General features: G+C 63.2%; 78 protein-coding genes (1 of these 78 running past the window's edge). 46 read left to right on the top strand and 32 right to left on the bottom strand.

Annotation, left to right across the window (positions count from 1 at the left end; translation table 11 throughout):
* Both T5B8_RS01330 and T5B8_RS01335 read left to right on the top strand, forming a co-directional pair.
* Positions 1-394, top strand: partial view of a chorismate transformation FkbO/Hyg5 family protein gene (locus tag T5B8_RS01330; protein WP_353175536.1) — the 3' end only. The gene continues 581 nt to the left of window position 1, outside the view; 394 of the gene's 975 nt are visible here — the last part of the coding sequence; its start codon lies beyond the left edge, outside the window; the stop codon is at positions 392-394.
* Positions 395-490: 96 nt separating this feature from the next.
* Positions 491-1,600: a glycosyltransferase family protein gene (locus T5B8_RS01335; RefSeq protein ID WP_353175538.1), complete on the top strand. Its 1,110-nt coding sequence runs from the start codon at positions 491-493 to the stop codon at positions 1,598-1,600.
* 252 nt (positions 1,601-1,852) lie between these two features.
* Here the strand turns inward: T5B8_RS01335 and T5B8_RS01340 are convergent, their stop codons facing one another.
* From T5B8_RS01340 to T5B8_RS01350, 3 genes are all read right to left on the bottom strand, one after another.
* Positions 1,853-2,365 carry a gamma-glutamylcyclotransferase family protein gene (locus T5B8_RS01340; RefSeq protein ID WP_353175540.1) on the bottom strand — a complete coding sequence of 171 codons (513 nt, stop codon included), beginning with the start codon at positions 2,363-2,365 and terminating at the stop codon, positions 1,853-1,855.
* A gap of 226 nt (positions 2,366-2,591) precedes the next feature.
* Positions 2,592-3,308 carry an RNA polymerase sigma factor FliA gene (fliA, locus tag T5B8_RS01345; RefSeq protein ID WP_353175542.1) on the bottom strand — a complete coding sequence of 239 codons (717 nt, stop codon included), beginning with the start codon at positions 3,306-3,308 and terminating at the stop codon, positions 2,592-2,594.
* Between the two features lie 289 nt (positions 3,309-3,597).
* Entirely contained in the window at positions 3,598-4,935 is a 1,338-nt protein-coding gene (locus T5B8_RS01350) for a sigma 54-interacting transcriptional regulator (protein ID WP_353175543.1), read from the bottom strand.
* Between the two features lie 103 nt (positions 4,936-5,038).
* Between T5B8_RS01350 and T5B8_RS01355 the strand changes: the two genes are divergently transcribed.
* Positions 5,039-6,178, top strand: a complete 1,140-nt coding sequence (locus tag T5B8_RS01355; protein WP_353175545.1) for a glycerate kinase — start codon at positions 5,039-5,041, stop codon at positions 6,176-6,178.
* Positions 6,179-6,209: 31 nt separating this feature from the next.
* Here the strand turns inward: T5B8_RS01355 and T5B8_RS01360 are convergent, their stop codons facing one another.
* Both T5B8_RS01360 and T5B8_RS01365 read right to left on the bottom strand, forming a co-directional pair.
* Positions 6,210-6,977 carry an MlaA family lipoprotein gene (locus T5B8_RS01360; protein ID WP_353175547.1) on the bottom strand — a complete coding sequence of 256 codons (768 nt, stop codon included), beginning with the start codon at positions 6,975-6,977 and terminating at the stop codon, positions 6,210-6,212.
* Entirely contained in the window at positions 6,974-8,263 is a 1,290-nt protein-coding gene (locus tag T5B8_RS01365) for an alpha/beta hydrolase (RefSeq protein ID WP_353175549.1), read from the bottom strand. Before T5B8_RS01365 ends, T5B8_RS01360 begins: the two co-directional genes overlap by 4 nt.
* A gap of 99 nt (positions 8,264-8,362) precedes the next feature.
* On the opposite strand from T5B8_RS01365, the gene T5B8_RS01370 reads away from it, so the two are divergent.
* The 3 genes from T5B8_RS01370 (at position 8,363) to T5B8_RS01380 (ending at position 12,094) form a co-directional block, all read left to right on the top strand.
* Positions 8,363-9,376 carry an NAD(P)/FAD-dependent oxidoreductase gene (locus T5B8_RS01370; RefSeq protein WP_353175551.1) on the top strand — a complete coding sequence of 338 codons (1,014 nt, stop codon included), beginning with the start codon at positions 8,363-8,365 and terminating at the stop codon, positions 9,374-9,376.
* Positions 9,377-9,631: 255 nt separating this feature from the next.
* A complete protein-coding gene (locus tag T5B8_RS01375) occupies positions 9,632-10,825 on the top strand; it encodes an HD-GYP domain-containing protein (protein WP_353175553.1) in 1,194 nt (397 codons plus the stop codon).
* An 84-nt stretch (positions 10,826-10,909) separates the two neighbouring features.
* The gene (locus T5B8_RS01380; protein ID WP_353175554.1) at positions 10,910-12,094 is read left to right on the top strand and encodes an MFS transporter; all 1,185 of its coding nucleotides are present in this window, start codon (positions 10,910-10,912) and stop codon (positions 12,092-12,094) included.
* A gap of 40 nt (positions 12,095-12,134) precedes the next feature.
* Here the strand turns inward: T5B8_RS01380 and T5B8_RS01385 are convergent, their stop codons facing one another.
* The 4 genes from T5B8_RS01385 to T5B8_RS01400 form a co-directional block, all read right to left on the bottom strand.
* Complete coding sequence (locus T5B8_RS01385; protein WP_353175556.1) at positions 12,135-12,530, bottom strand: PaaI family thioesterase; 396 nt, start codon at positions 12,528-12,530, stop codon at positions 12,135-12,137.
* 44 nt (positions 12,531-12,574) lie between these two features.
* Positions 12,575-13,972 carry an FAD-binding oxidoreductase gene (locus T5B8_RS01390; RefSeq protein WP_353175558.1) on the bottom strand — a complete coding sequence of 466 codons (1,398 nt, stop codon included), beginning with the start codon at positions 13,970-13,972 and terminating at the stop codon, positions 12,575-12,577.
* 140 nt (positions 13,973-14,112) lie between these two features.
* Entirely contained in the window at positions 14,113-15,564 is a 1,452-nt protein-coding gene (locus T5B8_RS01395; RefSeq protein WP_353175560.1) for a YncE family protein, read from the bottom strand.
* A gap of 194 nt (positions 15,565-15,758) precedes the next feature.
* Complete coding sequence (locus T5B8_RS01400; RefSeq protein WP_353175562.1) at positions 15,759-17,180, bottom strand: amidase; 1,422 nt, start codon at positions 17,178-17,180, stop codon at positions 15,759-15,761.
* A 132-nt stretch (positions 17,181-17,312) separates the two neighbouring features.
* Here T5B8_RS01400 and T5B8_RS01405 point away from each other — a divergent pair, with 132 nt between their 5' ends.
* Positions 17,313-18,440: a M23 family metallopeptidase gene (locus T5B8_RS01405; protein ID WP_353175564.1), complete on the top strand. Its 1,128-nt coding sequence runs from the start codon at positions 17,313-17,315 to the stop codon at positions 18,438-18,440.
* A 426-nt stretch (positions 18,441-18,866) separates the two neighbouring features.
* Here the strand turns inward: T5B8_RS01405 and T5B8_RS01410 are convergent, their stop codons facing one another.
* The 5 genes from T5B8_RS01410 to T5B8_RS01430 form a co-directional block, all read right to left on the bottom strand.
* Positions 18,867-19,808: an oxygenase MpaB family protein gene (locus T5B8_RS01410; RefSeq protein WP_353175565.1), complete on the bottom strand. Its 942-nt coding sequence runs from the start codon at positions 19,806-19,808 to the stop codon at positions 18,867-18,869.
* Between the two features lie 67 nt (positions 19,809-19,875).
* A complete protein-coding gene (locus T5B8_RS01415; RefSeq protein WP_353175566.1) occupies positions 19,876-20,469 on the bottom strand; it encodes a 3'-5' exonuclease in 594 nt (197 codons plus the stop codon).
* 6 nt (positions 20,470-20,475) lie between these two features.
* Positions 20,476-21,972 carry an SLC13 family permease gene (locus T5B8_RS01420; protein ID WP_353175568.1) on the bottom strand — a complete coding sequence of 499 codons (1,497 nt, stop codon included), beginning with the start codon at positions 21,970-21,972 and terminating at the stop codon, positions 20,476-20,478.
* Between the two features lie 104 nt (positions 21,973-22,076).
* Entirely contained in the window at positions 22,077-22,658 is a 582-nt protein-coding gene (locus T5B8_RS01425) for an LOG family protein (protein ID WP_353175570.1), read from the bottom strand.
* Positions 22,659-22,776: 118 nt separating this feature from the next.
* Positions 22,777-24,177: a hypothetical protein gene (locus tag T5B8_RS01430; RefSeq protein ID WP_502950768.1), complete on the bottom strand. Its 1,401-nt coding sequence runs from the start codon at positions 24,175-24,177 to the stop codon at positions 22,777-22,779.
* A 316-nt stretch (positions 24,178-24,493) separates the two neighbouring features.
* On the opposite strand from T5B8_RS01430, the gene T5B8_RS01435 reads away from it, so the two are divergent.
* Positions 24,494-25,462: a TerC family protein gene (locus tag T5B8_RS01435; protein WP_353175574.1), complete on the top strand. Its 969-nt coding sequence runs from the start codon at positions 24,494-24,496 to the stop codon at positions 25,460-25,462.
* 71 nt (positions 25,463-25,533) lie between these two features.
* On the opposite strand, the gene T5B8_RS01440 is transcribed toward T5B8_RS01435, so the two are convergent.
* The 4 genes from T5B8_RS01440 to T5B8_RS01455 all read right to left on the bottom strand — a co-directional run bounded on the left by T5B8_RS01440 (position 25,534) and on the right by T5B8_RS01455 (position 31,785).
* Positions 25,534-26,976, bottom strand: a complete 1,443-nt coding sequence (locus T5B8_RS01440; RefSeq protein ID WP_353175576.1) for an alpha/beta hydrolase family protein — start codon at positions 26,974-26,976, stop codon at positions 25,534-25,536.
* A 374-nt stretch (positions 26,977-27,350) separates the two neighbouring features.
* The gene (locus tag T5B8_RS01445; protein ID WP_353175578.1) at positions 27,351-28,607 is read right to left on the bottom strand and encodes a Glu/Leu/Phe/Val family dehydrogenase; all 1,257 of its coding nucleotides are present in this window, start codon (positions 28,605-28,607) and stop codon (positions 27,351-27,353) included.
* Between the two features lie 104 nt (positions 28,608-28,711).
* Complete coding sequence (locus T5B8_RS01450) at positions 28,712-29,650, bottom strand: alpha/beta hydrolase (protein WP_353175580.1); 939 nt, start codon at positions 29,648-29,650, stop codon at positions 28,712-28,714.
* Entirely contained in the window at positions 29,650-31,785 is a 2,136-nt protein-coding gene (locus tag T5B8_RS01455) for a TonB-dependent siderophore receptor (RefSeq protein WP_353175582.1), read from the bottom strand. Before T5B8_RS01455 ends, T5B8_RS01450 begins: the two co-directional genes overlap by 1 nt.
* A gap of 135 nt (positions 31,786-31,920) precedes the next feature.
* Here T5B8_RS01455 and T5B8_RS01460 point away from each other — a divergent pair, with 135 nt between their 5' ends.
* The 4 genes from T5B8_RS01460 (at position 31,921) to T5B8_RS01475 (ending at position 35,419) form a co-directional block, all read left to right on the top strand.
* A complete protein-coding gene (locus tag T5B8_RS01460) occupies positions 31,921-32,916 on the top strand; it encodes a helix-turn-helix transcriptional regulator (RefSeq protein ID WP_353175584.1) in 996 nt (331 codons plus the stop codon).
* 207 nt (positions 32,917-33,123) lie between these two features.
* Entirely contained in the window at positions 33,124-33,678 is a 555-nt protein-coding gene (locus T5B8_RS01465; RefSeq protein ID WP_353175586.1) for a cytochrome b, read from the top strand.
* A 186-nt stretch (positions 33,679-33,864) separates the two neighbouring features.
* Positions 33,865-34,590 carry a sulfite exporter TauE/SafE family protein gene (locus tag T5B8_RS01470; protein ID WP_353175588.1) on the top strand — a complete coding sequence of 242 codons (726 nt, stop codon included), beginning with the start codon at positions 33,865-33,867 and terminating at the stop codon, positions 34,588-34,590.
* A 79-nt stretch (positions 34,591-34,669) separates the two neighbouring features.
* On the top strand, positions 34,670-35,419 hold the full coding sequence (locus tag T5B8_RS01475; protein ID WP_353175590.1) for an SDR family oxidoreductase: 750 nt from the start codon (positions 34,670-34,672) through the stop codon (positions 35,417-35,419).
* Positions 35,420-35,495: 76 nt separating this feature from the next.
* Here T5B8_RS01475 and T5B8_RS01480 read toward each other — a convergent pair whose 3' ends face one another.
* A complete protein-coding gene (locus T5B8_RS01480) occupies positions 35,496-35,894 on the bottom strand; it encodes a DUF4282 domain-containing protein (RefSeq protein WP_353175591.1) in 399 nt (132 codons plus the stop codon).
* A gap of 232 nt (positions 35,895-36,126) precedes the next feature.
* On the opposite strand from T5B8_RS01480, the gene dsbG reads away from it, so the two are divergent.
* The 8 genes from dsbG to T5B8_RS01520 all read left to right on the top strand — a co-directional run bounded on the left by dsbG (position 36,127) and on the right by T5B8_RS01520 (position 44,116).
* Entirely contained in the window at positions 36,127-36,903 is a 777-nt protein-coding gene (gene dsbG / locus T5B8_RS01485; RefSeq protein WP_353175592.1) for a thiol:disulfide interchange protein DsbG, read from the top strand.
* 110 nt (positions 36,904-37,013) lie between these two features.
* On the top strand, positions 37,014-39,686 hold the full coding sequence (locus tag T5B8_RS01490) for a M16 family metallopeptidase (RefSeq protein ID WP_353175594.1): 2,673 nt from the start codon (positions 37,014-37,016) through the stop codon (positions 39,684-39,686).
* 197 nt (positions 39,687-39,883) lie between these two features.
* The gene (locus T5B8_RS01495; RefSeq protein ID WP_353175596.1) at positions 39,884-40,627 is read left to right on the top strand and encodes a (Fe-S)-binding protein; all 744 of its coding nucleotides are present in this window, start codon (positions 39,884-39,886) and stop codon (positions 40,625-40,627) included.
* Positions 40,624-42,117: a lactate utilization protein B gene (locus T5B8_RS01500; protein ID WP_353175598.1), complete on the top strand. Its 1,494-nt coding sequence runs from the start codon at positions 40,624-40,626 to the stop codon at positions 42,115-42,117. The genes T5B8_RS01495 and T5B8_RS01500 overlap by 4 nt, the downstream gene beginning before the upstream one ends.
* Before the next feature lie 4 nt (positions 42,118-42,121).
* A complete protein-coding gene (locus tag T5B8_RS01505) occupies positions 42,122-42,838 on the top strand; it encodes a class I SAM-dependent methyltransferase (protein WP_353175599.1) in 717 nt (238 codons plus the stop codon).
* Positions 42,839-42,841: 3 nt separating this feature from the next.
* A complete protein-coding gene (locus tag T5B8_RS01510) occupies positions 42,842-43,471 on the top strand; it encodes a LutC/YkgG family protein (RefSeq protein WP_353175601.1) in 630 nt (209 codons plus the stop codon).
* Positions 43,472-43,544: 73 nt separating this feature from the next.
* On the top strand, positions 43,545-43,742 hold the full coding sequence (locus tag T5B8_RS01515; protein ID WP_353175603.1) for a type II toxin-antitoxin system VapB family antitoxin: 198 nt from the start codon (positions 43,545-43,547) through the stop codon (positions 43,740-43,742).
* Positions 43,739-44,116 (top strand): type II toxin-antitoxin system VapC family toxin, encoded by a 378-nt coding sequence (locus T5B8_RS01520; RefSeq protein ID WP_353175605.1) that lies wholly within the window; start codon positions 43,739-43,741, stop codon positions 44,114-44,116. The genes T5B8_RS01515 and T5B8_RS01520 overlap by 4 nt, the downstream gene beginning before the upstream one ends.
* A 70-nt stretch (positions 44,117-44,186) precedes the next feature.
* Here T5B8_RS01520 and T5B8_RS01525 read toward each other — a convergent pair whose 3' ends face one another.
* Positions 44,187-45,071, bottom strand: coding sequence for a GIY-YIG nuclease family protein (locus tag T5B8_RS01525; protein ID WP_353175606.1), 885 nt, complete (start codon positions 45,069-45,071; stop codon positions 44,187-44,189).
* Between the two features lie 52 nt (positions 45,072-45,123).
* Positions 45,124-45,396 (bottom strand): hypothetical protein, encoded by a 273-nt coding sequence (locus T5B8_RS01530; protein ID WP_353175607.1) that lies wholly within the window; start codon positions 45,394-45,396, stop codon positions 45,124-45,126.
* Positions 45,397-45,581: 185 nt separating this feature from the next.
* Between T5B8_RS01530 and T5B8_RS01535 the strand changes: the two genes are divergently transcribed.
* The 6 genes from T5B8_RS01535 (at position 45,582) to T5B8_RS01560 (ending at position 54,485) form a co-directional block, all read left to right on the top strand.
* Positions 45,582-47,753, top strand: coding sequence for a type I restriction-modification system subunit M (locus tag T5B8_RS01535; RefSeq protein WP_353175609.1), 2,172 nt, complete (start codon positions 45,582-45,584; stop codon positions 47,751-47,753).
* A complete protein-coding gene (locus T5B8_RS01540; protein ID WP_353175610.1) occupies positions 47,750-49,045 on the top strand; it encodes a restriction endonuclease subunit S in 1,296 nt (431 codons plus the stop codon). The genes T5B8_RS01535 and T5B8_RS01540 overlap by 4 nt, the downstream gene beginning before the upstream one ends.
* Positions 49,026-49,739 (top strand): DUF3800 domain-containing protein, encoded by a 714-nt coding sequence (locus T5B8_RS01545; RefSeq protein ID WP_353175612.1) that lies wholly within the window; start codon positions 49,026-49,028, stop codon positions 49,737-49,739. Before T5B8_RS01540 ends, T5B8_RS01545 begins: the two co-directional genes overlap by 20 nt.
* 116 nt (positions 49,740-49,855) lie before the next feature.
* Positions 49,856-52,918 (top strand): type I restriction endonuclease subunit R, encoded by a 3,063-nt coding sequence (locus T5B8_RS01550; protein WP_353175614.1) that lies wholly within the window; start codon positions 49,856-49,858, stop codon positions 52,916-52,918.
* Between the two features lie 238 nt (positions 52,919-53,156).
* Positions 53,157-53,396, top strand: a complete 240-nt coding sequence (locus T5B8_RS01555) for a FitA-like ribbon-helix-helix domain-containing protein (RefSeq protein ID WP_353175616.1) — start codon at positions 53,157-53,159, stop codon at positions 53,394-53,396.
* 213 nt (positions 53,397-53,609) lie between these two features.
* Positions 53,610-54,485 (top strand): MBL fold metallo-hydrolase, encoded by an 876-nt coding sequence (locus T5B8_RS01560; protein WP_353175618.1) that lies wholly within the window; start codon positions 53,610-53,612, stop codon positions 54,483-54,485.
* Between the two features lie 25 nt (positions 54,486-54,510).
* Here T5B8_RS01560 and T5B8_RS01565 read toward each other — a convergent pair whose 3' ends face one another.
* A complete protein-coding gene (locus tag T5B8_RS01565; RefSeq protein WP_353175619.1) occupies positions 54,511-56,376 on the bottom strand; it encodes a DUF3413 domain-containing protein in 1,866 nt (621 codons plus the stop codon).
* A gap of 155 nt (positions 56,377-56,531) precedes the next feature.
* On the opposite strand from T5B8_RS01565, the gene T5B8_RS01570 reads away from it, so the two are divergent.
* Both T5B8_RS01570 and T5B8_RS01575 read left to right on the top strand, forming a co-directional pair.
* On the top strand, positions 56,532-57,218 hold the full coding sequence (locus tag T5B8_RS01570) for a TIGR00153 family protein (RefSeq protein WP_353175621.1): 687 nt from the start codon (positions 56,532-56,534) through the stop codon (positions 57,216-57,218).
* Between the two features lie 46 nt (positions 57,219-57,264).
* Positions 57,265-58,530: an inorganic phosphate transporter gene (locus T5B8_RS01575; protein WP_353160970.1), complete on the top strand. Its 1,266-nt coding sequence runs from the start codon at positions 57,265-57,267 to the stop codon at positions 58,528-58,530.
* Between the two features lie 31 nt (positions 58,531-58,561).
* Here T5B8_RS01575 and T5B8_RS01580 read toward each other — a convergent pair whose 3' ends face one another.
* Complete coding sequence (locus T5B8_RS01580; RefSeq protein WP_353175623.1) at positions 58,562-59,521, bottom strand: alpha/beta hydrolase; 960 nt, start codon at positions 59,519-59,521, stop codon at positions 58,562-58,564.
* Positions 59,521-60,555: a YihY/virulence factor BrkB family protein gene (locus T5B8_RS01585; RefSeq protein WP_353175625.1), complete on the bottom strand. Its 1,035-nt coding sequence runs from the start codon at positions 60,553-60,555 to the stop codon at positions 59,521-59,523. The genes T5B8_RS01580 and T5B8_RS01585 overlap by 1 nt, the downstream gene beginning before the upstream one ends.
* 145 nt (positions 60,556-60,700) lie before the next feature.
* Here T5B8_RS01585 and T5B8_RS01590 point away from each other — a divergent pair, with 145 nt between their 5' ends.
* On the top strand, positions 60,701-61,111 hold the full coding sequence (locus tag T5B8_RS01590) for a YbaN family protein (protein ID WP_353175686.1): 411 nt from the start codon (positions 60,701-60,703) through the stop codon (positions 61,109-61,111).
* On the opposite strand, the gene T5B8_RS01595 is transcribed toward T5B8_RS01590, so the two are convergent.
* On the bottom strand, positions 61,089-62,087 hold the full coding sequence (locus T5B8_RS01595; protein ID WP_353175627.1) for a hypothetical protein: 999 nt from the start codon (positions 62,085-62,087) through the stop codon (positions 61,089-61,091). The genes T5B8_RS01590 and T5B8_RS01595 overlap by 23 nt on opposite strands.
* A gap of 174 nt (positions 62,088-62,261) precedes the next feature.
* Here T5B8_RS01595 and T5B8_RS01600 point away from each other — a divergent pair, with 174 nt between their 5' ends.
* Positions 62,262-62,567 carry a carboxymuconolactone decarboxylase family protein gene (locus T5B8_RS01600; RefSeq protein WP_006914174.1) on the top strand — a complete coding sequence of 102 codons (306 nt, stop codon included), beginning with the start codon at positions 62,262-62,264 and terminating at the stop codon, positions 62,565-62,567.
* Positions 62,568-62,589: 22 nt separating this feature from the next.
* Here the strand turns inward: T5B8_RS01600 and T5B8_RS01605 are convergent, their stop codons facing one another.
* On the bottom strand, positions 62,590-63,393 hold the full coding sequence (locus tag T5B8_RS01605) for a YiiX/YebB-like N1pC/P60 family cysteine hydrolase (protein WP_353175629.1): 804 nt from the start codon (positions 63,391-63,393) through the stop codon (positions 62,590-62,592).
* Between the two features lie 206 nt (positions 63,394-63,599).
* On the opposite strand from T5B8_RS01605, the gene T5B8_RS01610 reads away from it, so the two are divergent.
* Together T5B8_RS01610 and T5B8_RS01615 are read left to right on the top strand one after the other, a co-directional pair.
* Positions 63,600-65,417, top strand: a complete 1,818-nt coding sequence (locus T5B8_RS01610) for a chloride channel protein (RefSeq protein WP_353175631.1) — start codon at positions 63,600-63,602, stop codon at positions 65,415-65,417.
* 98 nt (positions 65,418-65,515) lie between these two features.
* Complete coding sequence (locus T5B8_RS01615) at positions 65,516-66,838, top strand: NCS2 family permease (RefSeq protein WP_353175688.1); 1,323 nt, start codon at positions 65,516-65,518, stop codon at positions 66,836-66,838.
* Positions 66,839-66,890: 52 nt separating this feature from the next.
* Here T5B8_RS01615 and T5B8_RS01620 read toward each other — a convergent pair whose 3' ends face one another.
* Positions 66,891-67,352 (bottom strand): Lrp/AsnC family transcriptional regulator, encoded by a 462-nt coding sequence (locus tag T5B8_RS01620; protein ID WP_502950716.1) that lies wholly within the window; start codon positions 67,350-67,352, stop codon positions 66,891-66,893.
* Positions 67,353-67,563: 211 nt separating this feature from the next.
* Here T5B8_RS01620 and T5B8_RS01625 point away from each other — a divergent pair, with 211 nt between their 5' ends.
* The 6 genes from T5B8_RS01625 (at position 67,564) to T5B8_RS01650 (ending at position 73,868) form a co-directional block, all read left to right on the top strand.
* Entirely contained in the window at positions 67,564-68,652 is a 1,089-nt protein-coding gene (locus T5B8_RS01625) for a thiamine pyrophosphate-dependent enzyme (RefSeq protein ID WP_502950769.1), read from the top strand.
* A 106-nt stretch (positions 68,653-68,758) separates the two neighbouring features.
* Positions 68,759-69,718 (top strand): alpha-ketoacid dehydrogenase subunit beta, encoded by a 960-nt coding sequence (locus T5B8_RS01630; protein WP_353175633.1) that lies wholly within the window; start codon positions 68,759-68,761, stop codon positions 69,716-69,718.
* A 56-nt stretch (positions 69,719-69,774) separates the two neighbouring features.
* Positions 69,775-70,101 carry a biotin/lipoyl-containing protein gene (locus T5B8_RS01635; RefSeq protein ID WP_353175635.1) on the top strand — a complete coding sequence of 109 codons (327 nt, stop codon included), beginning with the start codon at positions 69,775-69,777 and terminating at the stop codon, positions 70,099-70,101.
* A gap of 43 nt (positions 70,102-70,144) precedes the next feature.
* On the top strand, positions 70,145-70,909 hold the full coding sequence (locus T5B8_RS01640; RefSeq protein WP_353175636.1) for an alpha/beta fold hydrolase: 765 nt from the start codon (positions 70,145-70,147) through the stop codon (positions 70,907-70,909).
* A gap of 156 nt (positions 70,910-71,065) precedes the next feature.
* Entirely contained in the window at positions 71,066-72,400 is a 1,335-nt protein-coding gene (locus T5B8_RS01645; protein WP_353175638.1) for an NRAMP family divalent metal transporter, read from the top strand.
* Positions 72,401-72,488: 88 nt separating this feature from the next.
* On the top strand, positions 72,489-73,868 hold the full coding sequence (locus T5B8_RS01650) for an FAD-binding oxidoreductase (RefSeq protein WP_353175640.1): 1,380 nt from the start codon (positions 72,489-72,491) through the stop codon (positions 73,866-73,868).
* A 34-nt stretch (positions 73,869-73,902) separates the two neighbouring features.
* Here T5B8_RS01650 and T5B8_RS01655 read toward each other — a convergent pair whose 3' ends face one another.
* A complete protein-coding gene (locus tag T5B8_RS01655) occupies positions 73,903-74,601 on the bottom strand; it encodes an RBBP9/YdeN family alpha/beta hydrolase (protein ID WP_353175642.1) in 699 nt (232 codons plus the stop codon).
* Between T5B8_RS01655 and T5B8_RS01660 the strand changes: the two genes are divergently transcribed.
* Positions 74,600-75,034, top strand: coding sequence for a MerR family transcriptional regulator (locus T5B8_RS01660; RefSeq protein ID WP_353175644.1), 435 nt, complete (start codon positions 74,600-74,602; stop codon positions 75,032-75,034). The two genes, T5B8_RS01655 and T5B8_RS01660, sit on opposite strands and share 2 nt — an antisense overlap.
* Here T5B8_RS01660 and T5B8_RS01665 read toward each other — a convergent pair.
* Positions 75,031-76,146: an AI-2E family transporter gene (locus tag T5B8_RS01665; protein WP_353175646.1), complete on the bottom strand. Its 1,116-nt coding sequence runs from the start codon at positions 76,144-76,146 to the stop codon at positions 75,031-75,033. The genes T5B8_RS01660 and T5B8_RS01665 overlap by 4 nt on opposite strands.
* A 173-nt stretch (positions 76,147-76,319) precedes the next feature.
* Between T5B8_RS01665 and T5B8_RS01670 the strand changes: the two genes are divergently transcribed.
* Complete coding sequence (locus T5B8_RS01670) at positions 76,320-77,738, top strand: aminotransferase-like domain-containing protein (RefSeq protein ID WP_353175648.1); 1,419 nt, start codon at positions 76,320-76,322, stop codon at positions 77,736-77,738.
* Here the strand turns inward: T5B8_RS01670 and T5B8_RS01675 are convergent.
* A complete protein-coding gene (locus T5B8_RS01675) occupies positions 77,735-77,980 on the bottom strand; it encodes a DUF2970 domain-containing protein (protein WP_353175653.1) in 246 nt (81 codons plus the stop codon). The two genes, T5B8_RS01670 and T5B8_RS01675, sit on opposite strands and share 4 nt — an antisense overlap.
* Before the next feature lie 165 nt (positions 77,981-78,145).
* Between T5B8_RS01675 and T5B8_RS01680 the strand changes: the two genes are divergently transcribed.
* From T5B8_RS01680 to T5B8_RS01690, 3 genes are all read left to right on the top strand, one after another.
* Positions 78,146-78,919, top strand: coding sequence for a c-type cytochrome (locus T5B8_RS01680; protein ID WP_353175660.1), 774 nt, complete (start codon positions 78,146-78,148; stop codon positions 78,917-78,919).
* A gap of 3 nt (positions 78,920-78,922) precedes the next feature.
* Positions 78,923-80,131, top strand: coding sequence for a c-type cytochrome (locus T5B8_RS01685; protein WP_353175662.1), 1,209 nt, complete (start codon positions 78,923-78,925; stop codon positions 80,129-80,131).
* A gap of 82 nt (positions 80,132-80,213) precedes the next feature.
* On the top strand, positions 80,214-81,404 hold the full coding sequence (locus tag T5B8_RS01690; RefSeq protein ID WP_353175664.1) for an acetyltransferase domain-containing protein: 1,191 nt from the start codon (positions 80,214-80,216) through the stop codon (positions 81,402-81,404).
* A 78-nt stretch (positions 81,405-81,482) separates the two neighbouring features.
* Here T5B8_RS01690 and T5B8_RS01695 read toward each other — a convergent pair whose 3' ends face one another.
* Positions 81,483-83,177, bottom strand: a complete 1,695-nt coding sequence (locus T5B8_RS01695; RefSeq protein WP_353175666.1) for a 2-isopropylmalate synthase — start codon at positions 83,175-83,177, stop codon at positions 81,483-81,485.
* A gap of 189 nt (positions 83,178-83,366) precedes the next feature.
* On the opposite strand from T5B8_RS01695, the gene T5B8_RS01700 reads away from it, so the two are divergent.
* From T5B8_RS01700 to T5B8_RS01710, 3 genes are all read left to right on the top strand, one after another.
* Positions 83,367-83,831, top strand: coding sequence for an Lrp/AsnC family transcriptional regulator (locus T5B8_RS01700; RefSeq protein WP_502950770.1), 465 nt, complete (start codon positions 83,367-83,369; stop codon positions 83,829-83,831).
* A 101-nt stretch (positions 83,832-83,932) separates the two neighbouring features.
* Complete coding sequence (locus T5B8_RS01705) at positions 83,933-84,076, top strand: entericidin A/B family lipoprotein (RefSeq protein ID WP_353175670.1); 144 nt, start codon at positions 83,933-83,935, stop codon at positions 84,074-84,076.
* A 137-nt stretch (positions 84,077-84,213) separates the two neighbouring features.
* Positions 84,214-84,507, top strand: a complete 294-nt coding sequence (locus T5B8_RS01710; RefSeq protein ID WP_353175672.1) for a hypothetical protein — start codon at positions 84,214-84,216, stop codon at positions 84,505-84,507.
* 9 nt (positions 84,508-84,516) lie between these two features.
* On the opposite strand, the gene T5B8_RS01715 is transcribed toward T5B8_RS01710, so the two are convergent.
* Positions 84,517-85,755, bottom strand: coding sequence for a GGDEF domain-containing protein (locus T5B8_RS01715; protein ID WP_353175674.1), 1,239 nt, complete (start codon positions 85,753-85,755; stop codon positions 84,517-84,519).
* Positions 85,756-86,042 lie beyond the last annotated feature (287 nt).

The raw sequence follows: 86,042 nt of genomic DNA on the forward strand, positions 1-86,042 counted from the left end.
CGCCTATGCCTACCCGCGCGACTACGGTGAACGCCCGCCAGCCTTTGCCCGCGGCGGCCGGGTACAGCTCGGCGCCACCTCGTATCTGCTTATTTCCGGTACCGCCAGCATCGTCGGCCACGAAAGCCGGCACGTCGGCGATGTCTCAGCCCAGGCCCGGGAAGCGCTCGATAACGTGCGCGCGGTGATGCGCAACGCCGATTGCTGGCAAGCCGATCGCGACCTGGGCGCGCTGGAATGCCTGAAAGCCTATATTCGCGATCCCGATCACGCCGGCGTGGTCGCCGAAATCGCCGCAGCCGAAGCGCCGGGCGTACCGCTGGCGCTGTTGCACGCGCCCTTGTGCCGACCCGAACTGCTGGTGGAATTCGAAGCGCAGATGCCGTTGCCATAACGTCTGTGCGACGAAGCGCCTGCGCACAGGCGCCTCGTCATACGTTCGTCATGCCCAGGGCCGATACTCGCGACGTCATGTGAATCGGATGATGTCATGCGAATCGCTTACGCGGTGATGGGTTACGGGCGTGGCCATGCCATGCGCACCGCAGCCGTACTGCCGGCACTCGAACGCCGCCATCAAGTGCGCGTATTTGCCGGCCGCGATGCCCATGAAATGCTGCGGGCCGAACACGATAGCGTCGAAATTCCGGTGATCGGTTATCAGTACGGCCCGCATGGGCGCATCTGTACGCGGCGTACGCTTCAGCACAACGCGCCCCGGGTGGCCGACCTGCTGGTGGCCGGCCCGCATACCCGCGCGGTCTGGCAGCAGATGGCCGACTTCGAGCCGGATATCGTGATCTCGGACTCGGAAACCTATGGCCACCGTTTTGCCCGCCATCACGGTATTCCCCGGATCGGCTTCGACCATGTCGGCATCATGGCCTATTGCCATTGCGATTTCGCGCCCGGCGATGCCCTGGCCGGGCGCCGCGACGGGCTGGGTTATCGCACCTTCATGGGCGATCCGGACCGGGTGATCGTGTCCAGCTTCTACCCGGCCACGCCGCGCAACGAGCGCGTTCGCACCGTGGGCGCGATTCTGCGCGAACCGGTACGCCAGGCCCGCCCGGTGCGCGGCGACACCGTCCTGGTCTATCTCAACAAGGGCGCGCATCAGTACAACGCCGCCATGGACGCCGCACTACGCGCCTGCGGGGCGCCGGTGATCGTCTACGGCACGCGCGAACGCGGTCGGCGTGACAATCTGCTGTTCAAGGCGCCCTCGCAGGCCGGCTTCATTGCCGATCTGGCCGCCGCACGCGCCGTGGTGTCTACCGCGGGCAACCAGCTGCTTTCAGAAGCCATCCATCTGGGCAAGCCGGTACTCGCCCTGCCCGAGGATGCGGTCGAACAACGCCTCAATGCCGAAGCGGTACGCCGTATGGGCGTGGGCACGCGCGGCGCATTGCATCGACTCACGCCGGGCGTACTACGGGCCTTTCTGGCACACGACCAGACATACGCCGCCGCCACGCAGGCCCATCGGCGGGATGGCGTGCGCGAGGCGATCGATCTGCTCCAGGACGATATCGCGGCGCTGGCCACCGGCGCGCGCAGCACGCCCGGGCCACTCGCCTGGCTGACTGGCGCCTATTGAGCCGCGGGCTGCGCGTCTAATCAGGCGGCCCGAACAGCTGACGACCGGCACGATCACTTAGGGCCTTATTCGCATGTGTTCGCGTGCATTGGCGGACGTCTTGCCGAGGAACGGGACCCGGCCCCGATAAGAACGCCACGGTTCGATGCGACACCGCTGGCTGCATGCTGTGTCGGATTACGTTGCACTCATCCATCGACGCGCTCGACGCTTGTAATAGCGGCGCGGCTCGCCTGTGGACTCGGCGCGGATTTACACGATGACGTTCGTGGCCTGGTGTCGCAGAATACGGCGATTGTGTGCGGCGCGATCGGTATCCGGGTCGTGCCAGGTGGGCACGGCTTCCAGGCGTGCGACATAGTCAGCGGGCAGACCATGCTCGCGCGCGCCGAAGGTGACGAAATCGCGGTACCAGTCGAACGGCACGAGCGCGTCGTCGAGATATTCCGGCCGCCCGCGATAGGTGGCCGCGCGCACCGCGCCAGTCGGCGTGCCGACATCGAGCTCGACAAAGGCATAGGGCGCGCCTTCAGCCGCGTGCAGCCGATCGAGGCGTGCCGCATCCAGTTCGTACAACGCGCCGTGCACCACGTCGTCCGCGTCGCCGGTATGCAGCACATTGCATTTACCCGACTCGTCGCTGCCGTTGAGATGAAAATGCAGCTGATGACCGGTCAGCCAGGCCCGACCGACCGGTCGCACGCTGGGTACGCGCTCGGCCAGACGGGCAATCAGCATGTTCGAGCCGTAGGCGAAATAGAACATCGAAAACGCGTGGGTTGCGGCAAAGACGCAAAGCTTACACGCCCTGCATGATCAATCCAGCACCCATGAGCCGATGTGCTCATGCATGAAACCCAGCTGGCTGTTCTCAAGCGAGCAGTGGTCCGCCACGCGAAAACATGCGAATACGGCAACAGCGGGGGCGCGCGATGGCCGGCGCCATAAAAAAGACCGCCCGAAGGCGGTCAGTTACGAGGTTGTCCGTGGTTCAGGCCGCTTCGCCAAGCAGCGTACGAATCTGACGGATCGCACGCCCGTGCAGCTGGCATACCCGCGATTCGGACACGCCCAGGTGTTCGGCGATCTGGCGCAGGTTGTGGCCGCGTTCGTAATACAAGCGCATGAGCAGCTGCTCGCGCTCGGGCAGCTGGGTAGCCGCGCGCTGGATGGCTTCGCACATATCCTGGTATTCGACGGTCGCCTCCGGGGCGAATTCGATACCCGCCGAGACTTCCAGCGACGGCTGATCCGAGAGCGTGGCATCGAGGCTGGCTACATGCGCCAGTGCGACGTCGTCGCACAGACGACGATACTCATTGAGCAGCATGCCCATTTCCGCGGCCACATCGGTACTGGGCACGGCCCGGCCGCAGCGGCGCTCCACCTCTGAGCGAGCCTGCTTGACCGCCCGCGCGGCCCGGTGCAGCGACCGGGGCGCCCAATCGCCGCGACGAATCTCGTCGAGCATCGCGCCGCGGATACGAATGCCGGCAAAGGTCGAGAAGCTGGCGTCTTCGCCCGGCTGGTAGCGCTCCCAGGCTTCGAGCAGCCCGATCGTGCCGGCCTGGATGAGGTCTTCGATCTGAACGCAATCGGGCAGGCGCTGGTGCAACCGCCAGGCGATACGCTTGACCAGTTCCAGGTTTTCGTCGACGACGAGTCCGATTTCCTGGACCGGGTTATGGGTGTGTAGTGCCGCGTGCATGCTGTCATCCCCTCATGTCAGCGCACCGCCTAAGGCGATACGACGTGCCATTAGCGCGTCTGGCGGCAAAAGCCGAGCGCAGACGCGATTGAATCAGTTCACGGCTGCTTTCTTGCAATCGCCATGCCCAATTCAGGAGACTTTTATTTTCAGATACTTAGAACCAAAGGTGACATAAATTGGCCACTTCCGCCCAAACAGTTGCGCCCGAGCGACAATATTATGACGCTAGGCGTCACTTTTTGACCTAGAAAAACCGGGCAGCGTCAGCGTCACGTCACGATGGCGTTCAGTCGGTACGAATCGCGTAGCGGCGCAGCTTTTCGGTGAGCGTAGTCCGGCGCAGACCCAGGGTACGCGCCGCATGGGCAACCACGCGATCGTGGCGCGCAAGCGCCTGTTCGATAAAATGTTTTTCCAAAAGCTCCGACAACGCGCGCAAATCGACCCCGGCCTCGGGCAGGGCCATGGCCGCGATCTGATCCGTTGGCCGGCCAGCGCCGGCAACGCTGGCCGGCGACGATGCTGCGTGCTGCGGTGGCGCCGTGTCGATGTCGAGATGGGCTTCCAGCGTGGCGCGGTCGATGGATGTGCGCGGGAAGAGAATCGCCAGCCGCTCGATCAGATTGGATAGTTCCTGGACATTGCCCGGCCAGGCATGGCGCCGGAGTTCGATCATCGCCTGGGCATCGAAACGCGGCGTACCGCCCGGCAGACCGGCCCCCAGCGTATCCACCAGCGCTTCGATATCGTCGCGACGCTCGCGTAGCGGCGGCAGCCGGATCGGAAACACGGCCAGTTCGTAATACAGATCCGGGCGCAGCGCGCTGTCCACCATTGTGTGCAATGGCTGGCGGGTCGTGGCGATGATGCGTGCATTGACTGGTTGCGACTGCGCTTGCCCGGCTGGCGTGTAGTGCCCGGTCTTGAGCAATTCCAGCAACCGTGCCTGAAATGTCGGCGTCATATCGGTGACTTCATCCAAAACCAGCGTACCCCCGGCAACGGCCGACAGGTAGCCGCCCTGGGTCTCGGGGCTGCCGAACAGCGCCGTATCCACATCGGCTTCGGCAATCGCGGCACACTGAACAGTCACCAGTGGGCCGCGCCGGCCCGAACCACGGTGAATCTCGCGCGCCGCGACGGCCTTGCCCACGCCGACCTCGCCGGACAGCAATACCGGTGTGGCCTTGGGCGCGACCCGTTCGATCAGCCAGCGCGCCTGGCGTATCGCCGGCGTATCGCCGGTCAGCGCCTTGCCGGCACCGCGCTCACCCAACAGGCTTTGCATGGTGGCGAACAATTCATTCGGCGAGGTATCGGTATGCAGCACCGCGCGAAAATCGTCGCGCCGCGTCAACGGCCCGTCGCTGACCAGCACGCAGGGCAACTGGCGCGCAAGCAACTGGGCCGAATCGCGTATCCGTGTATCGATCTCCAGATCGAGCACCACGGCCATGCGATAACAGGCCTTGAGCGCGACCGCGGCCAGACTCAGATCCGCGGGCCGACTGAACACGAAAGCCACGCCCTGATCGAACAGGTGGTCGAGCACCGGCGCCGCGACTTCGCGATTGGCGGCAACCACCAGCACCGACGCGTTATGATCGACGAATGCGAGTGCCATCGCCCTTTATCCCGTTACCCGGTATCGACATCATTGAAAACCCGTTCCTGCGCATGATTCAAAAAAACGTTTTCCGTTCGCGCTATTCGGCCGACGCACGCTCATGAACACGCGCACGCCGCATATCGTGATCGCGCCCGACAGCTACAAGGGCAGCGCCACGGCGCTCGAAATCGCCCATGCCCTGGCCGAAGGCCTGCAAACCGTGCTGCCCCACGCCCGTCTGACCCTGGCGCCCATGGCCGACGGCGGCGAAGGCACGCTCGACTGTCTGGCCGCGGGCCGCGCGGTGCACTGGCAGCACACCTCGCTGGTGGCCATCCACGGCGAGCGCATCGACGCACGCTGGTTCTGCGACGGCGCCACCGCGGTACTCGAGTCTGCGCAGGTGCTGGGCCTGCCCCTGATCGAAGCCCAGCCCGACGCACCGGCTTTGCAGGCGCGCGGCAGCTACGCCCTGGGCGAACTCATTACAGCAGCGCTGGATCGCGATATTCACGATCTCGTTATCGGCCTGGGTGGCAGCGCCTGTAACGATGCCGGCCTGGGTCTGCTAAGCGCGCTCGGCGCGCGCGCCCGCGCGGTCGATGGCAGCGCCGTGGAGCCGACGATGGCGGGGCTGCTCGCGCTCGATCGGATCGATCTCACCGATCTCGACCCGCGCTTGCAACACACCCGTATTCGCGTGCTCTGCGATGTCGACAACCCACTGCTGGGCGAGCGCGGCGCCAGTCGTGTCTACGGCCCGCAGAAAGGCTTGAGCGCGGCCGACATCGAAGCCGTGGAAGCGGCCTTCACTCGCCTGGCCGAAAGCGCGGCCCCGTCCGGTCTGGCGCATACAGTCGGCAGTGGGGCCGCGGGCGGGCTCGGCTTCGCGCTGGCGCTGATCGGCGGCGAACTCACACCGGGGGCGAATAGCCTCATGGACATGACCGGCCTGCGCGAAACGCTGGCAGGCGCGGATCTGGTGATCACCGGCGAAGGCCGCTCGGATACCCAGACCCTGGCAGGCAAACTGCCACTGGCCATTGCCGATACTGCCAAACCCGCCCCCACGGCCCTGATTTCCGGCGCCATCGCGCAAGAGGCCCGGGCCGAACTGGCCCGCCATTTCGCCGGCTGCTACACCCTGGTCGAGCGGGCCGGCTCGCTGGAAGCGGCGCTGGCCCAGCCCTTGCACTGGGTGCGTCAGGTCGCCGCCGATATCGGCGCCGATCTGCCCGGGCTGATCGGGCGCGCCTAGCTGCCGAGTCGTTCGATCGGCGTCTGGCGCGCTATTCTTCGACCAGCAATGCGCGGTAGTTCATGTAAACCAGCCGCACGAGTGTGTATTCGAACGGCGAACCGGTCTGGTAATAGCGAAAGTTCACGCTATCGCGGCTGTTGATTGCATACAGCGACCAGTACGGCACGCGCGCCCAGGGATTCTCGTCGAACTGGAGCGGATCGAGCACGAAGATCAGGCCCTGATCGCCGGCCAGTCCGATGCTGTCGCGCAGCGACGACGGTCCGAAAAACGGCAGGACCAGATAGGGCCCGGCGCCGACGCCGTAATAGCCGAGTGTCTGGCCGAAATCCTCGTTGCGTTTTTCCAGCCCGATGGCGCTGGCCGGATCGAACAGCCCGGCCAGCCCGACCGTGGTATTGAGTGCGAAGCGCGACAGCGTGACCGCCGAGCTGGTCGGCTTGGCCTGCAGGACACTGTTGGCGAAGGTGTTGATCTCGCCCAGATTGGAAAAGAAATTGCGAACACCGGTACGCGCAAAGCCCGGGGTGACGGTGCGGTAGACGTTGACCACGGGCAGCAGCACATAGCGATCGGCCAACGCGTTGAACCGATAGACCCGCCGATTGAAGCCTTCCCAGGGGTCGTGAATCGCCAGCGCATTGGCCGTGGTTTCAACCACCGGCACGTCCGCCGGGGTGTCGTTGCTTATGGTTTGCGGCACCGGCGTACTGGCACAGCCGGCCAGCCACAGGCAGACGAGCAGAATGAAGGCACACTGCGAACGTGCGTACATGCGTGCGACCCCGTTGTTCATGGCGCGCCCCGTGAAAAGAATTGCTGCAGCGCGGCCACGGTATTGGCCGATGCCAGATTGCCCATATGCCCACCATGCGGGCGAATCCGCGCGCGCTTGCCGAAGGTTTCACGCAGGAAGGCGATTTCGTCGGCGTTGAGGATCGGATCGTCTTCGCTGGTGAACACGCCGATATCGGTATTACCGGCCAGATAATCGGCGATACCGCGCAAATCCGCCTCGGCGATGATCTGCTCGCGCGACACGTCGCGTCCGTCGCGATTCCAGTAGGGCACCAGCAGGCGCTCGAAATAGTCGTCGAACGACATCTCGAAAGAGCGCTTGATATAGGGATCGAGCGAATCATAGGGCCCGAGGTCGACGTTTTCGGGCACGATCACATCGGCATGGGTGATTACGTCCGCCGCAAAGGCCATATTGGCCAGCGACAGCCGAAACGCCAGCCCGACGATGGCCGCGATATCGCCCCGGTGCGGCGACTGGGTGCGATAGGCACGGTAGAGAAAATCTTCGTTGAAGCGGATCGGATCGCCCGAGGAATACAACTGCTTGAGCCCGCCGAGCCCGCGGGCCACGAAGGCCGGTATGCCGTCGATACCGCCTTCGAGATTGTCGGCGAGCAGCCGATCCATGCGCTGCACCGAGGCCCACACATCCACTGCCGGGTTGAGCAGCAGTACGCGCGAAAAATCGAACACGCCGGCTTCGGCATCGTGGCGGGCGATAAAGGCCGCCTCGGTCGCGCCCAGACTCCAGCCCGTCAGCGCATAACCGGTGACCCGGGTTTTTGCGTCGAGATCGTCGCGCACCGCCTGCATGAGCCGATACAAATCGTCGACATCGGTGCGCATGCGCCCCGGCACCGGGTATTGCGCGGCGCCGAGCATGAACGTCACGCTCGTCGGCGACGGCAGGCAGGCCACGCTGTAGCCGGCCTGATACAACGCGCTCGAGAGCATTACGCACTTGCTCGACAGGGCACTGGCGCCGGTCCCGGCGATCACGAACGCCAACGGCGCCGGCTCGTCGCGGATCACGCGCAGATACTGCAATGGCCGCGCATAGCGCAACGTCGTCGGGGTTGGCCGTTCGACCAGCGGCTCGAGGCTGCGGACCTCGAAATTCAGATTCTCGGGCAGCTCGGCCTTGTATTCGGCGGGCGTGCCGACCACCGTCGCGGCCAGACCGTTATCGATCGGATAGGGGCCCGTGTTGGGCTGGGCGCTGGCAACCAGCGCAACGAGTGGCAACCCCAGCGCAAGACACGCCGGCAACAAACTACGCATGGACAAGACCCGCGCTCGGTAGGCATCGATCACAAAGCGCAGATCATACCGATTTCATCATCGTTTGCGCGCTATCTATCGGCCAAAGACAATAGTGCCATGGCTAAAGTGCTCATCATCGGTGCCGGCGTGGCCGGCGCAAGCGCCGCGCTTGCGCTCGAACAGGCGGGCTGGGACGTGGTCGTGGTCGACAAGGCCCGCCGGCCGGGCGGCCGCTGCGCCACGCGCCGGCTGTCGGCCGACCCGGCCAGCCCCTGGTTCGATTACGGCGCCCAGTATTTCACCGCCCGTACCGCGCCGTTTCGTGACCGCGTGGCGCACGATCTCGAGGCGGGCATACTGGCGCGCTGGACACCCCAGGTCTGTGTTGCCGAGCGTGGCGAGCACGGCTGGCAACTGAACTCGTCGCCGGATGATCGCGAACGTCTGATCAGCCCGAACGGGCTCAATTACTGGGTGCGGTATCTGTTCGAGCAGGCCGATATCGACGTGCGCTGCGGCCAGGGCGTACGCGGGCTGTATCGCACCGCCAAGGGCTGGCGGGCCGATCTGGGCGAACACGGCCGTTTACATGCCGACGCAGTCGTACTCACCGCGCCGGCGGTACAGGCGGCCGCCCTGCTTGGCGAGCGCACCCAGGCATTCCCCGTGCTCGGCGAGGCACGGCATCGGCTCTCGCCCTGCCATTCGCTGGTCGTTGCCGCGCCGGCCGTCCCTGACTGTCAGGCGTTGTTCGTACATCAGGGGCCACTGTCCTGGTGTGCCGATAACAGTCACAAGGCAGGCCAGACCCATAGCGACGCACGCCTGTGGACGCTACACGCCGGCCCGCAATTCAGTGCCGAACACCTGGAAGATACGCCCGAATCGATTGCGACCACGCTGACCCGGGAATTCGCCGATATCACCGGCTTGAGCACGCGCCAGATGCGTCTGGTACGCACCCACCGCTGGCGCTATGCCCGCCCCGGGCCCATGGCCGAAGCACTCGATCCACCCTGCCAGGCGGTGCCTGACGAGCGCATCGTGCTCGCCGGCGACTGGCTGGCCGGCGGGCGCGTAGAGGGGGCCTGGCGATCGGGTGCGGCCGCCGCCGCCCAGCTGACTGATTGACCGCGTATCGCGCACTCGCCTTGGCCGGTCGATTTCAGCGCCTGTCGGCGTAAACAGTGCGTACATGGCCTTTTTTGTTCATCCGGGCAGCTTAGCGCTTTTGTGTTTATGCACATACGCTTGCATGGTGGCGCGTGAAACTCTATTTCATGCACCACCCAATCAGCCCGTGCGACAAGCGTTCAAGTTATATTGGGTACGCGCGATAACCTTTCCTGAACCTGCGATCTCGCGTTTTGCCTGCGGTAGCCGTCGATGGCTGTACACCTGAAAAAAATCGATACCCGCGATCTACGTATTGGCATGTATGTGGAAGCCCTGGATCGGCCGTGGCTGGAAACGCCCTATCTGCTAGAAGGCGTGGATATCAAGACCGATGCCGATATCGACGAACTCCGCGCGCTGTGTTCGCATGTCTATATCCGCAGCGACGAACCTTGGGACGACCAGCCCCACGAGGGCCATACGCGCACCGGTAATGACGTAATCCCGCCGCTGGGCGACCGCACGCCGCGCTCGTTTCGTCAGGAATTGCCGGTCGCACGCAAGATCCACGACAACGCCCGCGGTCTGATTCGCACCATCCACGAGGAAATCAGCGAAAACCGGCGCCCGGACACGGCCGCGGTTTCCGAAGTGGTCGAACAGATGATGGATAGCGTCTCCCGCCATCCGGATGCGCTGGTCTGGTTCAGCAACCTCAAAAGCCGCGACGAGTACACCGCCATCCACAGCCTGAACGTATGCATGCAGGCGGTATCGCTGGCGACCTTCGTGGGCAACGACGAGCGCGCGATCAAGGAAATGGGCATCGGCGCGCTATTGCACGATGTCGGCAAGATCAAGATACCGCTGGCGATTCTCAACAAGCCCGGCAAGCTCACCGATGCCGAATACGACGAAATCAAGAAACACCCGCAATACGGGGTGGAAATTCTCGAGAAAGCCTCGGGCCTGACACCCGCCAGTCTCGACATCGTGCGTGACCACCACGAACGACTCAACGGGCGTGGCTATCCGGCCGGGCTGCGCGGCTCCGAGATTTCGTATTACACCCAGATCGTGGCGATCGCCGATGTCTACGATGCCATGACCAGCGATCGCGTCTACCAGAAAGGCCGCACGCCCGCCGAAGCGCTCAAACTCATGGCCAGCTTCGAGGGCGATTTCAATGACGAACTGCTGCGCCAGTTCACCGACTATCACGGCGAATATCCGATCGGCACGCTCGTCGAGCTCAACACCGGCGAAGTCGGCTTCGTGATTCCCAGCCCCGAGCGCCAGAAAAAGCCCACGGTGCTACTGGTCCTCGACTTCAAGAAACGCCGTTATTTTCCACAGCGCGTACGCGATCTCATGCGCTTTCCCAAATTCTTCGTCAACCGCATGCTCGCGCCCGGCACCCACGGGGTGGACGTCGAGGATTTCGCCGAAAGCTGGGAAGTCTAGCGCGAGAACCCGTGCTTTTGCGGATGTTCGCGCTCGGCCACAACGCCTAGGCTGCGCGGCCACGCTATCGGCACCGGAGATCATGTGTCACGAAAATGGCCACTTGCCGCCGGCGGCGCACTCGCTACGGCAGTCGCTTTCGGGCCCGCACGCGTGGGATTCGGATTGTTCCTGCCCGTGTTTCGCGACGAGTTCGCGATGTCCACCTCTGCGGCCGGCCTGATCGCCAGCGGCGCGTTCGCCGGCTTTTTCCTGGCGCTGCTGGCCACCGCCTGGCTGGTGGTGCGTCTGGGACCCAGACCCGCGGTGGCAGCGGGCTGCTTTGCCGCGCTTGCCGGGATGGCGATCGTGGCCATTGCCCAGAACACCACGATGCTGGCTCTGGGCACGGTACTTGCCGCTACCAGCGCCGGCTTTTGCTGGTCGCCGTTCAACGATGCCGCCGAACGCGGCGTGCCGCTGGGCGAACGGGAACGCGCGCTGTCCGTGATCAGCACCGGCACCGCCGGCGGCATCGTCGGCGCGGGCATTCTCGCGCTGGCGGTCGCCGGGCTCGAGCACGGCTGGCGTACGGTGTGGGTGGCGTTTGCGCTCGCGGCGCTGCTATCCGCAGCGGTCAATCTGTACGCGCTGGCACGCCTGCCACGCCGCGGCGCCCAGGGCGTGGGTCCGGGCGCGCTGAGCGCGCTGTTTTCGCGCCCCACCTGGCCGTTGCTGGGTATCGCCCTGTCGTTCGGGCTGACCAACGGCTTCTATCTATCGTTTGCGGTCGATCATGTCGTACAGTCCGGCGGGCTGGCGGGCGTAGCCACCCACCTGTCCGGGCCCGTGCTCTATATGGCGCTGGGTGCGGGCGGTGTCGCAGGCGTGCTCACCGCCGATGTCAAAGCACGTATCGGCCTGACCGCGCTGGTACGCGGCATTTTCCTGTGTTCGCTGCTGTCGCTGCTGCTGGTCGGCCTGTGGCCCACCCACTGGAGCGCCTTGCTGGCCTCGGCCGCCCTTCAGGGCGCCTGTATCATGGTCTTGAGCGCGATCTTTTCTTTCTGGAGCAGTCACCTGCATCCGAACCTGCCGACCCTGGGCTTTACCGCCACGCTCACCCTGTTCGCGCTGGGCAATATCCTCGGGCCGGCGCTGGGCGGCTATGCCGCCGCGCCGCTGGGGCTGGCAACCACGTTCGTCGTCAACGCCGGGCTGTCGCTGGCTACCGTGGTGTTGTTTCCAGGCAGCCCGCGGCGTGCGGCCCTGGGAGATGACGCGCGCTAGGCGGGCGCTAGCCTGGCCCAGGCCGGGCTTCAGGCCAGGCTCAGGCTTCGAACAGCGTCTTGGTGACCCGGGCCTGGGCAACAAGGCGCTCGCCCACGTGCGCACTGACGTCGATAAAGGCCACACGCCGACCCACGCGCAGCGGGTGAGATTCGAACACCACCACCTCGCCGGCGCGCGCGGCACGCATGATCGAGACATGGATATCGTGGGTGACCGCCTGGGTGGTGGCCGCCAGCTGGCTCAACAGCCCGGCATAGGCACAGACATCGCACAGCAGATAGAGCACCCCGCCATGCAAGACACCGGCCGGGTTGACGGTGTTGTCGCCGACCGTGATCGACAGCCGTGCTCTACCCTCGGCCGAATCGACGCGTTCGATGCCCAGATGCCGGTGCAGCGGGTGGTCAATAACCTGTTGTAGACGTTGATCCATACGCGGTGTCATCCATTGGCGAGCACGCTGACGGGCCGCCCGCGTTACAGCAGCTTGCCCGGGTTCATGATGTCATTGGGATCGAGCGCGGCCTTGATCGCGCGCATCACATTCAACCCGGCGCCATGTTCGGCCTGTAGGTAGCTACGTTTGCCCAGCCCCACCCCGTGTTCGCCGGTACAGGTGCCCTCGGCGGCCTGGGCGCGGGTAATCAGGCGTTCGTTGAGCGTGTCGAGCGCGGCCAATTCCTGGGGATTGTCGCGATCGATGACCACGACCAGATGAAAATTACCGTCGCCGACATGGCCAAACAGCGGCGCGGTGAGCCCCAGCTCGGCGACGTCGGCCTGGGCGGCCTCGATGGCACCGGCCAGACGCGAGATCGGCACACAGACATCGGTGGCATGAAATTCCATACCGGGGCGCAACTGTTTGGCGGCATAGGCGGCGTTGTGGCGCGCCGCCCACAGCGCGCTGCGATCTTCCTCACGCGTGGCCCAGGCGAAACCGCTGCCACCGAACTCCCGACACAGCGCACCCATCTGCTCGGCCTGTTCGGCCACGGCGGCGGCGCTGCCGTGAAACTCCAGAAACAGGGTCGGCCGCTCGGGATGATCGAGCCCGCTATAACGATTGACCGCCCGCATCGACAGGCTATCGAGCAGCTCGATACGCGCCATGGGAATGCCGTACTGAATGGATGCGATTACCGCATCGACCGCGCCGGCCACATCCTCGAAACAGACCGTGGCCGCACTCACCGCTTCCGGCAGGCCATGCAGACGCACGGTCAGCTCGGTGATGATGCCGAGCGTACCTTCGGCACCGATGAGCAGATGGGTGAGATCGTAGCCCGCCGCTGACTTGCGCGCCCGTGCGCCGGTACGCACGATCTCGCCGTCGGGCATGACCACGGTCATCGACAGCACATTCTCGCGGATGGTGCCGTAGCGCACGGTATTGGTTCCGCTGGCGCGCGTGGAGGCCATGCCGCCGAGGGTGGCATCGGCCCCGGGGTCCACCGAAAAGAACAGCCCGGTATCGCGTAGATGTGCATTGAGCTGGCTGCGGGTGATGCCGGCTTCGACGGTGGCGTCCATATCTTCGGCACGCACTGCGTGGATCGCGTTCATCTGCGACAGATCGATACAGATCCCGCCACGTTCGGCGATCACCTGGCCTTCGATCGAGGTCCCCACACCATAGGCCAGCACCGGCACACGATGCGCGTTACACGCCTTGACGATCGCCGCGACCTCGGCGGTGGTGTGCACGAAACACACCGCATCGGGCGCGGCCGGATGATGCCAGGATTCATCGTGACCGTGCTGTTCGCGAACGCTGGCGTTCGTGCTCAGCCGATCACCGAGCAGCGTGCCGATACGCGCGAGTACAGCGGCCAGCGCATCGGGCGAACAGGCAAGGGCGGCATTGGTCGTCATAGGCGTATCCGGTGCAGACAAACACACGACACGAAGCCTGCATGACAAGGCAGTGGCTCATGTCGAGCGCTGCATTCTACAGCGGATATCGCGCCCGCCCAGAGAATATCAAGCCATCGCCTGCGCGGCGACCATCGCGCTCACCAGTTGGCGATGACCGCCTCGGGAATCTGGCCCAGGCGCACCCGTTGCGGATGATTGCCGACCGCCAGATATGCCAGTTCTTCATGGCGGCGGGTATCGAGCACGGCTACGGCATCGGAGCCACTCAGCGAAATCCAGCAGGTATCGTTCGGCCCCTCGGTCGTCCAATAGGGCTTGAGATAGTCGTGGCCGGTCGTGGTCGTGTTGAACAGGCTGTAGGCCATGGTCTGCCGGTCCACCAGGGCCGCATAATCGTCCATGGTGCCGGCCACGCACAGCGTATCGCCTGTCTCGTTGAGCGACAGGCCGTGATGGGCCGAGTCGTTCACGTATTGCTCGCGCGGCACGTCGGGCACGAAATTGGGCAGCGGCACCACCCGCGATACGGCGCCGAAATCCGGTTCAGCCAGACCTTCGTTGACATAGTCCTGCTGGCCGTTCACGTCCGGCGCCTGGGTGTCGAACTCGACCAGACCATGAAAATAGGACACCTGGTAATAGATATAGCGCTCGTCGTGCGAGATCGCCATCGGCCGCACCGCCGGACTCATGCCCGCATAGCCGGCCTCCTCGAGTTCCAGCCCCATGTTCCAGCGCGCGAGGATCTCGAAATCATCGTTGCGCACAATCTGGAACCAGCGATCGCCCTTGATCGCTTCCTGCGCCGGGCCGAGCAGTTCCGGCAATACGTCGGGATAGTCGCCGGGGGTATACACCCGCCCGATCGAGGCATGGTAGATCGTCTCGCCCGCGCTGTTGTAGTTGCTCTCGTGCGGGGTCTCGCCGGAGACAAACGTCCGTAGCCGATCGCCCATCCTGATCGGCGTGCCGTCGGGGGCGGTTTCATCCACCATCGAAAACTCGATCACCTGGCGCTGGGTGGAATCGGAGACGAGCAATCGCCGACCGTCGGGCGACAACGCCATATGATCGGTACGCTGGCCGTCCATGGGCTGCTCGCGCACGATCGCCTCGACGCCCGCGCCCTGGGTTACCTGGGCGATATCGATCCACACCACATCGGCGAAGCTCGGGCGCGACACCACCAGATAACGACCATCCCGCGTGGTGAACATATCGTCCACATACTGGTCGTTGCCCTCGCCTGGGCCAAACCGGATGAGATAGTAATAGGCCAGATCGACCGGGTTGGCGAAGATATCGGCAATCTCCTGATCCTTGTCCGGAATCAGGTCGATGCCGGTTTTCAGTACTGCGAGCGTCTGGGCATCGACCACAGTGGCCGTGCCATCCCAGTTGTTGCCCACCCACATCACCGCGCGCAGCGCCGGCGCGACGTCGCCCGGGTCGACCACATCCGGGGCTGACGCGGCGTCGGTCACCGTATCGCCGCCGAGTTCGACCTCGGCGTCGTGCTCGTTACAGGCACTGAGCAACAGCCCGGCCGCCACCATCCACACCACCGTACGCCCGACTGCTGTGCCCATTACGCGCTCCCCCTCCTTCTTTTTTCTGCCGGGATCGCGCGCACGGATATCACCGTGCGAGCGATACAAACCGCTGCATCGATGCTAGCACCGGCACAGCGGCGACCGAGACGTCGAAGGTGGGTAAAAACGTACCGAGGTGGCGGTGACCCCGCGGGCCAGCGCGCCGGCAAACACCGGCGCGATCTGGCGGATCAGCCGTATTCGGCGGGGTTGGGCACCGCCGGGAAGCGCGCCGGATAGGCGGCCATATAGGCGTTGGCCGCACGGAGCACGCGCACATCGTCGAACTTGCCGCCCGCCAGCTGGAAGCCGACCGGCAAACCGCAGTCGGTGAAACCACAGGGCACGGACGCCGCCGGCTGCTGGCTGAGGTTGAACGGATAGGAGAACGGCGCCCATTCCTCCCAGTCACGCATGCCGCTACCGGGCGGGACTTCGTGGTTCACTTCGAACGGCTGCAACGGAACCGTGGGCGTCATCAGCAGATGATAGTCCTGGTTGAACTTTTCCAGCGCCAGCGTGAGTTCCGCACGTTCGGAAAACGCGTCGAACAATTCGAGCGCGTTCCAGTTCTGGGCATGCTTGGCGTTGGCCACCAGGCCCGGGTCCAGCAGCTCGCGGCCCTTTTCATCACAGCGGTCCCAGACCTGAAGCGAGGCGGTGAACCACAGCTTGCGAAAGATATCGATCGGCGATTCGAAGGCCGGGTCCACTTCGACGACTTCGGCCCCGAGTTCTTCGAGCTTCAGCGCCGCTTCCTTGACCCGGGCCGCGATCTGATCATCAACGTCGGCATAACCCAGATCGGGGGAATAGGCGATGCGCAGTCCGCGCAGGTCGCATTCCAGATCCACGCCCCAGTCTTCGGGCTGGCCGCGGGTGGCATAGGGGTCACGATAGTCGTAGCGGCCCATCACGTTAAGCATGCGCGCCGCATCGCGCGGATGCCGGGTGAGCGGGCCGAGATGCGACAGCGTGGGCATCTTCGCCGGCGGCCATTGCGGGGTCCAGCCAAAGGTCGGCTTGAAGCCGAATACGCCGGTGAACGCCGCCGGGATACGAATCGAGCCGCCCGAGTCGCCGCCCTGATGCAGCACGCCCATATTCAACGCAGCGGCCGCGGCCGCGCCGCCGGAGGAGCCGCCCGGCGTAAGTCGTGTGTCCCAGGGGTTGCAGGTCGCACCGAATACGCGGTTGTCGGTCACCGCCTTCCAGCCGAATTCGGGCGTGTTGGTCTTGCCCAGCAGCACCGCACCCGCTTCGCGCAGCATGCGCGCCGGCGGCGCATCGGTATCGCATTTGCCGGTACCGGTGGTCAGCGAGCCCTCGCGGGCGGGCATGCCCTTGGCTTCGGTGAGATCCTTGAGCGATGTGGGCACGCCGTCGATCGGCGACAGCGGCTTGCCCTGGCCCCAGCGACGCGCCGAGGCACGGGCAGCGTCTTCGGCGCCTTCGCGATCGATATAGACGTAGGCATTGACGTCGTCATTGAAGCGATCGATACGATCCAGCGCCGCGCGCGTGGCTTCCAGCGGCGACGCATCGCCGGACTCGAATAAATCGATCAACTTGCCGGCATCCATCGTGCCCAGATCGTCGTCTCTACCGCTCATGCTGTTCTTCGCCTGCCTCAAAAAAGGGGCGCGGAGCGTACCGACGATCCGCACTCGTGAACATGGGTACTACTACCCACCGAAAAGCCACGGCTGCAACATCCGACGTGCGATGGGTAACGTATCGACCCTATGCAATCAGATCAAACCGGGCCGGCGGCCGACACGACAGACGACGGCGAGAACCCGGCCCGTACTCAGCCCGACGAAGCAGCCCCCGACACCGATACGGATACAACGCCCTCGACGCCGGACGCACCTCATCGACGTGCCCGGCCCTGGTTGTTGGCATTGCTGCTGGTGGCATTGATCGCCCTGCTCGTCTATCGACCGGCCTGGCGCGCAGACGCCGCTGCCTGGGCACGCACCACGGCCATGGAGACCTTCCACATCTCGCCGCGCGATGTGTACGGCGCAAGGCTGCGTATTGCCGGGCTCGCGGACAGCGCGCTGGGCGAGCGCTGGCGCAGCGCGGTAGCGCGGGCCGGCGCGGATCCGGGCCGGTTCTCTACCCGCTACGCCACGCGCGGCACGTTCGAACCCGACACCATCGAGGCGCATGTATTTCAGACCGCGCTCGAACGCGGCGAACGTTTCAAGGTGCGGCTGCTGCGCGATGCGCCGGCCTGTACGGACTGTCGTAGCGCGCTTTACGCGGATATTCAGCGCCGCGACGCCGACAGCGACGATCCGAACGCCTGGGCCACCGTGCGCATGCTGCGTACCGACGGCGAGGTGGAAGACTTCGTCGCCGAGCGCGACGGCGACTATCGGGTCGTGCTCCAGCCGGAACTCGCGGCCGCGGTGGGCTACCAGCTGGCTATGGCTCGTGGCGGATCGCTGTCGTTTCCCGTCACCGGCGCAGCCGCGCGCGATATCGGCAGCGGCTTCGGCGCGCCGCGCGACGGCGGCGCGCGCAAACATCACGGCGTGGATATCTTTGCCGCACGCGGCACACCGGTGATCGCCGTGGCCGACGGGCGCGTGCGTACCGGCACGGGCGGTATCGGCGGCAAACATGTCTGGCTGTCGTCGGGCATGCTCGGCATCGGCGGGGCGCGTTACTACTATGCCCATCTCGATTCGTTCAACGTCGAATCCGGGGATTCGGTATCCGCTGGCGACGTGCTCGGCTACGTGGGCAATACCGGCAATGCCCGAACCACGCCGCCGCATCTGCATTTCGGCATCTACACCAGCTTCGGACCGGTGGACCCGGCGCCGTTTCTACAGCCAGCGCCGGATTTGCCGGAGAGCTGAGGCCTACCAGGACATGGGGAACACCTCGGCGCTTTCGCATCCGGGCAGGGGCGATCGCGGGCGCAAGCGCTAGGCCAACCTTGTCGTTGATTAAGTACAAAACTCAGTTGGCCGCGCTCAAGCAGGCAGGCCGTGCGTAAATGAACGCGAAGACACGCGAATAAGACGAAAGACAGAGCGCTCGACGGGGCGGGCGTTCAAACCGCGCCCTGAACTTTGTCCATAGTCACGGCGTTGTATGACGCCCTTCGTGCGCCCGAAAGACGCGGCCCGAATCGGCCGCACCGGCTGCGCCGGGTGTTGGATTACGCTGCGCTCATCCACCGTGATCGAAGCGCCAGCCATCATTTGCGCTCTTCGCGTTTATTTGCGGACTTTGCCACTTCGGAACACGCAAACAATTCGCGCCGCGGGCACTTCGCCCCATCAATCGAAGTGCAGGCATTCCCGCGGTGCGCCAACGCGCCGGGCCGATCGCATGGCCACGCCCTCCGTCATGGACGCGCGAATGAGTGGCGCGATTCGATCGAGGCTTTCGGCCGAGGCGCGGTCGATCAGACGCTGAGCAGAGCTGCGGTGGATCAACGCCCGCGCCCAGGGCGGCAGCAGCGCCGCGCCCGCGCCGAGGAACATGCGCCGCGATACGCCAGCGATCGGAATCGGCAGTTCCATGGCTTCGAGCACGGCCAGGGTGTCGCGCGAGCGATGATCGAAGCGCAGCTGCGGCTGCATGGCGGCGAAGTATTCGTCCATTTCAGCACGCGAGGCCGGCACGTTGGTCGCGCCCAGCGCTTCGGCAACACGCCGGGTTTCGTCGAAATACCGGTCCTGCACCGCAATGCTCAAAGCGGGCCGGCGGTAGCGCATATAGCCAGCCAGAAAACTGGCCATTTCGGTGCAATGCACCCAGGTCAGCAGCTCGGGATCACGGGCCGAATACGGCTCGCCTTCGTCGGTGGTCCCGACCACGCGGGCATGCATGCGATCGACGATATCGATGATGCGCTCGGCGTCAGCCGTCGGGGCGTAGCTGGTGGCGGCCACGAACATGGTGGTACGCCGCAGCCGGCCGAGCGGGTCTTCACGAAAGCGGGAGTGGTTGACTACGCCGGCGAGCGCGCGCGGGTGCAATGTCTGCAGCATGAGTGCGGCGATACCGCCCGACATCATGCCCGGGAAATCGCCGTGGATCTTCCAGGTCACGCTATCCGGGCCGAACAGACCGGGATCGCCAACCGGGGCATCGTAGTCGATGCCGAAATCCTCGGTGGTCGCGACCACGCCCACGATCCAGTCGCGCAGGCGCTTGTGCAGCGGCGTAAGCAATTGACTGGGCGCTGGCAGGCGCTGGGCGAGGCGATTGATCACCGAAAAACTCAAGTCCGAGGGCTAATCCACTATACCGCGCACGCGGTACATGCGGATGCGCCGCGACTTAGGCGAATTCCCGCAGCGGGCGATGGGCATCGGTCAGCCAGTCGGCGACCGAGCGCCCACTGGCCTCGACCGCGGCCAGCACTACCAGACCGGCCGCGCGGGCGTCTTCGCCCGCGTCGTGGTGGTCGAATTCAATGGCCAGGTATTCGCTCAGACTGGCCAGCCCCCAGCCGCGCCTGGCGAACTGGGCGAAGGCACGCCGAGCCACACGCGCGGAATCCAGCCACTGCGCGCCCAGTAACGGCCGGTCATAGCGGGCACAGGCGCGGGCGGTGGCGGTGACATCGAATGCGGTATGCGAAACCACGATCCGCCCGGCCAGCAGGACCGCGATTTCGTCGTAGACGTCATCCCAGCTCGGCGCCCCGGCCACATCTGCGGCGCGAATGCCGTGAATGGCGGTGTTGTGGGATGAAAACCAGGTCTGCGGATGGATCAGCCAGGCCCAGTTGTCCACCAGTGCCCCGCCGGCGAAACGCGCAAAGCCGACCTGGCAGATGCTGCCGGGATCATTGTTGGCAGTTTCGACATCGATGGCAATGAAATCGGTCGCGCCGGCCAGACCGGCCGGCGCACGAATCGCCCGTGCCACGCGTGGCTACCAGAACGTGCTGATGATCAGATACGGGATCAGCGTGGCCAGCACGACACAGACCACGTTAAGCGCCAGCCCCGCGCGCATCATCGACTGAATCTTCATCCGTCCCGTGGCGAACACGATGGCGTTGGGCGGCGTGGCCACCGGCATCATGAAGGCACAGCTGGCCGCGATCGCCGCCGGCACGGTCAACAGCAGCACATCGACGCCCACCGAGCCGGCCAGCGCGCCCAGCAACGGCATGAATACCGCGGCGGTGGCGGTATTCGAACTGACCTCGGTCAGCGAGATGATCACCAGCACGACCGCGCCGACCAGCAGTACCGCCGGCAACACGCCGAAGATTTCCATCTGGGTGGCGATCCATTCCGCGAGACCGGTTTTCTTGATCGCCCCGGCCAAGGCCAGGCCGCCGCCGAACAGCAGCAGCACGCCCCAGGGCACGTTGGCCTCGTTCTCCCAGTTCATCAGGCGTCCGCTGCTGGTTTGCTCGCGGTCCGGGCCGACCCGGCCGCTGCCGGCCGGCATCACGAACAGGACCACGCCGATGAATATGGCGATCATCGCATCGGAAAGCCAGTCGATGCCGGCGTTGTTGAGCAACGGCCGGAAAATCCACAAGCCGGCCGCGAGCAGAAACATTGCGCCGACGCGTTTTTCGGCGGTGGTCAAGCCGCCGAGCTGACGCATCTCGTCCTTGAGCATGTCGCGTCCAGACTGGCTGTTATCCAGCTCGAAACCGCCCCAGGTCAGCCAGACCCAGGCCGCAGCCATCATCGTGATCGACACCGGAATGCCGACGATCATCCACTGGGCAAACCCGATATCGATGCCCTGATCCGACGACAGATAGCCAGCGAGCAGCGCATTGGGCGGCGTACCGATGAGCGTGGCCACACCGCCAATCGATGCGGCATAGGCAATACCCAGCAGCAGGCGGGTGGCATAGCGATCCACCGCAGGCGAATCGTCCTCGGCCATGAGGCTCACCACCGACATGCCGATCGGCAGCATCATGATCGACGTGGCCGTATTCGACACCCACATGCTGATGAAGCCCGTAGCGATCATGAAACCGGCAATCTGGCGTGCCGGGCTCGAGCCCACGGCCAACAGCGTCGCCAGCGCGATGCGTCGATGCAGGTTCCAGCGCTGCATCGCCAGACCGAGCAGAAAACCACCCAGGAACAGGAAGATGATGTCATCGGCATAGGAGGCTGCGAGATCCTCGATCCCGCCGACGCCGATCGCCGGACCAATGGCCAGCGGCAAAAGTGAGGTCGCCGGAATCGGAATCGCCTCCGTGGCCCACCAGGTCGCCATGAACAATGCCAGCCCGGCACAGTGCCAGGCTGCCATATCCATGCCAGCCGGCGCGGGCAGCACGATGGTGGCGAGCATGAACAACGGGCCGAGGAAAAGCCCGATACGCCCGGCAAGACTCGTTGAATGCGCCTCTTGCTGGCTAGAGGACACGCTATCCTGACTCGGGCTCATGGCGACTCTCCCTGGTTTTATTAACCCTGCACAAAACAGCGATGTTCAGCTGTTTCAAAGGTTTCACGGCCGCTGGCTACGGCGTTGATGGTCTACGGCGCGCGTCACGCGTCGGGCGTGACACCCATTCTTTCGAGCAATGTACCGGCATCGGCGGCCCGTTGGATACGGCCGACCTGTGCAGCAGATACGAACCCCTCGGTCTGCATGTGGCCAAGACAGTCGGCAAGCGGCTGATAGAAACCGTCGATATCGAGCAGACCGCAGGGTTTGTCGTGCCAGCCCAGCTGATGCCAGGTGAGCACCTCGAACAGTTCTTCAAGCGTACCGAAGCCGCCGGGCATGGCGATGAAGGCATCCGCAGCCTCGATCATCGCCAGCTTGCGCTGGTGCATGGTTTCGACCACGTTGAGTTCGGTCAGTCCGGTGTGGGCGAGTTCGCGATCGGTCATGGAGCGCGGAATCACCCCATAGACCTCGCCGCCGGCGGCCAGCGCGGCGTCGGCAATCACACCCATCAGACCGACCCGCGCACCGCCATAGACCAGGCGCACGCCGGCGCGAGCGATGGCATCGCCAAGCGCCGCCGCGCCGTCGCGATAGACGCCTCGCGCGCCGTCTCGGGAACCGCAATACACACAAATACTGCGAATGCGCTCGTTGGCAGGCGCGGTTTGTTCGGACATGGCGAGCGAAGATGGCGGCCGGGCGCGCATTCTAACCAGTGGCAGCGAATGCGCGCAGCCCTACGCGCCCACCCGGGCGTCGCGGCCGGCGGCCGCGACGCCATGGCCGGGTCGCTGGTCAGACGTTGCGTTCGTTCTTGAGCGCTTCCCGATCAGCATCCTTGACGAAGGTCTCGTCGACCTCGCCCGAGAAGAAGCGCTTGCCGTAAATCAGCAGGCACAGGCCGATACCCACACCGAACGCCCAGGCTGCGCCTTGGGTGACGAGCACACCCGCGGTGATACCGGCGATGCCCAGATCACGCTGACTGCGGGCCTCCATGATGCCGATACGTACCGACACATAGCCCTGAATGAGCAGCGTCAGCGCCAGGGCCACGGCGAGAATCGGCTGGATGATGGACACGATCGGCAACAACAGCAGGCCGGTGTTCGTGCCCCAGCGAAACGACCCGGCGCCGCCGAAGATCGAATCCATCGCCTTGCGCCCTTCCTTGTAGCGCTCGACGATCACCACATGCATGGCCGCCCACAGCGGCCCGCACATGGCGACATCCGGCCCGAGAATACTCATGCCCGCATTACGCGCGCCAAAGATCATGTGCGCACGGTCCGGGCTGTAGTCGATATGTTCATCCGGGCGCGAACCATCGGCCTCGTCGAGCAATGCCTTGGACTGCAGCACGTCGCCGAAGAGCACGATATAGGTCGCCGCGACCATCGGCAGCGCCTGGACAAAGAACCACGCCGGCGGCAGGCCCACGCCAAAGACGGTGTACTCGGTCCAGAGGGTGACGAAATCCGGCTTGGAAAAGCCCCACTCCACATTCGGCCAGGGCGCCTCGCCGAACAACGGCGCGATGACGATGGCCAGCGCAATGATCGGGAAAATGCCGAGCTTGCCGATCAGCCCAAACACCGCATTGCGCTGCTTGAGCACATTGAAACCGCGCGAAAAGATCAACAGAAACGCCAGACCGACCGCGATCGAAATCGTGTACGGGAAGGTCCAGAAGCGCCCGTCATCGGCAAATACGCTGTTCACCGCGGCCAGGCCCGCGCCCATGATGATGCCCGCCTTGAGCGCGGGCGGCACGAAGCGCACCACATGTTTGGCCATGCCGGTCACGCCCAGCCCGATCGAGAGCGTGCCAAGCATGAACTGAAAGGCAATCAGCGCATGCACGCGATCCACGCCCTCCGGAAAGCCTTCGCAGTAGGCGATCAGCAACGGAATGGCGGGCGTGATCCAGCCGGGCACGACCGGATCGCCGAGCAGATGATGGGTGAGATAGAACAGGCCGTTGAGCATGACCACGGCCAGTGCGGCCTCGAACGGCATGCCCAACAGATCGGTCATCAACGGGATCGCGGCCAGATCGACCGCGCACATCAACAGGCCCTGCAGATAATCCGGCCATTCGAAACGGTAGTGCAAAAACGGCAACCGTATCTTGAACGGCCCCGCGCCCCAGTACGACGCTTCGCCGCCGTCATGTGTTCGGTAGTGCGACATCATCAAGTCCCCCGGTTTGGATGCGCGTAACATACCACCCGGCAGCGCCACCTCGGGAATTTGCGAAATGGCGTTTCAGGCTCGCCTGCCTTGCGACCCTGCGATGAATCGCAGTCTTAACAAGCATTTGATGGCGCAGCGCATATCATGATTACCCTCGGCAGCGGCCACGGCACGCTGGCCGAACCGCGATACCCAGCCGGCGCGAGGACAGTCACATTGGCCGAGCTGGGCCGGCACATAACGACCACCGCCTCGAACAGTTCGCGGGCGGCCGTTTGCCTGCCGCACGAATAATTACGCAAGAGAGAATCAAGCGATGGATGTACCTGTCTGGGTCTGGGGCGCGACGATCGCCGGTATTCTGGCGCTTCTGATATTCGATTTCTTTGCCCACGTACGCACGCCGCACGCGCCGTCTTTCAAGGAGGCCGGCGGCTGGTCGATCTTCTACGTGGTGCTGGCCATCATCTTCGGCATCGGCCTGTGGATGGTCTGGGGCCACGATCACGGCATCGAATACTTCGCCGGCTATATCACCGAAAAGAGTCTGTCGGTCGACAATCTGTTCGTGTTCGTGATCATCATGGCCTCGTTCAACGTGCCGGCCGAATATCAGCAAAAGGTGCTGCTGGTGGGCGTGGTCATCGCGCTCATTCTGCGCACCGTCTTCATCGCCCTTGGCGCGGCCGCGATCGAGAACTTCTCCTGGGTGTTCTATATCTTCGGCATCTTCCTGCTGTATACCGCCTGGAGTCTGGCACGTACGAAGCATGACGAGGATGAGGAATACGAGCCCAATATCATGGTGCGCCTGGCGCAGAAGTATCTGCCTGCGACCGAGGAATACGATGGCACCCGGTTGACCACGATCAAGAACGGCAAGCGCCTGATCACGCCCATGCTGATCGTGATGATCGCCATCGGCGCCACCGATATCCTGTTCGCACTGGATTCGATCCCGGCGATCTACGGGCTCACCAAGGAGCCCTATATCGTATTCACTGCCAATGCCTTCGCCCTGCTCGGGCTGATCCAGCTCTACTTCCTGCTCGGCGGGCTGCTCGATCGGCTGGTGTATCTGTCGCTGGGCCTGGCGGTGATTCTCGGCTTCATCGGCATCAAGCTGATGATCCACGCCCTGCACACCAACGAACTGCCCTTCATCAACGGCGGCCAGGAAGTGCATCTGGTACCGGAAATCCCGATCTGGCTGTCGCTATCGGTCATCGTGGGGATTCTCGTGGTGACCACCGTGGCCAGCCTGATGAGCAGCAAAAGCAAGTAGGCACACCAACGCTGACACGAAAAAGCCGGGCGCGTCAGCACGCCCGGCTTTTTTTGGTTAGCTGCTTGCGTTCAAGGCGCCGGGCAGGCAGCGATTCCCTGACGATCGGCCGTGGTGAACTGACAGCCATAGTCTGCATCCGCAACCGCGGTACGCGAGACATCGTCGCCGGCCGGTTTCACGCTGTTCTGTTCCCAGTTGATCATGTCCTCGAAGGCCGCCTGGCGTTCTTCCTGGGTGAAGTCGCAATGGCCTGGGGCACGTACGGCCCGCTGTACGAGCAGATCGTCATTGCCGTTTTCACGCGCACGCTCGCGATAGATCTGTTCGTGCACGAACGGTACGTAGAGATCGCCCAGGCCATGGAGGGTCACCATGGGCACGCTGAACTGGCCGTTGACCCGCGGAATCCAGCGTACGCCATCGCTACGCGCCGGATTGGCGTTCGGATCGGCCGCCACACGCAATATCGACGCGTTGAACTGGGTTTCCTCGACCGTGCTCGACGCCGGATCACCGTCGTAATCATATTCATAGCCGATATTGCCGCTCAGATTGCGAGCGAGAATACCGTTGACCGTGCCGTCGCGGCCCCCGGTGCCCATGACCACATCGTAATAGCCGCCCCGGAAGCCCTGCTGGAACACCGGCCGGTCACCGCCGCTGAGCGTACGTACGATGTTCTCGAGCTTCTCGCCGGCTGCGGTCGGTACACCCTGCTGGCCAAAGCCGGGTTCGGTCGACCAGAGCACGGCATCGATTTCGGTCTGGTTGAAATCGGTGGCCGGATAACGCGTCGGCCCCATATCGGCGGCATGCTGGGCCGCGAAGGTGAAGTTGAGCAGATAGTCGAACTCGTAGGTGCCGCCGACCACGCCACAGCGTGCAACCGCGCCGGCGTAGCGCACCTTGTTGGCCGCTTCGAGCTGGGTTTCCTGTTCGATGGCAGCAGCGGTGACATGGCCACCCATGGAATCGCCGGTGATATAGATCTTGGTCGGCGTCATCAGCGTGCGCCCGTTTTGCGCGGCGATATCGACGAAGGCGTTCGCGAGGGCATTGGTATCTTCCACGCCGGCACGCACGTCGTAATAGTTCTTGCTATAGCTCGAGGCGGCCCAGGCATAGCCGTTGTTGACGTAGTAGTTGCGCAGCGCCGGGTTGCTGACCGTCAGTTCGTTACCTTCGCCACGATAACCGTGCGCATACATGATGAGCATGCCGTTCCAGTTATCCTGCGGCACTTCGACGCGATAGGCCGCGCCGTTGGGCATGACGCCCGACCAGCGATCGGTATCCACGGTCGCACCGCTCGAGGCACCGAAGCTCAGGGTATAGCCATCGTCGTTCTGGGTGATCGCCGTGAACTGGCGCGAATCCTGAATTCGGGTCGCCGTTTCGCCGCCGTCCGTATCGACGGAATCGTTGTCGCTGCCCCCACTATCGGAACAACCCACCACCAGGGCACTCGCGCACGCGAGCACCAGGACTTGCGTCCAGCGTAAGTCTTTCATGTCTCCTCCTGAGCGGCCTCGCCGGGTACCCGTACAGGGCGAGCGGGCCTTATTTATTTTTGCTTCTATTGCGACCAGCGAACTAAAACGAAACGCCATTTCACTGGAACGCTTAGTAATTCATCGTACCGCGTGCAGCGTCAAGCCCGCCGCGGCTGGCGGGCGGCCCAAATCACCCGTCTGTCGCCACGGCTAGACGTTCAGCAAAGCGAACACGCTCGACTTATCAATCGCTTGCGTCGTGCCCCGAAAGCAGTCGAAGAAAAGCGCAGAACCGAAACCGTCACGAACGCCGACCGCGATACGGCATGGCCGTCCGCATGTTCAGCGCGAATCGCTCGTCGCCGGGGCGCCAGATACGCCCCCGGCGTCGATTAGCCGCCGTCGCGAAAGAAGCTGCTGGTACCGCGGGCCTGGGCCGCGTTTTCGAGTTTTTCCAGCGCGATCACATAGGCCGCGGTGCGGTAGTCGATCTCCAGCGATTCGGCGCGCTCGGCCACGCGCTCGGTGGCCTCGACCATGCGTGTTTTCAGGCGCTCGGCCACGGTATCGGCATCCCAATACCAGGCCTGGCGATTCTGAACCCACTCGAAATAGCTCACCGTCACGCCACCGGCGTTGGCCAGAATATCGGGCAGCACCTGCACCCGGTTTTTTACCAGCGTGGCGTCGGCCTCGCTGGCCACGGGGCCGTTGGCGATCTCGACGAGTACGCCGGCCTGCACGTTGGCGGCATTATCCTCGGTGATCACGTTTTCCAGTGCCGCCGGGGCCAACACGTCGACTTCGAGCGCGATCAGATCCTCGTTCGAAATCTGCTCGCCGTCGGCATCGGTGACCGAGCCGTTTGATTGCTTGGCCTTGGCCACGGCATCGATATCCAGCCCGTTTTCGTCGTAAATACCGCCGCCGGAGTCACTGACCGCCACCACCTTGTAACCAGCATCCACACACAGCCGGGCGAACTGTTGGCCGGCATTACCGAAGCCCTGCACGGCGACCGTGGTGCCATCGGCGTCGCGCTCCCAGCGCTTCATCATCGTTTCGAGCGTATGAAAGGCACCGTCGCCGGTGGCTGTGGTGCGGCCCTCGGAGCCGCCCATTTCCACCGGCTTGCCGGTAATCACGGCACGTTCCTCGGCCCGGTTGATGATGCGGTACTGGTCCATCATCCAGCCCATCACGCGCGGGTTGGTATTCACGTCCGGCGCCGGGATATCGGAATCCGGACCGATGAAGTCGGCGATCTTGTCGATATAGGCACGCGAAAGCCGTTCCATCTCGGCCGGCGACAGCTCTTTGGGATCGATCGAAATACCGCCCTTGCCGCCGCCGAACGGCAGCCCGAGCACCGCGCATTTCATGGTCATCCAGAACGCCAGCGTGGATACCTCGTCGGCATTCACGTCCGGGTGAAAGCGAATGCCGCCCTTGGCCGGACCCAGCGTGGTGTCGTAACGCACCCGGTAACCGGGATAGAGCTTCATCTCGCCATTATCGTGGCGCAGCGGTACCGACACCTTCAGCGCGGTATCCGGCTGGGCCAGCTGCTGGGCGATATCGTCGGAAATATCGATATGTTCGAGCGCAGCTTCGATACGCGCGCTCGCACCGTCGAAAAGACTGGGCATAAGACACAAGAGATTGCGAACAATACCCAGTAGCTGCGTACGACAACGGCCGAATACAAGCGTTGGCTTTACCCGGCCACCGCCACAGGCCGGCACGCGCGCGCTCAGGGCATGGGCGCAGCGCTGTCCTTGTCCATCCAGTGTGCCAACGCGTGATACAGCCCGGCCGGCAGGGCCGCGCCATGATCGGCACCGGGCAATATCTGGTAGTCGATATCGAAGGCCGCGCAGCCGCCCAGAATGTCGGCCGCGGTGGCGGCGTTATCCACCATTCGGCGGCGCGCGAGCTTGGCGCGCCGCTCGGGCGGGTCGGTCGGCGTTTGATCCAGCGGCTGTTCTTCACGCCCGACCGTGATCACCACATCCCGGCGCTGGCCGGCTCCGCAATCGTCACGCCGGGCTCGCTGTCGTAGCGGTGCGATCAGATCGCCCTCGTGCCACCAAAGCGACGGGCTGGCGGCGAAGTAGGCCGAATAACGCGCCGGATTGCGGGTTAGCGCATAGAGCACGGTCAGCCCGCCCAGCGAATGGCCGAACAACGCGGCGCGGGCCGGGTCGATACGATAGCGGCGTGCGATACGCGGTTTGACCTGCGTTTCGATGAAATCCAGAAACGCGCCCGCCTGGCCACTGCCCGGATGGTCGGGCGCCGCCGTGGGGGTGAGATCCTGGTAGCGGCGCGCTACATCGAAATCCGCGGTATCCGGATAGCCCACCCCCACCACGAGCACGCGATCGGCCAGATCGTGTGCACGCAGCCAGGCCAATGCCTTGGGCGCGCTGCGATTGCCGTCAAACAGATAAACGACCGCATAACCCGCAGCCGGGGCCGGCTTGTCCGGCTGCGACAACAGCAGTTCGTAGACCCGGCCGCTGGCGGGATCCGCGACCTGCACATGCTGCAACGCAGCCGCGGCCTGTGGATGGGGCTCGTCGTGGTGAGCGGGCTGGGCCGTGACTGCGTTCAGCCCGCTCACCGCCCAGAGCACACAAGCGGCGGCCAGGCGCCGCCTGCGCGATCCGATGGTGGCATTCGTGGGCACTAGAAGTCGTAGCGCAGCGAACCGACCACGCTCGTAGGCTCGCCGTAGAAGTTGAAGGTGCCGGTACTGCCGACCCGGTTGTAGTACTTCTTGTCGAGGATGTTGTTCACATTGAGCGCCCCGGAAAGTCTGTCGGTAAAACGATAGCCGACCATGGCATCGACCACCGCATAACCCGGCGCTTCGACACCCTGGGTCGAGCTGAAGTCGCTGAGTGCGGTCACCCCGGCGCCGATACTCACCCGGTCGAGCACGCCGGAATCGAAGGCGTATTTCGTCCACAGATTGAACATGTGATCGGGCATGAGCACGAAGGTCGCCTCCGGATCGCCACGCTCGACTTCGGTATCGAGATAGGTATAGCCGGCAATGATATCCAGCTGCTCGATCGGCGAACCATCGATTTCGAATTCCACCCCCTGGATACGCCGCTCGCCAATCGCGGCGTTGTAGTTCTCACCGGGCACGCCGGCCGCGTAGTTGCGATCGTACATCCGAAACAGGCTGGCGCGGGCGTTGAGATCGCCGTTGAAATAGACGCCTTTCACGCCCGTTTCGTATTGCGTGCCCTCGCGCGGTTCGATGAGCTCGTTATTCGCGTCGTAGGCGGTCTGCGGCTTGAACACCTTGGAATAGCTGGCATAGAGCGCGTGGTGGCGATCCACGTCGAGCACCAGCCCGGCATAGGGGGTGAGCTTGCCATTGTCGTCGCGCGTGCCGGTGGTGCCGCTGTCGTTATCGGTGAGTTCTACCTTGTAATCGCTCACGCGTGCGCCGCCGATCAGGGCCAGGCGCTTGATCGGACGAAACGTCAGCTTCGAATACAGCCCGATTTCCTCGAGCTTTTGCGTGGTATCCGACACCGAGCCGCTTTCGAGCACATCCACATAGGCCAGATCGGCGAAATCGTCGGCATTGGTACGGCCCAGACGCGCGCGCCCGCGAATGGTGTCGGTGTCGTAATGCTTGTAATCGCTGCCGGCAACGAATTCGCTGACATTGCCGAAGGTGTCGAACGGCTGGCTGTAGCTGGCGTCCATCGAGAGCGTGTTCTGGTCGATATCGCCGCCCGTACCAGATACGCCGATGCTGCCGTCATCAGCCAGCGCGCTGCCGCCGAAGGCATAGTTGTAGTCGGCATTACGGTTCGAATAGCGCGCCGCGACACGCCCGAAGCCGCCAGAGGCGAACCGGTGGGTCAGTTCGAACAGAAAATCGTCGGTCGTGGAGGTGAAATCGTTCCAGTCGGCGCCGAAAAACGTCGAACGGGCCACGTCGAGCAGATCGCCATCGGCATCGGTGGCCAGGCCGTTGTTGACGGTGATATCGCGTTCCTGGCGCAGATAGGCCACTGCCACCATCGTGTCCGGGTCGATCGCGTATTCGAGCGTGCCGTAGAAGGTCTGGGCGTTGTTGTCGTTGTGATCGACAAAGCCATCGGTATCGCTGTCGGCGATTACCGCGCGCCCGCGCAGGCGGCCGTCGTCGGTGAGCGGGCCACCGACATCGCCTTCCAGATAATACTGGTTGAAGCTGCCATAGCGACCGGTGACATGGCCCTGAAAATCCTCGGTGGGGCGCTTGCGCACGAGATTGACGATACCGCCGAGTTCGCTGGTGCTGTTGAACAGCCCCGAGGGCCCGCGCATGACCTCGACGCGATCAAAAGCCGCGAGGCTGGGCAGCGTGCCGTTGATACTGGCCATGGGCGCGGGCAGGCCATCGATATTGAACTCGTCGTATTCATAGCCGCGCGAAAAGATCGACGAACGCCCGGCATCGTTGGTGAGCACACGCAGGCCCGGCGTGCGCCGAGCCAGTTCGTCGAGCGTATCCACATTGCGATCGTCGATGGACTCGCGCGTGATCACGCTGATCGACTGCGGAATATCCTTGAGCGCGGCCGGCGTCTTGGTCCCCACGGTCGCTGCGTCCACCGCATAGCCGCCGGTCTGTTCCGACGGCTGCATGTCATAGAGCTGATTACCTTCGACCGTGACCATCTCCAGCGCCAGCGGCGCATCGTCGGTGGAGGCGTCACTTTGCGCCCAGGCGGGCATCACGGCGGCCAGCGTCACCACGCCCAGTAAACAACGCGCACGAAGCGACGGCCGTGTATCGATACAGCGGTTCATGTATTTCCCCAAAACAACGCGCGGCCCAACCGGCGTCTAAAAACACCCCTTTGCAAATGCGAATCTTTTGCATTTGCAACTCGAGCTGCGCATTATTCCAGACCCCCGCACCCTAAACCTTTGCGAAACGCTCAAATGTCTTTGCATTCGACCGCCGCGCCCGATTCGGCCCGCTTCATCGACACTGCGCATCTGGAGCGTCTTTCCGCCCATCTCGGCTCCAACTACGAAACCCGGGTTACCGATGCCTCGCCGCCGCTGGACGGGCGTTTCGGCGTCGAAACCCTGACCGGCGGGCTGGTGCTGCGCCATGCCAGCGTGCGCAATCGCCAGGACATGTGCGCACGTGCGCAGCTGCGGCCCGGGCTGAAGCTGATCATCGTGCTCGATGGCGAAGTCGACGTACGTTTCGGCGGGCGTGCCCTGCCGCTCGCAGCCGATGGCCCCTGTGCCTACGCGCTGCATCTGCACGAAACCACCGCTTTCGAACGGCGCGCACGGGCGAACACCCATGAGCAAAGCCTGACCCTGACCGTGCCCTACGCCTGGCTGCGCGCCCGCCTGGCCGACCACGACGCATCGCGTAGCGGCGCGCGCCTGATCGAGACCCCGCATCTGACCTTGCAGCCCTGGCAACCGGGGGCCGCACTGATCGCCAGTGCGCAATCGCTGATGGCCTCGGAAAGCGTCGGCCTGGCGCACCGCCTGCACTGTGAAAGTCTGGCACTGACCCTGGTCGCCGACGCGCTGCCGGTGTTGCTCGACAGCCCGACCACCGACGCGCCGCCCAAGCCGATCGACACCCGCCGGCTCCGACGCATGCGCGAACTGGTGGATCGGCCGCCATCCGCTTTGCTCAGCGTGGATGCGCTGGCACGCGAAGCCGGCATGAGCCGCAGCAGCCTGCAGCGCCATTTTCGTATCTGCTACGGCATGAGCGTGCAGAAATTCATGCGCGCCCGGCGGCTGCAGGCGGCCGATCGCGCACTGCGCGAAGAGGGCGCCAGCGTGGCCCATGCCGCCGAACTGGCCGGTTACAGCAGCGCTGCAAACTTTGCGACCGCCTATCGTCGCGTCTATGGCATCGCGCCGAGTGAACGTTCTCGGCGGGGCGCCGCGCCGACACCATAATCCCCTGCCGCGGTTGACCGCGGGCGACCGGTAACATTATTCCAACGCACGACTAACGCTTTGCTCCGTCGATTGCGCTAGGCTGGTCGAAAATTACGGGTTGAAACGTACCGGTCGCGCCAGCATCTGACTGATTGCGAACGTAATCGGACGCCCGACAACCGACATTGCGACAACACAATCGGTACGCCAATAGGGGGCTTGCGCATGGATACTCGAGTCATGGATCACGCCCACGGCTATGGACTGGTCAGCCGGTTCTTTCACTGGACGATGGCGCTGCTTCTGGTCTGGCAGGTGATCTCGGCGGCGTTGCATTATTTTTTCGACGATACACCGATCACCGATTTCTTCTTCAGCCTGCATTTCTCCAACGGTCTGCTGATTCTGATCCTGGCTTTCCTGCGCGGCCTTTGGGGGCTGATCAATCTCTCCCGGCGGCCCGCGCACACGGGTGCGCTGGAACGCACGGCCGCGCTGGGGCACGTCGCGATGTATTCCTTGCTGATCGCGGTGCCAGTCGTCGCCATCATCCGGGCCTATGGCAGTACCCACGGCTTTTCCGCGTTCGGCGTGGAGATCTTTGCCGGCATGGAAAACAAGATCGAATGGATGTCGAATCTGGGTAACCAGTGGCACGGCTTGCTGGGCTGGATTCTGTTCGCCCTGATCGGCGGCCATATCGTCATGGCCTTCGTGCATACCCAGGGTTTTCAGCAGAATCTTATCGCACGCATGACCAAGGGCGACGACCGGCTGTAAGCGAAGCCGGCTGTACCGATCGGTCGGCCGCTGACTGGCGGATCAAGCGGCGCGCGTTTGTAGCGCCCGCCAGTCGGGCGGGCGATGCGCGCGGGCGATCGCGGCCACTGCCTGGATGCCGGATGCCGGTTGCGTCGATAATGCCGCAGCTGGTCCCCGGGGATGGAGACGATCTTGGATATCGCGATGCTTTTCGTTGCCGCACTCGCGGCCGGCGCAATCAATGCGCTGGCTGGCGGCGGCAGCTTCATCACCCTGCCGGCCCTGCTGTTTCACGGCTTGCCCCCCACCGTGGCCAATGCCACCAGCGCAACGGCCGTGCTGCCGGGCTATGCGACCACGCTGTTTCGCTTTCGTCGCGATGTCGCACCGCCAGCCACATTGTCGCTGCTGGCGATGGTGGCAATTGCTGCCGCCGGCGGTGTGACGGGCGCGTCGCTTTTGTTGCTCACCGGCGATCGCGCGTTTTCGGCCATCGTGCCCTGGCTGATGGGCGTGGCCACGCTCATTTTCGCGGCCGCCCCCTGGCTCAAGCAACGCATGGCCGAGCGCGAAGCCAGCACGCCGGTGGCGGCCATCGCGCTCTATATCGCCTGTACCTATGGCGGCTATTTCAACGGCGGTGTCGGCATTATCGTGATCGCCCTGCTCGGGCTGCTGGGCCAGACACGCCTGCTGACATCGGTAGCGATGAAGGCCGTCATGTCGGCCACGCTGACCACGATCTCGGTATCGGTGTATGCGATTTTCGGACTTATCGACTGGCCGCTGGCAGCGCTCATGGCCAGCGGCGCCATGCTCGGCGGCTGGATCGGCGCGGCGTTTGGCTATCGTATCGCCCCGCGCTGGCACCGAATCGGTATCGTGGTCATCGGCTCGATCATGACCGTGCTCATGTTCCTGCGTGGGTGACTGATTCTTTCGCGTGTAACGCACCGCATTGGGGCCAGGCGTTACCCTGTGGTCATCGTTCTCTTTCAGCGTGAAAATCATGGATAAAGTCATGCTCGTCACCGGCGGCAGCCGGGGCATCGGTGCGGCCACCTGTCTGATGGCGGCCAAATACGGCTATGCCGTGGCGGTGAACTACCACAGCAATCAGGAGGCCGCGGATGCGATCGTCAAGGCGATCGAGAAAGACGGTGGCAAGGCCATCGCCATTCAGGCCGACGTCGCCAACGAACAGGACGTGGTGCGCCTGTTCGCCACTGTCGATGACGAACTGGGGCGGATCACCGCGCTCGTGAACAACGCCGGTATCGTCGATCAGCCGTCGAAGGTGGCCGACATGTCCGCCGAGCGCGTGGCGCGGATGATGTCGGTGAACGTGGTGGGCCCGTTCTTGTGTGCACGCGAGGCGATCCGTCGCATGGGCACGTCCTACGGTGGCCCGGGCGGTGCGATCGTCAACGTATCGTCGGCGGCCAGCCATGCCGCGGGTGGCGGCGGTGCCGGCACGTACATCGACTACGGCGCCTCCAAGGGCGCGATCGATACGCTCACCGAAGGCCTGGCCAAGGAAGTCGCGGCCGATCAGATCCGTGTGAACGCGGTACGCCCGGGCGTGGTGGATACCGAAATCCATGCCAGCGGGGGCCTGCCGGACAAGCCGGAGCAGGCGAAATCGTCGATTCCGCTCGGCCGGGTCGGTCAGCCGGAGGATATCGCCGAGGCGATTCTCTATCTCGCTGAAGCCAAATTCACCACCGGCGCGTTTCTGGACGTGGACGGCGGCGTCTGAGCGCGCGCCTACGCGTCCCGTGAGCGGACCCGGTGTCGCGGGCACGTACCTGCCCGTGGCGCCGGGTTCTGCCAGCCTATTTACTACGCGTGGCCTTGCGCCAGAAGCGTATCCGCGGCAGATCCTGGTGAATATCTTCGGCCTGGCCGGCAATGCTTTCGATCTGCCCGCCCAGCGCCTCCAGAAAGAAGGCAATCCGGAACACGGTGAGCACGAACTCCAGCAGCACGCGAATACTCACCACCAGCGCCACGAACATCGCCGGGCCCAGCAGACACAGCCATACCAGCCCGCTGACCCAGGACTGTTGAAACGCCCAGAAGATCACGTACACGGTCGCCAGCCCCGACAAAAGCTGGCCGAGCGTATAGATGGTGGGCACCATCTGGGTGGTGATCACCGTGGTGAACTGGCGATCGAACAGCCCGGATAGCAGGCTGCCCCCATCGTTGCGCATTTCGTGAAGTCGTTTCATAACCTTCCTTGCTAGGGCCTGTCGTCGCGAGATAAGCCATTGCATTGCCCGTGACGACAGGCCCCAAACCTCGTGCCGCGTGCGGTGGCCGCACGCATGCGTATGAGACCGATGCTAGCCCTGTTTGTTGCATCGCAGCAAACTTGACGGCTCGCTGTTCGCCCCGTCCCCGCAATCGATCAGCTAGACTGACCGCGCGGCCAGCTGGCCACCCATTCGTTGAGGAGCTTTCATGCGACGCCTTGCCCGCCCCGTAGTCGCCGTCGGCCTGCTGCTGGCCACATTGCCGTTGGCGCTTGCCGCGGCTGCCCAGCAATGGCCGGCCCCGATTCGCAATATCCAGGACAAGGGCGTGACCATCGTCGAAGCCTTCGACGCCCCCGGCGGCATGACCGGCTATGCCGCCCGTGCCGGCAATCGCCCGCTCACGCTGTATCTCACCCCCGATGGCAACCACGTGATCATCGGTCCGATGCTGGATGCCGAGGGCAACAACCTCAGCCAGGACATCCTCGACGCCACCATCACCCAGCCCGATATCCAGAGCGCCTGGCCGGCCCTCGAAGATGCCAACTGGGTCGCCGACGGCGACGACGACGCCAAGCGCGTGATCTACGTGTTCACCGACCCGAACTGCCCCTATTGCCACAAGTTCTACGAAATCGCCCGGCCCTGGGTAGAAGCCGGCACGGTGCAGTTGCGCCATATCCCGGTGGGCATTCTCAAGCCCAGCAGCACTGGCAAGGCCGCCGCAATTCTGGGCGCGGATGATCCCAGCGCCGCCCTGGCGCGCCACGAAGACAACTACAGCCGCGGCGGTATCGAGCCGTTGGACGACATGCCGGGCGAGCTGCGCCAGCAGGTCGCGGCGAACAACATGCTGATGTCGTCACTGGGCATCCAGGGCACGCCCGGGCTGGTCTATCGCAATAGCGACGGCAAGATCGGGATCAAGCAGGGCGTACCCCAGGGCGCGCTGCGCGAAGACATCCTCGGCCCGAAAAAGTAGCCTGAAAACCCGCGGCTACCCAGCGGGTTTCCGACGCACGAGCGGCACTCTCGCGGCAAACGGTTGTCTGTAGCCTGCAACCAACTGCCAGCATAAAGAACGAGGGTCCCATGCCGCATGTACGCCAACTGCTGCTCCTGTGTCTTTTTGCGGTCGTCGCGCCCGCAATGGCCGCGCCCGCCGCGCAGGACAATGCCGTACGCCGGGCTACGCTCGACAACGGCCTGCAGGTGATCGTGGTGCCCGATCGGCTCGCGCCGACAGTCACCACGATGATGAATTACGACGTCGGCTCGCGCGACGCGCCGGACGGCTTTCCGGGCATGGCCCATGCACAGGAACACATGATGTTTCGCGGCACGGACGATCTGTCGGCCGCACAGATTTCGGCGATCGCCGCGGCCATGGGCGGCCATTTCAATGCCGATACCCAGGATGAAGTCACCCGCTACTACTTCACCGTACCCGCGCAGTATCTCGACGTAGCACTGCACCTGCACGCCGATCGCATGCGCTCGGTGGCCGACGAACAAAGCGCCTGGGAAAAAGAGCGCGGGGCGATCGAACAGGAAGTCGCCCGCGATCTGTCCAGCCCGGACTATGTCGCCTATACCCGCCTGCGCCAACAACTGTTCGCGGGCACGCCCTACGCCCACGACGCACTCGGCACCAAGGCCTCGTTCGACAAGACCACCGGCGCCATGCTCAAGGCCTTTCACGAGCGCTGGTATACGCCGTCCAATGCCACGCTGATCGTCACCGGCGATATCGACGCCAAGCAAACACTGGCCACCGTACGCCGGCTGTTCGGCGATATTCCGTCGCACGACGTACCCGACACGGCGCCCGTGGATTTATCCCCGGTCGACGCCAAGCCCATCCGGATGGCCACCGATGCCGGCTATGGTCTGGCCTATCTGGCATTTCGCACCCCGGGCACGAACCAGCCGCAGGACTATGCCGCCGCGCGCGTGCTCGCCGCGATTCTCAACAATCCGCGCGGCGCGCTGTATAGCCAGCTGGTGCCCACCGGCAAGAGCCTGGGCACCCAGTTCGCCCTGGATGGTCTGCGCGACGCCGGTATTGGCTATGCCGCTGCGGCCTTCCCCAAGGGCGCCGACAGCGATGCGCTGGCCAAGCAGATGCAAAAGATTCTTGCCGATATCGCCAGGAACGGGGTCAGCGCCGAACAGGTCGAAGCCGCCAAACGTGGGCTGGCCACCGAAAACGCGGCCGAGCGCGACTCCATCCCCGGCCTGGCACGGCAATGGTCGCAGGCCGTGGCGATCCAGGGCCTGGCCTCGCCGGATGCCGAACTGGCCGCGATTCGCGGCGTGGATGCCAAGGCGGTCAACCGTATCGCCCGGCAGATGCTTGCCCCCGACCAGAGCGTGCTGACCATACTCACCCCCGAAGGCTCGGGCGCGCCCTCGTCCGGCGGTGGTTTCGGCGGCGGCGAATCCTTCGCGCCCAGCCATGCGGCTGACGTGAAACTGCCCGACTGGGCCGCCAAACCCCTGGCCACGATCGAAACGCCGACGCCCCGCGTCTCGCCGCAACAAAGCACGCTGGCCAACGGCATGCGCCTGATCGTGGTACCGACCGCGGCCACCCATGCCGTGCATGTCTACGGCCGGATTCGTAACGAACCCGACCTGCAGACGCCGGCCGGCAAGGAAGGCGTGGACGCCGTGCTGTCCAGTCTGCTCGATTACGGCACGGACAAACACGATCGCCTGGCCTATGAAGCCGCGCTGGATGATATCGGCGCCCAGGCCAGCGCCGGCACCAATTTCTCGCTGACCGTACTGCCGCAGCATTTCGACCGTGGCCTGGAACTGCTGGCCGAAAACGAACTCACCCCGGCCCTGCCCAAGGATGCGTTCAAGGTCGTCCAGGCCCAGACCGCCGGCGCGGTGGCCGGCCAGATCGCCAGTCCGGATTTCGCTGCCGGCCAGGCCCTCAAGGGCGCGCTCTATCCGAAAAAGGACCCGAGCCTGCGCCATGCCACGCCGCAATCGGTGAACAGCCTTTCGTATGGCGATGTCACCGATTACTACCAAAAGACCTTCCGGCCCGATCTGACCACGCTGGTGGTGGTCGGCGATGTGGACCCGGCCCAGGTTCGCAAGGCCGTCGAACACCGTTTCGGCGCCTGGCAGGCCAAGGGCGACACACCGAATGTGGATTTGCCGCCAGTGCCCGCCAACAAGGCCGCGACCATCCACGTGCCCGACAGCGCGCGTGTGCAGGACACGGTACAGCTGGCCGAAACGCTCGATCTGCATCCCAGCGATACGGCCTATCACGCCCTCGAGCTGGGCAACCAGGTACTTACCGGCGGCTTTTATGCCAGCCGGCTCTATCGCGAACTGCGGGCCGAGCGGGGCCTGGTGTACTACATTCATTCCGGCCTGCACGCCGACCGCACGCGCAGCCAGCTGGCGTTCGAATACGGCAGCCAGCCGGACAAGGTCGCCGAAGCCAATCGGCTGATTGCCGATGCGCTGGCCGATATGGCCAAGGCGCCGGTCTCGGCCACCGAATTGCACCGCGCGCGCGCCGGGCTTATCCGCCAGGTGCCGCTGGGCGAAGCTGGCGCGAATGCCATCGGCATGGGCCTGCTCTCGCGTATCGAACAGGGCGTGCCGCTGGATGAACCCTATCGCGCCGCCCAGGCCTATCAGTCGCTGGATGCGAAAGCCGTGCAGGCCGCCTTCAAACGCTGGATACGCCCCGACGCGCTGGTACACGTCATTCAGGGGCCGGCGCCGAAGTCGTAACAAGCCCGTTTTTTTAAAGCCTCGGCAACCGAAGACGAATCGCGGTTGCCGGCTTGTGCGGCGCAGTTTGGGTATCATCCGTGCTGCCATATGTATACGCCAGCGACCACGCCCGGCAGTACGGCGGTGGTCACGTTAGACTGAGGCCAGTACCGCCAGCCTCGGGACTTACCCGCTCACGACCTTTCGGAGAGTGCATGCGAATCGGACTGTTCGTCCCCTGTTTCATCGATGCCTTCTATCCCGGCGTGGGTGTGGCCACGCTGGAACTGCTGGAACGCTTCGATTGCGATGTCGATTACCCGTTCGACCAGACCTGCTGCGGCCAGCCGATGGTCAACTCGGGCTGCCACGACGAAGCACGGGCCACCGAAGCGCTGTTCGTTAAGAACTTCGCGAAATACGACCTGATCGTCGCGCCCTCCGGTTCCTGCGTGCACCAGATCCGCGACAACCTCACCGCCATCGAGCAAACGCCCGAGGTAAAACACGTGCGCGAAAACACGCTCGAACTGGTGGAATTCCTGCACGACGTGCTCAAGGTGGAGGCCTTTCCCTGGGCGCGTTTCGAGCATCGCGTGGGCTATCACGACTCCTGCAACACGCTGCGCAACCTCGGCCACGGCAAGCCCAGCGAACTGCACGGCGAGTATTTCTCCAAGCCGCGGGCTCTGCTGGAAAAGGTCGCCGGCATCGAGCTGGTCTCCATCGACCGCCCGGACGAATGCTGCGGCTTTGGCGGCACCTTTTCGGTGACCGAGCCGGAAGTCTCTACCCGGATGGGCCAGGACAAGATCGCCGATCACGGCCGTAACGGCGCCGAATACATCGTCTCCGCCGATTCATCCTGTCTGATGCACCAGTCCGGCTGTGCCGCCCGCATCGGCGCGCCGATCCGCTTCAAGCACATCGCCGAAATTCTCAACGGGGCAAGCCAATGAGCGGCAACGAACCCAATCCCGCGGCCACCATGGCACGCGCCACACCCGAACCCCAGCCACGCCCGGCGAAGGCCGCCGACGGCAAGCGCGTGGACCATGCACGCTCGGCCAAGCAGTTTCTGAACGCACCGGAACACGCCAAATCGCACGACACCCGCGTATGGGCCATGCGCACCAAGCGCGACAAGCAGGCCCATACGATCGAGGAGTGGGAAGAGCTGCGCCAGCTGGCAAGCGACATCAAAACGCATACGCTCACCCACCTCGACACCTATCTCGAGCAGTTCGAAGCCAACGCCAAGGCCAACGGCATTCACGTGCACTGGGCGAAAGACGGCGCCGAGCACAACCGCATCATCCACGAGATCTTCACCGATCACGGCGTGAAGAGCGTGATCAAGGCGAAGTCCATGCTCATGGAAGAGTGCGGCTTTCGGCATTACATGGACGGCGTGGGCATCGAGATCGTGGAAACCGATCTGGGCGAGCGCATCCAGCAGCTCGACGGCGAGGACCCCAGCCATATCGTGGTGCCGCCCGTACACAAGATGCGTTCGGACGTGGCGCGCCTGTTCGCCGACAAGCTCGGCTCCGATCCCGAGAACGACGATGCCCACTATCTGGCCGGCGCCCAGCGCGATGCCACCCGCCCGCTGATCCTCGACGCCGATGCCGGCATGACCGGGGCCAACTTCGCCGTAGCCGAAACCGGCGGCTTCGTGGTCTGTACCAACGAAGGCAACGCCGATCTGTCGGCCAACGTGCCCAACCTGCACGTGGCCTCTATCGGCATCGAAAAACTCGTGCCGCGCGTGGAAGACATGGGCGTGTTCATTCGTCTGCTGTCGCGCTCGGCCCTGGGCTCGCCCATTACCCAGTACACCTCGCATTTTCGCGGCCCCAAGCAGGGCGGCGAGATGCATGTTGTGCTGGTCGACAACGGCCGCTCCAAGCGGCTGGGCATGGAGAAGTTCTGGTCGTCGCTCAAGTGCATCCGCTGCGGCGCCTGCATGAACACCTGCCCGGTGTACCGGCGTTCCGGCGGGCTGAGCTACGGCGCGACCTATGCCGGCCCGCTGGGGCTGATCCTCAACCCCACCTTCGACGCCCACCGCTATTCCAATCTGCCGTTTGCCTCCACGCTCAACGGCAGCTGCACGAATGTGTGCCCGGTCAAGATCAATATCCACGAACAGATATTCGGCTGGCGCCAGGTGCTGGCCGAGAACGGCCACCTGCCGTGGACGAAGAAAACCGGGCTCGCCGCGGCCGGCAAGGTACTGGCCAGCCCGAAGGGCTATCGGGCCGCCATCAAGACCACCAACTCCGCGCTAAAGCATTTGCCGCGCTGGGCGATCTACAACCGCATGAACGCCTGGGGTGAGGGCCGCGAAATGCCCAGCCCGCCCGACAACGGCACCTTCCACGACTGGTACAAGCGCCATCGTCTCAACCGGGATGGCGCAAGCCGCAACACCCCGGAGAACTAACGCCATGGCCCACGACACCCAGAGATTGCCTGCCGAAAACGCCATTCTGGAAGCATGGCACGACAACGCCGCCGCCTGGGTGCATTCCATTCATCAGCACGGCATCGCCAGCCGCCGCACCACCGACCGCGCCATCGTGGATACGGTGCTCGCCTGCGAGCCCGAGCGCGTGCTCGATATCGGCTGCGGCGAAGGCTGGCTGCTGCGCGCACTGGCCGCCGAAGACATCGCCTGCACCGGCATCGATGCCGTGCCCGAGCTCATCGAAGCCGCACGCGAGAAGGGCGTCAACCCCAACGTCGAACTCAAGGTCTGTGCCTACGAAGACCTGGCCGACGCCGAGTTCGACGAACCCTTCGATATGGCCGTCTGCAATTTCTCCCTGCTCGGCGAAGACAGCGTGGACGATGCCCTGGACGGCGCGGCCCGTGCGGTGGTGCCCGGCGGGCTGCTGGTCATCCAGACGCTACACCCGCTCACCGCCTGCGGCGACCGGCCCTATATCGACGGCTGGCGCAGTGCCAGCGGTGCCTGCCTGGGCAGCGGCTTCCAGGACGACGCCCCCTGGTATTTTCGAACCCTCGGGCGCTGGCTGGAACTCGTCAACAGCGGCGACTGGCATCTGGCCGCGGTTGAGGAACCGCTCGACGACAACCACTATCTGCCGGCCTCGCTGATACTCATCGCCACCCGACGGCTGGACGACGACCCGGAGCTTTAACCCATGAGCAGCCGCGACGACATCCTCGGCGCCGTTCGCAGCCCCAAACCCGGCCTCGACGCCCCCGCGCCCACGGTGCCCAACTACGACGATAACTACCCGCAGGAACGCGCCGGCCTCGTCGACCTGTTCGCCGAACGCCTCACCACGATGGGCGGCACCTGGCATGCGCTCAGCGACGGCCAGGGCATCGACGACGCGATGCAGCAGGCGCTGGCCGAAAAGCTCGGCAAACCGTTCGCCGACGCCGTGATCGTATCCAACGTGGCTGAAGTCGCCGGCAACCGAACGATCAACGAAAACGACGACCCCGCCAGCGTCCACGACGTGGACATCGCCGTGCTGCGCGCACGCTTCGGCGTGGCCGAAACCGGCAGCGTGTGCTTCACCGAAGACGAACTCACGGTGAACGCGATCGCCTACCTCGCCCAGCATCTAGTCGTTTTGATCGACCCGGCCGAAATCGTCACCAACCTGCACCGCGCCTACCAACGCGACGATTTCGTCAACGCAAACTACACCGTCTTCCATACCGGCCCCTCGGCCACCGCGGATATCGAAGGCGTGCTTGTGCGCGGGGCGCAGGGGGTGCGGTCTTTGACGATTATTCCAGTGTCAGCGAAACCGGCCTGAGCCCGAGCGGCACGGCATCCGAATCGTCACCGCATGATGTACGATTGAGCCATCTGCCGAATGGATGTCGCTCATGCGTACGACGATCAATCTCGATGATGCATTACTCGCCGAGGCGCAACGCCTGACCGGCCTTTCAGAGCGCACCGCACTCGTACGCGAAGCGCTCTCGGCGTTGATCCAACGGGAAAGTGCGCAGCGCCTGGCACGTCTCGGCGGCAGCGAACCGCAATTGAATAACCCGCCACGCCGCCGCTCTGAACCCGCGTGATTCTTGTCGATACTTCAATCTGGATCGATCATTTTCGACATGGCGACGCGGCCCTGGCCTCGCGTCTGAACAGCAACGAAATCTGTAGCCACCCGATGGTGCTCGGCGAACTGGCCTGCGGGCACTTCAAGGCACGCCGCGAAATATTCGCGCTGCTCGATGCACTACCCTCGGCACCAGTCGCCACGCACACCGAAGCGCGCGACTTCATTGAGCGGCACGCGCTGATGGGCCGGGGCATCGGCTTCGTGGACGTACACCTGCTCGCGGCGGCGGCACTCATGGGTAATGGTTGCTTATGGACGAGAGACAAACGCCTCGCGCGAACGGCAGACGAACTGAACCTTACGATAGATCCGGTTGGCGGTTGGTGAGCGCTGCTGCGTACTCAACGCAGCCCTGAGCGCGCTTATCGCCGGGAGTTCGACACGCGCGGCCAACTATTCATATCGAGGCCTCTGCGCGCGCCTCTTGCAACGCCTTCAGCGTGCGCCCGTTTTCATCCTTCCAGCAGACACGGCCATTCGCACTGCCGCCAACCAACACACCGGCCGCCAGCGAAGGCGAATTGAAGCGAAAATCCTGGGTGAATCGAAGCCCCTGGCCGTCACGCACCAGCACACCGCGATCCTGCAACTGCTGGCGCAAATCCCGCATGTGTTCGTGGATCGAGCCAGTTTCGTCGATACGTGCGGTCGAACCTTCCATTACGACGAACCCATCGGCCACTTCGCGGCCACGCGCCTGGGCGCCGCGTTCCTTCAAGTACAGCGCCACCGGCTCAGGCTGACTGGGCGTTGGTTCCGCCCGTGCCTGGCCAGCCGCGGACTCGAACGCATCAATACCCAACACGGGGAAGATCACCAGCATTTCGTCCAGAAACCATTCCGCATCGGCCCGATCGGCTTCGGACAGCGGCGGCACACCCGGCGTCGTGCCATTTTCCACCGCCCATTGATTGGCGCGCTTGGCCAGCTCAATCAGGCGGGATTCCAGATAACGCACATGCGCCTTGTTCAAACCCTCGTTGGTGCTGGTGAATGCCACCGCGCGGGTCCAGAACTCCTTGCCGGCCACATGCTGCTTGAGCCGCTCGCCCAGCACATCGGCCTCGCCCACATACAAACGTGGCGTGCCGTCCTCTGCTGGACCGGTGAGTACATAAACACCCGGCCGTCGCAGCTCATCACGCGCAAGCGCATGACCGATCTCCGAGCGGCTCACCACGACGGCCCAGCCGGTCCAGTTGGATTTTTCCACCACGCGCAGGCCGTCCGGCGTGCCGTCGGCCAGAAAGATACGGATTGAGGTTGGTCGCGACTGTGTCATGGCGTCCTGGTATCGATGCACGAGGCGATGCCCAGCCTAGCGCGAACCCCTATCAACGCGCGCGCGAATCGCTGACCGCGGACAGGATATCGGACGTAGAGGCTTTCGTTTTCACACCGGGCACGTCGAACGGCGACATCTTTTCGACGGGCTCAGCGAGCAGAGACACGAAGCCATCGCGCAGACGAACCATTTCGTGTTTCACCAGCCTCCAACACCCGCTCATCTTTCGCCATGTCGAATTCATGAACAGCCTTTCCACTCTCCACGCTTTGTTCAAGCCAGCGAACAGCGCATCATCCGCCAGCGCTTTGAGACCGCTCAAATAGTCGACACATCGATCGTCAGAGCGGCTTCATTCGCAGATCGCACGAAATAATCCTGACCTCAGACGTTTGGCGCCTCGCGCTCGATGCGTCAGATTACTAGACTAGCCGACCATTCTTTAGCGACCAACCGCGTAGCAGACGCGCGGTCGGTTATTTGCGTCCCAATACGAGGGCACCGCGGTTGAATATTCAGGCGCACGATCAACTCAAGAGCGCGATCTGGGAGATCGCGAACCGTCTACGCGGCCCGTACCGGCCGCCGCAGTACCGGCTGGTCATGTTGCCGATGGTGGTGCTGCGACGGCTCGACTGCGTTGTAGAAGAGCGCAAAGCGCACGTACTGGCCGCCCACGAACGACTCAAGGGCCAGAATCACGATCACGATACGCTGGTTAAACTGCTCGGGCGCGCGGCGGACCCCAAGCGCAAACAAGCGCTTTACAACATCAGCCCGTATACCTTCGAAAAGCTCCTCGGCGATCCGGACAATATCGCGTCGAACCTGGTCGCCTATATCAACGGCTTCTCCCCGATCGCGCGCGACATTTTCGAACGGTTCGGTTTTACCGAGCAGATCGAAAAGCTCGACAACAGCAATCGCCTGTTCACCATCGTGAAAGAGATGGCGGCCCTCGACCTGCACCCAGAGCGCATCGACAGCCTGCAAATGGGCTATCTGTTCGAGCACTTGGTGATGCGCTTCAACGAGCAGGCCAACGAAGAAGCCGGCGACCATTTTACGCCGCGCGAAGTTATCCGCCTCATGGCGAATCTCGTGTATACCGGCGAGCAGGACGTCTACACGCCGGGCATCTATCGCACCATCTACGATCCTGCCTGCGGTACGGGCGGCATGCTCTCGGAATCCGAGAAATTCATCTACGCCCAGAACGAGGACGCGAACCTCGCGCTCTTCGGCCAGGAGTACAACCCGGAATCCTGGGCGATCTGCTGTGCCGACATGCTCATCAAGGATGAGGAAACAAGCAATATCGTCCTCGGCGATACGCTCGGCGACGGCAAGACCAAAGACGGCTTTGAAGGCGAACAATTCCACTACATGCTCGCCAACCCGCCGTTCGGCGTGGAATGGAAAGACCAGAAAAGCGGCGTCGAACGCGAGCACAAGACGCATGGCTTCAACGGCCGCTTTGGTGCGGGCCTGCCGCCGATTAACGACGGCTCGCTGCTGTTTCTTCAGCACATGATTTCGAAGATGCACGCGGCGCCCAAGGACGGCGGCGAAGGCTCGCGCATCGCGGTCGTATTCAACGGCTCGCCGTTGTTCTCCGGCGATGCCGGCTCGGGTCCGTCCAACATCCGCCGCTGGATCATCGAAAACGACTGGCTGGATGCGATCGTCGCACTGCCCGATCAGCTGTTCTACAACACCGGCATCTATACCTATATTTGGCTGGTCTCGAACCGCAAGCCGGAAGAACGCCGTGGCGAGGTACAGCTCATCGACGGCACGCGTTTTTTCCAGCGCATGAAGAAAAGCCTGAACAACAAGCGCCACGAAATCGGCGACGACCAGATCGACGACCTTACGCGCATCTATGGGCGCTATCAGGACGGCGAAACGGCCGACGTCATAATCGGCGGCGAAACCGAAAACCGCGTCGTCTCGCGGATATTCAAGAACCACGAATTCGGCTTTCTGAAGGTCACCGTCGAACGGCCTTTGCGAATGAACTTCGAGGCCACACCCGAGCGCATCGCCCGGCTCGACGAACAGACCGCCTTCGCCAACCTGGCGCAATCCAAGAAACGCAAGGATAAAGCCGCCGCAGCCCAGGAGATCGCCGCCGGTGAAGCGTTGCAGGCCGATATTCGCGCCCTCCTTACTGGCCTCGAAGCAGACGGTCGATATATGGATCGCGCGGTATTCGAGCACGACTTGAAACAGGCAGCGCAAAAAGCCGACGTGAAACTAGCCGCCCCGATCAAGAAAGCGATCTTCAGCGCGCTCGGCGAACGCGATCCGGACGCCGAAATCTGCCACGACGGCAAGGGGCGTCCGGAGCCGGATAGCGAACTCCGGGATACCGAAAACATTCCGCTGCCGCGTGACACGACGCTACCGCTGCCGATGGGCTTCGGGCCGGACAAGCCGAATGACGAACTAGTCGAGGCCTTTAAGGGCGATATCGACGCCTACATGGCGCGCGAAGTCTTGCCGCACGTACCGGACGCCTGGGTGGATTACGGAAAAACGAAAGTTGGTTACGAGATTCCGATCAACCGGCATTTCTATGTGTACAAGCCGCCGCGGCCGCTCGATGAAATCGAAGCCGACATCACGAAACTGGAAGACGAGATCTCGAGTCTGCTCGATGGCTTGGTGACATGAACGACGAAGCGCCACCTTCTGACATCCCAACCCAAAGACGGCTTCGCTTTGACATGCGGGCCAACCCTGTCAAGTCACAGCTAGACCTGCCACCCGAAACCGAAGTGTCCTTCGTCTCGATGGATGCGGTCGGCATACTGGGCGGCTTGCGCCTTGACGAAATTAGACCGCTTGCGGATGTTTACGACGGATATACCTATTTTGCCGATGGTGATGTCTGCGTAGCGAAGATCACTCCATGTTTCGAGAATGGCAAAGGCGCACTTGCAAACGGCCTGACCAACGGCATCGCTTTCGGTACAACGGAACTGCACGTATTACGGCCTGGCCCGGCGCTCGACGCCAAGTTTCTGTTTTACCTCACCATGTCGCACGAGTTCCGCTCGCGCGGCGAATCCGAAATGCTCGGCGCCGGCGGACAAAAGCGCGTGCCTGAAGCATTTTTGAAGAACTGGTCGCCCGTTCTTCCGCCTGTCCAAGACCAGCGGCGGATCACGCAGTTCCTCGACGAAAAAACGTCTCGCATCGACGCGCTGATCGAAAAGAAGCGCGTGCTTCTTGATCGGCTGGCCGAAAGACGCCAAGCGCTGATTACGCAGTCTGTTACTAAAGGGCTAGACCCCGACGCTTCCTTCAAGCCATCTGGCATTGATTGGTTAGGTTCGATACCAGCGCATTGGAGATTAAAAGGCCTAACAAAATGTACGACGAGAGTCGATTACAGAGGAGCTACGCCGCCCAAATCTTCGTCAGGAAAGTTCCTCGTAACGGCCAAAAACATTAAGAATGGCGAAATAGACTACGATATTTCCCAGGAGTTCATTTCAGATGAAGACTACGAACACGCGATGCGGCGAGGAAAGCCCAAACTAACCGAAGTCTTGTTAACAACCGAAGCTCCTTTGGGCGAAGTAGCGTGCGTCGATCACGAAGACATCGCGCTCGCTCAACGCGTAATTAAGTTCGCTACATCTTCAGGTGAGCTTTCTAATAGCTATTTAGCCTACTGGATGCTTTCTTGCCCATTTCAGCGAGATCTACTTAGTCGCGCCACTGGTTCAACAGCCGTGGGTATTAAAGCAGGCAAGATCGTAGACCTAAAGTGTCTATTGCCGCCGATTGGCGAGCAGCTGGAGATAACCAAATATCTAGATAGCAAATTGCAAACCCATCAAACGGTTACCGAAACGATAGGTAAATCTATTAAGAACCTGCAGGAGTATCGAACCGCGCTCGTGACGACCGCGGTAACAGGAAACTCCGAATCATTCGATGCATCTAATTTACTTTGACGAAAACAAATACAGCGAAGCCAATCCGTTTTTCACGATTGGCGGCGTGCTGGTGCCCGAAGCGAAGGTGCTGGAACTCGATGAGACGCTGACCAAGATTCAGTCGAATTTCTTTGGCAGCAGCCATCCGACAACCCAGAACGAGTTCCATGGCAAGGAGATGTTCCACGGCAAAGGCCCGTTCAAGGGCCGCAAGCTGGCGGAACGCGTGCAGCTATTCGATTATCTGGCCACATTCCTCGTGGATAACGCGATCCCGATCCAGTTGATCCATATCGACGTAAATCGTCATCGCAGCAAATACACCTATCCGGAGCCAGAATATCGGCTCGGGCTGATGCTGTTTCTGGAACGCGCCTGCGACTATCTGGATTCGGTTGACGATCTGGGTATTGCTTTCGGCGACTACGAGCAGGACGAAGTCGCTCGCTCAGTGGTCGACTTCTCCGAGTACAAAACCTCGGGCAAGACGCCGATGCACTACGGCCGCCCGCTGGGGCGACTCGTGGATACGGTGTACTTCACACAATCGCACCATAGCCGGTTTCTGCAACTGGCCGATGTGGTGGTGTATATGGCGGGGCGTTATCTACAACAGGCCGAGGCGCCCGAAAAATGGCACGATGCCAGGGTCTGGGAGATATGGGAAAAGATAAAGGCCAGTGCGGATATGCATATCCAGCACTGGCCTTGATGCTCGGAACGACTAGACCGCGTGGGTTAGGCCGCTTTTGGGAACGGCCCTCTAGTCGCTAACAAAAATATAAGGTGCAGACGCGCCAGAATCAAGCCGATCGATAGGGGACGGCGATGCCGGCACATACCGAACATGATTTCGAAACCGCGATCGAGGCCGGATTGATCGGCCGCGGTGGCTATGAAAAGCGCGACCCGAGCGCCTACGACGAAACGATGGCGCTGTTCCCCACCGATGCCATCGGGTTTATTCAGACTTCGCAACCCAAACGTTGGGCACAGCTCGAAGCACTGCTCGCCGACAAGACAGAGGCGACGGTCCTGGACAGCCTGACCAAGGAACTCGCGCTCAAAGGCACGCTGCATGTTCTGCGACATGGCTTCAAGTGCTACGGCAAGCTGCTGCGCGTGGCGTATTTCCAGCCGAACTCGGGCATGAATCCGGAGGCGGCCGCGCGCTATCAGCAGAACCGGTTGACGATTACGCGCCAGGTCGCTTTTGCTTCCGTGCTAAAACGGCCGGACGGTAAGCCTCGTCGCTGCATTATCGACGTTGTGCTAGCCGTGAACGGCCTGCCGGTCGTCACCGCCGAGCTGAAGAACCCGCAAACCGGGCAACATGCGGCTGACGCGATAAAGCAATACGAACGGGATCGCGACCCGCGCGATCTATTGTTTAGTTTCAAGCAGCGCGCACTCGTGCATTTTGCCGTGGACCCGGACGAAGTGTGGATGACGACCCGGTTGAAAGGCGACGACACATTCTTTCTGCCGTTCAATCGCGGCATGAACCACGGCGCCGGAAATCCGCCAGTCGCGGACAACTGGAAAACGCATTACCTATGGGATGAGGTGCTCCAGGCAGATAGCCTGATGGATATCCTCCAGCGCTTCATTCATCTGGAGGTAACCGAGCGCAAGACACCGGCAGGCCGGGGCATACGCACGGCACGCAAGGAAACGATGATCTTTCCGCGTTACCACCAGCTTGATGCGGTACGCCAACTCGTCGGCCACGCCCAGGCCAATGGCTCGGGCCACAACTATCTGGTGCAGCATTCAGCCGGCTCGGGTAAGTCAAACTCTATAGCCTGGCTCGCCCATCGGTTGGCCAGCCTGCATGACGTGACCGATGCCAAGGTGTTTCATTCGGTGGTTGTGGTCACCGATCGTCGCGTACTCGACACCCAGCTCCAGGACACGATCTATCAGTTCGAGCACAAGACGGGCGTGGTCGAAAAGATCGACGAAGACACGCAGCAACTTGCACGGGCATTGTCACAAGGCACGCCGATCGTCATTACCACGATTCAGAAATTCCCCTTCATCGCCCAGGCGCTCGAAAAACTGGACGAGAAAGGCGAAGGCCTTCGGATCGATACGGCGAACAAACGCTTTGCCGTGATCGTGGATGAAGCACACTCCTCCCAAAGCGGGGAAACGGCTGGCGCGCTGCGCGGCATGCTTAATAAGGACGGCATCGAATCGACCATCGCGGCGCAACTATCCGACGCGGAAGATGACGAGCTATCGGATGACGCGAAAGCCAATCTGCTGCGCGATGCGGCGCGTCGCCAGCGGCAGCCCAACCTTAGCTTCTTTGCCTTCACGGCGACGCCCAAGTTCAAGACCAAGGCACTGTTCGACGAGCCCGGGCCAAACGGCACGTCGCCCTTCCATGAATACTCGATGCGCCAGGCAATCGAAGAGCGCTTCATCATGGACGTGCTGGCGAACTACACGACCTATAAACGTTTCTATGGCCTCGTAAAACAGGCCGAGGCAGACCCGGAAGTCCCGCGCAAGAAAGCAGCAAAAGCGCTTTCGCGCTACATGGAATTGCACCCGGTGAATATCGACCAGGTGGTGTCGGTCATCGTTGAGCATTTCCGGCTGAACGTAATGCACGAAATCGGCGGCCGGGCCCGCGCGATGGTCGTAACGGGATCGCGCCTCGCGGCCGTGAAATACAAGAAGGCGTTCGATAAATATGTGAAAGACCACGGCTACATAGGGATCCGCTCGCTAGTTGCTTTCTCCGGCACCGTCGATGATCCGGATTCGGACGCTTCGTATATCGAAGTGGCGATGAATGATGGGCTGCCGGAACGCGAACTGCCCGAAGCGTTCGAGCGCGACGATTACCGGGTGCTGCTTGTCGCCGATAAATATCAGACCGGCTTTGACCAGCCCCTGCTGCAAACCATGTATGTGATCAAACGGCTGGCCGGGGTTCAAGCCGTACAAACGCTCTCGCGTCTCAACCGCATGGCACCGGGCAAGGCGCGCACGTTCGTGCTCGATTTCGTCAACGACGAGGCGGACATCTACCAAGCATTCAAGCCCTATTACGAAACTACACCGGTTGAAGAGAATGCCGACCCGCAGCGGCTCAATGAACTGCACCACGAGCTACTGCAATGGGCCGTATTCTCTCCCGACGACGTCGGGGCCTTCGCCGCGATCTGGTACTTACGCAAACGCGAACATAGCGGGCGCGAACACCAGCAGATGTCGAGCATTCTCGATCGTGTAGTGGCGCGCTTCAGCGACCTAAGCGACGAAGAACAGTCCCGCTTTCGCGGTCAGCTGACCGCGTTTCGTAACCTCTACTCTTTCCTGTCGCAGATCATTCCCTACCAGGATAGTGAGCTGGAAAAGCTCTATACGTTCGTCCGAAACCTGCTTACAAAACTACCGCTGCCCGACGACGGCCGGTCATTTACGCTCGAAGACGATGTGGCCTTGCGTTACTACCGCATCCAACAGCTGACCGATGGCTCGATCGAGCTTGGCGAGGGCGAGCCCTACCCGCTCAAAGGTCCATCCGAAGTCGGCACCGCTGGCATCAAGGATCAAGAAGTACGGTTGTCGACCCTCGTCGAAAAGCTAAACGAGCGGTTCGGCACCAACTTTACCGAGGCGGATCAGTATTTCTTCGACCAGATACGTGTCTCTGCCGAGCAGGACGAAAAGATCAGCGAGGCGGCAAAGGCCAATACATGGCCTAACTTCAAGTCCTACCTTGAACGCGTCATGGATGAACTGTTCATCGAACGCATGGAAGGAAACGAAGAAATCTTTTCGCGTGTGATGGGCGATCAATCGTTTCGCTCGGCGGCGCACGAGCATTTGGCTGCTGAGATTTTCAAGAATGTTCGAGGTGAGCGCCAGTAGTTTCTGCCTGCGGGCGCGCAGCACAGAAGCTCGCCTGTAAATAACTGAGTCTCAAGCTGAATTTAGCGTTTCCTCACCGCTATACGCGACGCCCGGCCGTGCACCTTATCCTTTACGTCGCCGCGCGTTAATAAAGCAAACGGGCCTTTCGTTTATTTAGCGAAATGCTAAGTAAACAGGTTTAACCAAGACCAAGCCGCTATTGTGATAGGCATGATTTCGCTGCAACCGCGAGCGTATGGCTTCAATCACGATTCGCGACCTGGACGACGACCTTGAACAGGCGCTGCGGCTGGCGGCGGCCGAACACGGTCATTCAATGGAGGAAGAAGTCCGTGTGATCCTGCGTCGCTCGCTTGCGAGTGCGAAGAAAGGCGGTCTGGGCAGCCGGGTTCGGGCACGCTTCAGCGACCTGGGTGGGGCCGACCTCGACCTGACCTCACGCGATGAAATACCGCGCGCCGCCGACTTCGACTAATAATAGTTCTCGACACTAACGTGTTACCGCCAGCGCGGCTGCGGGCCACCCCTGCTCGATGCGACGCTCGCCCCCCGCAATACGAAGGACTTTCGTTCGCTCGGCGTTGCGCTAATCAACCCGTGGGAAGACGGCTGATTCAGCCGACCAAGCTTTAAAGCCTCCTACTCGTCACCAAGTCCGTTCGTATTGGCCAGCCCATAGCGAAGCGACATGCCGCACGAACAACCCCAAACCCAATCGACCAATATCCACCAACTGCGCGTGGGCGATTTCGTCGTCACGACGATTCAGGATGCCTATCTGCAAGGCGGTTTCGGGCTGATCTCGAATCTGGACGCGGCGACCGTGCAGGATTTGCATGCGGCGAGCCGGCGGCCGACGCCGCCAAAGATTACGCTGAACTGTTATATGGTGGATACGGGCGACGAGCGGATTCTGATCGATACCGGGCTGGGTGGTCTGGTGGGCGATGAAGGCGCGCGGCTGGGCGCGGGGCTCGACGAAATGGGGCTGACGTGTGCGGATATCGACCGCGTGATTCTGACCCACGCGCATCCCGACCACCTCGGCGGGCTGATCGATAGCGACGACAATCCGGCCTTTCCGCAGGCCGAGGTGCTCGTGCCGGCCGGCGAGCTGGATTTCTGGCGCGGCGCGGTGCCGGACGATGCCAGCGAGATGTTGCGTAATCAGTTCGCCAATGCACAGCGCGTGTTCGATGCCTGCGCGGCGAGTCTGCGCGCGATCGACACCGACGCGATCCGGCCCGGCATTACGCGTTATCCGCTGCCCGGCCATACGCCGGACCACAGCGGTTATCGCATCGAATCCGACGGCGAAAGCCTGTTGATCGCGGCCGATATCGTGCATCTGCCGCAGATTCAGTTTCCGCGTCCGGATGCGCATATCATGTTCGATACCGACCCGGAACAGGCGGTGCGCTCGCGCCAGGCGCTATTCGCCGAAGTCGCGGTGAGCGGCGAGTTGATCGCCGGCCACCATATCGACTTCCCCGGCATCGGCCATGTGGTGGCCGACGGTGCGGGCTATCGCTTTCTGCCCCACGTTTGGTCGCCGTTCGTCTGAATAGAGCGGGCGATCGCCTGCGCGGCTAGTCGGTATCCCGAAACCGCGTCATCTGGTCAAGCGTGGCTTGGATGGCGGCCGGCGATGGTCCCTCTTCGCGCGGGCGATAGTCGCGGTCGAGCGCTTCCGGGCTGCCGATGGCGGGGAAGTCGATAAAGCCGTTCTCCGTCATCGCAGCATGGCCGCGGTACTGGGCCATGATCATCGGCAGGCGTTCGGCCGGCTGGAACAGATCGTGGCCGACGCTGGTGGCCTCGTAGGCGTTGTTCACGCCCAGCGCGTGCTCGAGCAGCGTAGGCGCCACGTCGAAGCTGCTGGTGAGGTATTCGGTTTGTTTGCCGGCCTCAGTGCGGCCCGGCCAGTGCACGATCATGGGCACCTGGGTCTGGTAGCGGCTGTAGTCGCCGTTGTGGCCCCAGTAGTTCAGGCCGAGGTCGTTGAACTCCTGACCGTGATCGCCCGTGACGACGACGATGGTGTTGTCCATCAGACCCTGGGCTTCGAGCGTGTCGAGCGTTTGGCCGACGAGCCCGTCCACGAAATGCACGGAGTTGCGATAGAGGTTGTGCAGGCCAGTGGGGTCGGTGTCTTCATCCAGCGTGAGGTAGTTCACGCTGTCCCATGACGGCTGGAACGGGCGCGGGTCGCCGTCCGGCAGATCGTAGGCGTGCGGCGAATCGTAGAAGACCATGCCGAAGAAGGGCTTGTCGGCGTCGGGATCGCGTTTTTGCAGGTAGTCGATGAAGTCGCGGTTAGCGTCGATATCGCGCGCCGGCGAGTCGTTGCCTTCGGATTCCATACGCAGCTCTTTCATGCGGGAAAAGATGGTGCGATGAAACTCGGGCGAGGACAGCGGCGCGCTGCGATAGATGCCGAAGTCGTAACCCAGATCGAGCAACCGGCTGACCAACACGGGCCGCGTGTTCGTCTGCAGCATGCTGTGCCAGTAGGTGCCGGGAATGCCATAGAACAACGAGAACATGCCGATACGCGTGGCGTTGCCGCCGCTGTAGTGGTTCATGAAGCGCTGGTTGTTCTGTGCGAAACGCGCCATATGCGGGGAAACATCTTCATTCATGGCGTCGAAACGCCAGGAGTCGATCACGATGAAGACGATGTTCTTCGCATCCGCCGGCGTCTGGGTTTGCAGCGGCACGCGCGGGTAGTCGATCGAGCCATCGAGAGCGGTATCGCCGCCCCAGCTGGCCTCGGCCACATCGAAGCCGCGTTCTTCGAGGAAATCCTTGGCGGTGAGCGGTTCGTAGCCCGGCAACAGCCGGGTCTGGCGGGTGACGCTGCCGTCGCCCATGGCATCGGCATACGCATGAAACAGGTTGGTAGCCAGAAGCAGCGCGACACAGGCGCCGGCCATGCCATAGCCGAAGCGCCGCTGGCGTGTCGCCGCGACCAGCCGCCATACCGCCCAGCCCACGGCCCATAGCGCAAGCGCCACTCCGAGCCCGATCAAGGCGACCTGGATTTTCATCGCCAGCGAGAATTCGAAGGTTTCTTCCGACGCGCCCGAGAAGAAAAGCGAAACCAGTGCGCCGTTCAAATGAAAACGGTACTGCTGGAACACCAGCGTATCGACCAGCAGCAGGCACGTCAGCACCACGCCGATCGCCCATGCGAGCGGCGCAATGATGTGTCGGTACGGCACGATCAGAGCGAGCAGCATGATGGGTAACAACCCGATCAGCGCGACCGACAGAAAATGCGCAAAGAACATCGCGATGCCGAAGCTGCGCGCCACCAGGCCGGGCGACAGATCGCCCACATCGAGATAGCGCAGGGCGACCAGCGACAGCACGAGGGTATAGGCAATCACAAGCCAGCCGAGCCAGCGCAGTAGCGCGCCGCGGCCGACCCCGGACGAAATGGGGTTGAGCATCAAAAATCTTTGGGGTGGAGTGGGCAGAACGGGCCATATCAGACAGATTGCGCGGCGAAGGTTCCACGCTGCGGCCCATCGATATCGAGCCCGGTAACGACACCGTCATACGTCGGCTTATATAGTAGGCACGTCTGCAAACCGGGGAAGCTCGCATGGACCCGTCCAAGAACAGCCCGTTGTCACGTCTTTTCGGCCATTCGCCGTTCAAGGCGCTGCGCGAACACATTCGCGAAGTCGACAAGAGTGCGGATCTGCTGCGCGAGTATTTCGATGCGACCGCGGCCGGCGACTGGACCCAGGCCGAAGCGCTACACGAGCGCATTTCTGCCTGCGAACACGAGGCCGACGATCTCAAGGACAAGATTCGGCTGAACCTGCCGACGTCGCTGTTCCTACCGATCTCGCGCTCGGACCTGCTCGTGTTGATCGAAGCGCAGGACAAGATCATCAACAAGGTCAAGGACATATCCGGCCTGATGACGGGACGGCGCATGGAATTCCCGCCCTCGGTGCAACGCCCGATCAGCGATTACATGCAGACGTCGATCGAGGCCGTACACCAGGCGCGCAAGGTGCTCGAGGAACTCGACGAACTGCTGGATTCCGGCTTCGGCCGCGACGTGAGCGAGATGATCGAAGATATGGTCACCGAACTGGGCCGGCTGGAGAAACGCGCGGATAACGAACAGATCGCCATTCGCCACCGCCTACTCGAACTGGAAAGCGAACTGCCGCCGCTGGAAGTGATGTTCATCTATCGCGTGATCGACTGGATCGGCACGCTTTCGGATCGCGCCGAACGCGTGGGCTCGCGTCTGCAGATTTTAATGGCACGCTAGCGCGCCCAACCCTTCCTTCTCTCCTGCGCCGCAGACAAGGACGTCCATGTCGCTCATTACTCAGCATGCGGAATTGCTGCTCATTCTCGCCTGTGTGTTCGGTTTCTTCATGGCCTGGGGTATCGGCGCCAACGATGTCGCCAACGCGATGGGCACCTCGGTGGGCTCGGGCGCCGTCACGGTCGGCCAGGCCGTGGTCATCGCCGGCATATTCGAGTTTCTGGGCGCATGGCTGGCCGGCGGCGAAGTCACGGAGACCATCAGCGGCGGGCTGATCAACCCCGAAATATTTGCCGACAATCCGGACCTACTGGTTATCGGCATGCTCGCGGCGCTGCTGGGGGCGGGCACGTTTTTGCTGGTCACTTCCATGCGCGGGCTGCCGGTCTCCACGGGGCAGTCGATCGTCGGGGGCATTCTCGGGTTTGCGCTGATCGCTTTCGGCGCCGAACCGGTCAAATGGGCGGAAATCGGCAAGATCGCGGCCAGCTGGGTGGTATCGCCGCTGTTGGCCGGTGTGCTGGCGTTTCTGTTGTTCGAGTCGATTCGCCGGCTGGTATTCAACCATGCCGACCCGGCGGTGGGCGCGCGCCGTTATCTGCCGGCCTATGTATTTCTGGCTGCCTTCGTGATCTGTCTGGTCACTTTGGTCAAAGGCCTATCGCATATCGGTATCGATTTGAGTACGACGATGGCGGTCGCCGGCGCGGTCGCACTCGGCCTCGTAGCAGCCGCGATCAGCGCGGTACTGTTACGGCGTATCGATCTGTCGCCGGAAGCGCGTGCGACGGATCGTTATCGCAACGTGGAGCGCGTGTTTGCAGTCGCCCAGGTTTTCACCGCAGCCACGATGGCGTTCGCGCACGGCTCCAATGATGTGGCCAACGCGGTCGGGCCGGTCGCGGCAATTCTCAACGTGATCAACAATCCCGACAACGTCGGTCAGAGCTCCGAGCTGGCCGGATGGGTTCTGGTGCTGGGCGGTATTGGCATCGTGGTGGGCCTCGCCACCTATGGCCATCGCGTGATGCGCACGATCGGCGCGCGCATCACCGAGCTCACCCCGACGCGCGGCTTCTCGGCCGAACTGGCCGCGGCCTCGACGGTCGTACTGGCCACGTTCTTCGGCCTGCCCGTATCCACCACTCAGACGCTGGTCGGCGGCGTGCTTGGCGTGGGGCTCGCGCGCGGGCTGCGCGCGCTGGATCTATCGGTGCTCGGCGGCGTGTTTCTGGGCTGGCTGCTCACCCTGCCCGGTGCCGCGCTGTTTACAGCGGCATTCTACTTCCTGCTGAGCACCATACTGATCTAGAAACGCGTCCTGTCGCCTCGCGTTCTGGCGCCTAGTGCGCCAGCGGGCTGGCCAGAAAACGGCTCACGCGGTCGAACAGCTGTGGCGCACGCCGTTCGAGCAGCACGAAATGGGTACCGCGGCCGATCTCGTCGTACTGCTTGTAGGCGCTGCCCAGCCGGTCGTAAAGCCCGAGCCCATCCTCGCGAATGGCGGTGGCGTCTTCGGTGGCGCGGATCACCAGCGTGGGCACATCGATATCGCCGGCTTCATAGCGGGCGCGACCGTTGAAGGCTTCCCAGAGATCCACGATCACGCCGTTAGGGGCGCGCACGAAATCGGCCGGTTCATCGCGCAGCATGGCGTCGTACCAGCGCTCCACCATCGCCGGATCGCGCCAGCTGTCGGGATCGGCCGCGGTGATTTCCGCGCCCCAACGCTCGCGCGCCTGCGCGGCGGTTTCGGTGCGATAGGCGCCCAGCGGGCGTAAACGGTGCGGGTTGTCACGATCTTCGAGTGCCGCGATACGATCACGCCGTTCGCAGCTATACACCGGCGCGAACAGCACCAGCCGATTGATCGTGCCGGGCTGGCTGGCGGCATACATGCTCGTGGTCATCGTGCCCCAGGACCAACCCACCAGATCGATTTTTTCGACGCCGGTGCGCTCTCGAATGAAAGCAATCGTATCGGCAATATCCGCGACCGCACTTTCGGCACGCGCAAACGGCGGATTGTCCTGCGCAGGTTCGTCCAGCACCGGGCTGCGCGTGGAGGCGCCGTAGCCGCGCACATCCAGCGCATAAGCCGCATAACCGTCACCGACCGCATGGTCGAGCCAGCTGCTGGTCGGCACATCGAACATCACGCCGGGGTAAGTCGCGCCATGTACGAACAGCACAGCTTTTGCCGGGGTATCAGCTGCGGGGTTATCCGCCGTCTTTTCGCGGACGTGAATACGCTCGTTCGGCGCTTCGGAACTGGTAATGAACAGATCTTCGCAGCGTGGCATCAACCGGGCCCCGGCTTTTTGTTGTCGAAATCGATATCGTCGGCGCGCTCGGCGATGTTGTCAGCCACGAACGCACCGCGCTCGCCCATCGGTTTGCCGCCGGAGGTGGTGGTGTCGTGCGCGGTCTGAAACTCGAGCTGAGCGTTGAGTTCGCCGCCTACGAGCATGATGAGCACGGTGATATAGAGCCAGGTCAGCACCACGACCACGGCACCCAGCGAACCATAGGTCGCCGAATAATTATCGGAAAAGGCCACGTAGACAGAGAACGCGAGCGAGCCGATGATCCAGAACACGGTCACGATCGCGGCACCCACTATCACCCAGCGCCATTTCGGCGCGCGCCGGCTTGGCGCATAGCGATACAGCCCGGCGATACCCAACATCAGGAACAGCGCCGCGCCGCCCAGGCCGATGCCCCGGCCAACGGCAACCATCCAGTCGGCAAAACCCAGCGCGGCAAACAGCAACGGCACGCCGGCCGCCAAAATGGCCACCATACTAAGCCCGAACACGATCGCCAGGGTCAGCGCCAGCGACACCGCGATCTTGACGAAGAAGTTGCGGGTTTCGCGCTCGGCATACACTACGTTGAGGGCAATCATCAGCGCGGTCGTGCCTTTGCGCGCGCTCCACAGCGCCAAGGCCAGTGTGAACAGCGCGGCCAGACCGAGCGAGGCCTGCGGCTTGGCGGCAACCTGGCTCATCTGGCCGGTGATGGTGGTGATGACATCCGGCGGAACGACGCCGCGCAGCTGTTGCACCTGATCGACCACGCCAGCCGGGTCGAGAAACAACCCGTAGATCGCGACGAACGCCGCAATACCGGGAAAAATCGCCAGCAGCCCGTAGAACGACACGCCGGCTGCGATGATCGAAAGATTGTTGTCGTTGAACGCGTGATAGACGCGCAGCGCGACGTCGCGCCAGCCCTTGAACGGGATATTGACCGGCGTTGCCGCCCGCCGCCCGCGTCCACCCGCTGACGGCTGTTCGTTCGGCGAAAGCTGCTTTGCGTTATGACGGTGCACCATTGTCTCCCTGACCTCGGGCGCTGCCCGACTCGAAAACGCGACCCGGGCCGGGCGCTGTCTGCATGACAGCGCCGACGCACGCGGCGTAGCATCGCGCCATGCCTCGCCCCAGCCGTCACTTTAACCCAACGCTGTCGTGGTCACGATGCGCGAACACGTGACCATCAAACAGTATCTGCTGGTGGCAGCGGCCGCGCTGTTGTTCGCGCTCGGCGTACTGGGGGTATTCCTGCCGCTGTTGCCCACCACGCCGTTCATGCTGGCAGCGGTAGCCCTGGCCTCGCGCGGCTCACCGCGCTTTGCCGCATGGATACGCGCCAATCGCTATGCCGGTCCGGCGATCAACAACTGGGAGCGCGAGCGCGCGCTATCACGACACGCCAAGATCACCGCCGTGGCGATGATCGCAACCAGCATCGCCATCGTCTGGTGGCATATCGATTATCGCCCGTTGGCGATCGGCGTGACCGTTGGGCTGGCCTGTGTCGCCACTTTTCTGGTCACCCGGCCGACACCGCAGCACGCGCCCGACTCTAGTCGAAAAGCAGGCTCTTGAGCATCGTCTGAATCTGCTCGCGATAGCGTTCATGCTCACCGCTGACCGTGGCGGTGACCTGGTATTGGCGCCGCTCGCCGAGCCGGTAGAGCCAATGGCTAACGGTATCGCCCATTTCGATCTGCGTGGTGTATTGCAGCGCGGTGTAGTCGCCCATCTTCACCGAATTCGCACTCGGCGCGCCGTCGGCACGCACGGCTTCGGCATATTCGGCCAACGTGTCGATACCCGGCTTGCGATCGCGGGTGACGGTCAGCACGAACCCGTCGCTGATCTCGCTGGCGGCTGCATTGGCCGGGCCAAGCACCTTGAACGATACGGTGTCGTCGCCGTCGCGCGATACGCGCGCACCTTTCGGCCGTTCGATGGAAAAACCGAGCTGCGGGTTGCGATAACGCGCCTCGGCGTCGGTTTCAGCCGGGTCAGAAACAGCAGCGGAAACCGGCACGAAGCTCGATAGAATCGCGTCGCGCTGGGGCGCCGATGCGCCTTCGACGATCATGATCGCGGCGCGATCCTGTGCCAATGCGATCGCCTTGACCGCCCGCGATGCACTTTCGTCGTCCTGTACCAGCACCACGCTGCCCGCCGTGTTGCGGGTTTCGCTGGCCGCACTCGGGTCGCCGATTGTGTCGACTGCGAGCGCGCGCAGCGAGCGTCCGCCCCGCGCGGTGGTCGAAACCCGTAGCGTAAGCGCGTCACTGCTCAGAACTCGCGCATCGCTATCGCGCTCGTGCGGCCTATCGGCGGCGTCGAGTTCGAGTTGGCGCGGATAGTCGAACTCGAAGCCCGCGCGCGTATCGCGATAGTGAGCGAAGTTCGCAGGCGCCGCCGGGCTGGCGGTGGCCTGGTCTGGCGAGGGCTGTTCTTTATCGCTTGCGAGCAGCGCGCCGGCGTTGCAGGTCATGGCCAGGGCGAGCAGTCCGGTGATCCAGAGTCTTGAGAGTCTTGGGTGTGAAGCCTTGCCGTATCGCATGGCGTTATCCGTTCGAGATGATGCGTCCTAACCGACACCCCGGGCGCGCCGAGGTTTCGTTGCCGGTCGACGTTGTTGCGTTGACAGCGTCGATCGCTGCGCGCAATGTCAAATCTTCGGCCACGGCCGAATATAAAAGTTCAATACGAACAATAACTAACGTTGGAGGAGACAATGTACGACAGCAAAAATCTCGAACGCCTGGGCCAGCTCGATGCCGGCGCGCCACAGGGTATGGACGCATTCTGGGCGTTCGACAAGGCGGCTTTTGCCGAGGGCGCAATCGACGCCAAGACCAAGCAGCTGATCGCGCTCGCGGTCGCCATGACTACCCAGTGCCCTTATTGCCTCGAGCTGCACACTCAGGCCGCGCGTGATGCCGGCGCCAGCAACGAAGAACTCAGCGAAACCGCGGTCGTCGCGGCCGCCATTCGTGCCGGCGGCGCCATCACCCACGCGACGCATATGTTCGCCAAATAAAATGGCGCCGGGGTGATCGCGGCTAAGGCTCGATCTCCTTGGCCCAGTTCAACTCGCGATAGCGCGCCACGTCGTCGCCGAAGAACGGGTATTTGACGATTTCAAAATACGGCGAGTGGTCGAAATCGCGCGGCGTAATCAAGCGCGCATTGCGGCGATGAAACACCATGTCTCCGCCATCGCCGCGATGGAGCGTGGGCAGGATGGGATAGCGCACGCTGGCAAAGGCACGGGCGATCAGCGTGGAGCAAATCGTGCGCGCCATCTCACCATGGCCGACTTCGAACAACGAGGAGCGCCAACGTCGGGGCAACAGGCCGTAGGGAAAGAAGAACCGCAGCAGATCGCTGATATGACGCAGGTCGTAGGGGGTGCCAACGCGTTCGATACAGAACTCGATCACCGCCAGGCTGTCGCTCTGCGAAAGTTCACGCGCACGGCACAGACGTAGATGCTCGTAGCGGTAACGAGTGATGGGCGACAAATGCACGCCGTGCCCGATCTCGGCTTCGAGCAACATAGGCGTCGTATCGGCGATGCCTTGCGCACGTAGCGGTGAGACATCTACGCCGAGCAAGGCCAGTTCGGCAACCGTCCCCAAATGCAACGCGGCGTGTGTCCAGGCGCTGAGGGTCACGCTCTGAATCACGCCCGATACACGGCTTCGGCCTTCGACGAGCACAATATCGGCACGCTGAAGATGCTCACAGAGACGACCGAAGTCGTTGCGCGGCATGCCCAGTGGCCGTGATTCGGCCGCCAGCCAATCCACGACCGGTTCGGTGAGACGGCGACGCAGGCTTTGCAATGGCGCAGTAATCTTCATGACGATCTCAGCTTAGCAGCCTGAATGTACTTCGAGAGGCGCACAGCGCTTCGGCTGAAGCCGTGGTTGCTGTATAATCCAGCCATTCTCAGGCGGCCGCCGTCGGCACGCGAGCTTGAACCCGGCATCTTTCGCAAGCCTGGTTCATAACGCGACGCCCCGTCGTAACGGCGGCCGACCCTACGCCCAGTCAACAAGAGATCGCATTGGCCCGGTCGCGCACTATCGAACGTTCCAGCCTCGTGCTCAGCCTGCTGGCCGTGTGCGTGGGTGTGGCTGCGGGCTATGGCGCTTCGATCTTTCGCGATCTCATCGCGCTGTTTCACAACCTTGCCTTCTTCGGCGAGTTGTCGCTGGTCTACGACGCCAACGAACATACCGCAGCCAGCCCCTTCGGGGCGTGGATCATCATCGTGCCGATGCTGGGCTCGGTGGCTGTCACCTTTCTCGTGCAGAATTTCGCCCCCGAGGCCAAGGGCCACGGCGTGCCGGAAGTCATCGACGCGATCTACTACAAGGGCGGACGGATTCGTCCGAGCGTGGCCGGGGTGAAAGCGCTGGCCTCTTCCATCTCGATCGCCACCGGCGGCGCGGTCGGCCGCGAGGGCCCGATCATCCAGATCGGCTCGGCGCTGGGTTCGAGTATCGGCCAGGCCACGCTGCTGCGGGAATGGCAGCGCAATACGCTGATCGCCGCCGGCGCCGCGGCCGGCATTGCGGCCACCTTCAATGCGCCGCTTGGCGGGCTGCTGTTCGCAATCGAAATCATCCTGCCGGAAACGTCGGGGCGCACGCTCATACCGGTGGCATTGGCCACGGGCGCAGCCTCGTTCGTGGGCCGCGCGCTGTTCGGCAATACGCCGTCCTTCGATATCCCGGCGCTGGCCAATAACGCGCTCGATCTGAATTCGCCCGAACTGCTGGGCGTATACGTCGTCTTCGGCATTCTGATGGGCCTGGCCGCGCTGATATTCACGCGCAGCATCTATGTGTTCGAGGCCCTGTTCGAACGAATGCCGGGCAACGGTTACTCGCGCCACCTGATCGGCATGGGTCTGGTGGGCGTGATCATGTACGCCTTCCTGGAGCTGAGCGGCCAGTACTACGTTCAGGGCGTCGGCTATGCCACGATCCAGGACATTCTGGAGAATGCGCTCACCTCGCCCTGGCTGTTGCTGCTGTTGTTCGCCGGCAAGCTGCTGGCGACCTCGCTCACCCTGGGTTCCGGTGCCTCCGGCGGTGTGTTCTCGCCGGCGCTGTATCTGGGCGCGACGCTGGGCGGCGCGTTCGCCGTGGCCATGCAGCATTTCACGCCCTGGTTCCAGCTGGATGTGGCCACCATGGCCGTGCTGGGCATGGCCGCGGTGGTGGCCAGCTCCACGGGTGCGGCGCTGACCGCGATCGTGATCATCTTCGAGATGACGCGCGACTATCACGTGATCATCCCGATGATCATCGTGGTGTCTATCGCGTATTACGTGCGCCAGTTCCTGATGGCGGACACCATCTATACGTTCAAGCTCACGCGCCGCAATCATCCGGTGCCGGCCTCGCTCGAAACCAACCTGTTCATGCTGCAGAAGGCGTCGGAGTTCTACGACCCGCGCGTGATCCGCGTGGGCAACAACCGAGGCCTGGCCGAAATTCGTCGCCGCTTCAAACGCTTCGGCCGTCAGGCCCCGAACGTGCTCGTGCTCGATCACGAACAGAAGATTCAGGCCATATTCTCCACGCGTCGTCATTACCGGCTCACCCGCCGGGCCCGGATCCATAGCTGGGCCGACGAACATATGGAAACCGACTATATCGTGGCCGCGGCCGACGACATGATCTTCGATATCGTCGGCCGGCTGCGCGCAGCGAACTGCGAAGTGGCGCTGATCACCCCCGACGGCAAGATGAGCCATCCGCGCGAGGTCGAGGGCGTGCTCACGCTGTCGGACGTGGCGCGCAGCAGCCGTCTCGCCCGCCAGATGGAACGCCGTCGCCCGCGCACGCCCCGACCGAAAACCGACACGCGCTAGTCAACGCGGCGCCTGCCCGGCACGTTTTTTGTATCATGCGCGCCCTATCAAAACGTTAACAGGCCCCAGGCCCGAGCGCAGGATTCACCGTGAACGCTATCGCCCGCTATTTCGATTTCGACACCCTGGGCACGAACTGGCGCACGGAAACCATCGCCGGCCTGACCACGTTCCTGTCGATGGCCTATATTCTGTTCGTGAATCCGGCGGTGCTCTCGCTGGCCTCGGTGCCGGATGCCGCCGGGCTGGGCATGCCACGCGATGCCGTATTCACGGCCACGGCCATCGCTGCGGCCTTTGGCTCGCTGGTGATGGGCATTCTCGCGCGCTATCCGATCGCCCAGGCCCCCGGCATGGGGCTCAACGCCTTCTTTGCGTTTTCGGTCGTGCTGGGTATGGGCATCGAGTGGCAGACCGCGCTCGCCGGTACCTTCGTATCCGGACTGATCTTCATGGCGCTGACCGTGTCGCGCCTGCGCGAACGCGTGATCAACGCGATCCCCAACGAACTCAAGCATGCCGTGGCGGCGGGCATTGGACTGTTCATCGCCTTCATCGGCCTGACCAATGCCGGCATCATCGTCAATGACGATGCACTGCTCGTGGGTCTGGCGCCGCTAACCGACCCGCAGACATTGCTGGCCATATTCGGGCTGGTCGCCACGGTGATTCTGATGACGCTGCGCCTGACCAGTGCCATTTTTCTGGGCATGGCGCTCACCGCCATTGTGGGCATGGTCACCGGCCTGATCGGTCTGCCCGATCATATCGTCAGCCCGGTGCCGGATATCAGCCCGGTGGCCGGCGCGGCCATTTCCCGCCTGCCCGATCTGTTCACGCCGCAAATGGCGGTGGTGATCGGCACCATGCTGTTCGTGGATTTCTTCGATTCGGCCGGCACGCTCATGGGCGTGGCCCGCCAGGCCGGGTTGATCGTCGACAACAAACTGCCGCGCGCGGGGCGTGCCCTGTTCGCCGATGCCCTGGCCACGAGTGCCAGCGGGCTGATCGGCACCTCGTCGACCACCGCCTATATCGAATCCGCCTCCGGCGTGGCCGCCGGTGGGCGCAGCGGCTTTACCGCCGTGGTGGTCGGTGTGCTGTTTCTGCTGGCGCTGTTCTTCTCGCCGCTGTTGGCGGTGGTCACGCAGGCGGTCACCGCGCCGGCGTTGATCGTGGTGGGCGTGCTCATGGCCGCCTCGCTGCGCCATATCGCCTGGGATCGTTTCGAAACCGCGGTACCGGCGTTTCTGACCGTGCTGCTGATGCCGCTGACCTATTCCATCGCCACCGGCATCGCACTGGGCTTTATCGTCTACCCCATCACCATGACCGCCGCCGGGCGCCGCCGCGAAATCCACCCGCTGATGCTCGCCCTGGCGGGGATCTTTCTCGCCTATTTCGTGTTCCTGCGGCCCTAGGGAATTTCGGCAAACCCGTTCGCGATAACCCGTCGCATCGGCGACCGAGCCCCTAGCCCAACGGCAGGCCCTGATATTCCTTCAGGGTTTGCAACACGATTGCCGTCTTCACGTGGCTGACCGTTTCGTGCGCGAGCAGCTGGTCGTTGACCAGTCGCGATAGCGCCTGCAAATCGGTCGTGGCCACCTTGAGGAAATAGTCCATGTCGCCGGTCAGCGCATGGGCCTCCAGCACTTCCGGCAGGCCGCCCAGAAATTCGGCGAAGTGGGCCGCGTTATCGCGGTTATGGCTGGCCAGGGTGACCCAGATCATCACCAGCATCCCATAGCCGAGTTTTTCGAAGCTCAGCTCGGCGCGATAGCCCTGAATAAACCCCTCCTTCTCGAGTCGTGCCCGACGGCGCGAACACTGCGACGGCGACAGCGATACAAGCGCGGCCAGTTCGTTGCTGGTAAGCCGTCCTTCGCGCTGAAGCTGGTCCAGGATCTTTCGATCGAATTTATCCAAATGCATGATCGGCGCACCTGTTTTGATTTTTATGCATTAACAATGCGTAAACGGACGATTTAAGCCGCACTCTGCGCCACGTTCGCACGCATCCACGCATAGTATTGAAGCAAGCAATAAAACTAAAACAGTCCGATTCACGACAACCGGCTGCCCTGCGCAACGCCCCGATGTGCGGTTGAGTTGTCGTGTGAACGTGCGAAGGAGATGCATGCCTATGAAGCAGCCCGAGCCCAGGCCGAGCCGCGTGCCGGCCCCGTCAAGCGCGCCCGCGCTGGCGGCGTCGCCGTCGATGACGCTGACCGATGCCGATCTGAAAACGCTTTACCAGTTACTGGTGAGCGTGCGGCAACTCGACAAGGCCGCGGTCGCCTGGCAACGCCAGGGTATTTTTCCAACCTATGCGCCCGCCCTCGGTCAGGAGGCTGCCCAGGTCGGCAGCGCTTATGTGCTTGATCGAACGCGCGATTTCGCGTTTCCCACCTACCGCGAGATCGGCGTAGCCCGTGCGCTGGGGGTGAACATGGCCGAGTATCTGGCCACCCACAAAGCACTCTGGCACGGCGGTCTTTACGACCCGGTCACCAGCCGGCTGGCGCCGATTCAGGCCGTGGTCGCCGGCTCGGTACTGCACGCGGTCGGCTGGGCACTCGGTGCCAAGCTCGACGCAGCCGATACGACCGATCTCCCCGTGGCGATGACCTACTTCGGTGACGGCGCCAGTTCCCAGGGCGATGTGCACGAGGCCATGAATTTTGCCGGCGTCATGCAGGTGCCGGTGGTGTTTTTCGTCCAGAACAACTGCTGGGCCATTTCGCTGCCGACACACGAACAGGTCGCCGGCAACGATATCGCGGCGCGGGCCCACGGCTATGGCATGCCCGCGTTACGTATCGACGGCAACGACGTAACGGCCGTCATCGACGCCTGTTCGCGGGCGGTTGCGCATGCACGCGCCGGGCGTGGCCCGGTACTCGTGGAAGCACTGACCTACCGGCGTGGCCCCCATTCCACCAGCGACGACCCGGGCCGCTATCGCAGCCTCGAACAAGAGCGCGCGGACGCCGGCGACGACCCGATCGAGATGCTCAGACGCGCGCTTGAAGCAGGCGGCGATATCGCCGAGGCGTTCTTCACCGACGTACAGACCAACGCCGAGCAGGAACAGGACGAGGTTTTCGGCCAGCTTGCGGCCATGACCACCCGCCCGGGCCGGGAGATGTTCGATTACGTCTTTCAACAGCCGACGGCGGTGCTACGCGCCCAGCAGGCCCATTGGCAGAGCGAGACTGAATATGATGCATGAGCTTCGTCACCCCGATTCGCGCGCTACGCGATCGCCTGTCCCGGGCGCGCGCCGCCGCAACGAGCGCGCCGCCAATCAGCGCCCAAAAACGCCCGCACCAAGCGTGATGTCGATGCAGCAGGCGTTGAATGCCGCGCTCGCAGATATCCTCGACACGGACCCGCGGGCATTGATCTTCGGTGAGGATGTCGGTCGTCTGGGCGGGGTGTTTCGGGTCACCGACGGCCTGCGGCAACGCTTTGGCGCCGAACGCTGTTTCGACACGCCACTGGCGGAATCGGCCATCGTCGGCATGGCCGTGGGCCTGGCCATGAACGGCTGGCATCCGCTGCCCGAGATCCAGTTCGACGGATTTTCCTATCCGGCGATGAACCAGATCATCGCGCAGCTGGCGCGTATGAACTACCGCAGCCGCGGGCATCTGCCCATGCCGGTAACCCTGCGTATTCCCAGCTTCGGCGGTATTCGCGCGCCGGAAATGCACGGCGAATCGCTGGAAGCCCTGTTTGCCCAGGTGCCGGGCTTGAAAGTGGTCGCGCCCGCCACGCCGCAGCAGGCCTATCAGCAGTTGCGCCATGCCGCGGCGTTACCCGATCCGGTGATCTTCATGGAGCCCAAGGCGCGCTATTGGCAGCGCGAAACAGTCCAGCGCGAAGTGGGCGATGACTGCGAAGGCGCGCGCATCGCCCGACACGGCAAACACGCCACCCTGATCGCCTGGGGCGCGATGGTCGCGCGCTGTCTGGAGGTCGCCGACATGGCCGCCGAAGACGGCGTGGAACTGGAAGTACTGGATCTGCGCTGGCTCAAGCCCATCGATACCGACCGCCTGATCGCCTCGGTGGGCAAGACCCGACGCGCATTGATCGTGCACGAATCCCCCTGCGCTGGCGGGCTGGGCGCCGAAATCAGCGCACTGATCAACGAACACTGCTTTGGCCAGCTGCGCGCACCGGTGGAACGGGTGACCGGCTTCGATGTGCCCTACCCGGCCGGCGAGCTCGAAGACGAATACCTGCCCAATGTGGACCGCATTCTTTTCGGCGTACAGCGCCTGTTGGGTTGAGCCGCGCCTGCGACACGCAATCGCTGACTGCCGACGTACGACAAAGGAGACACGCCATGGCTGAAATCGCATTCTCTCTACCCGATCTGGGCGAAGGCCTGATCGAGGCCACCGTGCTGGAATGGCTGGTCGCGGTCGGCGATCAGGTGGAACGCAACCAGCCGCTGGTCGAACTGGACACCACCAAGTCGTCGCTGGAGCTGCCCTCGCCGCAGGCCGGTCGCATCCTGCGTACGGTCGGCGAGCCGGGCGATGTGATCGAAGTCGGCGACACGCTGGTGGTGTTCGAGGTCGAAGACGACACTGCCGGCATCGTGGGCGGCGTGCCCAAACAAAAGCCCAAGCGTCGGCGGGTGCGCCTGAACGCACCCGACGAAGACTAAGCCGCGCGGCCGTGCAACCCACCCTGTCATGGAGCGTTTGGGCATGAACGACAGCTTTGACACCGACTGGTATCCCGCGCCCGAACCCGTCAGCGAGCGGCCGGTCGTACTCATCCACGGCTTTGCATCCAACGCCGAGCTCAACTGGCAGCAGACCGGCTGGCTCGATGCCCTGGCGCAAGCGGGCCGCCACGTGCTCACGTTCGACCTGCCCGGCCACGGCAGGGCGCGCGATATCACCGACCCGGCACGCTATACGCCGGATGCGATTTGTGCGGCACTTGCGTATCGGCTCGACACGATGCCGGATAGCGCCGCCCATGGCGTGGATATCGTGGGCTATTCACTCGGTTCTCGCCTGGCCTGGGATTTCGCCGATGCCTACCCGCAGCATGTGCATGCGATGGTGCTCGGCGCGCCCGCGCTGGATGACCCGTTCCAGGGCATGGATATCGACGCGGCCGCCGCGTATCTGAACGATGCACAGCCCATGCGCCAGCCGCGCGACGAACAGCTACTGGCGCTGGCGCAGCGCATCCCCGGCAACGATGCGCAAGCGTTGCTACGCGTGGTGCGTGCACTGGTCGACGCGCCCTTCAGGCCCGGCCGGCTATGCGACACCCCGGTATTGCTGATGGCCGGCGACAAGGACGAACTCGCGGCGACCATGCCGCAATTGGCCGAACATGCACGCCATGCCGAGCTCGCGTGGTTGCCCGGACGAAATCATCTGAACGCGGTGACCGCGCGGGCGTTCAAGCGCGCGGCCATCGATTTTCTAGCCGAACCCACGAGCAAACGCGACTAGCGCGGGAGGCGTCGCACCGCTGCCATACCGGGGCCGGCCCGTTTCTGCGGGCTGTGTCACCCCATCGAAGGTCAATAAAAACTTTACAATACAATAAAATAAAACCGCCCAATCGGCCCACGCCTGTGCGAAGCGGTGCGTTCGAGGAGATCGAAAATGAGTGAACAACACAGCCAGCCATCGACGTCATCGAACGCGGCCCGCGCGGCGAGCCCGCGACGATCGCGTTATCTGGCGGCCATGGGGCCGGGTTTTCTGTTCGCGGGCGCGGCTATCGGCACCTCGCATGTCGTACAGGCCACGCGTGCAGGCGCGGATTACGGCACCGGCCTGCTGGCGTTTATCCTGCTGGCGATCCTGATCAAGTATCCCTGCTTCTATTTCGGCCCGCTCTATGCGAGCAAGACCGGCAATTCGCTGGTGGAAGGCTATCGCCAGACCTTCGGCAAATCGGTGGTGGCCCTGTTCGGGCTCGTCCAGATACCCGTGTTCGCGATCATCGTGGCCGCGATTGCCATCACCACCGCGGGCGTGGGTGGCAACCTGCTCGGGATCGGCCTGAGCGGGCCGACACTTGCCACGGTGCTGATCGTGGCCTGTTGCGTCATCATCTATGCGGGCGGCTATGCCATTGTCGATGCCGTCAACAAGCTGTTCATCGCCATTCTCAGCGTAACCACGCTCATCGCGACCGCGCTGGCCCTGCCGAACGTGGACTGGAGCTTCTACCCCAGTACGGCCGTTTCGCCCTTGCTTAGCCACACCACGTTCGTGACGCTTGTAGCCGTGCTTGGCTTCATGCCGTCCGGTCTGTCGCTTTCGATCGTCAACTCGCTGTGGTCGCTGGCGCGTAACGATGCCAACGGCATGCGCGCCGACAGCCGGCAGGAACGCGCCGATTTCGATATCGGCTATATCGGTTCGGCGCTGATTGCCGCCTGCTTCGTGATCATGGGCGCGGGCGTGCTGCACAGCCAGAACATCAACCTGGCTACCGGTTCGGTCGGCTTTGCCAGCCAAGTGGTCGATCTGTATGTGGCCACACTGGGGCCATGGAGCGGCTTCGTGGTCGGCATTTCCATATTCACGGTGCTGCTGACCACGCTGCTGACCGTACTCGACGGTTTTCCCCGCGTCGTGGTCGCCGTGTTCGAAAGCCTGGGCCGCGACGAAGCCAGCCCGCAGCCCGAGCAGGTTCGCGTCGGCCAGCGCCAGGGCGCACTCTATCTGGCCATGGCCGCCCTATCGGTATTGGCGGTGCTGATTCTGTATTTTCTGATGAGCAATTTCTGGTTGTTCATCAACTTCGCGATGATCACATCCGCCGTTATCAGCCCACTGCTGGCCGCGCTCAATCATTTCACCATCAACGGCGTATCGGTCGCGCCATCCGATCGGCCATCGGCATTACTCAACGCCTGGAGTGGCCTTGCGATCGTCACGCTGGCCGTGTTGTCGCTGTGCTACCTGTATGTGCGTTTTTTGAGCTAGCCGAACGGCACGCACCGCCCATTCGCTGGCTGGATGCGCACCGCCCGGCGCCCGGCCGATGACCGCACGAGCATAAGGAATTCGCCCCATGTCCGTTCTCGCCGACCTGCAATCCGCTTTCGCACCGGAGCGCGTGATCGCCCCCGAGCACATCCCTGTGGGTCATCGCAGCGACTGGGGCGTGGCCCTTGCCAGTGACGAACAGCCGGCCGCGCTGGTCTATGCCCATGATGCCGACGACGTATCCCGTGCGCTCGAAATCTGTGCGCGCCATGCCTGCCCGGTGGTGACCCAGGGCGGGCTCACCGGCTTGACCGGGGCCGCCACACCCAGCCACGGCTGTGTGATCGTCAGCCTCGAACGCATGCGCACCATCGAGGAAATCGATACGGCGGCCGCCACGATGACCGTCGAGGCCGGCGTCGCGCTGGAACGCGTGCAGCAGGCCGCCGCCGAGGCCGGCCTTTTCTTCCCGCTGGATCTGGGCGCGCGCGGCTCCTGTCAGATCGGCGGCAATATCGCCACCAATGCCGGCGGCAACCGCGTATTGCGCTATGGCATGGCCCGCGATCTGGTACTCGGCCTGGAAGTGGTGCTGGCCGATGGCAGCGTGGTGACTTCGCTCAACAAGATGCAGAAGAACAACGCCGGCTACGACATCAAGCATCTGTTCATCGGCAGCGAGGGCACGCTGGGCATTATCACGCGCGCGGTTCTGCGCCTGTTTCCGGCAACCACGAGCGAATCCACCGCCTTGTGCGCGGTATCGGACTACGACGCGCTGCTCGCATTTCTGGCCCATGCAAAAGCGCGGCTCGGGCCCACGCTATCGGCCTTCGAGGTGATGTGGCCGGATTTCTATCGGCTCGCGCTTGGAGCCCACGACATGCGCCCGCCGCTGGACGATAAGCATAGCGCCTATGTCCTGCTCGACACCCTCGGCACCGATGCCGAGGCCGATCAGACCCGCTTTGAAGAAACGATCGCCAGCGCGTTGTCCGAAGGGCTCATCACGGACGCGGTGCTGGCCCAGTCGCTGAACGACAGCGAACGACTCTGGCGACTACGCGGCCTGGCCGGCGAATTCAGCCGCGTGTTCTCGCCGCGTATCGATTTCGATATCAGCGTGCCGATCGGCGATATCGGCGTATTCCTCGAACGCGCCTACGCCGCGCTGACCGTGCAATGGCCTGCGGCGCGCATTCTCAGCTGGGGCCATATCGCCGACAGCAATGTGCATCTGTCGGTGAGTATCGACGAGCAGCCGCAACCGCTGGAAGCCGTCGAACGGGTCGTCTACGGCCTGGTGCGCGAGTACGGCGGCTCGATATCGGCCGAACACGGCATCGGCCTGCTCAAGAAACCGTTTCTGGATTATTCGCGCAGCCCGGCCGAAATCGCGCTCATGCAGCGCATGAAACACGCCCTCGATCCGGCCGGACTGCTCAACCCCGGCAAGGTGATCTGAGCGGCCCGACAATCGGCGGGCACGGCCAACGCGGCTATTTCGTGGCCGCGCACGACAACCGACCGTCGTCCGCGCTGATCATATCGCGCAGGGCAGCCAGCACCGCAGGCAACCGGGTATAGCCGTCGCGGCCGAGAAAATGTCCGCCGGTCGGCGTCAGCAGAAACGGGGCCTGCAACCGCTCAGCCAGCGCCATGCTGTGCCTAAACGCCACGATCGGATCGTCGCGCGCCGAGATCACCCGCTGCCGGTCGACCGCCGCGTGTATCGCTTCGAAATCGACCGGCGCTGCAACGAAGGCGTCGAGTTGCGGCAACGCGGGCAATGGATCGGCGAATGCCGATACCAGCACCATACCCGCCCAGTGCGCGCTCGCCGGATCGGCATCGATACGCCGCTGTAACGCCGCCAGCAGCGCGATCCCACCCAGGCTATGGGCCACGAAATAGACCGGGCGTTGCACATCGCCGGTCAGCTGATCCAGGCGTTCGGCCCAGGCCCGGGGGTCGGGGGCTGACGAGTCGGGCAGGGCGATACGCCGGGCTTCGATCCCGCGCTCAGCCAACGCGGTTTCGAGCCAGCCAAACCAGTGGTCGGCCGGTGTGGCCGCATAGCCGTGGATGATGAAAACCAGCGGCTGCGCCGATCGGCTGCTCTCGGCGGGCGCAGCCTGCGCAAAGCACGCACAGGCCGCCAGCAACAGCAGGCCCAGGCATTTGAACGAAGACGACATGGCGACGATCTATCGAGTGATTGACGAACCGATCCTGCGCCCTGACAGTACTGTCAAGGTCAACACCTGCGGAACCATGCATATCGGCGAGCTGGCGAAACACAGCGGTATCAGCGAGCGCATGCTGCGTTACTACGAAAGCCGGGGCGTGCTGTCGCCGCGTCGCAGTCGCGCCGGCTACCGGCAATACAGCGAAGCCGATCTGCGCCAGGCGATGCTCGTGCGACAGCTCAACGAGGCCGGTCTCAAGCTCGACAGCGTGGCCGTGTTATTGCCGTGTCTGGTCGACGACGGGCCGCGTTTCGACCCCTGCGATCGCGTGCGCGCCACATTGGCGAACGAACTGACCGCGCTCGACCGCAAGCTCGACGAGCTGCAGCGAAGCCGTGCACTACTCGCCCGTCTGGTCGACCAGGTCGAAAACGCTGGCTAACGCCCGAGCAGGCGGCCGAGCGGACGCAGCTCTTCGATATGATCGAAGGTGACCTTGCAGACCACGAGCAACGGTACGGCCATGAGCATGCCGGCCACGCCCCACAGCCAGCCCCAGAAGAACAGCGCGAAGAACACCATCAACGGGCTCATTTCGAAACGCTGGCCATGCACGGCCGGGGTCACGAAATTACCCTCGAGCACGTTGAGCGCGAACACGGCGGCGGGTGCGGCCAGTACGTGCCCCAGGGTGTCGAAGGTGGCAAAGGAGGCCAGCGTAATCGCCGCCAGCGAGATTGCCGCGCCCGCATAGGGGGCGAAATTGAGCACGCCCACGAGCACGCCCCAGAGCACCGGATCGGACAGGCCGAGCAGCCATAACACCAGCCCCGCACTGATGCCGAGCAGGGTGTTGATGACGGTGACGGTGAGCAGATAACGGCTTATATCACTTTGCAGATGCCGCACGATGCGTACCGCATTGCGCCGACTTCGCCCCGTTCGCGTCATGATGAGCAATTTTCGGAACACGAAGCCACGCCCGCACAGCATGAAGTAGAGCATGATCAGGGTCATGAACAGAATGCCGCCGGACCATTGCAGATTGGTCACGATCTGGTCGCGCAGGCTCTGTTCGTTAATGCTGATGGTCTGGCCCTGATTGGCGGCCTTGCCGATCATCTTGGTGGCCGCTTCCTTGGTCTTCTCCGTGCTTTCGTTCATCTCCTGGATCTGCTGCTGAAGCTGCGTTGTCTTCTCGTCGAAGGAGGTGAACGCTTCCGGTGCGTGCTTGATCCAGTACTGCGCGGGCCCCATGAGCGTGTAGCAGCCGTAGATGACGATGGCCGCGAAGCTGCCGATCAGCAGCATGGCGCTGATCCAGCGCGGGATGTACCAACGCTGCATGCGCGTGACCAGCGGCCCGAGCAGCAGGTTGAAGATGAGCGCGAGGGCGACCGGAATGAAGATGAAACGCGCGAAATAGAGCGTATACAGGGTCAGCAGGACCAGAATCGCGGTCATGATGAACGAACGCACCTGAATCGGCCGCTCGAACAGACGCATCACGTCTTGGTCGGATGATTCCTGGTTGTCCTGATGCGTCTGGGCCATACGATCTCCTATCGGCGCACCGCGTGCGAACTTCAACAGCGCGCCACGGTAGCGCGCGGCTCGCAGCGGCGCTATCCGTAACCGTGCGTAGCCGCGATGCGCGCTACTGCCATGGTTATACTGCGAAATCGCTGGCCTGACACGCGCGTTCACCGACGAGCGCACCCAGGATCATGACGCTCTATATCGACTACGCCGACGAAATCGAATCGCTGATCGCCAACGGTGCACTACCGGCCGGCGAGCGCCTGCCCTCGGTACGCGAAGTCAGCCGCCGGCGCCAGCTCAGCGTATCGACCGTGTTACAGGCCTACCGACTGCTCGAGGCCCGTGGCCTGATCGATGCCCGGCCGCGGTCGGGCTATTACGTCAGCGACCATGGCCCACGCTATCCGCAACGCCCGATGCCAACACCGGTGGCGCCACCCGCCGAGGCCGTGGCCGTCGATCGCAGCCGGCTGATCCATGACGTGCTCCATGCCAGCCGTTCGCGCGCGTTGATCCCGCTGGGATCGGCCTTTCCGGACCCGCGGCTGTTTCCACTCGCGCGGCTGCGGCGGTCGGTCTATCGCGGCCTGCGCGATCTGGACGCGCACCAGAGCGTCGAGGATCTCTCGCCGGGCAACGCCGAACTTCGGCGCCAGATCGCGATTCGCTATCACCTGGATGGCCAGGCGGTCGATCCCGAGGAAATCGTGATCACGCACGGCGCACTGGAAGCGCTCAATCTATGTCTGCAGGCGGTCACCCGCCCCGGCGATACCGTGCTCATCGAGTCGCCCACGTTCTACGGCGCGCTGCAATCGATCGAACGCCTGGGTCGGCGCGCGGTCGAGCTGCCCATCGACCGCGCCACCGGGCTCGATCTCGAACGCCTGCGCGACTGTATCCAGCACCAGCGCCCGGCCGCCTGCTGGCTGATGCCGACGTTTCAGAACCCCACCGGCGCGCTGATGTCGGCTGCTGGTAAAAAAGCGCTGGTGGAACTGCTGGCCGAATACGACATCCCGCTGATCGAGGACGATGCCTACGCCGAGCTGTATTACAGCGGCCAACGCCCGCCGCCGGCACGCGCTTTCGATACCACTGGCCATGTCCTGCATTGCGGGACATTCTCCAAAAGCCTCGCGCCGGGGTATCGCATTGGCTGGGCGATGCCCGGCCGCCATGCGACAACCGTGCTGCGCTACAAGCTCGAAAGTACGCTGGCGGCGTCGTTGCCGGCCCAGGTCGGGCTGGCCCATTATCTGCAGGGCACGCACTACGACCACCATCTGGCGATGCTGCGTGCCGAGTTGTGCCGGCGCCGGGATCGACTCATCGAACAGTTGCAGGCCCAGCTGCCGGCCGATATCGAATTCACCCGCCCTGACGGCGGCTATGTGTTGTGGTTACGCCTGCCGGCCGGCATCGAGGCCACCGAACTCCACCGCCGCGCGCTGGCCGCGGGCGTGGCGATCGCGCCCGGCGTGCTGTTTTCCACCGGGCCGGCCTTCGACCAGCATATCCGCCTGAACTACGGCCACCCGAACACCGACGAACTGGCCGAAGGCATCGCCCGACTGGGCGAAGTGATCGCCCGCTGGGCCTAGCCCAGATAGGCCAGCGTCAGATGCACGGCGGCATAGAACAGCAGCACGACCGCGCCGGTCATCAACAGTGCACACACAATGAAATGCATGGGCCGGCCATGATTGAAATCGCGCCGGCGCGCACGCGAGCTCTGCACGCCGAAGAATGCGGCGGCCACGCTGAACACCACCTGCCACCAGCGCGGTGCGTGCTGGCCAGCCGGGCATTCATCCGCCGATGAACAACGATCGGTCGATTTCATAACGTATTTCGACTCACGCAGGAACCTGACTTTCATTGTCCAGCGCAAGCGCCGCGCCACCAGCCACAGTTTTGACGCTTTTTGCATAACAAAACGCCGGCGACCCAACTGTTATGGGTTTTGGTGACCTACTGTGGCTTGGTCGTGGGCGCGTCTACACCGATAATGGCGCACAAACGCGGCCAACGTGCCGCCTACCGACGCGAGGATGTGGCCACGGTGTCCGTTATTCGGCTGTTTTTTATTGGCGCTTTGCTGGTTTCGGCGTTAGCCGCCAGCACCGGCGCGTTCGCGCATGGCGCCACCGCCTCGGGCGACGCGATGGCCGATCGGGTGGAAGCCTGTACCGCCTGTCATGGCCCTCAGGGCCTTGAGCTGGAAGACGGTTACATCCCCCGTATTCACGGCAAGCCGGCCGGCTATCTCTACAACCAGCTGGTCAATTATCAGGACTACCGCCGCCGCAACCGCAGCATGAACCACATGGTGGCGCATCTGTCGCACGAATATCTGTACGAGATCGCGGATTATTTCGCCGATCAGCATGTGCCCTATCCCGCCCCGGCCGCGGCGCCGAGCGATGCACTGGCACGCCGCGGCGAACAGCTGGTGCACGAAGGCGACGAAAAAGCCGGCGTGCCGGCCTGTGCTGCCTGCCACGGCCAGCGCCTGACCGGCGTCGAGCCGAACACCCCCGCGCTGATCGGCCTGCCGCGTCAATACATCATGGCCCAGCTCGGCGCCTGGCAGGTGGGCACGCGCCATGCGGCCGCGCCGGATTGCATGGCCAGGATCACCCAACGTCTCGACGGCCGCGATGTGGAAGCGGTGGCAGCCTGGCTGGCCGCGCAGCCCATTCCGTCGGACACGCGCGCGCTGGAAAGCGCCGTCGTCGATCCGCCGCTGGAATGCGGCAGCGTCCCTGCGCCGGAGTCCTAGATCGTGTTTCGCAATCGTATTTTCGTGCTGGCCGCGCTCGTCATCACACTTGTGGCCAACGCGGCGAGCGCAGCCGATCAGGCCACGCTCGAACGCGGCGAATATCTGACCCGCCTGGGTAACTGTGCCGGCTGTCATACCGCGCCGGGAGGCGACGACTTCGCGGGCGGTCTGGCGCTGGCCAGCGATTACGGCACCTTCGTCACGCCCAATATCACCCCCGATACGACCACCGGTATCGGCGACTGGAGTGCCGACAACTTCTACAACGCCCTGCATAACGGCGAGCGCGCCGACGGCTCGCCCATGTATCCGGCCTGCCCGTACCCGAACTACACGCACGTGCCGCGCGCGGATATCGACGCGATCTACGCCTATCTACAAAGCGTGCCCGCAATCGAGCAGCGCCAGGCCGATCACGAACTGGGCTTTCCCTATCGCTATCGCAGCCTGCTCAATGTCTGGCAGATGCTGTATTTCGATGCCGGCGAAATCGCAGCCGACCCGGAGCAAAGCGATGACTGGAACCGGGGCCGCGAACTCGTGGCCGGGCTGGGCCATTGCGATGCCTGCCATCGCGCGCGGGCGACCCTGGGCGCGACCGACGACGACCCCGACGCGCCCGGCGCGTTGATTCATGGCTGGTACGCGCCGCCACTGGCCGACCCGGAACAGGCCGGGCTGCAACAACTGGATCTAGCCGAGGCCGCCGCGTTTCTGCAAAGTGGCAAACGCGAACATGCCGCGATGATGGGGCCGATGGCGGATGTGGTCTTCGAAAGCCTGCAATACATGCACGACGACGATGCCCGCGCGATGGCGACCTATCTGAAATCGATTCCGCCGGTCTCGGTGGATTCGCCGCTGCGCCTGATTCGCATGAGCGACAACGGCCGCCGCGAGGCCATGGCCGAGGGCAAGGCCATCTATGGCGACCGCTGTGCAGGCTGTCACGGCGACAACGGCGAAGGCCGCCACGGCGCCCCAGCGCTGGCTGGCAATCGCGTGGTGACGATGGACAACCCCATCAACGCCGCCAACATGATCCGCCAGGGCGGTTTTGCTGCCGCTACCGAGGGCAATCCACGCCCGCACGGCATGCCGCCGTTCTACGATCTGGACGGGCGCGATCTGGCCGCGGTCATGACCTATATCCGCGGCAGCTGGGGCAACGACGCAGCACCGGTGACCGCGACCAATCTCGAGCGCTGAACGCGCCCCGGCCGGCGGACTGCGATCAAGCGCACGCGCCAACCGCAGATGATATAACATAGCGCTTTTTTGAGAAGCGCTCATGAATCAATCGGTTGGCGCGACGGCGGCCGCGCCGTTCGATACCCCGGCACGCACAGCCGTGCGTTCGCGTATTCAGTCCATCGACGCCCTGCGCGGGCTGGTGATGCTGCTCATGCTGGTCGACCACGCCCGCGAGTTCTTCTTTTTGCATGCGCAGGTGTCGGACCCGATGAACGTCGACGAGGTCACGCCGGCGCTTTATTTCTCGCGCCTGGCGGCGCATCTGTGCGCGCCGGTGTTCGTGGCGCTCACCGGCCTGTCGGCCTGGCTGTACGGCGCCCAGCGCAGCCGGGCCGACGTGAGCGCGTTCTTGTTCAAGCGCGGGCTGTTTCTGGTGGTGCTGGAACTCACCCTGGTGAACTTCGCCTGGACGTTCTCCCTGCCCCCGGAAAAACTCTATCTGCAGGTGATCTGGGCCATCGGCTTGAGCATGATTGCGCTGGCTGCGCTCGTGCACCTGCCGCGCGGCGTGCTCGCCACCCTCGGCGCCGTCATCGTCCTGGGTCATAACCTGCTCGACCCTATTGCCTTCGCGCCTGAGGATTTCGGCTACGTTGCCTGGACGATCCTGCACGATCGCGGCCTGATCGATCTACCGCTAGGCATCGCCGCCCAGACCTCCTATCCGCTGCTGCCCTGGATCGGTGTAATCGCGCTGGGGTACAGCGTGGGGCCATGGTTCGCCAGGGACCGCGACCCGAACACACGCGCGCGTCTGCTCTATGGCACGGGCCTGGCGCTGCTGGCGGCGTTCGCGGTGCTGCGCGTTATCAACGGCTACGGCGAACCCGTGCCCTGGCAGGCGGGCGATGCAGGGCTGCGCACGGCGATGTCGTTCTTCAACCTCACCAAGTATCCGCCCTCGGCGGATTTCGTGCTGTTCACGCTGGGCATCGGCACGCTGTTACTGGCCACGCTCGAACGCGTACCCGCCGGCGCGGCACGCATGTTGGCCGTATTCGGCGGCGCGCCGCTGTTCTTCTACTTGCTGCATCTGTACGTGCTGCATCTGCTCAACCTCGGCGCGCTAGCCTACTTTGGTGCCAACCAGGGGAGTCTGTTCAGCGTGGCAAACATGGGCTATGTGTGGCTGATCGCCGTGCTGCTCGCGCCGCCGCTGGGGCTGGCCTGTGCCTGGTTCGGCCAGCTCAAACGGCGCTCGCCGCAGCCATGGATGCGTTATCTATAGACGCGAAAAAGCCGCCACAGGCAATCGGCCCGTGGCGGCTTTATAACGCGCACTCATAAGATGCGGTCCTGGCTGGCCCTAGCTGGCTAGCGCCGTCAGCCCACCACGCTGGCCGGTTTCATCTTCCTCACGCGAGAGATTGAGCGCGGCAATAATTGCCTTGAGCGCGGCACTCACCGTATCGCTATCCTCGGCGACCGCGGGGATACGCAGCGTATCCTTGCGCAGCTGCACAAAGGCGATGGCATCGGCATCACTGCCGGCCGACAGCGCATGCTCGGAATAATCCGCCACCGCGATCTCTTCGCCGGTATGGCCATGCCAGGCATCGATAAAGGCCGACAGCGGGCCATTGCCGTGGCCCTGTAGCTCGATACGCTGGTGCCCGTCGGAGAGCGTGACGTTCAGGGTCTGGCCATCCTCGCCGCGACGCAGACCGTAGTCCACCAGCGCCAACGGGGCCTGGCGCGAGAAATGCTCGAACAGCAGTTCGCGAATCCGGCCGCTGGACAGCTCGCCGGAGACGCGCTCGCTTTCGGCCTGCACATGCGGAGCCAGCGACAGCATCATCCAGCGTGGCAGGTTGATGCCGAAATCGCGCTCCAGCAAAAACGCCATGCCGCCCTTGCCGGACTGGCTGTTAACCCGGATCACGGCCTGATAATCGCGACCGATATCGCGCGGATCGATCGGCAGATAGGCCACCTGCCAGTGTTCGTCCTCGCCCTGCTTACGCAAGGATTTACGGATGGCGTCCTGATGGCTGCCGGAGAAGGCGGTATAGACCAGCTCGCCCACCCAGGGGTGGCGCGGGTGCAGGGGAATCCCCGTGCATTCGTGCACCACGCGGATGATCTCGTCCGGATCGGACAGGTCCAGACCCGGGTCGATGCCCTGACCGTAGAGATTCATCGCCAGGATCACGATATCCATATTGCCGGTGCGCTCGCCGTTGCCCAGCAGCGTGCCTTCCACGCGCTCCGCACCCGCCAGCATGGCCAGCTCCGCCGCAGCCACCGCGCCGCCGCGATCGTTATGCGTATGCACGGACACGATCACGCTGTCGCGATTCCTGATGTTCTGGCAGAAATACTCGATCTGGTCGGCATGATGATGCGGACCGGCCAGCTCCACCGTATTGGGCAGGTTGAAGATGATCTTGTCGTCGGGCGTGGGCTGCCAGACGTCCATGACCGCTTCGCAGATCTGTACCGAGAACTCGACCTCGGTGGAGGAAAAGCTCTCCGGCGAATATTCCAGGCGCCAGTGCACGCCGGGACGTTTCTGCGCGTTTTCCTTGACTCGCTGGGTGCCCTTGACGGCGATATCAATAATGCCGTCCTCGTCCATCTCGAACACGCGCTCGCGCTGCACCGTGGAGGTGGAGTTGTAGAGATGGATGATCGCCTTGTCCACGCCTTCCAGCGCTTCGAAGGTGCGGTCGATCAGGTGATCGCGCGACTGGGTGAGCGCGGCGATGGTCACATCGTCCGGAATCTGGTCTTCATCGATCAACCAGCGCACGAAGTCGTAGTCCGGCTGGCTGGCCGAGGGAAAGCCGACCATGATCTCCTTGATGCCGACATCGACCAGCAGCTTCCAGAGCCGCTGTTTCTGTTCGACCGTCATCGGCTCGAGCAGGGCCTGATTGCCATCACGCAGGTCTTCGCTCACCCAGATGGGGGCTTTTTCCAGATCGCGATCAGGCCAGGTGCGGTTGAAGGCCGGCACGCGGGGCGCTGCGCGATATTTGCGGTGGTCGAAACGGCTCATGATCTGTCCTCGGCTGATCGCATGTCTGGGCAGCCGCGCTCGCGCAACTGCCGGGCTATTAGTTTAACGCCTACGCTACGGCACACGATTGCCAAAACCCGCTAATCCTCGCGCGATACGCAATTTCCTGCTAATAATTCTCACAATAACGTCACCGAATTGCGCACCATGAAAAACCGCAGCGAATACGTGGAGCTGGATCGCTTCGATCGCCAGATCGTCGAACTGCTCCAGGCCGACGGACGGATCAGCAATCAGGACCTGGCCGAGGCGGTGAATCTGTCGCCCTCGCCGTGTCTGCGTCGGGTACGCGCGCTCGAACAGGCCGGCATCATTACCGGCTATCACGCCCGCGTGAACGACCGCGCGCTTGGCTACGGTCTGACCGCGTTGCTGCTGATTTCCATGGACAAGCACACACCGGAACGCTTCGAACATTTCGAGGCCCGGGTCGCGGCCCTGCCGCAGGTGCAGGAATGCCTGTTGATCACCGGCCAGGAAGCCGACTACCAGCTACGCATCGCGGTGACCGATATGGACGACTACCAGCGCCTGTTGCTGGAACACATCACCCGTATCGAGGGTGTATCCGGCGTGCATTCGAGCTTCGTGCTGCGGCGTGTTTTGCACGATCGTGTGTTGCCGCCGCGTTAGGGCCTGGTTCTTACCGCCGCCAATCGCCTATATTCGCTATTCAGTCGGCGTACGGCGATACAGGCGCATCGTCGCGTCGACCTATCAACCCGGAGTACCGTATGACTCGATCCACACTCGCTGGCCTGCTGGCCCTGACCGTGTTCTCGATGGGCTTGCTCGCGGCCTGTACCAATACGCTGCACGGTGCGGGCGAAGATATTGAAAAAGCCGGCCAGGAAGTCCAGAAGAAAACCGACGACTGACCGCGCGGCCGCCCGGCCCCTACAGGTGCACGTCGGCGTGTGCCGGCGTGCACGCTGGCCCCATGCTGCGTGATTGATGCGTATTACCGGTACACTGGCCGACTGCAACCGCTTTTGAATCAACCGGCGCCATGCGCATGGATAGCGACAATATCTTTCACTGGATCGGCGAAAAGCTCGGCGCCGCCATTCGTTTCATCGTTGATGCCCTGGCCTGGCTGTTCGACAACCTCTACGGCGCGATCGACAGCTTCGTACGCGGGCTAACCGGCGCGCTGGGCATCAATGCCTCGATCTTCAGCCTGCTGATCCTGGTCATCGGACTGGCCATGCTCTATGCCGCCGTACGCGCGCTCATGCGCCGTGCCGTGGTCGCCACGGTGCTATGGACCGTGTTCGGGGTAATCGTGCTGAGCTGGCTTATTCACTAGACCGGCTCACTAGACCGGCAGCGCGTCATCCGTAAAGCGGGTATAGCCCACCTGGTTGCGGCCGTTGGCCTTGGCTTCGTACAGCATGCGATCGGCCTCGCGCAGCACGGCATCGGTCGGCGCTTCGGCGAATTCGGCATCGACATGACACAGGCCCACGCTGACCGTCACCCATTCTGCGGCGGGCGAATGGGCGTGTGGAATCTGCGCATGCTCGACGACTTCGCGCACCGATTCGGCCAGGGTACGCGCCTGTTCACAGCCGCAGTCCATCCATAAAAGCAGAAATTCCTCGCCGCCGTAACGGCCACAAAAATCCAGCGGACGACGGGCATGGTTGGCCAGGGCATCGGCCACCTGCTGGAGCGCCACATCTCCGTGCTGGTGACCGTAATAGTTGTTGTAGGCGCCAAAGGCATCGATATCGATCATCGCCACGGCATAGGATTTATGCTCGCGCCGCGCGTAGTCGTGGGCATGGCTGAGCGCGGTTTCCAGCGCATGGCGATTGAGCAGGCCGGTCAGCCGATCCAGGCGGGACGTATAGCGCAGCAAGCTGGCATTGAGCCAGGTCGCGCGGATCGTGTATTCCGAGGAATAACCCGCAATCACTGCCACGACCACCAGCAGGGCCGTCGTGTAAATATCGTAGGCGCCGTCGATGGGCACGAACCACGCCTCGACCATGAACACCTTGGTCATGACGAACGCCAGCAACGCCAGCTGCAACCAGAAGCGGATTCGCGACAGACACAGCATGGCCACCGCCGCGACGCCAATCAGCTCCAGCGGCAGCTCGAATCCGGCCCGGGCATAGACGACGCGCAAGCCCAGAAAACTCGCGGAAATCACCACGAATAGCAGGGCCATGCCCAGTTCCATTACCGTAGAGGTCGGCCGGCGCAGACACAGGTACAGACACACCAGCGTCATCGGAATCATGACGCTGAACTGGATGAACCGAGTCACGCCGACCAGCTCGTAGGGCAGACCAAGCCAGGGGACATCAATCAGCGCACAGCTAAATACGCCGATCAGGGATAGAAAAATCAGACTGGCACGGCTCAGCCGGCTGGAATGCCGAAGGTAATCGTGAAAATCGTGTTCTAGCGGCCGCGCAAAGTACAGGCGTACGAAACCGCGGTCGATCTGGCGCTGAATCCGCCGCGTCGGGGCGCCGTCCGCGGTGTCCGATCCCTGACCGGCCCCGGCATTCGGACTATCCATATCCGTCGTCGACGATTTCATCCTTTCCCCGCGGCGCGCTTACACCGCCACGTTACCGAAGCCCGCTGTCACACCGTACACAGCCCGGCATTAATCCAAACCAAACGAATGGGCCCATCCGCATAAATACGGACAACGAAACGCAAGCGCTGGACCGTCGCGTTCGGCGAAGAGCGCAACAAGCGCCGCACGCATCAACTGTTTCGATGTCTGGGGCGTAAACCGCACTCTATACAGGTTAGCGGCCGATACAAAAGAAAACTTGATTAGCCCCGAAACTCAGCAGGGTCAGTATCTGACCCACCGGA

It is taken from the genome of Salinisphaera sp. T5B8 (assembly GCF_040361255.1).
Classification (GTDB): domain Bacteria; phylum Pseudomonadota; class Gammaproteobacteria; order Nevskiales; family Salinisphaeraceae; genus Salinisphaera.

Bases quoted from the DNA above. Each gene is read 5' to 3' on its own strand.
- T5B8_RS01335 (WP_353175538.1), top strand. From the start codon at position 491: ATGCGAATCGCTTACGCGGTGATGGGTTACGGGCGTGGCCATGCCATG.
- T5B8_RS01340 (WP_353175540.1), bottom strand. From the start codon at position 2,365: ATGTTCTATTTCGCCTACGGCTCGAACATGCTGATTGCCCGTCTGGCC.
- fliA (WP_353175542.1), bottom strand. From the start codon at position 3,308: ATGCACGCGGCACTACACACCCATAACCCGGTCCAGGAAATCGGACTC.
- T5B8_RS01350 (WP_353175543.1), bottom strand. From the start codon at position 4,935: ATGGCACTCGCATTCGTCGATCATAACGCGTCGGTGCTGGTGGTTGCC.
- T5B8_RS01355 (WP_353175545.1), top strand. From the start codon at position 5,039: ATGAACACGCGCACGCCGCATATCGTGATCGCGCCCGACAGCTACAAG.
- T5B8_RS01360 (WP_353175547.1), bottom strand. From the start codon at position 6,977: ATGAACAACGGGGTCGCACGCATGTACGCACGTTCGCAGTGTGCCTTC.
- T5B8_RS01365 (WP_353175549.1), bottom strand. From the start codon at position 8,263: ATGCGTAGTTTGTTGCCGGCGTGTCTTGCGCTGGGGTTGCCACTCGTT.
- T5B8_RS01370 (WP_353175551.1), top strand. From the start codon at position 8,363: ATGGCTAAAGTGCTCATCATCGGTGCCGGCGTGGCCGGCGCAAGCGCC.
- T5B8_RS01375 (WP_353175553.1), top strand. From the start codon at position 9,632: ATGGCTGTACACCTGAAAAAAATCGATACCCGCGATCTACGTATTGGC.
- T5B8_RS01385 (WP_353175556.1), bottom strand. From the start codon at position 12,530: ATGGATCAACGTCTACAACAGGTTATTGACCACCCGCTGCACCGGCAT.
- T5B8_RS01390 (WP_353175558.1), bottom strand. From the start codon at position 13,972: ATGACGACCAATGCCGCCCTTGCCTGTTCGCCCGATGCGCTGGCCGCT.
- T5B8_RS01395 (WP_353175560.1), bottom strand. From the start codon at position 15,564: ATGGGCACAGCAGTCGGGCGTACGGTGGTGTGGATGGTGGCGGCCGGG.
- T5B8_RS01400 (WP_353175562.1), bottom strand. From the start codon at position 17,180: ATGAGCGGTAGAGACGACGATCTGGGCACGATGGATGCCGGCAAGTTG.
- T5B8_RS01405 (WP_353175564.1), top strand. From the start codon at position 17,313: ATGCAATCAGATCAAACCGGGCCGGCGGCCGACACGACAGACGACGGC.
- T5B8_RS01420 (WP_353175568.1), bottom strand. From the start codon at position 21,972: ATGAGCCCGAGTCAGGATAGCGTGTCCTCTAGCCAGCAAGAGGCGCAT.
- T5B8_RS01425 (WP_353175570.1), bottom strand. From the start codon at position 22,658: ATGTCCGAACAAACCGCGCCTGCCAACGAGCGCATTCGCAGTATTTGT.
- T5B8_RS01430 (WP_502950768.1), bottom strand. From the start codon at position 24,177: ATGATGTCGCACTACCGAACACATGACGGCGGCGAAGCGTCGTACTGG.
- T5B8_RS01435 (WP_353175574.1), top strand. From the start codon at position 24,494: ATGGATGTACCTGTCTGGGTCTGGGGCGCGACGATCGCCGGTATTCTG.
- T5B8_RS01440 (WP_353175576.1), bottom strand. From the start codon at position 26,976: ATGAAAGACTTACGCTGGACGCAAGTCCTGGTGCTCGCGTGCGCGAGT.
- T5B8_RS01445 (WP_353175578.1), bottom strand. From the start codon at position 28,607: ATGCCCAGTCTTTTCGACGGTGCGAGCGCGCGTATCGAAGCTGCGCTC.
- T5B8_RS01455 (WP_353175582.1), bottom strand. From the start codon at position 31,785: ATGAACCGCTGTATCGATACACGGCCGTCGCTTCGTGCGCGTTGTTTA.
- T5B8_RS01460 (WP_353175584.1), top strand. From the start codon at position 31,921: ATGTCTTTGCATTCGACCGCCGCGCCCGATTCGGCCCGCTTCATCGAC.
- T5B8_RS01465 (WP_353175586.1), top strand. From the start codon at position 33,124: ATGGATACTCGAGTCATGGATCACGCCCACGGCTATGGACTGGTCAGC.
- T5B8_RS01470 (WP_353175588.1), top strand. From the start codon at position 33,865: ATGCTTTTCGTTGCCGCACTCGCGGCCGGCGCAATCAATGCGCTGGCT.
- T5B8_RS01475 (WP_353175590.1), top strand. From the start codon at position 34,670: ATGGATAAAGTCATGCTCGTCACCGGCGGCAGCCGGGGCATCGGTGCG.
- T5B8_RS01480 (WP_353175591.1), bottom strand. From the start codon at position 35,894: ATGAAACGACTTCACGAAATGCGCAACGATGGGGGCAGCCTGCTATCC.
- dsbG (WP_353175592.1), top strand. From the start codon at position 36,127: ATGCGACGCCTTGCCCGCCCCGTAGTCGCCGTCGGCCTGCTGCTGGCC.
- T5B8_RS01490 (WP_353175594.1), top strand. From the start codon at position 37,014: ATGCCGCATGTACGCCAACTGCTGCTCCTGTGTCTTTTTGCGGTCGTC.
- T5B8_RS01495 (WP_353175596.1), top strand. From the start codon at position 39,884: ATGCGAATCGGACTGTTCGTCCCCTGTTTCATCGATGCCTTCTATCCC.
- T5B8_RS01500 (WP_353175598.1), top strand. From the start codon at position 40,624: ATGAGCGGCAACGAACCCAATCCCGCGGCCACCATGGCACGCGCCACA.
- T5B8_RS01505 (WP_353175599.1), top strand. From the start codon at position 42,122: ATGGCCCACGACACCCAGAGATTGCCTGCCGAAAACGCCATTCTGGAA.
- T5B8_RS01510 (WP_353175601.1), top strand. From the start codon at position 42,842: ATGAGCAGCCGCGACGACATCCTCGGCGCCGTTCGCAGCCCCAAACCC.
- T5B8_RS01515 (WP_353175603.1), top strand. From the start codon at position 43,545: ATGCGTACGACGATCAATCTCGATGATGCATTACTCGCCGAGGCGCAA.
- T5B8_RS01525 (WP_353175606.1), bottom strand. From the start codon at position 45,071: ATGACACAGTCGCGACCAACCTCAATCCGTATCTTTCTGGCCGACGGC.
- T5B8_RS01540 (WP_353175610.1), top strand. From the start codon at position 47,750: ATGAACGACGAAGCGCCACCTTCTGACATCCCAACCCAAAGACGGCTT.
- T5B8_RS01545 (WP_353175612.1), top strand. From the start codon at position 49,026: ATGCATCTAATTTACTTTGACGAAAACAAATACAGCGAAGCCAATCCG.
- T5B8_RS01550 (WP_353175614.1), top strand. From the start codon at position 49,856: ATGCCGGCACATACCGAACATGATTTCGAAACCGCGATCGAGGCCGGA.
- T5B8_RS01555 (WP_353175616.1), top strand. From the start codon at position 53,157: ATGGCTTCAATCACGATTCGCGACCTGGACGACGACCTTGAACAGGCG.
- T5B8_RS01560 (WP_353175618.1), top strand. From the start codon at position 53,610: ATGCCGCACGAACAACCCCAAACCCAATCGACCAATATCCACCAACTG.
- T5B8_RS01565 (WP_353175619.1), bottom strand. From the start codon at position 56,376: ATGCTCAACCCCATTTCGTCCGGGGTCGGCCGCGGCGCGCTACTGCGC.
- T5B8_RS01570 (WP_353175621.1), top strand. From the start codon at position 56,532: ATGGACCCGTCCAAGAACAGCCCGTTGTCACGTCTTTTCGGCCATTCG.
- T5B8_RS01575 (WP_353160970.1), top strand. From the start codon at position 57,265: ATGTCGCTCATTACTCAGCATGCGGAATTGCTGCTCATTCTCGCCTGT.
- T5B8_RS01580 (WP_353175623.1), bottom strand. From the start codon at position 59,521: ATGCCACGCTGCGAAGATCTGTTCATTACCAGTTCCGAAGCGCCGAAC.
- T5B8_RS01585 (WP_353175625.1), bottom strand. From the start codon at position 60,555: ATGGTGCACCGTCATAACGCAAAGCAGCTTTCGCCGAACGAACAGCCG.
- T5B8_RS01590 (WP_353175686.1), top strand. From the start codon at position 60,701: ATGCGCGAACACGTGACCATCAAACAGTATCTGCTGGTGGCAGCGGCC.
- T5B8_RS01595 (WP_353175627.1), bottom strand. From the start codon at position 62,087: ATGCGATACGGCAAGGCTTCACACCCAAGACTCTCAAGACTCTGGATC.
- T5B8_RS01600 (WP_006914174.1), top strand. From the start codon at position 62,262: ATGTACGACAGCAAAAATCTCGAACGCCTGGGCCAGCTCGATGCCGGC.
- T5B8_RS01605 (WP_353175629.1), bottom strand. From the start codon at position 63,393: ATGAAGATTACTGCGCCATTGCAAAGCCTGCGTCGCCGTCTCACCGAA.
- T5B8_RS01620 (WP_502950716.1), bottom strand. From the start codon at position 67,352: ATGCATTTGGATAAATTCGATCGAAAGATCCTGGACCAGCTTCAGCGC.
- T5B8_RS01625 (WP_502950769.1), top strand. From the start codon at position 67,564: ATGAAGCAGCCCGAGCCCAGGCCGAGCCGCGTGCCGGCCCCGTCAAGC.
- T5B8_RS01630 (WP_353175633.1), top strand. From the start codon at position 68,759: ATGTCGATGCAGCAGGCGTTGAATGCCGCGCTCGCAGATATCCTCGAC.
- T5B8_RS01635 (WP_353175635.1), top strand. From the start codon at position 69,775: ATGGCTGAAATCGCATTCTCTCTACCCGATCTGGGCGAAGGCCTGATC.
- T5B8_RS01640 (WP_353175636.1), top strand. From the start codon at position 70,145: ATGAACGACAGCTTTGACACCGACTGGTATCCCGCGCCCGAACCCGTC.
- T5B8_RS01645 (WP_353175638.1), top strand. From the start codon at position 71,066: ATGAGTGAACAACACAGCCAGCCATCGACGTCATCGAACGCGGCCCGC.
- T5B8_RS01650 (WP_353175640.1), top strand. From the start codon at position 72,489: ATGTCCGTTCTCGCCGACCTGCAATCCGCTTTCGCACCGGAGCGCGTG.
- T5B8_RS01660 (WP_353175644.1), top strand. From the start codon at position 74,600: ATGGCGACGATCTATCGAGTGATTGACGAACCGATCCTGCGCCCTGAC.
- T5B8_RS01655 (WP_353175642.1), bottom strand. From the start codon at position 74,601: ATGTCGTCTTCGTTCAAATGCCTGGGCCTGCTGTTGCTGGCGGCCTGT.
- T5B8_RS01665 (WP_353175646.1), bottom strand. From the start codon at position 76,146: ATGGCCCAGACGCATCAGGACAACCAGGAATCATCCGACCAAGACGTG.
- T5B8_RS01670 (WP_353175648.1), top strand. From the start codon at position 76,320: ATGACGCTCTATATCGACTACGCCGACGAAATCGAATCGCTGATCGCC.
- T5B8_RS01675 (WP_353175653.1), bottom strand. From the start codon at position 77,980: ATGAAATCGACCGATCGTTGTTCATCGGCGGATGAATGCCCGGCTGGC.
- T5B8_RS01680 (WP_353175660.1), top strand. From the start codon at position 78,146: ATGGCGCACAAACGCGGCCAACGTGCCGCCTACCGACGCGAGGATGTG.
- T5B8_RS01690 (WP_353175664.1), top strand. From the start codon at position 80,214: ATGAATCAATCGGTTGGCGCGACGGCGGCCGCGCCGTTCGATACCCCG.
- T5B8_RS01695 (WP_353175666.1), bottom strand. From the start codon at position 83,177: ATGAGCCGTTTCGACCACCGCAAATATCGCGCAGCGCCCCGCGTGCCG.
- T5B8_RS01705 (WP_353175670.1), top strand. From the start codon at position 83,933: ATGACTCGATCCACACTCGCTGGCCTGCTGGCCCTGACCGTGTTCTCG.
- T5B8_RS01710 (WP_353175672.1), top strand. From the start codon at position 84,214: ATGGATAGCGACAATATCTTTCACTGGATCGGCGAAAAGCTCGGCGCC.
- T5B8_RS01715 (WP_353175674.1), bottom strand. From the start codon at position 85,755: ATGAAATCGTCGACGACGGATATGGATAGTCCGAATGCCGGGGCCGGT.